Below are 115,343 nucleotides of genomic sequence, written 5' to 3'. Positions count from 1 at the left end.
GCGCGGCAGGACGACGTCCGCGAGCCAGCGCGCGTAGCCGTCGAGCGCCGCGGAGGGGTTCGGCGCTTTGTGGACGTTGGGCGTGAAGGGGCACGCGACCGCGAGGCCGCGGAACGGCTGCGCCGCGAGCGCGGCGTTCGCCTCGGCGAGCCGCGCGTCGGTCCAGTCCTGCCGGCGCGCGGTGCGGGCGAGCGGCGGGCGGCGGAGCCGCTCGTAGGCCGACCCGAGGCCGTAGCGCTCGAGCCACGCGAAGGCGCCGAGGCGCTCGTCGCCCGTCTCGCCGAGGCCGTGGAGGAGCACGAGCAGCGGCACGCGCTCGCCGGGGGCGAGGTGCCTCGGGACGAGCAGCGTGAACCGCCGGCCGAGGGCGCGGTCGCCGGGGACCTGGAGGTCGCGCACCTCGAAGGACGGCGGGGCAGGGGCGGGCGGCGGCGGCGCGGCGCCGGCGGGGTCGGCGAGGGCGGCGCGCGGGGCGAGGGCGGCGGCGCAGAGGGCCAGGAAGGGGCGCCGGGGGAGGAGCATGCGCGGAGTGTCGCAGCTCCGCGGCGGCCGACCAGCCGCGCCGGCGGGCTCGGCGGTCCTGACCAGCCGCCGCGCTTGAACTACCCTGGTGGCCATGCCGCCCACCGCCTTCGCCGTCTGCCACGACGACGCGCCGGACGCGCGCGTGCGCGTTTGCCCGCACCTCGACGTCGAGCACCGGCCGGGCGTGAGCCTCGTGTGGGCCGGCGTGAGCGCGATCGCGTGGCAGCGGCTCGTCCAGCTGGCAGGGGCTCCCCTCGAGATCGCGCCCGCAGGGGCCGGCGAGGCGGCGGGGACCGGCGAGGCGGCGGCGCCCCTCGCGCAAGCGCTCGGCGCGAGCCCCATCGACGAGACCACCCTGGACCCGGCGTACTGGGCCGCCTGGGCCGGGCCGCTCGCCGCGAGCTCGGCCGGGGAGCTCCAGCAGGAGAGCCGCCGTCTCTTCGGCGTGGACTGGCCCCTCGGCGCGCCGGCAGGCGCGGGCCCGGACCGGATCGCTCTGCGGAGCGGCTTCGCGATGCACCCGCGCTTCGATCCGCCGCTGGCCCGCGCTCCATTCCCTCGCTCTCACCACGGCACCCAGGTCCCCTGCTTCGGCGTGTGGTGCAGCCCCGGCGAGCCGGAGCCCGTCTGGCACACGCGAGCCACGCAGGCGCTCATCCATTTTCCGCGCTACACCGACGATGAGCTCGACGAGCTGTCGGACGAGGGGATCGACGCCGCGTACAACCAGTTCGTCATCGAGCTCCGCGCGGCCGATCCCGGAGTCAGGGTCATCGTGGCCACGTTGCCCGCCGGATCGACGCTCGGGCGCACGATCGACCGCGCGCTCTCCCTTCTTCGAGAAGACGACGCGCACCCGCGCGCGCGCTTCTCCGCCGACGAGGGCCTGTTCATGCCGGTGATCGACATCGCGTGCGCCGCGCGCTCGAGCGAGCTCGCCGACCGCCTGATCGAGAGCCCGTCCCTCGGGCGCGCTCGCCTCGGCCCTCTCGAGCAGGTCATTCGCTTTCGCCTCGACGACGGGGGCGCACTCGCCCCCTCGCCGTCCCGTTCCTTCGGCCTGATGTCGCCCCCGCGGCGCTTCAGCTGCGCCCTCCCGTTCCTGGTCCTCGTCCTCGCCCGGCGCAGCAAGCTGCCTGTCTTCGCGGCATGGGTCGAGAACGTCGATGTCCTCGCGAAGGCGCCGGAAGCCCGTTGAATCAGTCCTGGTGCGGCACGCCCGGGAAGCCGCCGTGCGACCCGCGCCCGGTCGGCGCCGTGGGATCGTGCCACGAATCGGCGTGCTGCGTGCTGGGCGTGCTGACCTGGCTCACCGTGGGCGTGCCGCCGCGCGGACCCGTCGCGCGATCCCATTGCCCGTCCGTGAGGTCCACCGACCCCCCCGCGCCCGGTGTCGGCGGACAAACACCGCAGTATTGCTGGCCGTAGGGGCGGACATACGCGATCCCCGAGGGCCCCGAGGTCGGGCAGCCCGTGGCCTGGTTCACGCCCGCAATGACGCTCTGTCTCGGCCGCTCCGTGGGGGTCGTGGACGCATTGCAGGCCACGACGACGACCTCCGAGCCTGGCTGTAGCCCCGCCTGGTTCAGCGCCTCGCCCAGCTGGCGGCCGCTCGACCAGTTGCGCTGCCCGTTCTGGAACGTGACCTGGCCGCCGCGGGTCGAGCCATGCGTGACGACCTCCACGTGCGTCTCGCCTTCGAGGGAGAGGCCGCCCGGGTTGTGTGGACCGCGGAGCTGGTCGGCGCGCACCACCTGCTGTCCGGTGGCCGCCGCGCGCTCCATGGCGGCGCGGCGCGTCTCGCCTCGCCCGTGCTCGTCCGGGTGGTCGTCATTGGCCGTGTAGCCGATGATGATGATGAGCCCCAGCGGATCGATGTATTCGGTCGCGTTGGGGACGAAGCCGATGTCGTGCACCGAGCCGGCCTGTCCGAGCGGGTCCGGCGTAAGGAAGGTCCCGAGCTCCGGCGAGTAATACCGGTGCCGGTTGTACCGGAGGCCGGTCTCCACGTCGGCGCGCTGGCCCGCGAACCGGAGCAGGCCCACGCGACCCTCGACCCTCACCTCGTTGCCCAGGGGGTCGAGATCGAGCGACGCGACGGCGCCGTCCGCGCTCAGGTAGAGCCAGGGCGTCGAGGCCGCGTCGGTGGCCACGAGCCGCCAGCCAGCCTCGCCCTCGTGCTCGGCGATCGGCGTGTAGCCGTCCTCCCGGAAGACCCGGCGCACGGCATGTCCCGCGCCGGGCCGCTCCTCGACCACCGAGTCGCCGTCCCATCCGAACCAGGTGCTCGTCCCGTCGCTGCGCAGGAGGGCGAGGCGCCGCCCGAACGCGTCATAGACGAAGCGGATCATGAACCCGTCGTGCCGCCGCGCCTCGCTCAGCCGGCTCTCGCCGTCATAAACGTACGTCCACGAGCTCGCCGGCGAGCCGCTCAGGCGCTGCGCGAGCCGCCCGCTCGCGTCCCACACGAAGCGCGCCGAGCCGGTCGTGCGCTTGCGGCCGCCGCGGCCGACGGACGCCGCGCCCTCGCTGCCCGCGATCGGCGTCCCCTGGGCTGCATGGTCGTACTTCTCCTCCACCCCGAGGCCGCTCGCGCGCCGGACGCGGCCGCTCGCGTCGAGATGGTAGCTGCGGCGCCCGTGGGCGCTGTCCACGACGGTCGCGACGCCCGGCTGGGGTGCCCACTCGAACGCGCGCTCGCGGATCGACGCGCCGCCCTCGCCGATCGCGCGCACGCGCACCGGCCTCCCGAGGCGATCGCGGGTGATCGCGACGCCGGTGCGGCGGTCGAGGCGCCGCACGACCTCCTCGGGCCCGTGCTCGAAGGCGAGCGCCTGCTCGATGACGCCGCCCTCGCCGTGCACGGTGAGCTGCTCGATGACGCCGCCCTTGCCCCGGCGCAGCGCGCGCCCGTCTGCCCCCGTCCTCGCGACGCACCGCCCGAGGAGGTCGTACTCGTAACGATGCTCGTGCCCGGCAAAGGTCTGCTCGCGCACGAGCTGGCCTGCCGCGTCGTAGTCGAACAGGTGGCGCTCTCCCGCGGCGTTCTCGATCCAGACCGGGCGCAGCATCGCGTCGTATCCCCACCTGAGCCGCGAGCCGTCGGCGAACGAGCGCTCCACGAGCGCCTCTCCAACGAAGCGCGATGTGGTGACCCCGCCGCCGGGGTGCCGCTCGGCGACGACCCGCCGGCGCGCGTCGAACTGGCGCTCGGTGCGGCGCCCGTGCGGCCCCACGACCTCCACGATCTCGCCCCTGGAGTCGTACGACAGCGCGTAGGCCGCGCCGGTGGGCGTCTCGAGGCGCACCGGGAGGCCGAGCAGATCCCACGTGTAGCGCCATGTCTCGCCGCGCACGCCGATCCGCTCGATCAGGTTCGCGTGGGCGTCGTAGCGTGTCTCCTCCGTTCCTCCCGGCCCGGAGGTCCGCACGGCGCGCCCGCGGGCGTTGTATTCGCACCGCGTCACGGCGCCCGACGGATCGGTGCGCTGCACCAGCCGGCCAGCCGCGTCGTGCTCCATCTTCCAGACCGCGCCGGCCGGGTCGACGAGCTCGATCGCGTTGCCCTGCGGGTCCCGGCGAAAGCGCAGCTGGCGACCGAGGACATCGGTCGACGTGAGCGGCCTGCCCATGGCGTCGTGACGGGTGTGGTCGACGTAGCCCATGGCGTCCTGCACGCTGACGAGATGGCCGCCCGCGTCGTACGCCAGGCGGGTCGCGCGGCCGAGCGGATCGACGTACCGCTCGACCAGCCCGAGCGCGTTGCCGTGATAGCGGTGGACGCCGCCCGTGGCGTCGGTGACCGTCGACGCGAAAGGGCCCGGGCCATAGGCGATCTTCACGTGGAAGAGGCCCTTTGCCGCGGAGGCGCCGCGGCCGCCGATCTGATGCCTTCCGCGACCGTGCCCATGGTCGGATAGGGGATGGGCAGGGGGCTCGGCGCCGCGGGGGTCAGGCACACGCTCACCGCCATGCCGGTCATCTGGTGACCGGACTTCTCTGTGATGGTGTCCATTCCGAGAGCGGTGACCTTGGCCATTGCGGGTTCAGGGTCGCATGCCGATCTTCATGCTCGCAATGGGAACCGCCCCCGCGGTTTTCTTGCGAATCGCCAGCGCGACGCCATGCTCGCACCGCGGTGATAATATGTTCTTGACGGAATGAAATCGATTGGTGGGAGCGTCCCCGGGAGTTCTGTGGTGCAGCGCGAGCCTGCCGGAGTCCCGGCGGGCTCCGAGCCTGCGGCGCTGCTGGAGCGCCGGCGCGGGCGGCGCCCTGTCGCGATCTCCGGCTCATCGACGAGGACCGAGATCCTGAGAAGCCGCCCGCGCAGCGCACGTCCAAAACATCGGAGCTCCGGAGTCGCGGCTTGCGCTGGCCGCGCGCTTGACTCGGCTTTGTGTCGTCGTACGCTCCCTGTGTAGGTGTCGCGCCGGCCGCGCGGCATTCCGGGGGACACCGCGGCGGCGCGCGGATGAGGCCTGTCGTGCTCGATGCAGCCGATCGGGCGATGCGCGCTCGCCGCACATCGACGTGCGGCGCTGGCGACCGGCGCGCGAAGACGGCGGAGCTCGTCGCCGGTCGGGTGAATCTGGCAATTCAAGGGGGGCAGTCATGTGGGGAATCCAGCTCGGCGCGCTCGCGCTCGCGCTGCTCGCGGCGTCGGGCTGCGCGCACGCGATTGACGGCCCGCACGGCCCGCACGGCCCGCGCGGTCCGCGCGCGGGTGATGTCGTGTACCTCGACCAGGGGTGGGGTGACGAGGAGCGCCGGATCTTTTACCGTGCCTCCCAGGGGACCAGGCTCTTGCCGCTCTCGTGGTTCCTCGCGCTCGAGCGCGAGGACAGCGCGGCGCGGTTCGTCGAGAGCGATTATGTGACGCGCTATGGCTTCATCGAGGATCCGGGCTCGAAGAGCAACCAGGAGCGCCTCCCCGTGGGGTTCGCCAGGGACGTCGACGCCGCGACGGGCGAGGTGTACGTCGGGTTCACGTGCGGGACATGCCATACCCGCCAGATCTCCTACCGCGGGGCGAAGATCCGGATCGACGGCGGCCCGGCGAACATCGATGTCGTCGCCTTCACCGATGCTGTCTTCGGCGCGCTCGACCGCACCCTGAAGACGCCGGAGAAGCTGGATCGCTTCGCCAGGGCGGTGCTGAAGGACGATCGCGGCGAGGCCTCGGTGCGCGCCCTGCGCGCGCACATGGAGAAGATGCTGGAGGGGGCGCGGCTGCAAGCGTTCGCCGGGGGCGGGGGGGCTCACGCGACGGTCGCGGGCTTCGGCAGGCTGGACGCGCTCGGGCGCGCCGGCAACCTGCTGCTCGGGCAGCTCGACCCGAAGAGCCTCCGCGCGACCAACGCGCCGGTCGATTACCCTCATCTCTGGGACGCGCCGACGTACGACTGGGTGCAATGGAACGGGTCCATCATGCAGCCGATGACGCGCAATATCGCGGAGGCGCTCGGGGTGGGCACGCACACGCAGCTCGTCCCGGAGTCGCAGGGGACGAGGGTGCATGTCCAGTCGAGCATCCGTGTGGACGACCTGCACCTCCTCGAGCAGCAGGTCGAGAAGCTCCGCGCCCCGCGCTGGCCGGAGCACCTGTTCGACCGCATCGACCAGGAGCGGGCGGCCCGCGGCAGGCTGCTCTACAGCGCGCACTGCGCGAAGTGCCACGAGCCCGGGCTGACCCCGCCGAACGAGCACGGCAAGCGGCTCCGGACGGCGATGATGTCGCCGCTCGACGAGATCGGCACCGACCCCACCGATGCCGTCAATTTCAACGAGCGCACGGCGGATCTGGGGGCGCTCGGGCTCGGGAGGATGGGAATGGCGCGGGCGCTCGCGCTCGGCACGCAGGCGATCCGCGAGACGAAGTACGAGGCGTACGGCCTGTCCCCGGAGCAGCGGCTCGCGTGGGACGGGTATCGCTCGAACGTGTGGCGCGCGCCGCTCGCGTACAAGGCGCGCGATCTGCGCGGGATCTGGGCGACGGCGCCGTACCTCCACAACGGCTCTGTCCCGAGCCTGTACGAGCTCCTGCTGCCGGCCGACCGGCGCTCGAAGCGGTTCTACCTCGGGAGCACGGAGCTCGACCCGAGGCGCGTCGGCGTGCGCGTGGAGCCCTTCCAGGGCGGGTTCGAGCTCGTGACGGACCTGATCGGCAACTCCAACGCTGGGCACGAGTACCGCGACGGGCCGCGCGAGAAGGGCGTCATCGGGCCCGCGCTGACCGAGGAGGAGCGCTGGGATCTGGTCGAGTACCTGAAGACGCTGTGACGAGCGGCGGGGGCGCTCGGCGGCCGAGCGCGAAGGGGGCGAGCGTTCCACGCGGCGACTCCAGCTGAATCGATGCCGAACCCCGTGCAGCCCGCGCTCGCGCAGGAGCTCCGGACGCGCGGGTCAGTCGTCGGACCGGGCAGGGAACGCCCGCGCCACCTCGACGAGTTCGGCTCCTGCCGCGCCGAGCGCCGCGTCGCCCCCCGCGACACGGATGAGCGGCGCGAGCGCGCGCAGGTCTCCCTCGGTCGAGCACAGAAAGCGCGCGCGGTGGAATGGCAGCCGGCCGTGCATGAGGTGGTCGAGCAACCTCGATAGGATCTGCCGGGCCACCGCGGGTGGGAGCCCGCTAGGCCGCCGGGCCAGCTCGAAGCCGAGCTCGGCGTGCGATGCCGGGAGCGCGAGATAGCGGCGCCCGAGCTCGGTGACGGCCTGCTCGCGCGTCGCCGTCGAGGCGTGCTCGGCGACCTGCAAGGCCTCGGCGAGCGCCAGGTTCTCCGGCAGGTCGAGCGCCGCGCGCAGCGCCGCGTCTGCGCGCTGCTCGCGCTCGCTCCGTGGCAGCGCCGCGAGCAGCGCGACGCGCGCGCGGCCCCGGTAGGGCTCGGCCAGCGCCGCAGCCCAGCCCTCGGCCTCGGCCGCGCGCCCTGCTGCGGCGAGCCGGCCCGAGAGCGCTGGTCCCAGCGTCGAGCGCGCCTCGCCCGGGCTGCCGTGCAGCGCCAGCACCACCCGGTCGAGGAGCTCCTCGGGCCAGCACGGCAAGAGAGCGAGACCAGCGCGCGCGGTGGTCTCGTCGTAGCCCTGTGCCAGCGTCGAGAGCCATTCCTCGCTCAAGGGCCGAAGGGCCCGGCGCCGCTCCCCGGAGGGAAGCGCCCGCGCCAGCCACGCGCGCACGTCGAGCGGCGCCGGCTCAGCCCGCTGCGCCTCGACTGCCCAGAGCAGCAGCGCGATCTCCTCGGACAGGTTCGCGCGCGGCAGTGACGCCCCGCGCTCGCCCGGATCGAGGGATGCCCACACCGCGCGTGCGGCGGGGGCGCCCTCGGCGCCGGCGAGGCTCGCCATCTCCAGGGAAAGCTCCGAACGCTCCAGCGGGCTCGCCGCATCGTCGTGCGCCACCGCTGCGATCGCCCGAAGGGCCCACCGCTCTCGGCGCTCTCCAGCCGCCGCCCGGGCCAGCTCTGCGAACGCCTCGACGTCTTCCGCAGCTCCCAGCTCGGCCTCCGCCAAGCGTAGCAGAGCCTCCCGCACGTCCGTGGTCGCCTCGATACCGAGCGCGGCGAGCGCGCGCGCTCTTTCCTCCCTGTCTCCGCCCTTCCGCCTTGCCGCCTCGAGCGCGCTCGTCGTCGCGTCGAGCACGCTTGCCTCCACGAGCGCGCAGCGCAGCTCTTCTGCGATAGCGCGCGAGGCGGCGACGTCGCGCCGGATCGCCGCCACATCGGACAGGAAGCCGGCGGTCCCTTCTGGCTCGAGCGACCAGCACCGGAGCCACGCCGGGCTCACGAGCGACATGACGTCCGAAGGCTCCGCCTCGCCCGCGCGAAAACCCGAGACGAGGTGAGAGCGGAGGTAGCGCACGGTATAGGCGGACGGCCTCACATCATCGGCGGCTCTCCGCTCGTCGAGGCATCGCGCCACGAGCGCGCGCCGCGCGTCATCGAGCGGCTGCGCGGCCATCGCGAGATCCTCCGCGAGCGACGTCGCGCCTGCCGGAAGCGGCGCATCCATGCACGGCGCCATCGCAAGCGCATCGGCCGGGCCATGCAGCGCCGCGAGCAGCGCTGGCGTGCCGCCGTCGAGCCGCATCGTGGGGACGCCCGCTGACACGAGCCCCGCCAGGGACGGCTGGTCCCGCGCGGTCACGAGCGCCCTCAGCGGCGGCCCCTCGTCGCCGGCCGCGCATGCCCCTTCGGCGAGCGCCTCGATCAAGAGGCGCGGGGCGCCGTCGAGCGCCTCGTCGAGCCCGTCGAGGACCAGCAACGTCTGCCCCGGCCTCATGACTTCGGGGAAAGCGAGCAGCTCGGTCACGCGGTCCCGCAGCGCTGTCGGGTGTAACAGCGGTTGCGGCGACTCCCCGGCCTGCTCGGCCAGGGAGTCGTGAAGGCCGGCCAAGTGCTCGCGCTCGAGGGCCGTACCGAAGGCGCGCCCGATGGGCACGAACAGCACGCTCCAGCCGTCGAGCGCCTCGAGCCAGCGCAGCAGGCGCTCGGTGCGCAAGGCGCGAGGCGCTCCGACGGCGGCCGCGAGCGGGGCCGTGCCGGCTAGCCAGGCAGCGAGCTCCGGCCAGTCCGGCGGAGGTGCCGGAGGCAGCGCGGCGCGCCATCGCGCGAAGCGACCGAACCGAGCGGATGTGGCGATGGTCGCCATCAGGTACCCCGAAAGGGCGGTGTGTTCGAGCGATTCGTGTTGGCTCCCCGTCTCGAGGGCCCGCCCTTCACATGCACATGGGCCCCATCCCAGCCGCCCGGGAATGGGGGCGCCAGATCGCCGCGGCGCGGGTGAGGGTTGGGCGGCCCGACGACGCCTCCACGCGTGGGCGACTCGCCGGGCAGGTTGATGTTCTGCGGATGGAGCCCGAGCTCGCGGAAGATCTGCGCGCAGCGTGGGCACGGGTTGACGAGGTTGCCATTCTCGTCCGTCGTCGTGATCGTCGCCCCGTTCCGGAACGCCTCCCGCAGCCGCGTGCGTACGTCCTCGTTGCTCAGCTCGCCTTCTCTGCGCTCGCGCGCTTGATCCCGAATCCGCTGCGCCATCTCGTGCAGCGCGTTCACCTCCGCGCACCCTCGGTTCGCCGCCAGATCGCTCCGCCCGGCGACGGCGTTGTTGACGGCCTCATTGATGGCCGGGTCCTCGCGGCGGGGCGCTTGCCCGCTCTGCGTCCTGATGGGCCCGCCGCCGAAGCCGGCGACGTTCGAGGTCATCCGCGACCCCGAGAGCCCCTCGGGATCGCTGCCATTGAACGGATCGTTCCCGGCATAGCGATAGGTGTTCAGATCAGGGTAGATGCCGAGCGGATCCGGGCTGATGTACCGCCCCACAGCTGGGTCGTAGTAACGGTGCCGGTTGTACGTGAGGCCCGTCTCCGGGTCGTGCACCTGTCCGGGGAAGCCGAACGAGGTGGCGTTCGAGGCCGCCCCCCAGGGGCTCTGGGGTACTTCCCGGGCCACGCTGCCGTCGCCGGCGAGGATCCGCTCCGGTGTGCCGACGTCATCGGTGAGGACGAACTGCCAGCCCTCACCGACCATCACGTCGTCGTGCGCCTGCTCGATCTTCTGCGCCCAGGGCGCACCCCGGAGCTCGTCGAACGCGTGGGTTCGGCGCTCAAGGACCCTGCCGTCTCGCTCGATGAGGGAGTGAAGCAGCGTTCCACCTGCCCAGACGTAGCGGTGCGTTGTCCGCTCCGCGCGGCCGCCGTCGCCAGCGCGGGTCACGACCTTCCTCGTCCGCCGCGAGAATGCGTCGTACGCGAAGTCCACGCGCGTCCCGTCGTCCATATCGATGGCGCTGAGCTGCCCGCCTGTCGTCCACGTGAGCCGCGTGAACCTGTCGCCCTGCTCCGAGCGGGTACGCCGTTCGGCCAGGCGGCCGCACCCATCGTAGGCGTAGATCGTGTCGCCCTTTTGAAGGAGGCGGTTGCCCGGACCGTACCGGCAGGCGGCGCGCTCGCCGCCTTCGAACACGTTGCCCGCAGCGTCATAGCCGAAGAGCGCTCTGCGCCCTCGGTCGGGGATGCACGCGACCATTTGACCGCGGGTATCGTACTCCACCTGTGTCTCTCCGCGCAGGCTGTCCATCCACGAGACGAGCTCACCCGCGGGCGCATACTGGTATTGCTGAGAGAGCACCACGCCCGGTCGCTTGGGGCCCACCCAGTCCGGCTCTCCCGGGCCGACGATCGGCACCGAGGTGGGCCTCTGTACCGCGCGCCATGTCATCCGGTCGTTGGCGTCGTAGCCCGTCTCGACGACGCCGCCGGCTGGCAGGACGCAGCGCACGGGGCGGCCAACGACGTCGTAGGCAAAGGCCACGGCGGCGCCGTCGAGGTGCACGCGCTCGGCCCAGCCGCGGAGATTGCGCAGAAAGCGCGCCTCATGGCCGAGCGAGCTCCTCTGCACGACGGCGTTGCCCATCGTGTCGTACGCGGTGATCACCTCGGAGGTGAAATCGCCGCTCTGCACGCGCTCCTTCGTCACCCAGCCCACCGCGTTGCGCTCCAGGTCCACGCGCGCCCCGGCCGAATCGCAGCCAATCAGGCGGCCGGAAAGGTCGTACTCGAACCTGTCCGCCGCGCCGTCGGCGTACTGCCGTGCCACGAGGTGTCCTGCGGCATCGTAGACGAACTCAGTCAGATCGCCGCTCGCATCCTTCATGGTCGTGAGCCGGCCACACAGGTCATGACCGTAGGAGACGACGCGGCCATCGAAGAACGTCTCGCTCGTCACCAAGCCCTGGCTGTTCAGCGCGAAGCGGTGGACCTCGCCGAGCTCGTTCTCCACGTGGACCAGGCGTCCCTCGCGATCATAACGGAGGCTGATCGCGCTGCCGTCGGGGTAGATGACTCCGCATAGCTTGCCGAGTCCGCGTCGAACAAAACGCGTCGTGCGGCCAGCCTCGTCCGTGACGGCGACCAGCGCGCCCATGGCATCGTAATCAAAGCGGTGATAGCCTACAGTCCTTCGAATCGCGAGGCACCGGCCGCGCAGATCGACGTCGTAGCGGAATGGCGCGCCGGTGGGGCTCGTCGCCGCGACGCAGCGGCCGAGGTAGTCGTACTCCATCGTCCAGGTCGCGCCGAGCGGATCGGTGCGACGCACGAGGTTCCCTAGCTCGTCATGGACGAACCGCATCGTGGCCCCGTTCGGCGCGGTCGTCTCGGTGACGAGCCCGCGCGCATCGAGCCGCACATCGAAGGTGGCGCCGACGGGGTCTGTCCAGGAGAGCCCATCAGGCCGCGGCGTCACCGCGGTGATCTCGCCCACCGGCCCAGTGATCCGGCGGATATCACCGCTCGGATCCCGCTCGATCAACGTCGTCGCGCCGAGCGGGTCGGTGACAGCGAGCTCGTTCCCGCGGCCGTCGCGCTGGAAGCGCCAGGTCGCGCCGTTCGGGTCGGTGAACGACGTGAGCATGCCGATGTCGTCGTAGGTTCGCGAGTAGACGGCCGGACCATCCACGATCTTCTCGAGCCGGCCATTCGGGTCGACAAAGGCCCGCTGGAGCTTCACGGAGTCGACGATCTCCACGTAGCCGTCGGGGCCATAGGTGAACTGACAATGATGGATCCCTCGGGCGGCTGTCGTGCCGTCTGCCAGCGTGCCAGGGATGCCCGGTGCGAGGTAGCCTTCGTCGCCCTCCGGCAGGCGGCCCCATGTCTCGACGCAGCGCCCTTGCGCGTCGTACACATAGTAGAATGTGACGCCGTTCGGGTGCGCGGTGGAGACGAGACGGTGCTCGTCATAGGTATACCGGGTCTGGCAGCCCTCGGCATCCGCGACGACGGTGAGGTCGCCCCGCTCGTCATAGAGGTAGGTCGCGAGCGTGATCCAGCGCCCCTGGCTGGCGGCGTTCTTCACCAGGACGCCGCGTATCCGGCCCGACGCGTCGATGTTCAGCCGTATGCGCCGCCCGACCGCGTCGGTCATCTCGGAGAGCCGACCGGCGGCATCGTAGGTGAGTCGGAGGGTGTTGCCGTGACGGTCACGGATCGAGACAAGGCGAAAAACGCCGGCTGTATCGGTTGCGATGAACTCTCGAATGAGCCCGTCGTTCGTGTCCAGCACCCAGGCGGACGCGGTGTGTGCGAGTACCCAGCCCGCAGAGCCGATGACCCCCTTGCCCTCGACGGGTCGCTCGAACGTCACCTGCGTCGCAGCCGCCGTGCTGACGACCACGGTGCGGCGCCTCTCGCGAATGCGCCAGGCGAAGGAGTGCGACCATCCCCACCCCAGGCCAACATCGTGATCGCGGAAGGCGCTGCGGTACTGTCGGACGAGCGCGAAGGGCAGGGGGCCAGCGAGGCGCGCGTCGGTCACGGGCTCGGTGATGACGTGCCCGGTAGCCACATCGACAGGGTCGCCGCGGGACACGCCCGGGCTTGTGCGCGAGCCATGGTGATTCGGGCATCCGCCCTGGTTGCCAAGCCCGCTGCCGCAGGCGCTGCGGCCGTCGTTGCCTGCGCCGTTGCCGCCGTTGCCGCCGTTGCCGCCCTGACCATCTCCCTGGGCGCCATCGGCGCCGGCTTTACCGCCTCCCCCGGCTCCTCCGCCTCCCATGACGAAGACGCCAGGATTCATGCCGGGAATCGCTGGGATGTTCGGGACTGGTGCTGTTCGGGCCATCACTCCCCCCGTATGCTGACGTACCCGCGCGTACCACGACGTCACCGAGGGGTCCAGCGGCGGGGCCGCGCTCATTGCGTGCGCGGATGAGCTGCCGGCGACGTGTGGTAGAGTATCTGAACGCCCTGTGACGAGCGCCCGTCATCCGCGGTGCGAGGCGGCGCCGCCGCTGGAGAGGAGAGCGGGGAGCGCCGGCCGGTGCGCGGCCATCCGCGCCGTCAGCCCGGCAGGCGGGGTCGAGCCGCTAGCCTGCCAGGGGATTGACGCTCACCGCGGCGGCCGATCGGGAGGCGCCGCGGGCTGACAGGAAATGACCGGGAGGCGCTGGACGGGGTGGACGCGCCGCGCGCACAGCGGGTACACCGGGGCGCCCATGGACACGACGCACGACGACACGGACGAGACGCACGACGAGGCGGGGCAGGAGCGCCGGCTCCGCCCGGAAGACCAGGACCCGAAGCTGTGGAAGGGCAGCGGGTGGACGGCGCGGGTCATCAAGAACGAGGACGACGACGGGTGGGCCGTCGAGATGACGTGCGACGGCCAGAGCGAGCCCTCGCTGGTCGGGCCGTGGACGATGGGGCGCGACAAGAAGAACCCGAAGCCCCTCGACGCGAGCGCGTTCGCCACCCTGGTGAAGACCGCGAACGAGGTGATGGCGCGCCACGCCCAGCAGCGCCGGGCGCAGCTGCACCGGAGCGTGACGACGGTGGTCGAGGGCGGCGCGCGGATGCGCGTGGACCTCGACGTGGTGCCCGACGAGGACGACCCCCACGCCATCCTCACGGTGTACGACGCGGCGGGAGAGACCGTGACGCAGGCCAGGGTGCCCCCGGACTTCAAGCTCACCGCCGAGAGCGCGCGCCGGTGGATCGAGGGGAACGTCTCCGAGCCGTGATCGGCGCTCAGCCGGAGTGGCCCGGCGTCCACGCCGGAGGGTCGCTCGCCGGGAACGACTCGTCCGACGCCTCGTCCACCGGCTCTGCAGGTGCGTCCGTCGCCTCGCGCGGCGAGAGCGCGCCCCCGCGGTCGAGCGGCGTCTCCGGGGTGCGCTCCTCGGCCTCCTCGGGCCCGGCGGCCGCGCCGCCGGGCGCTTCCGGCCGTCGCTCCTCCGCCGCCTTGTCGTTCGTTTCCATGGGTCCTCCTCCGGCGTCCTCGCGCGTCCTCGTGCCCTCCACGGCAACTGGCGCCGTCGAGGCGCGCCGCAAGGGGGCTCCCGCGCTGGATCGCGCCGGACCTCCGTCTTCTCCTGGTCCCTCGCTCAGGGCGCCGGCTGCGCCCCCACGAACCGCTCGAGCACCGCCTTGCGCAGCAGCTTCGGCGGCAGGATCCCCTGGGCGAGCACGAAGTCGTGGAACCGCTGCGCGTCGAAGCGAGCGCCCATCCTTGACTCGACCTCTGCCCGGAGCTCCATCAGCCGGGTGAAGCCGTAGAAATAGGACGTCGCCTGTCCTGGCGCGCGGAACGTGTAGCGCTCCACCTCGGACTGCGCGAACGGCGCCGAGACCACCACCTCGCTCTCCAGGAAGGCGCGCGCGGCCGCCGGCGTGATCTTGCCGGCCTGGAGCTCCGGGTCCAGGAAGGCGCGCGCGGCCCGCAGCAGGCGGCATTGCAGGGAGACGAGCTGGCCCTCGGGCGGCATGAACGGGAGCACGATGGCCTCGGAGTACAGGCCCCACCCCTCGGCGTTGGCGCTGTTCATCGCGAAGACGGCCCGGGCGATCGAGACGCCGCGCTCGACGAGCGACGCGAACTGGAGCTCGTGTCCGGGGCGCGCCTCGTGGGCGGTGAGCGTCCACGACGCCGCTGCGTGGGTGAAGTCGTCGATCTTCCGCAGCTCGTCCCTGGTGCCGGGGGGGCCCGGGAGGCTGAGCGGCAGCACGAACTCCCCCTCTTCCCCCTGGTTGCCGAGCAGCCGCGGCGGCCGCATGTGCGGCGCCGGCGACTCGGCGCTCTCGGCGGCCGTGCCGAGCCGGATGCGCGCCGGCCTCTCGGGCAAGGAGACGAGGCGCTCCTTCTTGATGATCTGCTCGATCTGGGCGAGCCGCTCCTTGTAATGCGGCAAGATCGCCTCGCCCACGAGCTGCTCCTTCTTCAGGGCGCGGATGACGTCGCGGTGGTCCGCGCTCGGCAGCTTGCGCGCCCTGGCGACCGAGACCGAGAGCTTCTGCATCTGCGCCTTCAGATCGTCGAAGGCGGCGTGGGCCAGGGGCACGAGCTCGGCGGGCGGGAGCTCGACGCCGTGCGACTCGAGCGCGAACGCGTAGAGCGGCGGCGGCAGCGCGAAGTCGGTCCGCGCCCGCGGGAGCACCTCCTTGCGCAGCGCCGCGTCGTACGCCTCGAGCTGGCGGTTCAGCGTCGCGAGCGGCTCTTCATGGCCGCTGATACCGTATTTGCGGAAGAGCTCGCCGATGCCCTCCCGCACGCTGGCGTTCGTGGCGAGGTGCCGCTCGATCTCCATCCTGGAGGGGGCGAGCAATCCGGGCTTCCCGAGCTCCTGAGCGAGCCTCGCCCTGGCCTGCTCGGCGATGGGCGCGTGGCCCGGCTCCATGCCGGCGTAGCGCCGGAGCCGCGTGAGGGCCGCGGCCCGCCGCGACGGGGCCACCCGGTCGTCGAGCAGGCTCAGTATGCCCTCGAAGACGAGCCCCGTGGCGTGCACGTACCCGACCCTGTGCTTCTCGTCGAGCTCGGAGCCGCGCACGGCCCGGTCCGCGGCGTCCAGCAGGATCTGCAGATCCTCGGCGACGGCCGGGTCCTTCTCTGACTCTCGCCGCTTCTGGAGCTCCACGATCGCCGCGCGGTAGGCCGCGCGCTCCCGCGCCTCGACCCCCGGCGAGAGATCGGTGACCTCCGTGTCCGCGCGCTCGACACCCAGAGAGCCGGCGTGCTCCGGCGAGAACCTGGCGAGCACGTCGAGGAGCACCTGCGCGTGCTCGTTGCTGCGCACCACCCACGCCGGAAGCCGCTGGGCCGCCGCGCGCGCGGCAGGCGCGGCGCGCGCGGCAGGCGCGGCGCTCGCGGCAGGCGCGGGCGCGGGCAGGGGAGCCGGCGCGGCGGCGGGGGGCGCCGCGTCGCGGGCGCACGCGGCCAGGAGCAGCGGAAGGAGGGCGAAGCGGTGGAGGGCGCGCATGGCCATCGCGTACCTCTTGCACAGGCTCCGCCGCGCGCCAGCTCGCGACGGAGGCACATCGAGACCCCGCGAGCCCACCGCGCATGCCCTGAGGCGCCTTGGCCGCCTCCGGCGGCCTTCTTCAGGAAGCCCGCGCGTGGAGACCGCATCCGGGCTGTCCCGAGCGCGAGGGGGCACTCGACGTGCCCTGCGCACCCGATCGCGAGGACGACCGCGAGACCGTGACGTCACTCCCCCAGAGCCGCATCACCCAGCGTATTCACGTATCCCGACTCGATGACCCTCTTGCAAAGCATGAGGAACACGCCTGCATGCTGCCAGCACTCCGCCGGCAGCTGTGCCACGCCGCCGCGCACGACATCGACGAATAGCTCGACGATCCGCTCATCTCCGGCGCGATCGTCGAGATCGAAGTCACGCTGCGCCCGGGCTATCACGCCCTCGTCTTCCATGCCCACGAAACGCATGTAGGACGCGACGAGCCTTCGATCCGGGTGATTGAAGATGTTCAGATCGAACCACCCTCTGGAGCCTGAGCTCCGATCGACGTCCTGATCTCCGACGTCATCGAAGATCCGCGCCGCGGCGTCGACGAGCCGATCGCACAGGTGCGCGACGGCAGGGTTGGCGAGCACCTGCTCGATCATGGGGAGCTCAGGTCTCTCGCCACGATACAGGCTGTACACGACGGCGACCGTCCCGGCTGTCTGAATACTCCCGATCGAATGCGCGACGAGATCGTCGGCGTGCGCGTCCCAGAAGGCATCCTTCTCGCTCTCGAGGTAGCGCTGGCTGAGCTGCCTCATCGCGGATCCATGACTCAGAAACCCAGCGACAGGAGAGCCGAGGAGCACACGAGCGTCCTCTGGATAGCTCAGGCGAGGCAGCAAGCCTACCGTCGCCGTCAATGCTCGGAAGCGCGCGTCGACGATGGCCGGATCGGGGCTCCGCGCCTTCGCTGCATCCAGCTCGCCCCGTAGCACAAAAGACGCCAGTCGCTTCGCGTTGTTTGCCGCTGGTATAGTTAGATCTGGAGCATGCGCTTCGAGGAGCCGGTGCACTGCCGCCACCGTCGCCAGGTCCCCGCCATCCATCAGGCTGTCGCAAAGGAACAGAAGACCGAATATCACAGAGACCGTGGCGAGGCGCTCGACGTCCTCGATCTCGACCGCGACGGACGAGCAAAACGCGGTCGTCTTGGGGCCGAGCTGCCGGAGGAGACGCTCGATCTGGGCGGGCTCGAGCTCAGGCAACCCATCCCGGACGATGGGGCGAAATCTATCGATGAAGCACGAGTGCACGTCGTGCATCTTCTCGGCGAACGCGCGATAGCTCGCGGTCGACGGGTAAGAGTCACCAAAGACAGGGCTCTGCCACACCCCTTCGATCAGGCGACCTAGGTTTGTCATGAGGGTGGCGAGACGAGGAGTGAGCCGAGGATCCACGCGCGGTCCACGCGCACCGGGCAGTAGAGATCCTTGCCGATCCAGCGAAGATTTTCCTGGTTGCCGTCGATGTGGTCGTTCGCCATCAGCCAGCTGTACCCCCTTCGCCAGGCAGCTCGCGTCATGGATTCTTGCTCTCGGTTCCTTTGAACGGCGCAGATCGCGAGCACGGCGTACGCCGTCTCTGCGGCGGTGGACACACGGCCAGCGCCCCAGCCTCCATCCTCACGCTGGGCGCGCAGCAAGGCTTCCGTGCCGGCCTTCACCGCGGACATCTGCCCCTCGTGCAAGAGGGCCAGCATGACCTGCGTGGTCGCATAGATCCAGGAGCTGTGCCATTTATCGCCCACCCACCGCCCGTCGGGCTGCTGACGTTCCAGGAGGTACCGGGCCGGCTTTGATGCGTCCTCCCCGTGACATGCGAGAGCGTGGATCGCATGCGCGTTGGTCGTGAGCGAGGGCTGCAGCTCGTTCGCGTAGGTGATGAACATTCCTTCTCTCTCGAACCGACGCAACGTGCCAATGGCGCGAGGCGCCCCGAGCTTTCCCAGTGTGGCGATGGCCGTCGACGTGATATCCCCATCGTGAGCGAAAGCGTCGCTCATTCCCATGCCTTCGGGCCGGAGCGCGGCGTCCAGGTCGAGCAGCTGCGGTCGTACCACGTCGCGTAGCCCGGGATGGTCGAGGAGGGCGAGGACCCGCAGCGAATACAACACCCAGGCCTGTTCGAATCGATTGATGGGCCACACCGTGGGGACGACGCCAGGAATGCCGAGCTGGGTAGACTTGCTCGCCTGGAGCAAATAGGCGTGGGCCGCCGCTCGCGCGTCCGCGAGGCCCGCCTGATGGCGGGATGCGTGAAGCCAGGCCGCCGTGGCGGCAGGGCTATGCCCGACGCCACCGCTCGCGTCGATGACGTCACGCGAGCAGCCGCTCCCCCAGCCCTCCCACGAGTGCGCAGCAGCGCTCCCGGCTGCTGGACGAGCCTTGCCGATCAGAGCCCGGCGCCTCTCGCCGAGCGCAAAGAGCGCCCTGTACGGGCTCGGATCGATGTGGAGCCCCATGGAGGAGGCCTCATCGAGCAGCCTGGGCATGAGCAGCTCCAGACCGACGGGGATGTCGTCTGGCAACGATGTCCCCCAGTGCTCTCCCTGGTTGCGCAGGAACTCCAGGGCCCCTTCGCAGGCCCGGCGCACCCGCGGCACGGCGTCCCGATACGGATGCAGGGCCACGATCGCCGCCACCGTCGGAAGGTCGCGCGCGCGTGGTACCGACGAGAGCCCCCAGCCGCCATCCGACCGCTGCTGCTCCAGAAGCCACGCGATGATGCCCTCTTTTGCGTAGGGGAAGCTATCGAACATGAGCGCGACGGCGGTGTCGTAAACCGACGGGCTGACAAGACCTCCTCCTCGACCGATGTGCGCGACGAGCCTGCGGAGTCCGTCCAGAGCGCGTTCGGAACGCGGCTGCGGGTAGATGTTCATGTGCTGAGCCCCCCCAACGACATTCAGTTGCTGTCATCGAGCCTATCGATAGTGGAAACTGACGACCGGTAAGCTGGTGGTGAAATCATCGGTGGTCGAGCGTCGCGCCTCACCGGGGGTGAAAGGCGACGCGTGTCGATGGCGTTGGATGCCCGAGCGGGAAGTACACCTGCTTCGGCGAAGGCCCCTGGAGGCGCGGAACAAGCCCGGTGCGTCGCAATGCCCGGACGAAGGCGGACTGGAGCTGGAGCGCCTCGATGTGGGCCATGTTGTAACCTACACAGAAGTGCGGTCCTGCTCCGAACGGGGCCAGATCGAGCGGCCCCGGTGAGCCCGAGCGATCTTTCCAGCGGCTCGGATCGAAGCGATCAGGATCCGGGAAGAGCGAAGGCTCATAGCCGAGACAGGTGGGGCTGATGGCCAGCGGGGTGCCTCGAGGTATGCGCCGACCGTGCAGCATGATCGCGTCGGTGACCGTCCGGAAGATGAACCAGCCCGGAGCGTACAGACGTAAAACCTCCCGGAAGACGGCGCTGGTGACGGGAAAGCGTTGCGCATCTCTGAAAGACGTGGGGAAAGGGCCGTCCGGTGCGGCGGTGTGCTCCTCGCAGATGGCGTTCCGCAGCTCGTCGCGACCTGATAGAAATATGACGATCCACGCCAGGATCGAGGCCGTGGTTTCATGGCCAGCGAGCAAGATCGCACGAGTGTTGTCGACTATCTCCTGGTCCGACAGCGGCTTGCCTTCCGCGTCACGAGCCTCCGAGAGCGCGTCGACGAGCGAGCCTCCCGCCCCGGCGCCTTCGCGAGCAAGGGCGAGGAGCCTTCGCAAGCGGTCGTCTATCCATGCTCGCGCACGACGCGAGCGGTAGGCAGGCAGGCCTGGTAGACGACCCGGGATCGGGTACACACCCAGCATCAACTCTCGATAGGCGCGGCTCCACGCAGGCAGATCTTCTGTCGGGACGCCGCAGACACGCAATATGATCTCGAGGCTCAGCTCCCGCATGGCGGGATGGACGGCGATGCTCCCTCGCTGGAGCCAGGCGTCGATCCTCGCGGAGATCACGGAGGCGATGGTGGCCGAGGCGCCCTTCACGAAGCTCTGCGGGGAGAACGAAGGGTTGATGGCAGAGCGCATGTGTCGATGCAATGCCCCGTCATGCGCGGCCGCCGAGCGTCCCACGATCGCCTTGAGGTTCGCCGTGTAGTCCATGACGACCTCAGGTGCACGGAGCACATCGAGAGCGTCGGCTCCAACATAGAAGAGCCGGCGGTGCGCAAACCCGAAGTTGACCCAGAAGAGCGGGCCCAGCGCTCGGCTGCTGCGGCGCAGCAGCCCGATCGCGTCTCGATAGAGGATGGGCAGGTGACCGATCACCGGCAGCTCACCGGCAGCCGTGGGGAACCCGTCTCGCTCGGTCCGATCCAGGAAGAGCATGACAAACCTCGCTCTCGTCTCGGCCGCAGCTGCGGCACATCTCGTCGTCGTCCTCACGACGTCGGTCCCTGGCCCGCCGGGTGAGCTGCAGGCCCGCTGCCGGCTCCCGGCGCGGGACGCCGGCGTGGACCCGCGCGAGCGTTGAGGGAGCGGCAGCGCGTCAGCGGCTCAAGGGCCTGCCTGCGCCGCTGTCCTCGCGCGCTGACTCATCTGGTTGATGCAGAACATGATCCCCGCTTTCAGGTTCGCCCGGGTCACCATGCTGTCCAGATCGAGTCCCAGCTCGACGATGGTCTGAGCGACCGGCGGTCGAATGCCGCAGATGATCCCCCCGGCCCCGAGGAGCCGGATGGCTCTCACGAGCCTGATCAGATGATTCGCGACCTGCGTGTCCACCATGTCGACGCCCGTGAGATCCAGGATGGCATAGCGGGCGCCGGTGCGGACGACCTCGTCGAGCAGGTTCTGCATGACGTCGGCGGTCCTCGCGCTGTCGACGACGCCGATCATGGGCAGCGCGAGCACCCCGTCCCAGACCTGGATGATCGGGGTCGACAGCTTGCCGATGACCTCCTGCTGCTTCTGGATCTGCAGCAGCCTCACGCGGAGCTCTTCCTCCGCCCTCCTCGCCTCCGAGACGTCGAGCGACAGCCCGATCACCGACTCTACATTCCCGTGAGAGTCCTGGATCGGCACCATCCAGTTCTCCCAGAACGAGTTGTCGGCCTTGGTGTGGCTCAGCGAGTGCATGGGCGAGCCGCGGAGCGCCCGCTTCACCGTTTCGGTGCCGTCGGGGACATTGGAGTAGATGTCGAAGAGGTTCGTCCCGACCAGCTGCCCTCGCTTGAGCCCCAGCGTCGCCAGTCCCTTCCCGTCGTGATGCGTGATCGTACCATCTCCATCGATCGCCCACACGATGACCGGGAGGTTGTCCGAGAGGGCACGAAGCATGTCCGCGGACTCGCCTTTCCTGGATTCACCCGCAACGCGATGGATGGCGCCAGGCGTCGGGTGCAGCGAGCCGTAGATGGCCTCACCGTGGGGAGCTCTGCGCAGCACGCATGAAAAGTTCGCGTGGACGTCCCCGGCCGTCAGCACCCGGCCGCGCAGCTCGACGGGACCGATCGTCTCGTGGAGCCGGGACCATGTCACCGCGACCGCTTCACGATCGTCCTCGTGAAAGAGCTCATGGAGCGCCGTTCCCCGGGCGGCCCCGCGCCCGACCGTGCTGGCGAAGGACTCGCTCCAGTGGGACAGTCGGCCGTCGGCATCCGCGACGAACAGTGCCTCCGTGGAGTAGAGATAGGCTGACTCCCACAATTCGCGTTGCGTCGTACAAGGCTGTGTTACCATCAGTGTCCCCCTCACCCGAGCCCGGTCCAGGGCTCCTGCACCTGCCCACATGGCGCGCAGGCGCCCTGGAACGAGCATGTCGTTGACCACGAGTCGGCATCCGCAGACTCACCCCTCTCAGGACTTGCGCGAGCGATGGCGAGCGATCGGAGAGGCGTCAGCGCCCAAGTCCAGCAAGGGGTCCAGCTTGCATTGTGAGATTACGAATGATGCATCTCTGGATGGAAACGGGGAGATCCGGAACCGATACTAAGGCCGTTCCCGAACTGGCCACGTGATTGGGGGGCGGGCGCTGTCCGCTCCGTTCTGTCTGGAAATGCCCTGCGGTATGGACGTTTGAATCTGTCCCCGCTCGGTCAACCCGTTCTTCTCTCCCACGGGTGTCCAGCGGTCCGACCTCTGCCCTGCGGTCGCCTTGCCGGCGCGTGACCCTTCATGCTCACACCTCTCCCGGCTCGGGCCCGCGCGCCCACCTCGGGCGCGAGTCACGGTGCAGGCGGCGCTCTGGTCCCCGCCGTGGGGGTCTGCGACCTCGAGGAGCGCGACGGGTCCGTCAGCCAGCGGTGATCGTGAGGGATCGAGGGGAACGGCGCGCGACGTGGCGCGAGGGGTTGCTCACGTGGCGAGAGCTCGCTCCAGGACGGGCTCAGCGGCGGCGGCGCCAGCGCAGGAGCCCGAGCGCGAGCAGGCCCGCGATGGTTGGGATGGAGGGGGTCTCGGTGGTGCCGACACGGCATCCGCAGCCGGACGAAGAGGAGGAGTCGGACGCGTCTTCCCCGGCGCTTCCGCCGTCGCCGGTGGACGCGGCGCCGCCCTCGCCACCGCTGCCACCGCTCGACGCGGCGCCGCCGTCGCCAGCGCCGCTGCTGCTGTTGCTGCTGCTGGGTGCAGCGCCGCCGACGCCAGCTCCGCCGCCCGCGCCGCCCGCGCCGGTCGCGCCAGCCGCGCCGCCCGACCCCGTGGCTCCTCCCTCACGAGGGACGATCGTGACGATCGCGCAGTGATGATAGAAGCAGCCGCCAGGGTTGTTGATCCCGTGGTTCGACATGAACTCGCTGACCTGCAGCGTGCAGTTGGTGCAGGTCAGATCGTCAGGGAGCTTGATCTCGACAGATTGCTGTCCCGAGAACGCCGCCGTGTGGGCGAGCAGGCCGTCCGCCAGGAGGGGGAGCTGCGGGTCGGCCTCGATCTCCGTGGAGCCGCACGGCGTGGAGCCAGGGGTCACCTCCGGATCCGGGGGGAGGGACTCCTGATCGGGCGCGATCGACACGCGGTAATGGCCCGGGTGAAATATTCCCTCCTCGATGGTCAGCGTGATCGTCTGACCCTGGACATAGGTGGTCACCTCGCCGGTCGGCTGGACGGGCGACCCGGGATCCGCCTGGCCGCAGGGCGCGCTCTTCTGCGGGTTGCCGAGGTTGTCCTGCTCCGAATAGCAAGCCGGCTCGAGCAGGGCGAAGTGGGCACGCGCCACGGCCGGATAGAGCGCGGAGATGGTGGCCGCGGCCAGGGCCGCCGCGGGCGCGTGCCACGGCGCGTTACGTCTCGTTCGTGATGTTTGCATCGCTTTTCTCTGGGTCAGGAGGTGGTCTCGGGCCCGCAGCCATGGGGTCTTCGTGGTTCTTCTCCCAGGCTGGCGCGGGCGCGCTACTCTCCACCACCGCTCGGCCGCAGCCAAGCCCGAACCGGCGCGCGGCGACGACACTGGAGGTTGAATTCCTCGCTGTCGGCGGCCGCCAGCCGGCAGGAGCGCAGCGGACTCGGCCGCGTCGCGCCTCGCGCCGGGCCACGGTTGGCCTCCCGGACGGCGATGCCGGGACAGCACGACCGACGCCCCTGCACGGCAATCTCAGATGTTGATGCTCTGCGGGATCTGGGACGGCAGGAGGACGACGTACGGGATGCGCTGGAGGTTGCGCTTGCCGATGGTCGTCTCGACGTCGAGCAGCGCGCGCTGGAACGCCTCGAGGGGCTCACGGACCCGCGCGTCGGCGAAATACACGCCCGGGATGTTCCGGTCGTAGTCGCCGAGCCGCGAATAGTACACCCCGCCGAGGAGCGTCATCACGCCGAGCTGGAGCAGCGCCTGCTGCAAGGGCGGCAGGTGCTGGAAGATCTCCGAAGGCGGGAGGCCTTCGGTGATGCTCGGCGCCGGAGCGTAGGCGGCGAGCGGGAGCGCCGGGGTGAAGCTCATGATGAAGTTCTGCGGAAAGTTCACCGCCGCGTGCTGGGCGCTGGCGGTGAAGATCACATGTGTCAGCAGGTCTGCCAGGTAAGCCACGGTGCTGATCGCCCCGTCCTCGCCGATGCCGCTCAGGCCGCCGCCAGAAGGGGAGGACAGCTCGGCGAACCAGCTCTGCAGCTCGTAGTCGCCCTGCACGTCCGCGTCGCTTGTGTAGTAGATGGCGAGATACCGCGACACCCACTGATGGATCGCTCCCCACACGAGGACCGCGTCGTCGCGGTAGGGATAGCTCGGCAGGGTGCCCGGGTCCTCGACGCCCCGGCTCGCGAGCGCCGCCGGGAGGAACTGCTGATTGACGCTGTAGTTCAGCACGGAGTCGATCGCGAGCTGGGTTGACGATGCGATCGTCCCGGCGAGCAGGTTGTCCACGGGGCCCCCCGGGGCGATCAGGTCGGCCTCCGCGGCGTTGTTGATCGCCAGGGTGCCCTGGAAGTGCGGCGTGAGCAGCACGTTCACCGGGTGTTCGGGGGCGAGCTGCCGCGGCGTGGCCATCGCGAACGCCTCGATGACGAGGTGAGTCTGTCCGAGGTGCGAGACCATCTCGTGGTAGTTCCCGTCGGCGACCTGCACGTGGAGCTTGGCGATCTCCCACGCCACGCCGTCCGAAGGGGTGAATATCGGGCTCGCCGCGCCGGGCGCCTGCGTGCACTGGATGGCCACCGGACGGAGCAGGCGGCTCGGCGAGCCCGCGGCGGGCACCGCGAACAGCGCGAGCGGCGCCTCGACGTACTTCTGCTGATCCGGCGCGGTCCCGGGCACGAGCTGCGAGAGCGCCTCGTAGTCGGCCAGGTAGAGGCGCCCCTCCTCGCCTGCGCTCGCCAGGGTATCCCCCTTGCCCATCACCGATTGATACTGCGCGTCGGTCACGGGGAAGTTCGCGCCGGGAGACGCGACGCGCTTGATCACGAGCGGATTGGGCCCCGCCACCCGCATCCAGGCGAAGGATGTGTCGTCCTGGTAGACGCTCGCGATCTCCGGCAGGCGAAGCGTCTGGAACTCCGAGGCATAGTCGTACACGCCGGTCGCCGGCCCGTACATCCCGACCAGATCGAGCAAGAGCTTCCCCAGGGCGCTCAGCAGCATCTCCAGCAGCGACTTGATCGTATCGCCCGCCTTCTTGATGTGGAGATCCTTCGTGTCGAGGGCGTGGCTCAGCACGCGGCTCTCCACCGCCGTGGCGACGCTCTGCGCGACCCCTTCGAACAGCGCCACAGGCACCTGGCGCGGGGGCGGCGCGGGGGCGCGCTCGGGCTCCGCGTGGAGCGGCGTCAGCAAGAGGGCGAGCTCCCGATGCCATCGCTTCAGATCGACGAGGGCGCCGTGCATCCTGGCGCTCGTCGCCTTGTCCATCGGGGCGCCTCCGGCGGTTTGAAGCGCGCCATCAGGGCCCACGAGCTTGGACGCCTTGGCCACCACGTTGCCGACGAGATCGAGAATGACGAGCACCGCCGATCCCGCCCAGATCGGGGCAAAACCCTGCCCGTTCGGGACGCTCTTGGCCACCCCGAGGGGCTTCAGACGGGTCTCGTGGTCGTAGACGTAGGCGGTCTGGGCCTGAGCGAGCTCGCTCTTGCGCTGCTGCTGCTCCTCGGGAGAGTCGTTCTGCGGCAGAGACGGGTTACTCATGACGCCTCGATGTTGAAGGAACTGCGATGAGCACCACGCTACGCCCGCTGTACGCTGAGGGCAATCCGGTACGTGCCACCCGCTCGCTGGACCTGTGCGCAACGAGCGGGCGCGATCTGGCTTCACGCGCGCGAGGGCTTCACGCGTCCGGGAGGAACGTCACCTTGCCGGTCTCCAGGGCGTACTCGGCGCCCACGATCCGCATGCCGTCCTCGGCGCAGAGCCGCTCGAGCAGGCGGCTGCCGTGCCGGAGGTGATCGCACGAGTTGCGCACATTGGCGCGCACCGCCTCGCGCATCAGGAGGTCTCTCGGGGCATGGCGGCCAGCGACGCTCACGACCGTCTCCACCGAGGAGCGGCACCGCTCGACGATATCGCGAATGTTGTCGGTCAGGGGACTGCCGTGCTCCTCCTGGAGCAGCTCGCTCAGCGTGGCCTTGATGGCGCCGCAGCGCGAGTGGCCCATCACCACGGCAAGGCGAGTCCCGAAGGCGGCGGCGGCGAACTCCACGCTCCCGACCAGCGAGGGGGCCACCACGTTGCCCGCCACCCGGATGACGAACAGGTCGCCTAGCCCCTGGTCGAAGATGAGCTCAGACGGCACCCGCGAGTCCGAGCAGGAGAGGATGATGGCGAAGGGCTGCTGCCCTTCCGCGAGCGCGGCGCGCTCCCGCTGCCCCAGCACGACATGCTCGCTGCGGTTGTTGTCCACGAAGCGTACGTTGCCCTCGACCAGGCGCTGGAGCGCCTGATCGGCGGACATGACGGGGAGGGCGGGTGCGCGGGTGCTGATGCTCATGGCTCTCGGCCACCGTGGTGGACGACGCCGCGGGCGTCAATGGGCGGTCAGCCGCCACGCCGCGCAGATGAGCCGCGAATCTCGCGAGGACCGGGGCGATCATCGCCTGCGCAGGTGCGCTGGGCGGGCTGCCCCGCCCTGGCGCTGCGCTGGGCGGGCTGCCCCGCCCCTGGGCGCTTACCCGCGATTCAGCCCCCGCGCCGCCGCCGCACCGCGAGCGCCGCGACAGCCGCCATCGCCCCGAGCGCCCCCAGCGGCGCGCGCGGCGCGCTCCCCGGGATCGCGCAGCCGCACCCTTCCGCCGGCAGCTCCTTCATCGCCGGATCGACCACCACGTTCACCTGGTCGGCCGCCGTCAGCACCCCGTCGCTGACCTTCACCTCGAACGCGAAGGTCGTCGCCTCCGCCACCTGCGGCGCCACGAACGTCGCCCGCGCGCCCTCGCTCACCAGCTCGACCGCCGGCCCCGCCGTCTGCGTCCAGGAGAACGTCAGCTCGTCCTCCTCGGGATCCGAGCTCCCGGAGGCGTCGAGCGTCACCAGCTCTCCGAGCGGGACCTCCTGGTCCGCCCCGGCGTCCGCCACCGGCCCTCCCTGGCAGGAGGCGGTGTCCTCGGCGACCGTCGCGAAAGGCTTGTTCTTCAGGCCCTCGAACCCGATGTCGTCCAGCTCCCAGCCTGTGTCGCCCGCGGCCTCGTCGGTGCCCACCCGGAACCGCACCCGCACCGTCTTCCCGGCGAACCGGGTCCCCAGGTCGACCGACACCCGGTCGAGCTCGGGCCACGAGGGGCTCTCGCCGACATAGGCCCTCCGCCTGGCCAGCGGATTGCCGGACTCGCCGGTGATCCTCCCGCTGTAGCCCGGGTTCACGTATCTCCCGATGTCCTCCCACGTCTCGCCGCCGTCCGCGCTGACCTCGATGACCGCGCCGTCCCACGACGTGCCGTCGCTCTCCTCGAACTTGTGCCGGTGCGCGAACGTCAGCACGAAGCGCTCGGTCGCGCTCACCTCCAGGGCCGGCGACACGAGCGCCGCGTCGGAGAGGCTCCCCAGGTCGACGCCGCGCCACACGCGGTTCGGCGGCGCTTCTGCGGCGCGCGACCAGACGAGCTCGCTCGAGAGCCCCTCGACGGTCCACGTCGTGCTCTGCGTCTCCACGCCATCTACCGTCGAGGAAGCCGGCACCTCGTCGTAGTTCACGCGCCGCACCAGCGCCTCGACCCGCGTGGGCGTGCACGCCTCCGCGCTCTTCAGCGTCACGCTGAGCTTCAGGTCCTCGGACGGCTTGACGGTCCGGTCGAGCTTCACCGCGACCTTGGCGGTCCCGGTCGCGAAGGGCGCTATATCGCCGAACGACACGCGCGCCCCGTCCGGGAACGTCACCCCGCTGCCCGGCCCCTCGATGGAGGCCACCGCCCCGGTCAGCGGCGCCGTGCCGCGGTTGACGATCTCGATCGACACCGTGCCGGACTCCTCCGCGTCGAGCAGCCCGTCGCGGTCGCACGAGCCGGCGCTGTCGTCGAGCTCGGCGCGGACCAGCGAGATCTCCGGCTGGACCTTGAAGCTCTCGACCACGCCGGAGAGGTCGTACGAGTCGGCGCGGGGCGACTCGGCGCACGTGCCGGCGCCCCGCCGCGCGAACGCCTCCGCCAGGGCGAGGAAATCGCCCTGATCGCTGGCGAGCGCCGCGGCGAGGATGGCGTCGCGCTGCTCGGTGAACGTCGGGTTGGCGGGGGCGAGCTTCATGCCCGCCACGACGTAGTCGCTCATCCGCCGCCGGGTCTGCTCGAACGGGCGCGGCGGGGTCAGGCCGTCGCCGCGCCGGATCAGCGCGGCGTAGGCCTCGAACAGCATGCTCGCCCAGACCTCGCCGGCGTTGTGCACCTCGGCGTTCTCGGGCGCCGAGACGTTGAGCGGGTGGTCGGGGAGGCGCGCGTCGTTGGAGATGTGCTTGAACGTCAGCCCGTTCTTCGTGAAGTCGGCGGAGTAGGGCGCGCGGCGGATGCCGAAGTAGCTATCGCCGAGCGCCGCGCTCCCGTAGCCGGAGATCGGGTAAGCGCCGTCGAGGTCGTCGCCGTCGCGCAGCACCATGTGCAGCGCGATGAAGTCCCCCCATCCCTCGCTCTGCGCGCCGCACATCTGCGTGCCGCACGCGACCTGGCGGAGGTGGATGTAGTGGCCCCACTCGTGCGCCACGATGGTGTTGTCGATCGTGCCGTCGCGCTCCACGCTGGGCTCGCGGGTCATGGTGATCGAGAGCGGCGCGCCCCCGCCGGCGAGCGCCGCCCTGAGCGCGCGGCCGTCCTCCAGCGAGATGCTCTGGGCCGGCGTCGTCACGTCGGGCGCGTCGCCGGCCAGCCGCGGGGCGCCGTCGCTCTCGCGGTTGTTGGCGATGAGCACGCCGACGGCGCCCGCCTCCTGCGCGTTCTGCGTCTTCAGCGCGAAGGTGCACCCGCCCCTGTCGACGAGGGCGATCTTGCCGGCGACGTCGCTCGTGAGCGGCTCGCACCCGTTGCCCCGGGGCTCGGTGTCGTCCTCGCCGAGGGCGAGCTCGCCGGTCACCTCGTAGCGCTGGGGCCCGAACAGGGCGGTGTTCGACGCGTAGCTGGCGTTCTGCGGCGTGACGCTCAGCGACCTCTGGTCCAGCCCCGACCACAGGAACATCTGCATCCGCGGCGGCGCGCCGTCGTACGTCGCATCCATGTTCGCGTTGTCGCGGCTGCCGCCGGGCGCGTCGTCCTGCGCCTCCGCGAGGAGCGCGTCGCCGTCGAGGCCGCCCCGGCCGAGGTTGTCGCGCTGGGCGTTGCCGGCCGCCTCGGTGAAGCCCGAGTCGTAATACCAGTCATGGAGCCAGTTCGTGACGTAGAAGACCTGGGTGACGGCCGCCATGACCTGCTCGGGATCGGCGAGCGGATCGGCGGACAGGTCATAGACGTGATCGAACGAGCGCGGCCCCGTGAGCGTCGCGCGCGTGTCGCCGCTGGAGAAGCCGTCGGGCGCGTGGTGGTCCGCGTAGGCGTCGACGTTGTTGCCGCTGGTCGAGGTCGCGTCGTCCGGGAGCCACGGGTCGACGCCGCCGTCCGGGCGCGTGTTGAGGCCCTCGATCGAGATGAGGCTCGGCGCGATGAACCGCGGCATGGTGCCGTCCGGCTGCCCGGTCGGGTGCGGCGAGAAATCCGCGAGGGGCCCGTCGAGGGGGATGTGCTTGTCCCCCTCCTCGGCCCAGACCCGGTAATCGAACGCGGCGGCGTGGGAGAGGTTCTCCCGGTAGAGATACCGCCCGTCGCTGGCCCCGAATACCCAGGCATACGCGTCGGAGCTCGTGCCGCTCGCGTCGCCCGAGACGAGCTCGACGAAGTAGGCGGCCACGAGCCGGTCGGGCAGCGGGAAGAGCACCTTCTTCACCCGCGCCGGCTGCGTGAAGCGCAGGCTCCCGAGGCGCGCGCGCGCGTGCCCGGTGTCCGCGAGATCGAAAATGCGATACCCGCCCTTCGCCTCGGCCCGCTCGCGCAGGTCGACCGTCTTGATGTCGACGCGGTGCGCGTCGCGCACGGCGCGGACGACCGCCTGGGCGGGCGCGCCGGAGAACGCGCGGCTGCGCTTCGAGCCGGGCTGCAGCGAGCCGGCGCCGGGCGGCAGCGAGACGGCCGACGCGTGCAGGTTGCCCGCGAGGGCGACGAGCGCGAGGTCGCGCTTCATGAGCACCTTGAGCTCGCTGCGGAAGACCGGGACCCCGTCGACGTCCTGGCCGAGCGTCACGACGATGCCGCCGCGCCCGGTGTCGTGGACGTGCCGCACGACGGCTGTGTCGAGCGCGGCCTGCGGCAGGTTGTAGAGGCGCGCGTACCGCTGCACGTACCAGCGAGCGGCGGACTCGGCCGTGCTGTGGGTCGCGGCCGGCGGGCGGTGGTCCGGCGAGGTCGCCCACACGAAGGTGGGCACGCCGCGCTGCGGATCGGTCGACGCGACGACGGCGCCCGGGACGTCCTCCGCGATGACGCGCGCCATGCCGGCGGGCAACGCCGGCGGCTCCTTGAAATACGCGTCGTGGTTCGGGCGCTCCCGCGCGTGGGCGAGGGGGCCGGCGAGCAGCGCGAACGAAAGCGCGGTGTACCGAACTGAAACCTTCATGTTCCTCGATTCTCCGACTCCGAGGGAACGACGCCTGATGGGACGCGCGCGCGACAGCCGCAGGCTGCGTCCCGGGGCGCCTCGCGCCCACCCGTCGAATCCGCGACGCCGGGCACCCTAGCTGCAGCGTGCGTGTAGGGGAAGCGCGGCGTCTCGCGCTCTGTCATGCGTCGTAAGGCGCCTCTCATGCGGTCTCGTCGGGTGCTCGCCAGGATGCAAGTGGGGCGTGGCCGAGGCCGGAATGGAAATAACCATGAGGGGTCCTGATGCACTCATGAATCCATGAATGCCATGATGAGCTTGTCGCCTTCACCGGATCGCACACGCGGTCGAGGTCTGGCGCGGGCGGACGGACGCCGGCGGTCGCGGCAGTGGCGGCGGTCGCGGCGGTCGCGGCGGTCGCGGCGGTCGCGGCGCGTGCTGTGGTCGCGGCACCCCGGCGCGTGCGGCAGTCGCGGCGACCTCGGCGCGTGCTGCGGCCGCGGCACCCCGGCGCGCGGGGCGATCGCCGCGGCATGGCGGCAGGGGCGGCTGTCGCGCCCGCGGCGTCATCCAGGGGGCCGATGGCGCTGCGCGTCGCGGGCTCATACATTGTCGGCCCGCGAGCCAGCTCACCTGCCGGGCTGCGGGTATGACGAACGGCTGACACGCGGAGCGACTTCCGGGAACTATCCTTACAAAAGCGAACGTGATCTCCACCTTGCACGTCGAGACCAAGCTCATCTCCGAAGAGCTCTGCGCTCTTCTGCGTCAGGTTGACCCCGCGGTCTTCGTCTTCCGGGACGAGCCCGAGGTCCGCGCCCGGGTCGAGCGGGTGGCGTCGCGGCTCCGGGAGCTCGTCGTGGCCGCCGAGCGCGATGAAGCGGGGGGCAGGGTCGAGCGGCTCCGCGAGCGCCTCCGCGCGCTGCTCGCGGCGGTCGAGCGGGCGACCCCGACCCGGACGCCCTCGCCCAAGGCGGCGTGGATCGCGTTTCAGCGGGAGGTGCAGCCCGCCTACGAGTCGCTGCTGCTGACGCTGCGCGGCGTCGTGGCCGCGCCGCCGAGCGTCAGGCCGACGAACCATGCGCGCAGCTTGTGGCATGTGGGGTCGGGGCTCGCGGTGCTCGGGCTCGTCCAGCTCCTGCCCGAGCGCGGCTGGCTCGTGGCCGTGAGCGGCGCGTTCGCGGTGTCGGCGTGGTCGATGGAGATCGCCCGCCGGCTGAGCGATCGGGTGAACGAGCGGCTGATGCGGGTCTTCAAGCATGTGGCGCACCCGCACGAGCGTTACCGGGTGAACTCGTCGACCTGGTACGTGACGGCGCTCCTGCTGCTGGCGCTGTTCGGGACGCGGCTGAGCCAGTCGCTCGCGGTGGTGGTGCTCGCCGTGGCCGACCCGGCGGCGGCCCTCATCGGCCGCCGCTTCGGCCGCACGCGGCTGCTCGACAACCGCTCGCTGGAGGGGACGCTCGCGTTCTTCGTGGCGGGCGCGCTGAGCTCTCTCGTGGTGATGTGGGCGCTCGGCCCGCCGGCGTCGCTCTCCGCGCGGCTCTTCTTCGCCGCCGTCGCCGGCCTCGCCGGTGCGGTCACCGAGCTGTTCTCGTCGCGGCTGGACGACAACTTCACGATCCCGGTCGCCGTGGCGGCCGCGGTGACCATCGCCGGCGCGGGCTGATTTCAGGTCGCCAGATCCGGGCAATCCCTACCCAGCTCGATGGCCCGCCGGAGCACGCTGTGTCGTGGCGTCCTGTGCGCTGGGGTGGCTCTCGCGGCGCCCTGTTAGCCAGCCGGCACGGAGATGAGCCCGGCGGTGACCAGGTGCGCACGCTCGGCGAGCCGGTTCGGATGATTCAGCTGCAAGAGACGCACTGTCGCCCGGGCGACCGGCGTCAGACCAGCGATCGAGCTCCCGACGATCTGGAAGTGATCGCGCCAGCGCTGGCGGCGCGGATGGAAGATGGCCGCGAGCTCTCCCGAGTCCGGAACGATCGAGGCGAGATCGCTCCCCTTGTGCTTGTTGCAGAGCGCGCACGACAGCGCCAGGTTGTCTTCCGCCGTCTCGCCGCCGTGCTTCTGCGCCACGATGTGATCGATCTCGTGCGCCGTGAAGGCCAGCGACCCGGGGTAGAGGCAGTACTCGCATGCACCTCCAGCGCGCTCGTGAACGAGCCGTCGCAGCGCCGCTGGAATGTGCGTCATCGCTGCTGCAGCTTCAGCGCCGCTCTGGCCTTCGCGAGCCGCACCAGGTGCTCGACGGCCTGATAGCGCTGCCACTCCTCCTCTTCCGCGGACGAGAGTCCCAGGGCCCGGTTCCTCTCGAGCAGCTCGCTCGTCCGCGCCTGGAATTGCGGCGAGGGTCGGAGCGCCAGGACCTCCTCCGGGGTGGGCAGGCTGGCGAGGAACTCCAGGATATCCGAAGCGCCCGAGAATGACGTCACGGACGAGGCGTCGAGCTCGCGGAGGCCCAGCTCCAGGATGTTCGGCAGACGATCGGACAGCGAGCGCAGCCGGTCGGCGAGTTCGTCTGGAAGATCGAGGATGATGGCGGCCATGGGTCCGTGCTCTACGGGACCAGGCGAACGTAGCACGGCACGCGGGCGCCGGCATGACGCGGCGTGAGGACCGCACGCGGCGTGGAACACCGGCCTGCCGGTGCGGTCACCGAGCTGTCCTCGTCGCGGCTGGACGACAACTTCACGATCCCGGTCGCCGTGGCGGCCGCGGTGACCATCGCCGGCGCGGGCTGATCAGGGCATCTCGCCGCCGATCTCCTCGGCCAGGCGCGCGAGGTACTGTCTCATGAACTCCGCCCGTCGCGCGCCCTCGCGACGCCCCGCTGCCGTCGTGAGGCTCTCGGCGGTCTTGAACAGCTTCACGTGGAAATGGTCGATCGCGTTCTCTCGGTCGTTCCACGGCCTCCGCGCGGCGAACGGGTCTTGCGGATCGTAGAACCGCACGCCGAGCAGCCCGCCCACGGCGAAGCAGCGGGCGATGCCGATCGCCCCCAGTCCATCGAGGCGGTCGGCGTCCTGGACGACCCTGGCCTCGAGGGTCCTCGGCGCGATCCCCGCGCTGTAGCTGTGGGCCTCGATGGCGTGAGCGATGTCCGCGAGGAAGCCCTCGGGGTAGTCGACGCTCCGGAGGAAGCGAAGCGCCTCCTCCGCGGAGAGCCGCGACGCCTGGGAGCGCCTGGGATCGTTCTTGGGGACGTTCACGAGGTCGTGCAGCCAGGCCGCGGGGACGACGACCTCGAGCCTGGCCCCCTCGTCCGCCGCGAGGGCCTTGGCCGTGGCGACCACCCTCGTGAAGTGCGCCAGATCATGGGCCGGATCGTTGCCGAGGTCGGTCTCCTCGAGCTTCTTGACGAACAGCGTCTCCCAGTCTCTCATGCCCGCCTCTTATCCGCGGACGCGGATACGTGCAATAAGGACAGGAGCTGCCAATGCCTTCGAGCGTGGCGAGCGACCCTCACGGCCGCGTGGGCAACATGGACTGTCAGGACGGCATCTTGCTTCGCTGATGGAGGATGAGCTGCGTCCGGTTCATCAGCTTGACACCCGCCGCGTCGAGCTCCTCCAGGACCGCGACGCGGAGGTTGTGCATGGTCCCGTCCTCTTCCACCGCGCTGTACCAGGCCGTCAGCGTGAGGTCGAGCGAGCCGTCCTCCATGTCGGTCAAGAACACCGTGGGCGTCGGCTCCTGCGCCACGCCGCCGGCCCGCTTGCCCGCGCGCACCAGGGCCTCCATCGCCGGCCCGAGATCGCGCAGCCGGCCCTCCACGGTGACCGTCACGGCGCCGCGCAACAGCCCTCGATCCGAGTAGTTCACGATCGGGCCGTTGGTCACCGAGGCGTTCGGGATCACGATCTTCTCGTTGTCCGTCGACACCAGCGTGGTGTTGAACAGCCCGATGTCCTCGACGATGCCCGTGTGGTCCCCGATGGCGACCTTGTCCCCGAGCTGGAAGTGCTTGAAGAACAGGATGAGCACGCCGCTCGCGAAGTTGCTCAAGCTCCCTTGCAGCGCCAGCCCCACCGCCAGCCCGGCCGAGGCCACCACGGCCACGAGGCTCGTCGTGTGGATGCCCACCGTCTCCATCGACGCGATGAACGTCGCCGCGAGCACGAGGTAGCGGAGCATCGACGCCAGGAATCGCACCAGCGCCTGATCCAGGTGGGTCCTGGCGAGCGTCTTGACGGCGATACGGTACGCCCACTTGCTCGCGAGCCATCCCACGATGAGGATGACGATCGCGGTGGCGATCGCCCTGAGCGTGGCGAGCGAAGGTACCAGTTCCTGGAGGTTCATGAAGGTGGCGGCCGCGCGGGCGCCGCCCGGGGCTCCCCGGGCGTAGAGGATCTGGTCGCCGGCCTCAAGGCCCGTCGAGCGGCCCAGCCCGCGCGCGGCGGCGCAGGAGCGCGGTGATGCCTGGTCGGGCTTCTGGCCGGCGGGCTCAGGCCGCGGGGTGCGCCTCGGCGCTCCCGCTGCGCAGGGGAGGCGTCACCGCGAGCTGCTGGATGTGCACGTGCTGGCTCGGGACCGGCAACCCCATCTTGCCGAGCTCCTCGCGGATGATCTTCGTGGTGGCGAAGTACACATCCCAGTAGTGATCGGTGTGGCAGAAGGGCCGGACGGCCAGCACGGGCCCGGCGAGGTTGAAGTCCAGGATCTCGACGCTCGGCGCGGGCTCCTTCACCACGTTGGGGATGAGCGCGAGGTGCGCCCTGAGCCGCGCGATCGCCGCGTCGTGATCCGCGCCGTGCGCGAGCTGCGCGGTGCAGTCGACGCGGCGGAACGGGTTCGTGCTGAAGTTCTGGATGGTCTCGCTGAAGATCTTGCTGTTGCCCACGATGGTGCGGACGTTGTCCGGCGTGTCGAGGGTTGACGCGAAGAGGCCGATGGAGTGGACCGTGCCCGTCACGCCCCCTGCCGTCACGTAGTCGCCCACCTTGAAGGGGCGCAGGAGGATCATGAAGATACCCGCCGCGAGGTTCGACAGCAGGCCCGACCACGCCATGCCGATGGCGATGCCGACCGCGGCGAGCAGGCTGGCGAACGTGGTCGTCTCGACGCCGAAGACGCTGAGCACCGCGATGACGAGCAGGACGTTCAGGAGCACGGACGTCGCCGACTCCAGGTAGTGAGCCAGCGTCACGTCGAGCTTCTTCAGCGCGGCGCTCCGCTGCATCAGCGACAGCACCCCCCGGATGAACATGCGGCCAATGACCCAGACCAGGATCGCGCCCACGATCTTCCCGCCGACGTTGACCCCGAGCGCTATCCCCATGTCGACGTACCGCTGCACCCTCTCGTCCATCTCAAGCCTCCCTGGCGACGTGCGCGTCGCTCGCGGGGGCCCGGTGCAAGGCGCGTGCGCGCCTCGCATCGCGAGATTCCCCCCTGGCGGGTAGCTCTATCACACCGCAGGGGCGCTCCGCGATGGGGCGATAGAGGTTTCCAGGCATCAGCCTTGCGGCCTGCACACATCAGGTGACCTCGAGGCCGCGACCTCGTTGTCGCCCGATATCATTTCTGTTTCGCGAAGCCGGGCAGCCCGGCGAGACCTCCGCCGCGCGCGCGGACCTAGGTCGTGAGCGACAGCCCGCGCACGTAGTCCGAGAGCGCCCGCTCCGCGCTGGCCACCGCCTCCCGCGCGCCAGGCAGCTTCGCCGACGCCGCCGCGATCCGGTCTTCCTGCTCGCTCAGCGCCTTGAGGTAGCGCTCCTGGAGCGCGCTCCCCGCGGGCACGGCCTTGAGGTTCTGGCGCACGCGCTCCTGCTCGTCGCGCAGCGCCGCGATCTCCGACGCCAGCGCCGAGAGCGCGCGCTGCCGGTCGGCGATCGCGGCCCGCAGCTCCGCGAGCCGCGCGAACACCGCGCGCAGCGCCTCGGGGATCTCGCGCGAGGACAGGTACACCTCGATCTGCTCGCCGGAGAGCTCCGTGAGCGCGACCGTGTGCGAGATGGGCTGCTCCAGCGCGACCGTGACGCGCGCGGTCTCGCCCGCCGCCACCTCGCGCCGGATGCGGTAGCGGTCGCGGGTCGCCTCGACGCCTTCCCTCGGCGCGGCGAGCTCCCAGCCGGCGGCGCGCGGGTGCTCGATGAGCACGACGCGCGGCTCGCGCGCGGCGCCCACGATCGTGTAATCGGTCACCCTGCGGGCGGTCCTCACCATCTCCAGCACGCCGCCCTGGATCCGCGCGCGCGAGAGCGCCTCCTCGCCCCGCTCCTCGCGGTCGATACGCACCTTCCGATCCACGGCGAAGCTCACGAGCCGCGATTCCCCCGGCGGCAGCGGCGCGAGGCGGGCGTCGCCGACGTAGGTGACGACCCCCCGGTCGGAGCGCTCGTAGACCGTCACCGCGCCGGGCGGCAGGCTCGTGTCGCCGTCGTTCCGCAGCTGCACCGAGGCGAGCGGGCTCCGCGCGCTCGCCTCGGGCTGATAGAGCCAGAGCCGCTCCGCCGGGAACTCGCGCTCGACGATCGGCAGGAGCGCCGTCTGCCCGCTCGCGAGCGTGAGGGGCGCCGGGAAGTGGAACACGACCTGCGTCGCCGCCTCCTCGGGCTCCGGCTCGCCCTTGTCGGCCGGCGCAGCGGGCGCGGCGACCGCCTCGGCGGCCGCGCCACCGCGGTGGCGCGCGAACCGCGCGGCCCTGGCCACGAGCGCCGCGGCGCCCTCGTCGAGCCGCGGCAGCACCCGCTCCGCGACGTCGACGGGCACCTCCGGCCGCGACACGTAGTAGATCTCGTAAAGCGCCTGGCGGAACGTCACCGGGTTGCCCGACACGAGGGTGAAATCGACGTTGTCCCAGTCGCCGCCGCTCTGGTTCTCGACGACGGCCCACCCGGAGAGCGCGCCGGTCGTCTTGCGCGGATCCTCCGGGATGGTGAGCCGATACGAGGTCTTCCAGAGCGGCACCTCGACGACGTAGGCCACCCGGACGATCCGCTCGCCCTCGCCGGCCGCGCGCACGACGAGCTCGCGGCGGTTCCGCTCGCGCCGGCTCGCGAGGCCGAGGAGCGCCGCGCCGACCTGCTGCCTGAGCCGCTCCTCGACGAGCTCCACGCCCTCGAGCTCCTCCAGGACGACCTGCTTCAGCGCGCCGTCCGACATCAGCGCGAGCCGGTGCCGCGTCTCCGTGCCGCCGCCCGGCACGCCTACCTGCGCCGCCGTGACCGCGACGATCCGCCCGACGAGCGCGCCTTGCGGCCCGCGGGTCCGCACCTCGGCGCCCCGCAGCGCGTTCAGCAGGGCGGCCTCGGACTCGAGCGCGCCCTCGTCGAACGGGAGCTCGCGAAAGAGGTCGCGCAGCGGCTCCCTCCCGGGAAGCGTGATCTTCCCGGCGGCGCCGCGATCGTCATAGACGACGAGGCTCTTCAGCACGTCGTCGACCTGATCGAGCCGCACCTCGAGCGCGAGCTCGGCGTCGCCGCGCACGCGCGCCTCGTGCTCGAAGTACCCGACCCCGCCCGTGGAGAGCACGACCCGGCGGAGCGGGAGCGCGTCCCCGGCGGCCCCTGGCCGGGCAATATCCATCGTCGCGGCCGCCAGCGTCGCTGTCGTCCAGACCCTGTGATCCATCGTTGCCTCCCCCAGGCGGAGGCGTGCGATGGCCTCGCCTCGTCGGTCCATAACGCCCCTCCGGAGGGCGTCAACGACGCGGGGCCGGCCAGGAGCTCGCGCGCCGTTATTCGCGGCCGGAGGCCTCGATCCGCCTCACCACGGCGAGCGCCTCCTCGACGTGCCTGGACGCGCGGAGCTGGGAAGAGAAGGCATGTCGAACAACACCGTCCCGATCGATGACGAACGTCACGCGCCCCGGCAGCAGCCCGAGGAACGGCTTGACGCCGTAGCTCGCCGCGGTCCGCCGGCCGGGATCGCTGAGCAGCGTCATGGGCAGGCGGTGCTTCTGGGCGAACTGCTCGTGAGACCCCTCCGAGTCGGCGCTCACGCCGATCACCTCGGCGCCGGCCTCCGCGAACGCGTCGTACTGATCGCGGAAAGCGCACGACTCCGCGGTGCAGATCAGGGTGTCGTCCTTGGGATAGAAAAAGAGGACGACGGTCTTCTTGCCGCGAAAGTCGGAGAGCTTCACGGACTCCCCCTTCTGCGATTGAAGGTCGAAGTCAGGGGCGGTCTCGCCGACGGACAGGATGGATTGGCCGAACATGATGTCGTCGTCTTACCTGATGCGTCGCGGCGCGTCCAAGGCGCGTCAGGGTGACGCGCTCGCCGCGCGGCGGCTCGACCGCCGCCGGGCCCCGGACCCGGGAGAACTTGAGTAAGCGGTTATCAAGGCGCGGCGCGCGGCGCGGCAAACGCGCGCCGCGGACCGCGATCGGGCTAACCTGAGCGCCCCATGGCCACCACCTTCGCTGCGCTGATCTTCCGACCGGCCGAGATCCCGGACCGCGCGCTGTCGCAGGGCTTCGCCGTCGCGCTCGGCGGCTGGGCCGTCGCCTCGCCGCGGCTGTTCGTCGCGCCGCTCCCGGGCGTGCCCGGCTTCTGCGCCGCGTACTACGCGAGCGGCGAGCCCGCCGCCGGCGGGGGGGACGAGCTCGATCACCTCGCCGAGCTCTTCGACGACGAGCTCTCGCCGCCGGTCGCCGTGCTCGACGCGGCGGCCGAGCTGGGCCACCCGGGCGCCACGATCTACGCGCTCGTGTTCTCGGAGGAGGTCGTCCACGACGACGGCTGGCGCTTCGAGGCGAGCGGGTTCGTGCGGTACTTCGTGAGGGAAGGGGAGGAGGGCGTCGAGGCCGGCGTGGAGACGCCCGACCGCAGCGATGTCGTCGCGGTCGACATCGACCTCCCGGAAGGCGCGACCGAGCAGCAGGAGCGCGAGGCGTTGGATCGGGCGATCCGGCCGCACCGCGGCTCGACGTTCCTCGCGGCCGAGCTGGGCGCCCCGGTGCTGGGCGCGCTCATGGGCGGCCTCTTCGCGCCGGAGCGCCGCGTCGACGTGCGCCTCGTCGAGCCCGGGCCGGCGTCGATCGCCGCCGAGGTGGCCCGGCTCAACCGGGTGCTCCGGCGCGAGGGCGGCCGCGGCGCCCCCGCGTCCCCGCCGCCGGTCCGCGGCGTCGCCGCGCCGGCGACGTACGAGGCGTTCGCGCGCGCGTACGACTGGGCCGATCCCGCGGATCCGGAGGATCTCTACCGGGAGCTGGCGATCGGCGCCATCGAGGGCACGCTGCGCTTCCTCCGCGAGGACGAGCTCCGCAGCCACGAGCGCGAGCCCGGCTGGGAGGCCGCGGCGTCGCGGCGGCTCTACCCGCTCGCCCGGCTGTCGAGCTCGGCGCTCGGCGGCGGCGGCGGCGCGGCGCAGCGGGCCGTCGTCGCGCTCGGGGCCGACGGCGAGCAGCTCTGGCTCGTTCGCGGCGGCACGAGCGCGGCGCCGGCCGGGCCGACGTTCGGCGAGCTCCTGCGTTACCTGTCGCTCGGCTGGTCGCGCCGCAGCGACGCCGAGGAGGACCTCATCGGGGCGCTGATGCTGCGCGCGCGGCTCAGGTCCCTCGGTGGCTGATCCAGGACACAGCAGCGCTCGTGTTCAGAATTGAACGGCCGCACAGGGCTGTCCCAGGCTCGATGTTCGATTGAATGGTTCGTCGTGGATCCACGCCCGGCACCTCGAGCGTGGGGCGCTTTGCGACGCTTCGATCGAAACCACGCAGCGCGCGCCCCGGGCATGGGAGTTGGGGCGCTTTGCTACGCAGGATTCGATCGGATCTACGCAGCGAGCGCCCCGGGCCCTGCCACTGGGGCGCTCTGCCAGGCGCGATTCGATTGAATATACGCATCGGCGCCCATGAGACGGGGCGCTCTGCTGCGCGCTGTCGATCACAGGAATGTGTCGTACGCCTGGGGCCCGATGGTCGCCGGACGGACCGCGTACCTGCCGGGATCGTCGAGGATCAGGTGGAGCAGGCCGACGTCGCGTTCGCTGTGGGCGAACACACTCACCAGGATTCCGCCCTGTCTGACGCCTGCGTCGTAGCGCTCCGCCCAGTGCTTCGGGACGGCGGCGGTGATGAGGAGCTCGCGCAGTCCGCCTGTGATCCCGGCGCCGACCGCGCTGGCCACCATGGCCGCCAGCGGGCCTGCCACGACGAACCCGAGGTCGGGGACCACTGCGCTCATCGCGATGGCGGCGCCGAACGTGTGCGCCGGCGGCGTTCCGTCCGGGATCCGGAAGCACCGGTGGCGCGTCGCGTCGGTCATCAGCAGGCTGATGTCCTGTCGCGCGTAGCCGCAGTCGATGATGCGTTCCGCCGCAGCTACTGCGTCATCGCGCGTCTGAACCAGGCCAATTACGAGCTTCGCCATGTGAAGAGACCTCCTTCGCGTTGAGCGCGCCCTCGCTCCGGGCCCCCGCGGCGGATACCGCATGACCTGTGCCAGTTCAGAATTCTCTCGCGCTGACGCGATCTCACCGATTTCATCAGCTCGACGCTCGGGGACGGGCGAGGCGGGATGTCGCAGTGAGCCCGATGCGCCTCGCTTTCTGATGCTGACTTGCGCCAACGGATCGCGGTTTGTTCCAGGATTTGCACGCGTGCGTCGCCTGCGCGCGGTTTCCAGGGGCATGCCTTGGCCACGCGATTCGACGCCAGCCGCGGTGCTCGCGCTCACGGGTGCCCGGGGCGGCCGGATTCCCGGGGGCGCGGCGCGCGCCTCAGAAGCCGATCGTGTCCTCGGGCGGCTGCGGCTGCGGCTTCGTGGCCGTTCCGCGGCCCGGCGCCGCTTCTTTCGGTGCGGCGCGCGTGACGCCGCCGCGGCCGTCCGTCGCGCCGCGCGGCGCAGCGGAAGCGACCGGCCTGGGCGCAAACACCCCCGGCTTCGCCCCTTGCGCGCCCGTCTGGGTCGCCTGCGAGCTCGCCTGGACCGCTGGCGCCGTCGCCTTTGCGGGCTCTGCCGTCGCTGCGCTCGCGGGTGCTGCTGCCGCGTCCGTCTGCGCCGGCTCCACCGGCACGGGCGCCGGCGCGGCGGCGCTGGCCGGCGCCGCCGCGGCGCCCTGAGCGGCGGCCACCGTGGGCTGCGCCGCCCCGGACGCGGAGGTCCGGGCCGCCTGGTCGTCGGATGAAGGTGTCACGTCCACGCTCGGCGAGGTCCTCGTCGCGAGGAACACAACCACCGACGCGAGCGCACCGAGGGCGAGCGCCGCCGCCAGGAGCGCCGGCGCCCAGCGGCGCGACCTGTCCGACCCCGACGTCGCCATGCCCGCGAGCGTCCGTCCCGGCGTGCCGGTGGTGGAGAGCCGCGCGCCCGGCGCCGACGACGGCGTGCCGGTGGTCGAGAGCGGAGCGCCCGGCGGCGACGAGGGCGCGCCCTGCGCGAGCAGCGCGCCCGGCGCCGCCGGCACCGGCGTCGGCGCCCCGAACAGCACCGGCTGCGACGCGCTCCAGGCCGCGCCCGCGTGGCTGGCTCGATCGCCCCCGGACGCGGGGTCGGTCGTGAACGCCGTGCGCGAGATCCCGAGGACCGCGCGCTCCAGCGCCTCCGCCATCTGCCGCGCCGACGCGAAGCGCGCCGCGGGATCGAGCGCCAGCGCCCGCTTCATCCAGGCGTCGATCGCCGGGGAGAGCTCCGGCCGCAGCGCGCTCGGCGGCGTGAAGATCCCGGTGTGGAGCACCACCGACAGCGCGCCGAGCGTCTCGCCCCTGAACGGGACCTGCCCCGTGAGCGCGTGGTACGCGACGACCGCGAGCCCCCAGAGATCGGCGCGGAGGTCGACGTGCTTCGCGCTGAGCAGCTGCTCCGGGCTCATGTAGAGCGGCGTGCCCAGCACGCTCCCGGTCGACGTCATGCCGAGATCGCCCTGGGGCGCGCCCTGCACGCGCTTGGCCACCCCGAAGTCGACCACCTTCACGAACAGCTCCCCCTCCACGTCGAGCAGGAAGATGTTGTCCGGCTTGATGTCGCGGTGGACGATCCCGAGCTGGTGGGCCCGCCCGAGCGCCTTCGCCGTCTGCGACACGATCCCCGTGACCTCGATCGGCGGGAGCGCGCCGAGCCGCTGCATGCGGCGCTTCAGGTCCTCGCCCTCGAGCAGCTCCATCACGATGTACGGCACGCCGTCGGCCGTGACGCCGTGATCGAAGACCTGCGCGACGTGCGGGCTCTTGATCTGCGCGGCCGCCATCGCCTCGCGCCGGAAGCGCTCCACGAAGCCGCTCTGCTCCGCGTAGGCCGGCGACATGAATTTCACCGCGACCTGCGTCCCGAGCGTGAGGTGATCGGCCACCCACACGCTCCCCATCGCCCCCTTCCCGAGCTCGCGCGCTAGCCTGAGCGTGCTCGTCACCTGCTGTCCGGCGTTCATCGGGGGTGCCTCTCCATCAGCCGAGCCGCCGACCCGAGAAGGCGTCCTGTGCGCGCAACGCGGTTCTCCGGGCGTCTGCGCGCACAGCGTACAACAATCACCCCGAACCGTCACCACCGAGCGCGCCGACCGCGGACGTCGCAGGAGCTCTCGGATAAGCTTGCGCCATGCGCGAGGGCACGCTGGTCGCAGGCCGGTTCGAGGTGCACCGCCTTGCCGCCTCCGGCGGGATGGGCATGGTCTACCGGGCGACCGACCAGCTGACGGGCCGCCCCGCGGCGCTCAAGGTCGCACCCCCGGAGCTCGCGGCCCGCTTCCGGCGCGAGGCGCGCCTGCTCGAGGCCGTGCAGCACCCGCTCATCGTCCAGCACATCGCGCACGGCACGAGCGACGACGGCGCCCTGTGGCTCGCGATGGAGTGGCTCGACGGGGTGACGCTCGGCGAGCGCCTCGAAGCGGGCGCGCTCCCCGTGGCCGACGCGCTGCTCGTCGCGCACCAGATCGCGGAGGCGCTCGCCGCCGTGCACGCGCTCGGGATCACGCACCGCGACCTGAAGCCGAGCAACGTGCTCCTCCGCGACGGCAGGGTCGACGGCGTCGTGCTGCTCGACTTCGGCGTCGCGCGCGCGGCCGCGTCGACCACGCTCGTGACCGAGGCCAGCTCGCTCGTCGGGTCGCTCGGCTACGTCGCGCCCGAGCAGGCGCGCGGCGACGCCGAGGTCGACGCGCGCGCGGACGTCTTCGCGCTCGGCGTGCTGCTCTTCGAGTGCGTCGCGGGGCAGCGCCCGTTCGCGGCCGACGACCCGCTCGCCGAGATGTGCCGCATCCTCCTCGAGGAGGCGCCGCGCCTCGCCGACCGGCGCCCGGACGTGCCGCCCCCGATCGACGAGCTCGTCGCGCGCCTGCTCGCGAAGGACCCGGCGGCGCGCCCCGCCGACGGGCGCGCGGCGTCGGCCGCGCTGGCCGAGACGCGCGCCCTGCTCGCGCGCGCTCCCGGCGACGGCGGGGACGGCGCGCCGGCCTCGGTGACGGGCGACGAGCGGCGGCTCATCAGCGTCGTCCTCGTCGACGTGGGGGTCGCGGACCCCGAGCCGGCGAGCGATCGCGGGGTGGAGCGGGTCGTCGCCGAGATCGCGGAGGCGTTCGGCGGCGATCGCGTGCGGCTCCCGGGCGGCACGCGCATGGTGATCCTCTCCTCGCAGACCGACGAGGTGTTCTCCGGCCGCGGCGGCTCCGGCACGATGGTCGCCTTCGACCTCGCCGCGCGCGCCGCGCAGTGCGCGCTCGCGATGAAGGCGCGCCTGCCCGGCCGCCCCGTCGCGCTCGCCACCGGCCGGGCGCAGGTGGGCGAGCGCCTGCCCGCGGGCGACGTGATCGACCGCGCCGTCGCCGCGCTGCGCGAGGCCGAGGGCGACGTGCGCATCGACGAGGTGACGGCGGGGCTCGCGGCCCCGCGCTTCGAGGTGAGCGGCGACGGCCCGTCGTTCCTGCTGAAGGGCGAGCGCGAGGGCTCGGAGCCGGAGGGCACGCTGCTCGGGCGCGTCACCGCGTTCGTCGGGCGCGATCGCGAGATCGCGATGCTGCGCGGCCTCTTCGAGCAGAGCGCGGACGAGCCCGTGGCGCGCGCCGCGCTGGTGCTCGGCGAGGCGGGCATCGGCAAGACCCGCCTGCGCAACGAGGTCGTGCGCGCGGTGCGCGAGGGCGACGCGCGCGCGTCGGTCTACGTGGCGCGCGGCGATCCGCTCGGCGCGGGGGCGCCGTTCGGCATGCTGGGCGAGATCGTCCTCGCGGCCGCCGGGTGCCTGCCCGGCGAGGCGATCGAGGCGCGGCGCGGCAAGATCCGCGAGCTCGTGGCGCGCGCCGCGCCGGCGCCGCTCGCCGACGCGCGGCGCGTCGCGTGGTCGCTCGGCGAGATCGCGGGCACGCCGTTCGACGATCCGGATCCGGAGCTCCACGCCGCGCGGGGGGACGCCGTCGCGATGGGCGATCAGGCCCGCCGCGCCGTGCTCGACTGGCTCACCGCGCGGTGCGACGCGGGGCCGGTCGTGGTGGTGCTCGACGACATGCACTGGAGCGACCACGCCTCGGTCGCGGTGCTGGACGAGGCGCTCCAGGCGCTCTCGGATCGCCCGCTGCTCGTGCTCGGCTTCGCGCGCCACAGCGTGATGGAGACGTTCCCCGGGCTGTGGGTGCAGCGCGGGGTGCAGCACATCAAGCTCGGGCCGCTCAGCCCGCGCGCGGCGGAGCGGCTCGTCCGCAGCGTGTTCGGCGAGGAGCTCGCGCCGGTCGAGGTGGCGCGGCTGGTCGAGCACGCGGACGGCCACCCGTTCTTCCTGGAGGAGCTCATGCGCGCGCGCGCCGAGGGCCGCAGCGACCTGCCGCCCACGGTCGTGGCCCTGATGCACGCGCGCATCGAGGCGCTGCCGGCGGAGGCCCGGCGCACGTTGCGGGCGGCGAGCCTGTTCGGCGGCAGCTTCTGGACCGAGGGGGTGCGGCAGCTGCTCGGCGCCGGCACCTCGGTCGAGTCGCTCGATCGCTGGCTGAAGAGCCTGCTCTCGGAGGAGCTCGTCGCCCGGCGCGGCGCGTCGCGCTACCCGGGCCACGAGGAGCTCACGTTCCGCCACGCGCTGGTGCGCGACGCCGCCTACGGGATGCTCACGGACGGCGATCGCGCCGCCGGCCACCGGGCGGCGGCGCGCTGGCTGCGCTCGGTGGGCGAGACCGACGAGCGGGTGCTGGGCGAGCACGCCGAGCGCAGCGTCGAGGCCGAGCGCGCTGGCGGCGCGGGCGCGCGCGCCGCGCGCCGCCCGGCGTAGGCGGCGCAATCGCGAAAGGGCACGAGTGGGCGCGAGCGCGAGAAGGCGCGGAAAGCGCGGAAGGCGCGACAAGGCGTAAAATGGGCGAGGTTGATGAATTTACATTGACGTGATAACTGGCCGCCCAGAGTATCGAGCATGGATTCGTCTGGGCAGGGCGCTGTCGGTCCATACGAGCTGCTGTTGCAGCTGGCCACGGGGGGCATGGCCGAGGTCTTCATCGCCCGGCGCGCCCGCGCGGCAGGCGCCGGGGCCGCCGGCGGTCCGGCCGAGGCGGGCTGTTCGACGGAAGCGGTCGAGGCGGGCGGCTCGTCGGCTGCGGTCGAGGTGGGCGGCGCGGCTCCATGCAGCGAGCCGCTCGTCGCGGTGAAGCGGATCCGCGCCGATCTGCGGTACGAGTCGGGCTATGCGGCCATGCTCTTCGACGAGGCGGGCATCGCGTCGCGCGTCGTGAGCCCGAACTTCGTGCCGGTCCTCGATTACGGCCTCGACGAGGGGGGCGCGCCCTACATCGTGATGGAGCTCGTCGTCGGGGTGACGCTCAAGCACCTCACCCGCCCTCCGGAGATGCTCGAGATCGGCGACGCGCTCGATCTCATCGCGCAGTCGGCCGAGGGGCTGCACGCGGCGCACGAGGCGCGCGACAGCTCGGGGGAGCTGCTCCAGGTCATCCACCGGGACATGTCGCCGTCGAACGTCCTCGTCGGCGTCGACGGGCGGGCGAGCATCTGCGACCTCGGGCTCGCGTACGCCCTGCGCCGCACGACGCGGACGAAGACCGGGACGGTGAAGGGGAAGCTGAGCTACCTCTCGCCGGAGCAGGCGCACGCGCGGGCGCTGGACCGGCGCTCGGACGTGTTCTCCCTCGGCGTGGTGGCGTGGGAGGTGCTGGCGGGCAGGCGCCTGTTCATGGGCAGCAGCATGCTCTCGATCCTGCACGCCGTGCTCGAGCGGGAGATCCCGCCGCTCTCGAGCGAGCGCGAGGGCGTGGGCCAGGCGGTCACGGCCGCCGTCGCGCGGGCGCTCGAGCGTGACCGCGACGCGCGCTGGCCGACGGCGGCCGATTTCGCGCGGGCGCTCCGGGAGGCGGCCGAGCGCGAGGGGCATACGGCGTCGCGCGAGCGCGTCGGCGCGCTGGTCGCCGAGATCCTCCCGGAGCCGCTGAAGCCGCTGGCGCCTTCGTACGGCCCCGGCGGTCCGCTCGTCACGCCGGAGAGCGTCGCCGCTCTGCGTGCGATGCACGCGGCCGGGGTGGTGGGCGAGGCGGACTCCAGCGGGCTCCTGGCGCCGCGGCGGCCCTCGCGGGGCTGAGCGCCAGCGGCGCGGGCGGGCCGCCTGACCGTCGCGCGCCGCCGTCCGCGTCGCCGACCCCTCGCTCGATCGAGCCGACGAACGGATCGGAGCCGCGCAGTTGCGCCGCTGCTGCCTGAGCTGTCCCGACGGCTGCGGCGGCTGGACTGGCCACCGGCTGTGATCGCTGCCCCCGGCGCCTCCCGCGCTGCCTGACTCTCCTCCTCCTCTCCTCCTCCGCCCAGCGTCGTCTCATTCGAGGGAGCCGTCGCCCGAGCAGCGAATTGTGAACGCTCACATAACCAGGGTCAAACCAGATGGACCGCTTGCGGCTGTCCTCGATCCCAGTCCTGCTCTGTCCGCGCGTCGCCGGAGCTGCGCTCGCAGGCGCCGCGCACAAGAAGCGCCATCCGTCGACACGCTGATCGCCCCTCCTGACGCGGCGCTTCCAGAAGAGCCCGAGAAGCCCGGCCGGGCCAGTCCTCCCCCGGACTCGAGGATACGCCTGGGTGACCGGCCGATTTGGAGTTGACACCCAAAATGTGATCGTTCACATTGCGACGAGGGGTATCCTTTCGCTTCGCTCTGGACGGGTCGTCATGCGCACCGCGACCTTCGTCATTGGGTCGATCTTGGCACCGGTTCCGTTCGTTCGGTCCTGGCGGAAGCGATGCCGATCGATGGTATTCGGCTCCCGGTCGAAGAGTTCATTAGAGCCAGAATCGGTGCGCCGGGTGAGCAGTGCAGGGTGGAGGCGGAGCGACACACCGCGTCGCCGGCGCGAAGAACGTCGAACCTTGCGAGCCTTCTGGAGCATCGGGTCGCTGAAGATGGTCATTTTCTCGCCATTCCGACAGGAGGCCACATGGCTTTATTGAACCCGCGAGGCGTCTCGCTCACGATCGGATTGGCTGCATTTTTCGCCTCTGCGTTCATCGGTGTCACGGCAGGCTGCGGCGGCGACCCGAGCCTCTCCGGCGACACCACGGAAGGGAGCGCCTCCGGCACGGCAGGCTCCGGCGCGACGGGCTCGGCCTCGGCTTCTTCCGGCTCGGGCGGCGGGAGCTCGTCGTCGAGCAGCGCCAGCAGCGCCAGCAGCGCCAGCTCGAGCAGCGGCGGTGATCCGGAGCCGCTCAGGTTCGTGGGTAACATCACGACATCAGGCCAGATCGAGGCAAACTTCCTCCAGTACTGGAATCAGATCACGCCCGAGAACGAGAGCAAATGGGACGCGATCGAGCCCCAGCGCGACAGGATGAACTGGTCGAAGACGGACGCCATCTACAAGTTCGCCAAGGACAACAAGATCCCGTTCAAGTGGCACACCTTCGTCTGGGGCAGTCAGCAGCCGGCCTGGATCGAGGGTTTGCCGCAGAACGAGCAGGCGGAAGAGGTCGAAGAGCTGATCAGGGAGGTCTGCACCCGCTACCCCGACATGGACATGATCGATGTCGTGAACGAGCCTCCGCCCCACACGAGGCCTGCGACGATGGCCGCGCTCGGCGGCGAGGGTGCGAGCGGGTACGACTGGATCGTCAAGGCGTTCGAGCTCTCGCGCCAGCACTGCCCGAAGGCCATCCTCATCCTGAACGACTACAACACCATCGAATACGGCAACGACAACAACAACATCATCAACATCGCGAAGAAGGTCAAGGCGGCGGGCGCCCCCATCGACGCCATCGGATGCCAGGCCCACGCCACGGCCGACGTGCCGACCGCCACCGTCAAGGGATTCATCGACAAGATCACCTCCGAGACAGGGCTCCCCGTCTACATCACCGAATACGATCTCAACATCGCGGACGACGAGAGACAGAAGCAGGTGATGCAGGAACAGTTCACGATGTTCTGGGACCACGAGAACATCAAAGGCATCACGCTCTGGGGCTACATCCATGGCACGACGTGGGTGAGAGAATCGGGCCTCATCAGGGATGGCCAGCCGCGCCCCGCCATGCAGTGGTTGATGGAGTTCCTCGGCAAGTAGCCGGGGGAGTTTCAGGCCGAAGTGCCCATGATCTGCCGCTACGCGGGCGAGGGTAAACAACAGGTCCCGCCTACACTCCACTTTGTGTGCCCACAGCGGGCGAAGAGAGAGAACCATGTCTAGGCCCTCAGATCATGCGCGGGCGCGTCCTCTCACAGGCTCTCGGTCAGCTGTCTCTATAGCGTTGATCCTGGCCAGTGGCTGCACGGGAAACCTGGGCGACACCCGCACCAACGATCCCCCCACGGACGATCCCACCACGGGGAACCCCCCCACGTCGCAGCCGCTCGCTTGCGAGGACGGCCTGGTGCACGCCGGGCGAGCGCCGCTGCGGCGGCTGACGCGCTTCGAGTACAACAACACTGTTCGCGACATCTTCGGCGACACGACCCAGCCGGCCTTTTCGCTGCCGAGCGAGGATGTCGGAAACGGCTTTGGCAACGACGCGGACGCGCTGTCGGTCTCGAGCCTGCTGGCCGAGCAGCTGAGCACCGTCGCGGAGGGCGTCGCTCGGCGCGCGACCGCCTCCCCGGAGGTGCTCGCGAAGCTCGCCCCTTGCGCGAGCAACGTGAGACCGGAGGGCGAGGAAGCGTGCGCGCGCACCATCGTCGAGCGGATCGCGCCGCTCGCTTACCGAAGGCCGCTCGCCGCCGGCGAGGCGGACGAGCTCCTCGCGCTGTACAGCGTCGGGCGGACGGATGCGACGTTCGACGTCGGCATCGCGACCGTGATCGAGGCGCTGCTCCAGTCGCCAGATTTTCTCTACCGCATCGAGTGGGGCACATCCGACCCGGAGCACCCCGAGCTCCGCCGGCCCACGGGCGACGAGATGGCGACGCGGCTCTCGTACCTGTTCTGGGGCACGGCGCCGGACGAGGAGCTGCGCATGGCCGCGCAGGCAGGCGAGCTCTCGACGAAGGAAGGCGTGCGCGCGCAAGCCGAGCGCATGCTCGAACACCCTCGGGCTCGGACCACCATCCGGTTCTTCTTCGACAACCTGCTCCCCATCAGCAACCTCGCGGATCTCGAGCGGAACGCGGAGGCGTTCCCGACCTTCTCCAAGACGATCGGCGCGCTCATGCGCGAGGAGACGCAGCGGTTCCTCGAGCACGAGATCTTCGAGGGGACCGGCACCTGGGCGTCCGTCTTGACGGCCCCGTACACATTCATGAACGGGCCTCTCGCGGCGTTCTACGGCGTCTCCGGCGTGACAGGCGACGAGTTCCAGCAGGTGCAGCTCGACACGACCCAGCGCCTCGGGCTCCTCACCCAGGCGGGCATGATGGCCGGGACCACGCACTCGAACACGACGAACCCCGTGGTCCGCGGCTCGTTCGTGCTCCAGAAGCTGATGTGCCTGAAGATCCCGCTCCCCACCGGAGACATCCTGGAGCGGGTGAAGCCGCCGGATCCGTACACCGGCGCGACGGCGCGCGAGCGCTTCAGCCAGCACAGCCAGGATGAGGTCTGCCGGGGGTGCCACCATCTCATGGATCCGGTCGGCTTCACGTTCGAGAACTACGACGCGGTCGGGCTGTTCCGCACGACAGAGAACGACGTCACCATCGACGCGAGCGGCTCGCTCCCGGGCTCGACGGAGACGGTGAGCGGTCCGACGGAGCTGGTGAAGGAGCTCGCCGAGGCCGAAGAGGTGCATGGCTGCTTCGCGACGCGCTGGACCGAGTACGCCTATGGTCTCACCCTGCGCGCCGAGGACGCTTGCACCAAGCACGAGATAACGACCGCCTTCAAGGCGTCCGGGTACAACGTGAAGCAGCTCCTGATCGATCTCACGCAGACGGATGCTTTCCACTACATCTCGGTTGCTCACCAGGAGTGATGGTCATGTCTAACTTTCGTTTGAGCCGACGTGCCGTGCTGCGGGGCGCTGGCGCCATCGCCATCGCGCTCCCCTGGCTGGAGATCATGGGCCCCGAGCGCACGGCGCGCGCGGCCCCCGCCCCCGCCAAGCGTTTCCTCGCCGTCTACACGCCGGGCGGGACGGTGATCGATCGCTGGCGGCCGACCGGGAGCGAGACGAGCTTCACCCTGGGCCCCATCCTGTCGCCGCTCGCGCCGGTGCAGGACCGGCTGCTCGTCGTCGACGGCCTCGACATGAAGAGCGCGCGCGGTGAGCAGCACCAGGCCGGGATCATCGCCTGGCTCACGGGCAGCGCTCAGGAGGGCTCCACGAACGGCGGTTACGGGAACGGGCCGTCCATCGATCAGGTGATCGCCTCCCAGATCTCCGCCGGTATCAAGGCGAAGGCGAGCATCCAGATCGCGGTGCGCTGGGCGACGGGCAAGTCCCACGGCCTGCTGTCGCCGATGAACGCCGCGAATTTCGAGAACGCCGCGCCGTTCAAGCCGATCCCGCCGCGCCTCGATCCGATGGAGATCTTCACCGAGCTCTTCGGCTCGCTGGACCCCACCGCCGGCAACGAAGCCGCCCGCCGCCTCGCGCGCAAGAAGTCGATCCTCGACTTCCTCGACGGGCGCTACTCCGCCCTCTCCGCGCGGCTCGGCGCCGCCGACAGGCAGAAGATCGACCAGCACCTGACGAAGATCCGCGAGATCGAGATGAGCATCAACAACGTGCCGGTCGAGACGAGCGCGTGCAAGGCGCCGGAGAAGGTCGACACCTCCGACTACAACCCGCGCACGGGGCTCAACTCCTCCGATACCGGTTCGATCAAGGACACCTCGACCGACGCGGCGATCCCCAAGGTCGGCAAGCTGATGATGGACATGCTGGTGATGTCGCTCGCCTGCGACATCACCGCGGTCGGCACGCTGCAGTGGAGCGACACCGAGGCGAAGCACACCTTCCCCTGGCTCAACCTGACCGAGCACCACCACTTCTACCAGCACGACGGCGGCTTCAGGCCGGACGAGTGCGAGCGCATCTGCAACTGGTATTCGAAGCAGCACCTCTACCTCCTCGAGGAGATGGAGAAGATCGACATGGGCGGGCACTCGCTGCTCGACGAGAGCGTCGTCTTCTTCGGGTCCGAGCTCTCGGATCCGCCGAGTCACAAGAAGGAGAACATGCCGTTCCTGCTGGCCGGCGGCGGCGGCGGCCTGCGCGCCGGGCGCTGGCTCCGTTACCCGAACCGCCCGCACAACGATCTGCTCGTCTCGATCTTGAATCTGTTCGGCGACACCCGGGCGACGTTCGGCGACCCGCGGTACTGCACCGGGCCGCTCACGAACCTGACGTAGCCATCCTGAGGGCGGAACGCCGGCCGGCGCGATATCGACGACGGCGGCCGGCGTTCGTCAGGTACCCTCCCGAGATGTCCATCGCGCGCCTACCTGCGGCGGCGCCGTCGCCTCAGGGCAGCAAGTCCTCGATCGCCGCGTACCAGGTGTTCGCCATGCGCGCGTAGCCGGCCTCGTTCGGGTGGATCCTGTCCGGGAGCTCCGCTGCCGGGAAGCCGGTGTGCATGTCCACCAGCACCACGTGCTTCCCGGCGGCTGCCCGGGTTTCCACGATGTCCGCGAGCGCGTTGTTGTATGTCACCACGGTGGGATCGGCGAAGGTGATCGGGATGATCTGCGCCACGACCACGAGCGTATCCGGAGACGAGTCGAAGATCTTGTCCAGGAGCGCGCCCACGCGCTGCGGCGCCATGGGGAGGTTATCGTTCTGGGTCAGATCGTTGGTCCCCGCGTGGAGCAGCACGATGTGCGGGTGATCCGCGAGCGCTGGTGTCGGCACCAGCCCGGCGATCTGATTGATCTTCCAGCCGCTGTGCCCTTCATGAGCCCGCGGAAACGCAACGCCGTCGACCATCGCCGGCCCGTTCAACAGAGACCCGACGAACGTGATGTTCTGGCCTGCGGCCCGCGCCTTCTTGAACAGCTCGATCCGATAACCGCCACCGCCCTGCACGCCGACCCCGTCCGTGATGGAGTCGCCGAGCGGCAGGATCTTGCAAGGGTCCCCGTTGGTCGGGCAAGGCCTGAACCCGTCCGCGCCACCCGCGCCACCCGTGCCACCCGCGTCGCCGCCGCCCTCGCCACCCGCGCCACCCGCGCCGCCGCCGCCCTCGCCACCGGTGCTGGTGGCGCCGCCGCCGTCGCCGCCCGAGCCCGTCGTGCTGCCCGTGGTGACCCCGCCTCCGCTGCTCGCGCTGGTCACGCCGCCGCTCGTCGCTCCGCCGCTGCTCACGCTCGACGCAGCGCCCCCGCCGGACCCGGAGCTGGTCGACGTCGCTCCTCCCGGCTCATCGGAGCACCCGCTGAGCATCGCCACCAGCGCGGCAGCCCCCGCCAGCGCGACCCACCTGGAGCGGCGCGGCGTCCGGAGCTCCGCATCGCTCCGCTCGCCCGACCCACACAGCGAAAAATTCGTTCGAACCAGACTCATCGCATTCCTCCGTATCACGTACTCCGAAGCGGAGATCCGCGGAGCTCGGCATGCGCGCTCCGCCACGCTATCGGGCGGAGCGCCTCTCCAGGCGCCGCGACGCCGCGCTCACACCTGGATGCCCGCGAGCGGTGACGTGACCCGCCCCGCGTCGAGGCCGATCTCCGTCGCCTTCGAGCCCATGATCTGGGCGACCGTCAGGAGCGCTTTGCTCAGGTTTTCGTTGGGGTAGTTGTTGTGCTGGTCGCCGCGCAGCCGTCCTCCGGCTTTCCCCGCGAGGAGCACCGGCCACTCCGCCTTCGTGTGCACCTTGCCCCAGGCGGTGTCGGACGTGACGTACACGAGCGTGTTGTCGAGCAGGTTCGAGCTGCCGTGTGGCGTGCTCTTGAGCTTCGTCAAGAACTCGCTCAGGCAGCGCATCGTGTAGATCACGCCCTTGTCGACGCGAGGCTGACTCGATTGATCTCCGGCATCCCCGTGGCAGATCGTGTCGTGAAAATCGTCGTTCATGTCCTGCGCCAGGTGCCGGTAGTAGACGTGCGCGGCGGGCAGCGAGAACATGAACGAGAGCACGCGGGTCCTCTCGCAGGCGAGCGCGAGCGCCGAGAGCTCGACCATGGCGGTGTTCACCGACGGGGGGGCTTCGCTCTGCGAGTCCTTGCCGACGGTGGGGGCGGCCGGGCTGCTGCACGCGGACGGCGTGCCGCCGCCGGGGGTCGTCGTCGCGAGGCGCAGCTCGATGGCGCGGATCGACTCGAGGTGCTGCTCCACGCGCTGCTTGTCGGCCGCCCCGAGCCGCTGCTGCAGGCTCGCGCCGTCTTGCAGGATCGAGTCGAGCACGCTCTTCCGGACGTTCGCGAGCTTCGCCGCCTGGTCCGCTCCGTCGTCGTTGGGCGCGGGCGTGCCGCCCATGAACAGCCGATTGAACACGGCCCTCGGATCGAACTCCGGGTTGTTGCTAGAGTTCGGCCCCTTGTGCGAGACCGTATGCAGCGAGTCCGGAGGGCCGTTCGGTGTCGCCGGCGTCACCCCCACCTCGAGAGAGCGGTACGGCGCCCCCGCCGAGATGGCGTCCGCGACGACCTGGTCGATGGATGCGGCGCGCACGGCGTTCCCATTCATCGGCGCGCCGGTCGTGGCCCCGGCCGACCCCGTGGGGTGCTCGGAGCCGGATACCACGAGCTTGTTCTCGAGGCCGCTGATCACCGTGAGATGAGACTTGTGCTCCGCGAGCGGCTGGAGCTGGGGACTGAGCTCCCAGGCCGAGCCGGAGCCCGTGCGCGCCGGCTTCCAGCGACCCGGCAGCGTGCCGTTCCCGAAGAACCACGTGACGTAGAGCGGCGAGACCGGGGTGTTCGGCTGAGCGAGCGCCGTGCCGCTCTGGTTCAGCATGATCTCCAGCAGCGGGAGCGGGATGGTGACGGCGGCACCCGTCGCCAGCATGCCCCGGAGAACAGTTCGTCGGTTCAAGGCTTTGTTCGTCATTGGGGGTACCGTGCGTTCAGGGTTGGGGGGCGACGGCCGAGAAGGCTTCGTTCGTCACGACGTCGAGGACCAGCTCGCGCAGATCGAACCCCGACGCCTCGAACGAAGCGGCCAGCGTGTTCAGCACGCTGCCGTCCACGGGTCGCTCCTCGTGGCCTGCTGCATACGAGTAGTACTTGCGCACGAGGCATCGAGCGACAGCGTCGCTCGCGCCGACGGTCATGCCGAGCGAGCGCGCGTCGGCGACCGGCTCCCCGTTGAAGTCGCCGCTCGGGTCGATCGGCAGGCCGTGGTCGGTCGTGCGGTAGCGGCCGATCGCGTCGAACGTCTCGAGCGGCAGGCCGAGCGGGTCCATGGCCCCGTGGCAGCCGGCGCAGGCAGGAGCGACCCGGTGATTCTCGAGCCGCTGACGCTTCGTGAGGGGCTTGTCCGCAGGCGGCTCCGGGAGCTCGAGAGCGATGTTACCGGGGGGCGGCAGGACGGGCGTGCACAGGAGGGCCTCACGCATGAACTTGCCGCGCAACGTGGGCGAACCCTCTTTCTGGTTGGCGAACTGCGAGAGGAAGCCCGCTTTGCCGAGGAGCCCGACGCGCGGGCCGTCCGCCGGCAACGAGCGAACCTCGAAGGTGCTCGAGCTCAGGCCGGTCGTGTCGATGCCGTAGACCTCGGCGAGCTCCTTGTTGACGACGACCTTCGTGGTCGAGAACAGGTCGAGCGCGCTCGTTCGTTCGTCGAACGCGAGGACCTCCCAGGTGCCCCGCATGTCGCGAACCATCGCCGCTTGCAGCGCGGGGCCGTATTCGGGGAACAGCCCCGAGTCTTTCGCCTGCGTGCCGACCCGATCGAGCCGCATGTACTCTTCGGCGAAGGCGCCGATGGCCTCGCGTCCAGCCGGCGCGTCGAGCAGCCGCGTCGCCGCGGCACGAACGCCCTCCACCGTCGCGAGCCCCCCGCCCGCGGCCTGGTCGAGCAGCTCTTGATCCGGCAGGCTGTTCCACACCAGGAACGCGAGCCGGGATGCCATCTCGTAGCCCGTCAGGCGAAGCGACCCACCGGCGCTCGGGGCTCCGAGCTCCGGGCGGTACAGGAAGTTCGGCGACGTGAAGAGCGCCACCGTCGCCCAGCGGGCCCCCTCGACGGCGCTTTCGAGCTCGGTCGCGGCCTTGGTGGCGACGGCCGCGAGCCGGTCGACCTCCGCTGTCTCGAGCGGGCGGCGCCACGCTCGAAGCCCCAGCGCCTCGAGGAAGCCGCGCACGCAAGCGTCGTCCTGCGCGCCGCTGGGCGTGCAGCCGATGAACTGGTCCCGCTTCGCGGAATCCGCGAACACCGCGTCCACGGCGTCCTCGATGGCCGTGTGGTACTGCTCCACGCCTCGCTCCGACGTCACGACGGTCGCGGCGCCGATGACCGCAAAGTTTCCATTCCAGCTGTCGTCGTCGAGCTCGTTGACATTGACTTCCACGCCGAACACGTCGCGCACGGCATTGCGAAATTGCGTTCTCGTCAAACGGCGCAGCATCCCGGACGCGGGTTGGAACGCCGGAGGGTCCGAGCCCGTCGACGGTCCATCGTCTCCGGCGGAGGATCCTCCATCGTCATCCACCGAATCACCCAGCGCGCCCGTGCACGCGGTCACGAAAGCGAGCGCACAGACGGCGGCGACTTTTCTTGAGGAACGGAGCTCGTGCCAGGACGGCTTCTTCATCTTGCTCTCCGATGATGCACGGGGTTGACGACGCACGGGTTCCCACAGCTGGCGACCATGCCTCAGAGCAACTGCTCGCATTACGAAGCCCATCGCGTCCGGCGTGACCCTGGCAAACGCCAATCGCCATCCATCAGCGATCGCCTCCGCGCCGACCGAGCGAACCGAATGGGTGCAAAAATCGACCAGAGTCGATCAGATGACGAAGGTGTCGGTGCGCCTCACGACCCACCCAGAGCGAAGCAAAAGGGTACGGTACATGGACGTTGTGAACGATCACATCGTCGAGATCAATCCCGATCGACCGGCTGACGAGGATTCTCTGGCCCGAGGCGGACGAGCGGTGTCAGCGGAGATCGCTCCCGGTCCCCGGGGACGACCGGCCCGGGTAAGCGCGACGGCCTCCTCCAGCGCAAAGCGAAAGGATACCCCCGAAAGGCCATTGTGAGCGTTCACAATGACCGGTGTCAACGAAAATGGACGGGCGCGCGGCTGACCTCGGTCCCGACGGATGACCAGGCTGGCGGGGCCACGCCGGAGGCGCTCACGAGCTCATCGGCTCCCGGAGGCCGCGGTGGTGCTCTTGCGCAGGACCAGCTCGGCCTCGACCACGATGCGTGAGCAGGAGCGGCGGCCGGTCTCGATCTGCCCGAGCAGCAGGTGGAGGCACCTGCGCCCCAGCTCCGAGAAGTCCTGGCGGACGGTGGTGAGCGGAGGCGTGAAATAGGCCGCCTCCGGGATGTCATCGAAGCCGACGATGCTGATGTCCCGCGGCACCGCGCGCCCGATCTCGTGGAGGTAGCGGAGCAGGCCGAGCGCCATCTGGTCGTTGGCCACGAACACGGCGGTGGCGCCTGGCGTGCGCGCCAGCTGCGGGGCGAGCTCGTAGCCCGAGCGTGCGCTCCAGTCGCCGCGCAGGAGAGGCGGCGGCTCGGCGCCCGCGGCCTCCAGCGTCGAGCGCCAGCCGTCGACGCGCTGGTCGGCCTCGAGCGAGTCGATCGAACCGGCGATGTGCCACACCGTCCGGTGACCCAGGTCGAGGAGATGGCGGGTCGCGGCCGCCGCGCCGCCGTGCTGGTCGACGGCGACCACCGGGACCGAATCGTCCGGCCCCCCCTCGACGGCGACCACCGGCACGTCGGAGGTGACGTGGCGGAGCGCGTCCACCGCCGACCGCAGCGGGGCGATGACCACGATGCCGTCGGCGCCCTGATCGCAAAGCCCCTTCACCGCGTCCACCACCGGCGCGCGGCTGAGCGAATTCAGGCTGGCGACGCTGACGCCGTACCCGGCGTCGTGCGCCGCCACCTCGACCCCGTGGAGCGTCGACGCCGGGCCGTAGTGCGTCGTGTTGAAGCTGACCACGCCCAGCGTCCGCGAGCGCCCGGTGACGAGCGCCTGCGCCACGGAGCTCGGGCGGTAGTCGAGCTGGCGGATCGCGTCGAGCACGCGCTCCCGCGTGTCGCGATGCACGTGCGGGCTGTCGTGCAGGACGCGCGAGACCGTCTGGTACGAGACGCCGGCGAGCTTGGCCACGTCGGCCATGACCGCGGCCCGGCGCCCGCCTCGCTTGACGCGCCGCTCCGGAAGAGGCTTGTCTATCATCGGAGCCGGAGCTTAGTCGCGGGCGGGCGGGATTGTAATCCAGATTGACCACGACCGCGGCCCGACGTCCGCCCCGCGCGGCGCGCCGCTCTGGAAAGAGCCGTCACCCGCCGGCGCCGGCGCCTGGCCGCGGCCGGGCCGATCGGAGTTGACGTCGAACCTGTGAGCGTTCACATTCATGCTTCTGCTTTGCCGGGAGTGGGCTGTCATGCGCAGCGGGACCTTCCTTCGCGAGACGAGGAGCTGACGTGATGAGCAGGGTCGCCATGCAGGATCTTCGAGAGACCGCGGCGGCTCGAGAACGCCCGCTTCGGCGGCGCGACCACGAGAGATGTGGCCGCCGGCGGGGACCGCGTCGGGGCGCAGGTCGAGCTGGGATGGTCGGTGAACGGCTCCCGCGCCTGCCGGCTGGTGCGCTGAGGGCCGGGGCGTGAGCGCGACCTACCGAGAGCTGCGAGAGCGCACCTTTGTGGCGAACCTGGAGATCCCGCGCCGGGGGCTCGCCATCTACACGTTCGGCAACGCCTCGGCGTTCGATCGCGACCGAGGCGTGCTCGCCATCAAGCCGAGCGGCGTCCCGTACGACCGCCTGTCGGTCGACGACATGGTGGTCGTCGACCTGGAGGGGAGGGTCGTCGAGGGCGACCTCCGCCCCTCCTCGGATACGCGGACGCACATCGTCCTGTACGCGAAGCTCCGCGGGATCGGCGGCGTCGTCCACACGCGCTCGACGTACGCGACGAGCTGGGCGCAGGCATGCACGCCGATCCCGATCTACGGGACGACCCACGCGGATCACCTGGCCGAGGACGTCCCGTGCACCGAGCTGATGAGCGCGTGCGCCGTGAAGGGCGACTACGAGACGGAGACCGGGAAGCAGATCGTCGAGTGCTTCAGGGGCCGGAGCCCGCTGCGCACGCCGATGGTGCTGGTGGCGGGCCGCGGCCCCTTCGCGTGGGGAGAGGACGCCGAGAAGGCGGTGTACAATGCGGCGGTGCTCGAGGAGATCGCGCGGACGGCGTTCATCACCCGCACGATCGACCCGGGAGCACCGCGCCTGCCTGACGCGCTCGTGCGCAAGCACTTCGACCGGAAGCACGGCAAGGGCGCGTACTATGGCCAGAAGTGAGGCTGGCAGTCGGGGAGCGAGGACGAGGCAGCCAGGGCGCGCTTCACCGGGCGACGCGCGAGCGCTCCGCGGGCCGGAGCGCGTGGGCGATGCCGCTCTGCAAGGTGCCCAGCGTGGTGATGCCGGTGAGGTCCGCGCCGAGCTCGAGCAGGGCCCTCGCCACCTCGGGGCGGATGCCCGTGAGCACCACGCGCGCGCCGAGCATCTGGGCGGCGCGCGCGGTCCGCGTCAGCGCGTCGGCGACGATCGCGTCGACAGCGCGCACGCCGGTGATGTCCAGGATCGCGGTGTGGGCGCGCTGGCTGCTGATCCCGACGAGCAGCGTCTCCATGATCTGCGCCGCGCGCGCGCCGTCCATCGTCCCGACGACCGGCATGGCCAGGACGCCGTCGGCGAGCGGGATGAGCGGCGTCGACAGCTCCCGGAGCGTCTCCTGCTGCGCGGCGATGATCTGCTCCTGCAGCGCGGCCCGCTCCGCCTCCGCGCGCCTCAGGTCGGTGTCCTCTCTCACGACGCCGCCGACGCCGACCAGCTCGCCGCGCTCGTTGCGAACCGGGTATTTGACCGTGTAAAAATAATAGTTCTGGCTGCCGTAGTCCAGCACCTCCTGGTACCGCAGGGGCCGGCCGCTCGCGAGGACCTCCCGTTCCTTCGCCACGATCATGTCGGCGACGCCGGGCGGCGTGGCGCCGAACTCATGCTCGTCCTTGCCGAGGAACTCGATGATGTGCCGCCCGAGCGCCCGCGCATAATGGCGGTTGAGGAACAGGTAGCGCCCCTCCGCGTCCTTGACGAACATGACGTTCGGCGAGTTGTCCACGAGCTGCAGGAGCATCTGATAGCGTTCGTGCAGCAGGCGCTCTCTCCGCCGCGGATCGTCGCCTTCATCCACGATGGCCGCGATCTCTCGGACGTCGCCTCGCTCATCGCGCAGCACGGCGTAGGTCCACCGGCAGGTGATCGCGTTTCCCTCTCTCGTCCTGCCCGCGCTCGTGGTCGTCGCGAAGAGGCTCTCGCCAGGGTCGTGGTTGAACGCCTGCACCTCCTCTGGCGACACCGGATCCGCGGCCACGAGCTCGGAGAGCCGGCGGCCCATGGCCTCGCCCTGGCTCCAGCCGAAGAGGCACGCGGCGGCGTCGTTCCAGCGCGTCACGGTGCCATCCATGCGCCAGTGAATCAGCGCTGGCGCTTGCGTGGCGCCCTGCGCGAACGGAGGGTCGAGGTACGCCGCTGCCGCGCTGACCAGCCCTCTCTCGCGCCCGAGCTCGCCGCGCCAACTGGCCAGCTCATTCTCCAGCTCCGCGACGCGCGCGCGCAGCGCCCCGCACTCCGCCTTGTAGTCAATGTCGTTTTCGATGTCCACGGACACCCCGCCTGGCTCGGCGGTCCCGTCAAGCTGGCGATGCCCGGCCGCCGTGCTCCCTGCTCCCGAGTCGTGGTCCCCTCCGGACGCCGCGTCCGCGCGTCCGCGCGGTCCGGATGTCCGCTCGCCCCTGTCGCGACTCATGCTCGTTCCTCCGCGCGCTGTTCCGCAAGCGCGTCGCCCGTAGTGTAACGGTTCTGCAAGTCGAGGTCTCGCCAGAACGTCGACCAGGCCCACCGCGAGGCGCGCCTGCCGTCGCCCGCGGTGACGATGGCCCAGTGACGAGCGCCTGCGCCACCGCGCTGGGCCTTTCGTCCAGCCGCTGGAGCACGTCAAGAAGCGTGCAGCCGAGCGGACTCGATGGTCGATGTGGGAGCGCTCACGTTTTCACGGGCCGCTGCTTCGGCGTCACAGGGGCGCTCGCCTGCGGTGGATCCGATGTCCCGGGTGGATCGCCCGGAGCGTGAGTACCGGCGGGGACGACTCGGCGGATAGCGGAGCCGTCGGTGGTGGCGAGGCGCCGATCGCGCGCCGCACCCTCACTCCATGTTCTTCGACTCGATGGTGGGGCTTCTTCCGGAGCCGACGTGAGCGTTCACAGCTCTGGTGTCGACTCCAGCGAGGCTCGCCGCCCGGCGATGCCGCTCAGGCGAGCATGTCGTCGATGGGCCCGGAGCCCTCTCCCTCACCGAAGTTCTCCGTCCACTCGGTCTTGTCCCGAACGGCGGCGGCGATGAGGCCGTTGAAGAGGCGGTTGTTGGTGACGTCTCCGGCGTCGATGTACTCCCCCTGCTTCAGGTAGCCGCCGCCGCTTCCGGCGATGATCGTCGGCACGTTGCGGAAGCTGTGCGACGGGCCGTCCGACACGTGGTTCGTCCACATGACGATGGACTTGTCGAAGAGGTCGCGCGCCTTGAACTGGTCGAGCCCGTGGAGCAGCGTCTGCATGCGGATCACGTCGATCTCGGCGTGCGCTTGCTCGGCCGTCGGGTTGCTGCCCGATTGCGCGTCCGATTGCACGCGGTGGCTGATGTGGTGGAAGGGCCAGTTGAGCTGCGCGTTCGACGGCACCGCATACTTCGTCTGATCCGTGCCGTCGCCGTGCTGCAGCGTCGCCACGCGGTTGAAGTTGCAGGCGAATGCCAGCGCCACGAGCTCGAGGTGGAGCTTCGCGACGTCCTCGATCATGCCGTTCGTCTTGAACGCGAGGCCGCCCTCGAGCGCCTCGAGCTCCGACGTCGCGAGGCCCGCCTGGCTGCAGGCCCCGCCCATCTCGCCCATCGTGACCTCGGTGTCGCGGATGGCGTCGAAATGCTGTTGGAGGCGGTGCTTGTCGGCGGAGCTCAGCGCCGACATGCGCATCAGGCTGTTCAGCTCCTCGCCCACGAAGTCGTTCACGCTCTTGCGGCTGCGGAGGAGCTCCTCTGCGAGCTGCCCGCCGCTACCCCCACCGCTGCTCGTGAGGCCGACGAGCTTGGAATAGAGCGTGTAGGGGTTGTCGTCCGCCGAGCGCACCTGCCCGGAACCACTGCCCTTGAAGGAGATGCGCTCGGCGATGTACCCGTTCTTGCGGTTGCCGGCGTAGAGCGTGAGCGGCTCGGCGCCGCCCTCGTTCACCAGCTCGGCGATCACCACGTCCGCGGAGACGCCGGTCGAGGATGCGGTCTTGCCGCCGCCCTGGGCCGGGCGCGCGGTGAGCGACTGACACAGGCCCTGCGCGTGGCCGCAGTTGGTGGGGCCCCCCATCGGGAAGTTGATCCCGCGGATGAACAGCAGGTCCTTGGCGTGAGGCGCGAGCACGTGCGTCGCCTTGTCCGTCATGGCGGCGAGCCCGTCGGTCGTGAGCGGGCCAGTCTCGTCCGGGAAGAACTTCTTCCCCACGACGCCGCACGCCGCCACGATGTAGAGGCTGAACACCGGCGGGTTGTCCGCGGCCCAGGCGGAGCGCGACGGCAGACCCTCGAGGAACGGAAGGGCGATGGCGACGCCGCCGGCGCGCAGGAACGCGCGCCGATTGATACCGCGCCGGGGCGCCACGTGCGGATGAGCGAGGTTCGTCACGATCTTTGTGTTCACAGCGGGCCTCCCACGCGAGTCCGGAATGCTTCGTTCTTCACGAGCTCGAGCATCATCTCTTTGACCGAGCCGCTGGCGCCACGGCTCACCTTGGCGAGCGTCTCGACGAGCGGCAAGTCCGACGGGATGACGTCGCGCTGGAGCGCGAAGCTCGCGAGCTTCTTGGCGTAGCAGAGGTGAGCCTGCTCGCCCTCCGCCATGTGGTGCATCAGCTCGCCGGCGTCCGCGAACGACTTGGGCCCTTCGGAGAAGGAGTAGACGCCGCTGCTGTCGATCGGCAAGCCACCGTTCTCCTCGTCCCGATATTGCCCCATGCCGTCGAAGTGCTCGAAGGCGAAGCCGACGGGGTTGATGAGCTGGTTGTGGCACGTGGCGCCGCAGGCGGCGGTGAGCCGCGTGATGCGCTCACGGTTCGTCTGCCCGGGCTCGAGCGGCGGGACCGGCGGGATGTCGGGGGCCGGCGCGCCGAGCGGCGTGCACAGCACGTCGAGGTTGATGCTGACGCCGCGGTGGATCGAGTCCGACTCCTCGTTCAGGGCGTTCAGCGTCAGGTAAGGGAGCTGCGAGAAGAAGCCGACGCGATCGGGACCGAGGTCGCGCTCCTCGAAGCCGCGGCCGCCCGGCGTCAGGCCGTAGAGGCTCGCCATCCCGGGCCCCACGAAGCCCCTGGTGGACGTGAGGATGTCCTTGACGCCGAGACCTTCGTTGAAGATCTTTTCGAAGAACAGGTACGCGCTCTCCTCGTACTCCGCGTTCAACGACTCGTCGTAGTTCGGCACGCCGAGCTTGCTGATCGTGGCGTAGCGATCGAAGCTGAGCAGCTCGCCATGGAAGTACCGCATGCGCTTCACCGCAGCGGGCTCCTCCAGCATGGGCTCGGCGGCCGCGGCGATCGCCTCCGGCGTCGTGAGCGTGGACGCCTTGTCGAGCAGCTCGTCGTCCGGCGCGGAGTCGCGCAGCCAGAGCGAGAGCTTCGCCGCGATCTCGTACCCATCGAGCGGCTTGCGAGGCTCGCCGAGCTCCGTGCGGTAGAGGAAGTGCGGCGACTGGAGCATCGTCCGGATCACGAGCTGCGCGCCCTTGGCGAAGGTGCTCTTCGTGCCGGACATCGCCGCGCCGGTCTCGAAGAGCGTCGTGTACTTGGCGACCTCGGCGTCCGTCAGCGGACGGCGGTACGCGCGGCGCCCCACGGTCTCGATGAAGCCGGTCGCGTCCGTGCCCGGGTACACATCGGCGAGCGCCTCATCCGAGGCCGTCACCTCCTCGGCGAGCGCCTCCGCCGCCGACTGGTAGTCGCTCCACGAGCGCTGGTTCACGCTCAGCAGGTGCTCGTTGTTCGTGAAGTCCGTCGTGCCAGCGACGGGCTTCTCGAACCCGTCGGACAGCGACGAGGGAGCGGCGAGGTTCAGGACCACCTGCACGCTGCTCGCCCACTGCGAGTTCGTGAGGCGCACGAACCGGTGGTACTGCGGCGCACCCGGCATATCGATGCCGCGCGCCACGCCGCCGGCGGCTGGGCCGCTGCCGCCCGGGACAGGGCCGCCGCTCTCCTCCGGATCGCCCAAGGAGCCCGTGCATCCCGCGAGCAGGAGCGCCGTGACGCAGAGCCCTGCGCCGAGCGCCCGCCTGTAGCGCGGCAAGCCGGTCATCGAAAAAGACGGTATGGTCATCATTGTCTCCTGACCAAGCTCGAGTGACAGAACAGCTATTTCAGCGTAACTACAATGCAACCATCATTCAGAAACTGTCATGCTCATCTCAAGATCGAGCGTGGCAGTGGTTTGACCTACAACGTATGGCTCGCGGCCGCTCGAAGCCGGACAGTTCGAGCACCACCGGAACTCGTGAGCTCGCGCCGGAGCAAAATCACGAGAGCCCGTGCGCTCTCAGGGGTTCGGCGCGACAGCGGGTGACCTGCGGCGCGCTCATCCGCCGTTCGCGGCGCGCACCGCCGAGCGAACGGCATCGGTGCCGAGTTCGAGCGTTGACGAAGATTCGGTGGGCGCGACGACCCACCCAGGGCCAAGACAAAAGGAAACGGGCCGGTCTAATGTGAGCGCTCACATTGGCGATGTCAATTCGAATCGACCAGCCCGCAGGCATCCGCTCAGCCCGGGGGAGGGGACCCGCGGGCTGGCACGGCTCCTCCGGCGCGCGGCGTCAGGAGGAGCGGGGGCGAGGCGCCGGGCCTGGGGGGCTCACTCGAGCGATTGGAAGAAGCGCCAGGCTCGCCCGCCCGCGCCGGACGGTACGGAGTGACCGCCGGGGTGCGTGCAGTACACGAGCGGCAGGCCCTCGTTGCAGCCTTGGTACTCGACACACGCGTTGCCGAAGCTCGTCGACGGCACCGTGGTCGCCTCGCAGCCGTTCCGGGCGCGCCAGAAGTCGCGGGTGGCTTGTCCCAGCGCGGGGGTCACGGTCGTGTCGGTGTCGCCCTGCGTTTGAATCAGCGCGTGCGCGGCGCTGGCGTCGCTGCACGTGGGCGCGGAGCCCTGGGGGCCCCATCCGGCGACCGGAGCGAGACCGCGGAACACGGAAGAGCGCTCACAGCCGAGCGTGTTCGTCATGAAGCCGCCCTGGCTGAACCCGACCGCGAAGACGCGCTTCGTATCCACGCAGTAGTTCGCCTTGGCATGCTCGAGCATGGCATCGAAGAACGCCAGGTCGGCCGCCAGGCGCTCCCGGTTGGCGTTGGGCGGCGGACCACCCCAGTTCGAGTCCGCAGTACCCCACTGCGATTCGGTGCTCGGAGGCCTGGAGCGCCCATCCGCCGGCAAGCCCTGCGGGTAGATGAGCAGCGCCTGGTCGTCGGTCTCCTGGATGAGCTGGAATCCGCTGTTGTCGTGCGCAGCCCACACGTTGTTCATGTTCAGGCCGTGGATACCGAAGACCAGCGGCAGCGGCTTGCTCGGGTCGTAGCTCTCCGGCACGTACATCAGGTAGTAGCGCGTCACCCCACCGACCATCAGCGTCTGCTGCGCGCGAGGGTCGGGGCGGGTAGCGGCTGCGCCGCAGCCCATCGAGCCGCTGTCGCCAGCGCCCGTCGAGCCGCCGGCGCCGGCCGGGGCGCCGCCCGTGCCGTCCGTGCCGCCCGCGCCGCCGGAGCTGCTCGCGCTCGCGCTCGCGCTTGTGCTCGCGCTCGTGCTCGCGGACGTGCTCGTGGCCCCGCTCCCACCGGCTCCTCCGCCCGACGTCGCTCCCGAGGTGGAACCGCCGCTCGTGGTTGCGCCAGAAGATCCGCCCGCGCCGGGGTCGACGGGATCCGGGTCCGATGAGCAACCGGCCAGCCCCGCCGCCACGCCCACAGTGAAAAGAACGCTCAGTCCAGCTACAGATCTACGCATAGAGACACCACCTCGCTAACTGCTGCTCGCCGGTGGCTCGGGCGATCGCAGGTCGTCCGCCACGCTCCCCCGGCTGGTCGATGCAGGCATCATGAGCCGGGCGCCGCCAGGCCAGTCATGATTCTCAATAGGTCGAGAACAGGCTCCAGAGGAGCTTGGGCGCGAACGCCGGCCAGCCGTGATTGGTGTTGCTGTAGTTCGGGTCTCCGTGCTGGCACCAGTAGACCGGATAGCCCTCGTCACAGCCCTGGTACATGACGCAGTTCGAGAGGTCGTCCGTGTACCCTTCGACCGGCGTCGTGCTCGCCTCGCAGTGGTTCAGCGCGGTATAGAAGTCGCGCGTCTTCGGGCCGTTCTCCGTCCCGACCACCGAGTCGCGCTCTCCGTGGATGACGACCGACGTGACCTGCCCGGTGCACTCTCGGGTGCCGGCGTTGAGCGGATACTGGGGGACGTTCTTGGTGGCGCAAGGGCCCACCGCGCGCAGCTTGTCCGCGTGCTCGCAGCCAAGGATGCTCGAGAAGTCGCCGCCCGAGCTCTCGCCCGCCGCGAACACGCGAGCCTTGTCGATGCAGAAGCTGTCCGTGATCTGGTCGTAGAACGGCTCAAAGAAAGCGACGTCGTTCGCCCCCCAGCCCGAGTTGGAGTTGGCCGGGTGAGGGTAGACGCGGATCCAGGCCTCCTTGGGGCCGGTCGCCTCGAAGCCCGCGTTCTGCTCTGCCCAGTTGATCGGGTTGTTCGTCGGGTTGAACATGATCATCACCGGGTACGGCTTGCTGGCGTCGTAGCCGGTCGGCAGCTTCACGTAGTACTGGTGACCCGATGCGGTGAGCGGGCTCTGCGCGCTGCCCGTCTGCGGGTTGGCCTTGTTGCAACCCGTGCTCGGCTGCGGGGGGACCTTGCCTCCCGTCGATCCGCCCGAGCCACCGGCTCCTGGCGAACCACCGCTGCCGCTCGTTCCTCCCTCACCGCCCGCTCCACCCGCGGACGCGCCGACGTCGCCGGTCGTCGTGCTGGCGGCGGTCGTGGTGCTACTGCCGCTGCCCGAGACGGCGGCCCCGCCCGTCCCGGGTTGAGGGTCGCTGCCCGACGAGGTCGCGCCGTCGCCACCGTCACCACTGCATGCCGAGAGAGCGCAAGAGCCGGCCAGCGCCGCGAACAATGCGGCTCGAGCGAGTGTAGGTTTGTTGGTCATTTGTATACCCAGGCGAGGTTTCGCCCTCACCAGCAGCGTTCCACGAGGCGCGCCCACAGCGTGAGGTCGTTTCCAGTTGATTGTATGACGACGCGCACCCGCGCACGCTCCGCCGCTGGGCGCGGGCGCGCGATGCTGAGCAGACTGCTTGATGGCCGGAAGATCCGGCTCCGAGATGGCCATCGCCCCCCTGGATCTCCGGTCGCCGCTATCGCGGCGAGGGGCACACAGTGTGACCGTTCACATTTGTGATGTCAACTCTTGTCGGCGTGGTCGACATCGACGAGCACGGCGGTTCGGCGGCCGCGAGCCGCCATCTCCTCGATCCAGGCCTCGAATGGTTCGGCACATCACCAGGCCGCCGACTGGCTCGAAGCTGACCAGCGTTATCGGGATCGAGGATAAGTGCGGGCTGGTCAAATTTGTTTGACGACTGGAATGTGAGCGTTCACGGTGCGCCCTCGGGGTGTCCTGTTGCTTTGGCCTGGATGGGCCGTACTCTTGGCCAGTGTCAGTGCATCTTTCTGCATGCCGCACATTGACCCTCGAGCTGCGCGCCAGGATGCCTCGGAGAACCGTGATCTCTCAGCGCCGCGCTCAGGACGGGCTGATCACGTCCCCGGGGTGAGCATGAAGAAACATCGACTCCTTTCGTCACTGGCCTGCATCGGCTGCGCGTTGTCGCTCGCCGCTTGCGGAAGCGATGACGCCGACAGCGGCGCCACCTCCACCAGTCAAGGTGGCGGCGGAGCCGCCAGCACGGCGAGCGCCTCCTCTGGCGGCTCCGGCGGCGGGGCTCCTGGAGACGCCTCGGCCAGCGCGGGAGGTCAAGCGGGCGGCGGCGTGGGCGGCGGAGCGCCCACCGGCGGAACGACGGCCGCCGGCGGCGAAGCCGGCGCCGGGGGCTCGGCGGGGGCGGGCGGCACCGGCGAGTTCGAGCCGGTGACCATCTCGTTCGGGACCAGCCTCGATCCGCGCGCCCAGGTGCTCGAGGCGCGAGCGCTCGCCGAGTCCGTCGCCGATCCGAGCTCCCCGCAGTGGCGCGCCAAGGGCGACCAGCGCCGGACCTATCACTTTCCAGCCGCTGGCGCCGACGTTCCTTACCGCGTCTGCGTCCCGGAGCGCTGGGACGGCACGTCGGAGTTGCGGCTCGTGATGTTCTTGCACGGCGCCGGGAACGACGAGAGCTCGTACCTGGATCAGAACGACAAGCAGATGGTGAAGCTGGCCGACCAGCATGGCGTGCTGCTGGTCTCGCCGCTCGGCTACCAGGGCGCGTACGGTACCTTCCTGCGGCTGCCGGCCGTGTTCGGGCAACCCGAGGAGGCGGAGAAGCTCCTGGCCATGCGTACGCCCGAGCGCGAACGCGATCAGGAGCTCAGCGAGAAGGACGTCATCAACGTCCTGGAGCTGGTGTTGAACGAGTACCCGATCGATCGCGGCGCGATGTTCCTCACCGGACACTCGATGGGGAGCGGCGGCACCTGGTACATCGGCGCCAAATACGCTGACTACTGGAAGGCCCTCGCGCCCATGTCCGGGCCCTTCGTCCAGGAGTCAGGCTATCCGTGGGACCGGCTGCGCGACGTGCCCGTCTTCGTGACGGAAGGGACCGGCGCCACGCCGTCGCTGGCCGGCAGCCGGGAGCTGCGCGACTGGATGACGGCCGGCGGCTACATGATCACGTACAAGGAAGTCGACGCGGACCATCCAGGAATGGTGCCGCTCGTGCTGCCCGACGTCTTCGACTTCTTCGACCGCTGGTAGCCTCCGCGCTCGTCGCGCGCCTCCACGTCGCTCCGAGCCGCGGCAACGCTCGAGCTCCAGCGCCACCGGTGCTCGGCGTATGCGGCGGTGCCCGCAGCATGCGTGTCGCTGTTGGAAAGTTCCAGTCTTCACGGCCTCGGGCTGGAGCATGCCCGCGGGCTGGCCGATTGGATTTGACATGGAACATGTGATCGTTCACATTGTCCCAGAGCAGCATCCTTTTTACTTCATCTTGGGTGGGCGTCATGCGCACCGAGGCCATCGTCTTCCGATGGATCTCGGCACCGGTACCGTTCGCTCGGCGGTGCGCGTCGCTGGCAGCGGATCGGCACATTGCAGGTCGCCGGCTGTCGGGGCGCCCCCTCCAGACCGCGTGAACTCTCGCGATCGCGTTCGTGCGCGAGCTCACGAGTTCCGATCGTGTTTGAATCGTCCAGCGTTGAACGGTTTCGGGCCACATGCAGCAGGCCAGATTGACGCCGCGCTCGATGACGGAGTGAACGCCACGGTTTCTGTTCGATGGTAATCGCGCTGATAACCACGCTGAACTGGCCGCTCGGCCGCCAGCGCTCAACCAGGAGAGAGCGATGACCCCACCGCCTTTTTCGAGGACCGGCTCGCCGTGCTGGAGGCGGGCGCTCGGCGCGGGGCTCTGCGCCGCGACGCTCCTGCTCGCGGGGTGCACGGGATCCCTGGGCGCCCCGGATGAGGGCGGTGGCCCCTTGCCGGGCGGCGCGGCGGCGTCGCAGGTCGCCGAGCGCAGCATGTTCCCGCGGCTGAGCCACGCGCAGTGGGAGAACACGGTGCGCGATCTCCTGCGCCTCGACGACAGGCCCGGTCTCTCGGCGTCGTTCACCACCGATCCGCTCGGCGGTGTGTTCGACAACAACGAAGCGGCGCTCCTGGTGACCCCGGGTCTCTGGGGCGATTACCAGCGCGCCGCCGAGGAGCTCGCGGCGATGGTCACCGACGACGAGGACAAGCTCGGTCGGCTCGTGCCCGCGGACCTGCCGGCGGAGCCGGAAGCGCGGGCCGAGGCGTTCGTCGAGCGGTTTGGTGAGCGGGCTTTCCGGCGCCCGCTCACGACCGAGGAGCGGGACACGTACCTCGCGCTGTTCCGCCGCGGCAAGGAGCTCTTCGACGGCGAGGACGCGTTCGTCGCGGGCGTGCGCGCGGCGCTCGAAGCGTTCCTGCAATCGCCCCACTTCGTCTACCGGGTCGAGCTCGGCGCCGGGCCGGCGAAGGGCGGGCTCATCCCGCTGAGCGGGTACGAGGTCGCGACCAAGCTCGCGTACCTCTTCTGGAACACGACGCCCTCCGACGAGCTCCTCGCGGCGGCGAAGGCGGGCGAGCTCTCCACGTCCGAGGCCGTCCGCGCCCATGCCGAGCGCATGCTCGAGGATCCGCGCGCCCGCGAGGTCGTGGGCGCCTTCCACCGGCAGCTCTACGACCATGAGCAGTACCACGACCTCAACAAGGACCAGGCGCTCTACCCCGAGTTCGTCCCCGAGATGGGCGACGACATGCAGCGCGAGGCGGAGCTGTTCGTGGAGCACATCGTCTTCGACAAGGAGGGAGGGCTCACTGACCTCCTCACCTCGCGCACCGCGTTCGTGAACGACCACCTCGCGGCGGTCTACGGCGTCGATGGCGAGTTCTCCGACGGCTGGAAGCAGGTGGAGCTCGACGAGGCCGAGCGCTCGGGGCTGCTCACGCGCCTCGGCTTCCTCGCGGCGAAGGCGACGGCGCGGCAGCCGGACTCGATCCACCGCGGCGTCTTCGTGAACCTCAGGATCCTCTGCGCCGCGCTGCCGTCGCCGCCGGACAACGCGACAGGGTTGCCGCCCGGCGAGAAGGCGACCAACCGCGAGCGCGTCGAGGCGCACACGGGGAAGGGGACGTGCGGTGAGGCGTGCCACGGGACGATGATCAACCCTGCCGGGTTCGCCTTCGAGCATTACGACGCGATCGGCAAGTACCGCACGACCGACAACGGCGTGCCCGTCAACGCCGCGGATACCTACTATCTCGGCGGCGAGCCGCGGAGCTACGCGGACGCGATCGAGTTCAGCCGGATCCTCGCCGAGAGCAACGAGGCGCACGCGTGCTACGCGAGGCGCTGGGTCGAGTTCGCCCAGGGCCGCGAGGTGGGCGCGAAGGACCGGGAGCTCATCGACGAGCTCGGCGAGGCGTCGTACGGCGGCGCCTCGACCGAGGAGCTCATCCTCCAGATCGTCTCATCCGCTTCCTTCCTCGCTCGCGTTCCCGCGGAGGCACAATGATCACCCGACGGCGTGTGCTTCGAGGCCTGTTTGGCGTCACGGTCGCGCTCCCGTTCCTGGAGACCTTCGCGCCCCGGCGCGCGGCGGCCGGCACGGGCGACGTGCCGCCCTTCGCGATCTTCATGCGTCAGGCGAACGGCGTGGCCCAGGCGGCCGGCGACGAGCCCGAGATGTTCTGGCCCAGCGAGACGGGCCCGCTGTCCAGGGAGTCGCTCGAGCGGGACAGCGACAGGGCGGTGAGCGAGCTCAAGGACCATGCGAGCAAGCTCATCATGGTGCGCGGCATCAATTTCGCGTTCCCGGCCAACGGGTGCGGCCATTCCGGCGGCGGCAACCAGTGCCTCACGGCCGCGCGCGTGTCGGACGACCCGAGGGGTAACGAGTCGCTCGCGATGGGCGAGTCGATCGACAACCGTATCGCGACCGAGCTCAACGCGCCGGGCGTCGAGCCGCTGACGCTCTACGCGGGCAAGATGGCCGGCTACATCAACGAGGTGCTCTCGTACCGCGGGCCGAAGCAGATCCGCGCCGCCGAGCGCAACCCGTTCAACGCGTACCAGAAGCTCTTCGGCCTCGCCGACGTGGACACCGAGGTCCAGCAGTCGCTGACCGCGCGCCGCACCAGCGTCAACGACCTGGTGCGCCGGGAGATGCAGGCGCTCATGAGCCGGAGGGACCTCAGCAAGAGCGATCGCGAGCGGCTGAAGCTCCACTTCGACAGCATCCGCGACCTCGAGGTAGCGCTCGCGTGCGAGCTGCCGGCGGAGCGGGTCGCCGAGATGGAGGCGATCTCGCCGAAGGCCGGCAGCTCCGACAACATCGAGGCCGTCACCCGCATGCAGATGGACATCATCGCGCTCGCGATGGCGTGCGGCGTGACGCGCGCGGCGACGCTCCAGGTGGGCGACGGCAACGACGGGACCGAGTACACGATCAACGGCGTCCGGCAGAAGAGCTACCACAAGATCTCCCACCGCATCGACAGCGACGGCAACTCGGGCCCGCCCATCGAGGGCGCTCAGGAGCTGCATCACCAGATCGACCGGATTCACGCCAGGATGTTCAAGCACCTGCTCGACCGGCTCTCGTCCTACGAGCTCGGCTCCGGGACGCTCCTCGACCACGGCGTGGCGGTGTGGCTCAACGACAACGCCGACAAGTTCCACGGGTTCCGGAAGGTCCCGTACATCCTCGCCGGCGGCGCCTCGGGCTACCTCAAGACCGGCCAGTTCGTCGACGTCAAGGTCACCAACAACAAGCTGCTCAACACGATCGGCGCGGCGGTCGGCTGCACCAACGGCCAGGGCGGCCCGCTCGACAACTTCGGCGACGAGAGCCTCGAAGGCGGGCTCGTCGACCCGATCATCGCCTGACGACCAGTAATCCAATCGTTTCGGAGCTCGAGCCGACGCCTGTCGGCGCGCCGCTCCAGGAATCATCAACTTCAATCGCTCAACTTGTGAAAGTCCAACATGAGCATGAATCGTTCTTCTCGATGGCTGTGCGGCACGACCTGGATCGCGCTCGGGGTCGCGACTCTCTTTGGATGCGCCGATGGGGGCGACGGCGGTGACGGGGGCGCGGGCGGCTCAGGGGGAGCGGGCAGCACCACGACCGCCACCACGACCACGACCAGCGCTGGTCCGACGTCGACCAGCGTATCGACCACCACCGGCACCGGGGGCGCGGGGACGACCAGCTCCTCGACGACCGGCGGATCGAGCGAAGGCGGCGGCGGATCGGGTAGCGCGACCACCGGAGCCGGCGGAAGCGGCGGTTCCCCCAGCTCCGAGAAGTTCGTCGGCAACATCACGACGAACGGCGCCGTGCGCAACGGCTTCGCGAACTACTGGAACCAGATCACGCCCGAGAACGAGGGCAAGTGGGGCTCCGTCGAGCGGACCCGCGGCAATCGAAACTGGGGCTCCCTCGACGCGATCTACAAGTACGCGAAGGACAACAACATCATCTTCAAGCACCACGTCTTCGTGTGGGGTGCCCAGCAACCCGACTGGATCGGGCGTCTCTCCGGGGCGGAACAACAGGCGTCCGTGAGGGACTGGATGAAGTCGTTCTGCGAGCGCTACCCCGACACGAAGTACATCGACGTCGTCAACGAGCCGCCGCCCCACACCACGCCGTCCTACAAGAACGGCATCGGCGGCGACGGCGCGAGCGGCTGGGACTGGATCGTCAACTCCTTCAAGTGGGCTCGCGAGTTCTGCCCGCGCGCGGTCTTGATCCTCAACGACTACAACAACATCGAGTACCCGAACGACCACAACAACTTCATGAGGATCGCGAAGGCGGTGATCGACGCGGGCGCCCCGGTCGACGCCCTCGGCGCGCAGGCCCACGACGCGTACAAGATCAACACCAACACGGTGAAGGATTACATCGACAAGATGGCCGCTCTGGGCAAGCCCGTGTACATCACCGAGTACGACATCGGCATCGCCGACGACAACCAGCAGAAGCGGGTGATGGAGGAGCAGTTCACGATGTTCTGGAATCACCCCGCGGTCCCGGGCATCACGCTCTGGGGTTACGTCGTCGGCGCCACCTGGAGGGACAACACCGGCCTCCAGCGGCAGGACGGCAGTCTGCGGCCGGCCATGCAGTGGCTGATGGACTTCCTGGAGCGTGGTTGATGTCACGCTGAGGCGGTGATCCCGTGCGAGCTGCCTCCGCGGAGGGAGCTCGCTCGTTCGCACAGCTGGCCGAGCCGGACTCCCCGAAAACCAGGAGCGCGCGAGCCCGCGGTGACCGCGAGCCGCGGTGACCGCGAGCCCGCCTTGATCTTGAGTCGCCACGGGCCCGCTGCGCAAGCGCGGCACCGCCGACCGCCGTTGACTCCCGCAATGTGAAGGCTCACAGTTCCTCTGGCGGCATCTTTTTGCCTCCCTCGAGGGGGGCGCCATGCGCGCCGAGGCCTTCGTCACCCCGATCGATCTCATTTCAGCACGTTTCAGCGGGAGAATTGAACAGGGAGGCGGGGAGACGGGGAGTAGTTGAAGACTCTCCTCCCCGTCTCCCCGCCCCCCCGTGAATCTTCCGAAAAAATTGCGGGGATGCCTCGGGTCGAGCTCACGGCAGTGAGCCGCGCGAAGCGGGATGGTTGAGCGACCGACGGGGCGGAGGCCGGCACCGAGCCAACAGGCCTTCGCCCCGTCGCGGGTCACGGCTGCGCCTTGTCGACGGACTGGACGTCGAGCTGGATGAACTGACCGTTGAAAGGCTCGGGCGCCGGGGGGACGCCTTCCACGACCAGATGCTTGAAGTTGGTGATCGAGATATGGTTCGGATCTTCGCCCAGGAAGGACACGGTGGCTCCGCCCCGGATTGGAATGGTCTTCGTGTGGTCGATGATGAACGAGTTGTGACCCACGTTGGGGCTGTCGTTGAGGTAGTAGACCTCGGCCGGATCGGAGACAGTGATGCTGTAGACGTTGTACTCCGGGTGGTCGGGTGTGCCGCCCACACGAAAGTGCATGCCATCGGGCGTGCCGCCCCGGTACGTCTCGTTCTCGACGACGCCGCGGAGGCGGACGGTTACCTGGTAGACCGTGTCGGGCGAGCCGCCGAACGTCTTCTTCTCGTCGACCCGCTTCGACGTCGTGCACTCGTCGCTGTTGCCGGGGTCCTGGTCGCACGGGATCTCCCAGCGGAAGCCGTCGATGCTTTCGGCCGCCGCGAGCAGGTCCTCGCCGCCGCTGCCGCCGGCTCCATCGCTGCCGCCGGCTCCGCCGGCTCCGCCGGTGCCGCCGACCCCGCCGGAGCTCGCGCTGCTGGAGCCGGAGCTCGCGCTGCTGGAGGCGCTCGTGCTGGCGCCCGTCGCGGCTCCTCCGCCCGAAGCTCCAGCGCCGGTCGAGCTGGAGGTAGCCTGGTCCTGAGGCGGGTCGGCGTCGGAGCCGCAGGCAAGGAGGACCGTGATTGCAGGAACCATGAGCAGAGAGATTCTCATTTTACACCCGTACGGCGAGACGCCGGCGTGAAAGCTGGGACACCGAAGTTCGCATCGTGAACATCGGGTCTGCCTCCATGTGAACGATCACAATTTCGGTGTCAACACCGATCGACCGGCCCGCTATCTCCTCGCGCCCGAGAGAGGACGAAATTGGCGGGGCTCCTCCGGAGCGCGGCGGAGCGCGGCGCGGAGAGGAAGGGAGGGGAGGCACCGGGCTCCCCAGGTCGGTCGATCGGGGTTGACACCGATAATGTGAGCGTTCACAATACTCCCCAGCGGCATCCTTCTTTTGCTTCGAACCGGGTGGGGCGTCATGCGCACCGAGACCATCGTCATCCGATCGGCCTCGGCGACGGTCTCACTCGCTCGCTTGGTCGTCTCGGAACAGCGCGACGACCATGGTCGTGAGGGCGGGCACACACGCGCAGTCGAGCACCACGGCGCCCGGCGCGCTTCGTGGGAGAGTATCCGAGCGTGAGGGCCCGGACATCATCTGCCGCCGATCTTTTCACCCCTCGCGAAAGACAATCGCTGCCAGATCGCCCAGCGGGCTGCCTCGGCGGCGGATCACCCCGACGAGCAGCGCCGGAGAGTCATGAACCGAGCGATCTGCGCTACATCGACAACACCTGAGAAGTTTCAGGAGAGCAGCAAGGATTCAGGAATGGGAACGATCACCACATCCCTCGAGCGTAAGCTTCTCACGGCGGCATTGTTGCTCTGTGGCGTGACCGCGCTTCCGGCCGGCGCCCTGGCAGACAATCCCATCGTACAGACCCTTTACACCCCTGATCCTGCTCCCATGGTCTACAACGATACGGTATATCTCTATACCGGACACGACGAAGACAGCGCGACGGACTGGTTCGGGATGAACGAATGGAGAGTGTATTCCTCCAAGGATATGGTGAACTGGACGGACCACGGTTCACCGCTGAAATATAGCGATTTCAGCTGGGCAAAGGGGGACGCGTGGGCCGGCCAGGCCATCCACAGGAACGGAAAGTTCTACTACTACGTTCCTGTGACGAGCCGCTCGCTCAACAGGATGACCATCGGCGTGGCCGTGTCGGACAGCCCCACCGGTCCCTTCAAGGACGCCCTGGGAAAGCCGTTGATCACCGAGAACTGCGGCGACATCGACCCGACGGTGATGATCGACGACGACGGCCAGGCCTACCTGTACTGGGGAAACCCCAGCGTGTGCTACGTGAAGCTGAACGAAGACATGACCTCCTACCAGGGAGCCGTCGTACACGTGCCCATGACGGCGGCGAGCTTCGGGCAGCGCACCGGGAATGATGACATGCGCCATACGACCAAGTACGAAGAAGGGCCGTGGCTCTACAAGCGCGATGGCCTGTACTACCTGGTGTATGCGGCTGGCCCTATCTCGGAGTACATCGCCTACTCCACGAGCAGCAGCCCCACCGGCCCGTGGACTTACCGGGGGGTCATCATGCCCACAGAGGGCACCAGCTTCACCAACCACGCGGGCGTCATCGACTTCAAGGGGAACTCCTACTTCTTCTATCACAACGGCGCCTTGCCGGGCGGTGGAGGCTTTCACCGGTCCACGTCCGTCGAGCAGTTCACGTTCAACGCCGATGGTACAATCCCGACGATCAGGATGACTCAGGCGGGAGCGCCCGGCGTCGGCAACCTGAATCCGTATCTCATGACGGAGGCTGAGACCATCGCCTGGGAGTCCGGCGTCGAGACCGAGGCATGCAGCGAAGGCGGGATGGACGTCGGGTCGATCGAGAACGGGGACTACATCAAGGTGAAGGGCGTCGATTTCGGCACCGGCGCGGTGTCCTTCGACGCAAGGGTGGCCTCGGCGACCAGCGGCGGTAACATCGAGCTGCGCCTCGACAGCGCGACCGGCACGCTGGTGGGAACCTGCATGGTCCAGGGGACCGGCGGATTCCAGACGTGGGTCACCACGTCCTGCGCGGTCGACGGTGCGACAGGGATACACGATCTCTACCTCAAGTTCACCGGTGGAAACGGGTTCCTGTTCAACGTCAACTGGTGGAAATTCACGCCGCTCGACGCCCCGGACCCGGATCCGACGGGCACCGGGGGTGCTCCTGGCACAGGTGAAGGGGGAGCCACGGGCAGCGGCGGCTCGGGCGGGGGTGGGATCAGCAGCAGCAGCAGCGCGGTGACGACCGGCAGCGGAGCAACGGTGGGCAGCGGCACGGGCGGCGCTGGCGGGACCCCTGCCGACGGCGCCAGCGAGGACGAGGGCGGGTGCGCGTTCCGGGTACCAGGGCCCAGCTCGCCCGCGGGCATGCTCGCCGCCTTGCTCGCGCTGGGCGCGGCCGTCGCGCGGCGGCGGCGTGCGCGAGACGCCGGGCGGAGCGGGGCCGACGCGAACTGACGGCCTGGTGCATGACCGCGGCGCCCTCGGGCATCTGCCCCCGAGGCGCTGCGGAAAGCTGACCCGGCGTCGCCGGGGCAGGCGCCTCCTCGCTGCCGCCGGCGCAGGCGCCTCTGCCGCCGGCGCAGGCGCCTCTGCCGCCGGCGCAGGCGCCTCGGCGGCCTCCGCCCTTGGCCTCAAGCGCGCCTCGCTCATGGCCAGCAACGCCTTCTGCCACCGAGAGTCAGCATCGATGTCGGCGATGCCGAGCGCCTACCAGCAGGCCAGGCCCCGACCCGAGGAGCCGACGATGAACTATCGCACGGCGGTTGTCCGTGTTAACGTTCACATCGGAGGTTCTATCATGCTTAGAAAATTCCGCGCAGGTCTGATGCTCGCCGCTGCCTCGCTCGCGTTCGCGGTCAGCTCGACCGCGGTCGCGAAGCCTTACAAGGGAGCAGAGGTTTACACGCCCCAGGGCTATCTCCATGGTCGCATCGAGGTGCGCATGCGCATGGCGCGCGGGAGCGGCATCCTGTCGACCTTCTTCACCTACAAGGACGGCTCCGAGCTGTCCGGTGCGTTCTGGGAGGAGATCGATATCGAGATCTTCGGGAAGGACAACGCCCGGAGCTGGCAGTCCAACATCATCACGGGGATGGGCACGAGGGTGACGTCGGAGCAGGTGCACACGGCGGACGCCTCGCTCGCGGACGGCTATCACACCTACGGGCTTGAGTGGACGCCGGACTACGTCGCCTGGACCTTCGACGGGAGAGAGGTCAGGCGGACGACGGGTGCGCAGGTGGCCACGCTGAGGAGTCCCCAGGGCCTGCGCATGAACACGTGGTCCTCCGAGGCAGTCGAGTGGGTCGGAGCGTTCGACGATTCCGTCCTCCCGCAGCACCAGTTCGTCAACTGGATCAAGTACTATCGCTACAACAACGGCGGCTTCGAGCTCGCGTGGCAGGACGAGTTCGACTCCCTGGACGGCGCGCGATGGAGCAAGGCGGACTGGACGTTCGATGGGAACCGCGTGGACTTCGACCCGCAGAACGTGACGGTGAAAGATGGCACGCTGGTGCTGTCGCTGACGCGGGAGGGGCAGACCGGGTTTACCGGAGCTGTGCCCCGCGATGAGGACACCGGGCCAGGCACCGGCGCGGGTACGGGCGCGGGTGGGGCGGAGGCGGCGGCCACCTCCTCCGGGGCCGGCACGGGCGGGGAGGGGCCGGCGACCTCCTCCTCCGGGAGCGGCACGGGCGGGGAGGGGCCGGCGACCTCCTCCTCCGGGAGCGGCACGGGCGGGGCGGGGACGGTGACCTCCTCCTCCGGGGGCGGCGACGCACCGGGCGAGGGAGGTGGGGGCGGCGGAACAACGCCGGACGAGGTGGTCTCCAACGGAGGTTGCGGGTTCGTCGTCGCCGGCGGCGGCGCCACGGCGAGCTCGTGGGCCGCAGCGCTCGCCGTGGGGCTCTCCGCCCTGGCGATGCGACGTCGCCGGACCCGCGGCTGACCTTGCAGGATGCCCGGAGGCGCCGCGGGGCGTTCTCGCCGCGGGCGCCGCGGGCGCTGCTAGATCTTCTCCCAGCGCCCGCTCTCGGCGGATCGGAAGAGCGCGTCGATGACCCGCATGTTGCCGACCGCGACCTCTATCGGGTTCTCGACGGGGCCTCCCGTGCGGATGGCGCGCGAGAACGCCTCGCTCTGGAGGTGGTACTGGTCGACGAGAGCAAATGAGGTGTCCTTGGCCGAGCTGCAGTCCAGCGTCGAGCCGTCATCGAGGAAGACCTTGCACGGCTGGTAGGCGGGGGCGTTGAACGGGATCTCGATCTCGAGGCGGCCCTTTGTACCGAGGGCGTTCACGCGCTGGTAGGCCACGGCCTGCGTGCTGCACGTGAACGTCAGGTGCGCGCCGCCGAAGTCGAGCAGGCCCGAGGTCAAGCGATCGGTGTCGAACTCGGGGTCGCGCTCGACGAGCGCCATCGCCCGCACGGGCTCGCGTCCGAACAGGAAGCGCGACGTGTTCACCGCGTAGCACCCGATGTCGTAGAGCGCGCCGCCCCCGACTTCCTTCCTGTTGCGGATGTTGTCGGCGTCGCGGTTGAAATACGAGAACGCCGTCTGGACGCTGACCAGGTGCCCGATCCGGCCGCTTTGCACCCAGGCCCTGGCCTGCTGCCACTGCGGGTGGTAGCGGACCATGAACGCTTCGGCGATCCGCTTGCCCGTCTCGTGCTGGACGTCGACCAGCGCCGCGGCGTCCTTGGCGCTGAGCGCGATCGGCTTCTCGCACAGGACGTGCTTGCCGGCGCGGGCCGCGCGCGCCGTCCACTTCACGTGCAGGTGGTTGGGCAGCGGGTTGTAGATGGCGTCGATCTCCGGATCGTCGAGCAGCTCATCGTAGCTGCCGTACGCCTTCGGGATCCCGAGCGACTGCGCGGCGGCGCGCGCCTTGACGATGTCGCGCGACGCCAGCGCGGCGAGCTGGGTCAGGGGCCCCCGCCTCATCCCGGGCAGGCTGACCTTCAAGGCGAAGTTGCTCGCCCCGAGGACGCCCCAGCGCACGGGGGGGAGGTGTTCGCTCGACTTAGGACCTTGGGCAGATGTGGACATGGGCACCTCGCAGCGCGCGGCGCTGGTGGCCGACGGCGCGTCTGTGAACGCTCGACGTGAATCGACCCGACGGGTCGGCCAGGGCCTGGAAGGAGAGCGCGCGCCCTGCGCTCGGAGCGGAGAGGGCGAGCGCAGGGCGCGGCGCCTCAGAATTTGGCGTCACGGTGCTTCGCTTTGTACTCCGCCTTGTACAGATCGTGGCAGGCCTTGCAGCTCGCCTTGGCGCCGTCGATGTCGCCCTTCTTGGCCTTCTCCGCGCCTTTCGTCGAGATCGCGACCCACTCCGGCATCCCGGGCGGCGGCTTCGACGCCACGTAGTCCAGCGCCGAGGCGATCTTCGCGCCGTCGCCGCTCGTGGTCGCCGACTGCATCACCGTCTTCATCCAGCCCTGCATCGGACAGGCTTTCTGTCCTTTTGCGCCGCAGCCGAAATCCTTCCCCTCGGCGACCGATGCGGGGACGTCCGCCGTCCCGTCCGCCGCCCATGCTGCGCCCGTAAAGCCGCCGGCAAAGCCGCCTGCAAAGCCAATGCCGACGCTCATCACCACGGCACCCAAAAGCTTCATGCTCATCGACATCTGACGTCTCCTGATCAGGTAAAGGAAAAGCTCAGCCACCCCATCGCAGCTCTGCAAATGTGAGCGTTCACAATACGCTCGTCAATCCAAATCGGCCGATGCGGGGGCGCTCTCCTGGCTGGAGCACGCGCCCGGGTCGCAGCGCACAAGAGGCGATACCCAGGGCGCCGGCCGCCTGCGGCATCGAGCGCCGGCCGTCGGTACACTGGTGGGTATCGAGCGCCTCGGGCTGGCAAACGCCCGCGATCCGGAGTCCGCCCCCCCGTGACGCGGCGCTCCGGAGGCGCCCGCCAGCTCTGTACTTTTATCGGGCTCAAGGATCCCCGTCGGGCCTATCGATTAGGTTTGACGTAAGAAATGTGATCGTTCACATTCCGCGAGGGGTATCATGGGCATCGCGGCGCGAGCCGTTGATCCGAGGCATGGTCGCCAGGTGCGGGGCCGTGTGTCGCTCCCGCCCTTTGTCTCATCGGAGAGCAAGATGAAGAAGCCGTCCTGGCACGAGCTCCGTTCCTCAAGAGAAGTCGCCGCCGTTTGTGCGCTCGCTTTCGCGGCCGCGTGCACGGGCACGCTGGGTGATTCGGTGGATGACGATGGAGGATCCTCCGCCGGAGACGATGGACCGTCGACGGGCTCGGACCCTCCGGCGTTCCAACCCGCGTCCGGGATGCTGCGCCGTTTGACGAGAACGCAATTTCGCAATGCCGTGCGCGACGTGTTCGGCGTGGAAGTCAATGTCAACAAGCTCGACGACGACAGCTGGAATGGAAATTTTGCGGTCATCGGCGCCGCGACCGTCGTGACGTCGGAGCGAGGCGTGGAGCAGTACCACACGGCCATCGAGGACGCCGTGGACGCGGTGTTCGCGGATTCCGCGAAGCGGGACCAGTTCATCGGCTGCACGCCCAGCGGCGCGCAGGACGACGCTTGCGTGCGCGGCTTCCTCGAGGCGCTGGGGCTTCGAGCGTGGCGCCGCCCGCTCGAGACAGCGGAGGTCGACCGGCTCGCGGCCGTCGCCACCAAGGCCGCGACCGAGCTCGAAAGCGCCGTCGAGGGGGCCCGCTGGGCGACGGTGGCGCTCTTCACGTCGCCGAACTTCCTGTACCGCCCGGAGCTCGGAGCCCCGAGCGCCGGTGGGTCGCTTCGCCTGACGGGCTACGAGATGGCATCCCGGCTCGCGTTCCTGGTGTGGAACAGCCTGCCGGATCAAGAGCTGCTCGACCAGGCCGCGGGCGGGGGGCTCGCGACGGTGGAGGGCGTTCGTGCCGCGGCGACGCGGCTGCTCGACGCGCCGGCTGGACGCGAGGCCATCGGCGCCTTCGCCGAAGAGTACATGCGGCTCGATCGGGTCGGCACGCAGGCAAAGGACTCGGAGCTGTTCCCCGAATACGGCCCCGCGCTGCAAGCGGCGATGGTCCGCGACATGCGGGGCACCTGGGAGGTCCTCGCGTTCGACGAACGAACGAGCGCGCTCGACCTGTTCTCGACCACGAAGGTCGTCGTCAACAAGGAGCTCGCCGAGGTCTACGGCATCGACACGACCGGCCTGAGCTCGAGCACCTTCGAGGTTCGCTCGTTGCCGGCGGACGGCCCGCGCGTCGGGCTCCTCGGCAAAGCGGGCTTCCTCTCGCAGTTCGCCAACCAGAAAGAGGGTTCGCCCACGTTGCGCGGCAAGTTCATGCGTGAGGCCCTCCTGTGCACGCCCGTCCTGCCGCCCCCCGGTAACATCGCTCTCGAGCTCCCGGAGCCGCCTGCGGACAAGCCCCTCACGAAGCGTCAGCGGCTCGAGAACCACCGGGTCGCTCCTGCATGCGCCGGCTGCCACGGGGCCATGGACCCGCTCGGCCTGCCGCTCGAGACGTTCGACGCGATCGGCCGCTACCGCACGACCGACCACGGCCTGCCGATCGACCCGAGCGGCGACTTCAACGGAGAGCCGGTCGCCGACGCGCGCTCGCTCGGCATGACCGTCAGCGCGAGCGACGCTGTCGCTCGATGCCTCGTGCGCAAGTACTACTCGTATGCAGCAGGCCACGAGGAGCGACCCGTGGACGGCAGTGTGCTGAACACGCTGGCCGCTTCGTTCGAGGCATCGGGGTTCGATCTGCGCAAGCTGGTCCTCGACGTCGTGACGAACGAAGCCTTCTCGGCCGTCGCCCCCCAACCCTGAACGCACGGTACCCCCAATGACGAACAAAGCCTTGAACCGACGAACTGTTCTCCGGGGCATGCTGGCGACGGGTGCCGCCGTCACCATCCCGCTCCCGCTGCTGGAGATCATGCTGAACCAGAGCGGCACGGCGCTCGCTCAGCCGAACACCCCGGTTTCGCCGCTCTACGTCACGTGGTTCTTCGGGAACGGCACGCTGCCGGGTCGCTGGAAGCCGGCGCGCACGGGCTCCGGCTCGGCCTGGGAGCTCAGTCCCCAGCTCCAGCCGCTCGCGGAGCACAAGTCTCATCTCACGGTGATCAGCGGCCTCGAGAACAAGGTCGTGGTATCCGGCTCCGAGCACCCCACGGGGTCGGCCGGGGCCACGACCGGCGCGGCGAACAATGGGAACGCCGTGCGCGCCGCATCCATCGACCAGGTCGTCGCGGACGTCATCTCGGCGGGGGCGCCGTACCGCTCTCTCGAGGTGGGGGTGACGCCGGCGACGCCGGGCGGCCCTCCGGACTCGTTGCATACGGTCTCACACAAGGGGCCGAACTCGCGCAACAACCCGGAGTTCGATCCGAGGGCCGTGTTCAATCGGCTGTTCATGGGCGGCACGCCCGCGCCCAACGACGACGGAGCGGACCAGGCCGCGAAGCTCGCGAACGTCCGGAAGAGCGTGCTCGACTCGGTCCTGCAGGACGGCGCGAGCCTGCAGCAGCGGCTCGGGGCGGCCGACAGGCAACGCGTGGAGCAGCACCTCGAGTCGATCCGCGCCATCGAGCGGCGCCTCGAGACGACGGCCCCCGGCGGCGGTACGCCGCCCGCGTGCAGCAGCCCGACGGCCCCCACCGCCGGCAAGGACTCGCAGAGCGAAGCCCCCCCGTCGGTGAACACCGCGATGGTCGAGCTCTCGGCGCTCGCGCTCGCCTGCGAGAGGACCCGCGTGCTCTCGTTCATGTTCTCGCTGCCCGCCGCGCACGTCTACTACCGGCACCTCGCGCAGGACATGAACGACGACTTTCACGACACCATCTGCCACGGGGATGCCGGAGACCAATCGAGTCAGCCTCGCGTCGACAAGGGCGTGATCTACACGATGCGCTGCCTGAACGAGTTCTTGACGAAGCTCAAGAGCACGCCACACGGCAGCTCGAACCTGCTCGACAACACGCTCGTGTACGTCACGTCCGACACCGCCTGGGGCAAGGTGCACACGAAGGCGGAGTGGCCGGTGCTCCTCGCGGGGAAGGCCGGAGGACGGCTGCGCGGCGACCAGCACAACAACTACCCCGGCGAAAACCTGAGCAAGGCGCTCCTGACGGTCGCCCAGATCATGGGCTCGAAGGCGACGGAGATCGGCCTCGACGCGGGGCGGGTCACGTCACCGCTCGCCGGCATCCAGGTCTGAGCGCGGCGTCGCGGCGCCTGGAAGGGGCGCTCGGTAGGCGCTCGTCGACCTGCCGGCGCCGCCCCATCGTCCCCGGATCGAGGACAACCCACCTCGCGATCGAGCGGCCCGCTGCCGCGACACACGCCGACTGCGCCGCGATCCGGCGGCGGCGACCGTCCACCTGCGCTCGAAGACATGCATCGTCGTCAAGATTAAGGTGCTGGAGTAGACGGCCCAACCAGCGGCTGCGCTCGACGCTGCGCCCAGGCGCGTAGATGACGCCGGTGCACTATTGTCCTACCCTCTCTTGCAGGCGCTCCGCAAACATAGGATACTGGTTCTATGAAATCGATTCTTTATTTCGCTACACCGCGGCTCGTCTGCGCGAACCGCACCGCCATCGATGGCCCCGGTCCGAGTCCCGATACCGCAGGGATGCGGAGCAGCTGCGCAACGCCGGCGATGGCTCTGCTTGCGCTGCTGCTCACGGTCGCCGGATGCAGCGGCACCGAGACGGGCGGCACGGGGGAGACCGGTGGAACCGGGGGAACCGGGGGAACCGGGGGAGCAGCGCCGGGCGATGCCAGTACGCATGACGCCGCGTCGGGCTCGGGTGGCAGCGGTGGCTCGGGTGGCGGTGGTGGCTCGGGTGGCGGCGGTGGCTCGGGTGGCGGCGGTGGTGCCGTCGATGCAGGCAGCGGCGGCGCCGCTCCAGATCTGGCGAGCTATGCGAGCGGGTTGGACAAGCTGTTTGTCGATGCCCCGTGCGACCCGTCGACGCCCTTGCCGCTGGCCGCCATGGCGACGTGCACTCATCCGGCCAACACCCAGCGCATCGAGAAGCAGGTGAGCTTCGGCGGCGATCCGAGCACGACGTACTCGGTCAAGCTGCGGGTGCGCGGGATCTGGGAGCCGACGGACATCGTGGGGGGGGAGATGCCCATGAAGCCGTTCATGATCGGCGGCACCATTGGCCCCAATGACGCCATCAATTACCAGCAATATTCGATCGAGGTGAGCGAGCCGCACCAGACGTACTGGCTGAACAATTACCAGTACCGCGCTCACGACATTCACAAGGCGGACTACGAGGCGACGATCCAGGTCAACGGCGGCGCCACGGTCAAGGTGGTGATGAACGACGGCAACGAACGCCAGATCGCCAACTGGACCAAGGACTATTTCGAGGGGCTGCCACCGTACGACACGGCGCCGACCACCGGCCAGATGCTGCGCCTGGACGTGGTGTCGGTGAGCGAGTAGGGCGTCGGCAGACCTGCTGCCCGACGGCCTCGCTGGGCCCATGATCTCGTCCGCGTCCGGAGGTGCAGCGCGGCCTGGGACGCGCCGTGCTCCGGCAGCGGACAGCTGTTGAGCGCGCGCTCGCCCACACCGCGGCGCGGAGAGGACTCCGCGCGCACCATGGGCGCCAGGAGAGGCCTGTTCGACCTCCGGCGCGCGGCAGCGAGCCAGAACGTCGATGCGGGTGAGCAAGTTGATAGGGGAGGAGGCGGGGCGACCTGCTGGAATTCGATGAATCCCAGCAGGTCCGGCCCTCTAGCGAACCGCCTGCAACAAGCCGAGGCGATACGGGAGCTGCGAGTATTCGCCGCCCGAGCTCGGATTGCGTCCTTGATACAGGAACTTCAGATTGCAGGTGTCGATCGTCGCCGTTTCGTCGTTGCCATCGCGCACCAGCTCGCCATGGCTGACGTCGTCGGTCCAGTCAGCCACGCCGGACGCGTAGGTGACGTTGTTTTGACCTGCGAACGGCGCGTTCCAGGTATGCGCGAGCGGGGTCCACGTGCCATCGAGGCGATCCGCGGTGAATGAGCGATAGAACCTGGCGCCCGTCGGGCCAATGGCCTCGACCAGGGTCAAGTACTTGTTCATGCCCTTGATCTTGTACGTGGAGCTCCCCTCGAACAGGTTGTTACGATTCGAGTCCTGCATGGCGATCGAGATCGAGCCAAAGCCGTTCGGGAAATTCTGCACGGTGGTCTGGCTGCGGTAAATTTTGCCGTCGTCACCGGAGAAGAAGAGATAGCAGTTGGCGCTGTCGCAGATCACCCAGTAATCGATGGGCAGGCTGGGCATGCCGGCGGGCGTGGACGCGAAGAAGTTCTGGGGTCTGGTCCAGGTCTCCGGGCGGCTCGGGTCGGTGGTCGTGGAGAACTGCGGCGGCTGCGCTTGATAGATGAGGTACCACTTGTTGTGAGGCCTGAAGAAGAACATCTGCGGCGCGCACCGATAGCCGCTGAAGCCAGACGTGCGATCCATGGGGTATTGCGAGGCGGCCGCGGCCTGGGACCAATCGGTGAAGTTCAGGTAGGTCATCTGCCAGTTCCCGGCGGTGTTCGCCGTGGTGGCGTAGATGTGCCATTTGTCGTTGAAGAAGGAGACCGTCGGATCCTTGATGGACACGATGTTGTGAGTCGAGTCGGACTTCGGGCTCACCAGCATGCCGCTCGACTGCCAGCGGAAGCTGGTGGGCAAGCCGCAACTCTCGCCGCCCCCGCCGCTGCCGCCGGACCCGCCGCTGCCGCCGGCCCCGCCGGCCCCGCCGCTGCCGCCGCTGCCGCCGGCGCCGGTCCCGCTCGAGCCCACGGGCGTGAGTCGGAACTGCTGATTGGTACCGCCGTTCGACGCCCATTGAATCACGGCGGTGCCGTCGGCGGTGCCGCGGCTGTAGACGTCCAGGGACTTGCCGCTGTGGCGTGCGGTGAGGCGCACGACGCCGGTGGCGACGTCCGCGAACGACCACTGCTGGTTTTCCCCGGTCCAGCAGGAGTACTGCTGGATGGCGGCGCCGTCGGTGGTGGAGGCGCCCGCGACGTCGAGGCAACGGTTGCTGTTGACGTTGCGGATGCGATAGTAGCCGCCGCCCGCCGATTCCATGCGGAACTGTTGCCGCGTCGAGCCGTTGCAGCTGGCGATCTGCACGGCCGCTGCGTCAGCGGTGCTGCCGCCAGCCACCTCGACGCACTTTCCACTCTGGACGCCGACGATCGTGTAGGCCGCCGCTGTGTCGATGGTGACACTTTCAGCCAGCTCGTCGAACTCGTAGCCGTCTTCATCCAGCTGCTCGGCGGAGCCGCACGCAGCCGTGGCGGCGAGCGTCGTGACCAGCCACCATCGTCTAGATCGGATTCTCATCATTAACCCCTCTGTTCAAAGGCATATGAGGCGGAACCAGGACACATTTGAAGGCGCCCGGGATCGGCTGCGCGAGCTCTGGCCCGGCGGGTAGACTCCGTCGACCTGCGACCGAGCGGAAGAGCCTGCGCAGCGATCTCCGGGCGCGCGGATCTCAGTGATACGCGCGTCAGCGCCCCAGGTAGTTCATCAGCCAGGACATGGCGGGCCGCATCTGGCCGCTGCTGCTCATGAGTCCTGTGTTGGCCACCCACGTCTGGCCGGTGATGTACCCCCACAGCGTGACGCCTTTCACGCTCGGATGCTCGTAGAACATGGGGAACTGGCTCTGCATCACGTTGAGCTGCTGCGTGTCGTTCGCCAGGGCGATATCGTACTCGGTGATATAGACGGGCAGGCCGGTGGCGGCGAGCCGGTCGAGGAAGCCCTTCACCGTGCTGGTCGACATCGAGAACGCGGCGTGGGCCTGAGCCCCGATGCCATCGATGGGAGCCCCTGCCGCCCGGATCCGATTGACGATGTTGATCGTGTTCTGGTTGTCACCGCTGTACTCGATGTTGTTGTAGTCGTTGAGCAGCAGCTTGGCGTTCGGGCAGTACTGCCGCGCCCACTTGAACGCTTGCACGATCCAGTCGTGGCCGCTCGAGCCCGCGCCGCCGAGGGCGTTCATGTACACCGGGGTGGTGTGCGGGGGCGGCTCGTTCACGACGTCGATGATGGCGACGTCGGGGTAGCGCTGGCAGAACGCCTGGATCCACTCCTCTACCTCTGCGCGCTGCTCGCTCTGCGACAGACCGCCAATCCAGCCCGGCTGCTGGGCACCCCAGACCAGCGTGTGGCCCTTGTAGGGGATGCCGTGCTCGCGAGCGTAGTTCCGGACCCGGTCCATGCCGGCCCAGTTCATGACGTCCCGCGTCGGTTCGACGGAGCCCCACTTGCCCTCGTTCTCCGGGCTGATCTGGTTCCAGTACTGGGCCAGATCCGCTCGCACCGTCCCGCCGGTGGTGATGTTGCCTACGAACTTGCCGGTCCCGCCGCCGCTGCCGCCGCTGCCGCCGCTGCCGCCGCTGCCGCCGCTGCCGCCGGCGCCGGTCCCGCTCGAGCTCGCGGGCGTGAGTCGGAACTGCTGATTGGTCCCGCCGTTCGACGCCCATTGAATCACGGCGGTGCCGTCGGCGGTGCCGCGGCTGTAGACGTCCAGGGACTTGCCGCTGTGGCGCGCGGTGAGGCGCACGACGCCGGTGGCGACGTCCGCGAACGACCACTGCTGGTTTTCCCCGGTCCAGCAGGAGTACTGCTGGATGGCGGCGCCGTCGGTGGTGGAGGCGCCCGCGACGTCGAGGCAACGGTTGCTGTTGACGTTGCGGATGCGATAGTAGTTGCCGCCCGCCGACTCCATGCGGAACTGTTGCCGCGTCGAGCCGTTGCAGCTGGCGATCTGCACGGCCGCTGCGTCAGCGGTGCTGCCGCCAGCCACCTCGACGCACTTTCCACTCTGGACGCCGACGATCGTGTAGGTCGCCGCTGTATCGATGGTGACGCTCTCGGCTGACTCGTCGAGGTCGTAGCCGTCTTCATCGAGCGGCTCGGCGGAGATGCACGCGCCGAGCGCGAGCAGGGTCAGCAGGGGCCATCGTTCAAATCGCATTCTCATGAGGTTCTCCTGTACCCAAGCGGGCATGTCGTAGGCTGTGGTGTGAAGGCGGCCCCTTCGACGCATGGACGAGTTGTCGAGATAGCGTCGCTTTTCCATGGGGCCGGATCACATGGCAAGATGTTCTGTCAACCCAGGGCAGCTCCCGCAGTTGGGGCTTGACGTCTCCGAAGCGTTTGGACCTCCTTCTCCCCCACCACGTCGATCGAGGTGTCCCTGGCCGAGCCGCTTTCGGCCGAGCTGTGCCGCGTGCGCGGGTCGTGGTCGGACATGCCGACCCACCCTCGAGGCGGCATCGTCGCCGGCGCCGGGGCTCAGCGTGCCGAAGAGCTCGATGGAGATCTGAATCTCATCGATCAGCCCACTTGGCCCGCGGGGCGCGTTCTCCCAGCGCTCTCGAGATCGGCATCGGAGCCGCAGGCAAGAAGGACCATGATCGCAGGGAACACGAACAAAGAAGTTCTCATTTTTACACCAGTCCGGCGAGAGCGCCGGCATGGAAGCTGGGAATGCCGAACCTCGTCTCGTTGACATCGCGTCTCGTTCGAATGGCCCGGTCAGGCTCGCGAGCGACCCGGTGCAGTACCGCGGGCGCGCGGGTCGCCGTGAAGACGAGGCCTCGCGCCCAGCGCTGCCGAGGCGCGACCGCAACGTGCGCGGGCTCACCGTTGCTCGCGTCCGTGACGAGCGAGCGAACGGAACCGATGCCGAGATCGATCGGCTGACGAAGGTCTCGGTGCATGACCGGCCTTCCGATGAGAAGCAAAAGAATACTTACAAGGCCTAATGTGAACGCTCACATCACGGATGTCAACTCCTAAAGGCTGTTGAGTGGAGGCGGCCCCTTCGATGAAGAGATAAGTTGCTGATACGGTGTTGCTTTTCCAGGGAGGCCGGATCGCATAGAGACCTTTCTGTCGATCCAGAGCAGATCCCGCAGTTGAGACTTGACGTCTCCGCAGCGCTTGAGCTGCCGTCTCCGTCTCCACATCAGACTTCCTTCTCCCACATCAGGCTTCCCTGTCTCCCCTACAGTGGATTTCCTTCTTCCCCTACAGGCGCGAGCTGCGCCGCGCGCTCTGGCTGGGGACGGCCGCGCCGTCGACGGCTGTGCTCGCCACCGGGCTCCACGCCGAGGCCGGGGGGGTGACCGGGACCCCGGGCCTCCCCGCCGACGCGCTCGCCCGCCTCACGGCGCTGCTCGGCGCGCCGGCCTCGGTCGGGCCCGGGCCGGCCACGCGCGCCCACCCCGTCGCTCCGGTCGATCTCGGCGTGGGCCGCGGCGTTCCGCGTCCGCAGCGCCGCTGCTCAGCAGTCGGCTTCGCCGCCCCGTCGCCGGCGCCTTTGCCGACAGGCTCTCTCGCGATCGCGCGCCCGCGGCAGGCACGGCGGCGAGGTGTCACCCGTCGCCACACCTGACACCTGCCACACCCGGTCGGTGTGGCAGGGAGCCGGGCGTCGCAGGACAGGCGCGCGCGCTCCGGGGAAAGCGCCATCCGGAGCGCGGGCCGGGAGAAAGAGCGCCCTTCGTGAATCCCGGGTGAAGCCGGCGCCCCGCTCGCGGACCGACATCGGCTCTGGCCCCAGCCTTGCTCATACGCTCAAGCGAAGGCGAACGCCTCGCACGACGCGCTGACGAGCCCACGGTCTCGCGGACAGGCCCGCGGACGTGCCGTGAGCGTCGTACAGCGGCTTCGTGCCGCGCGCTGGCCAGACACGCGGGCAGAAGTCCGCACATGACCCATGAATGACCGAGGAGAATGACAATGACCATCCTTTCGATGCTTCGTGATCTCTCGATGGCTCGCCCCGCCTGCCGCGCCGCGGCCCTCGCCTTCGGGCTCTGTATCGTGGGCGGCTGCGCCGTCGAGCAGGATCCCGGAGCGGAGGCGGTCGAGGAAGGACTCGCCCCGATCACGACCCTGCGCCTCGCGAACGACGCCGAGGTCCGCTTCTACGAGCCGGAGGAGGGGCTCGTCCTGACGTTCACCACCGGCGAGGTGCCCGGGGCCGCGGAGGAGCTGCCCCCTGTCGCGCTCTACGAGGCGCTCTCGGGGCACGCCGCGCCACAGGCGCTGATCGACGCGCAGGCGCGCATGGATCAGGCCCGGCTCGCCCGCGGCCCGCGCCGCACCTCGACGGAGGCCGACCTTGTCGAGGAGACACCGCCGTCGCCGCAGGTGGGGCCCGCGGAAGGGCTCGGGGTCGCCGCGCAGGCCCTGACCGCGACGAGCTTCCAATCGTCCTTCTGCAACAATGCCGGCGTCGATTTCGACTATTGCTGGACCGACAGCTCCGTCGGCCGCACCACGGAGATCTCGAGCGTCAACTGGCTCCACGCACACGCTGACGCCATCGCGGGCGCTATCCAGATGACGGTGTCTTACAAGAACACCTGGGGCAACTGGATCGTGGTGTTCGACCAGACCGTCTCCGCGGCCGGGGGCGTGACCCTGTACGATACCGTGAACAACGACAGATACCGGGTCACCATCTCCAGCGTGTCCGCCGGCGACGTCTACCACCTCGCGGTCCACGGTGAGCGGTAGACCGTAGCCGGTCGATCGGTGCACGCCTCGCGCGTGTCGCCCGCGCGCTCGATGCGGCGCGAGCGACACGCAGGCGGTCACGGCCGGGACGCCGGGCGCTGGAGGGTGACCGCGAAGCGCGCCGGCCGGCGGCCGTGGGGGCGGCGAGGTCCGGCGGGAGAGGGGGCCGCGGGCGGCTCTGAAGGGGGCCGCGGGCGGCCTGAAGGGGGGCCGAGACGCTCGCCGGACAGAGCCGGCTGCCGGAGCTCCCGGACCGCGCGCTCGGCCGCCGGGCGATCCTGAGCCCCCTCCAGGGCCCCGCCGGACCCCAGATCGCGAAAGCCGCGCTGGCAATCCAGCCCCTCTCGCCTGGGCGCGCCGCCCGCAAGGAGGATAAGCTGGACCCGTAGATGGAGCCTCTTTTCGTCCTGATGATCATCTCGGGAATCGCGGGGCTCGCGAGGTGCATCGCGCAGGCGAGCCAGGAGGCGAGGCGGGCGGCGGAGGCGCGCTGGCGGATGGCCAGGCCCGTCTGGCAGCGCGCGGCGGCCCTCGTCGGCGGGCAGTTCAAGTCGGGGCCGGGCCAGTGGGGAGACCCGCGGATGCAGATCTCCGTCGTCTTCGACAACGTCGCGCTGCTCGTCGACCACGACATCGCTCAGGGCGACGCGGCCGTCGTTCGCTATCACACCCGGATCACCGGCACCGCGAGGAACCCGGCGGGCCTCAGGCTCCGGGTCAACGAGCAGCGGCTCCGCCCGTCGAGGAGCGACGGGAGCTTCCGCGCGAGGCAGGTGGACGTCGGCGACCCGGCACAGGACGGCGCCTTCGTCGTGAAGGCGAGCAACCCGACGCTCGCGCGCTGGTGGCTCACGCCGCCGCTGCGCGAGGCGCTCCGCGCGGCCGCCGGCTACCAGCTCACGCTCGAGTCGCACCGGCTCACCGCCCTCCGCGCCGGGCTGGAGGACGACGCCGAGAAGCTCGCGAGCGCCATCCGCGCCGCCGCCCTCGTCGCCGGCCGCGGCCGGGCGCTCACGAGGGAGCTGCGGGCGCTCGCGCAGGAGCTCGGCGGGCGCCTCCTGTCCGCGGGCGCGGCCTCATCCGAAGGCGAGATGACCATCGAGCTCGAGCACCGCGGCCGGCTCCTCACCGTGGAGCTCGGCCGCAAGGGGAAGAAGGGCCCGTTCTGCACCCGGGTACGCGTGCCCCGCGCCGCATCTCCTTCGGAGCGGTTCGCCCTGAGGTGCCGACCCAGGCGCGGCCCGGCCAGGAAGGCGCCAGGTCCGTCCGGCGACGACGCCCTGGCCCGGGCCTACGCCATCCAGGCGGACGCGCCGGACAGGGTGGCGCAGCGCCTCGGCGACGAGCTGAGGCGCGAGATCGCGGCGCTCCGCCCGGCGGCGATCCTGGGCGACGAGGCCGCGGTCACGCTGGTGTTCGGCCAGCTCGAGACGGGGCGCGACCGGATCGAGCGCGCGATCGCGATCGCGTCCGCGCTCGCGGCGCCCGCCCCGCACGGGCCCTATCGCTGATCGGGCGCCGGACGGCCACGACGGCCGAGGCCATCCACCGGGGACCTCAGCATGACGTTCGCGACCCTGAGCTTCCTCCAGTGGCTGGCGCTCTCGGGCGGGATCCTCCTCGTCATGGCGCTCGCTTCCGCGCACGTGAAGCGGCTGCCGGTCTCGTCGTCGCTCATCTACGTCGGCCTCGGCTGGCTGATGGGCCCGCAGGCGCTCGGCTGGATCCGCATCGAGCTCGAGGAAGGCAGCGCCTGGTTCGAGCGGCTGACGGAGATCGCCGTCATCATCTCGCTGTTCATCGGCGGGCTGAAGCTGCGGCTGTCCCCGCGCGACCCCGCGTGGTCGGCGGCCTACCGCCTCGCCGGCCCCGTCATGCTGGTGTGCATCGCCGGCGTCGCCGCCGTCGCGCACCTGCTCCTCGGGCTCGACCCGCCGCACGCGCTGCTCCTCGCCGCGATCGTCGCGCCCACGGATCCGGTCCTGGCCAGCGCTGTCTCGGTCGGCCACGCCGCGGACAGGGACCGCATGCGGTACGGTCTGTCCGGGGAGGCGGGCCTGAACGACGGCATGGCCTTCCCGTTCGTGGTGCTCGCGCTCAGCTGGATGGACCAGGGCGGCGCCGGCGCGTGGGTCCTGCGCTGGGCGCTCGTGAAGCTCGCCTGGGCGGTCCCGGCGGCGCTCGTGCTCGGGTATCTCCTCGGGGTCGGCGTCGGGCGCTGGGCGATCCAACTCCGGAGCCGCCAGCGCGACACGGAGGCGCCGAGCGACTTCCTCGCGCTGGCGCTCATCGCGCTCTCCTACGTCGCAGCCGAGCTCCTCGGCGCCTGGGGGTTCCTCGCGGTGTTCGCCGCGGGCGTGGGGCTGCGGCGGGCGGAGCTCAAGGTCGTCGCCGAGACGCCTCACCCACAGGCCGCGCCCCGCGCGTCGCGTCCGGACGCCCCGCACCCGCCGGCGGAGCACCTGGTCGGCGCGCGGGTGGAGCCCGAAGCGATGGCCGAGCCGGCCGTCGCCGCCGGCGTGCTCGTCGCGGAGACGATCTCGTTCGGCGCGACCGCCGAGCGGCTGCTCGAGGTCGCCCTCGTCACGCTCGTCGGCGTCCTCGTGGGCCCTTCCTGGAGCGCGCGCTCGCTCCTCGTCGCTGCCGTCCTGCTCGTCCTGCTGCGCCCCTTGGCCACGCGACTGCTCCTCTCCGGGACGGCCACGTCCCCTCATCAACGCTGGCTGATGGGATGGTTCGGCATCCGCGGGATCGGGAGCCTCTACTACCTCGCCTACGCGCTGAACCATGGCCTTTCCGGCGGCGCCGCTCGCGACGTCATCTCGCTCACGCTCTCGATCGTCACGGTGAGCATCGTGCTGCACGGCATCACCGCGACCCCGCTGCTCAACCGCTATCAGGCGACGCTGAGGTCCCGGGGGCACGCGGCGCCCGGTGATCGTCGGACAGGCGCGCCGGTGTCGCCGGGCTCCGAGCGCTGAGGTGCTCGGCGCCCGGCGACACGGGCGCGAGCCTCCATGGAGCGCTGCAGGCCGGCGGGGCATGGTAGATCCTCGACCCGAGGTATGCAGGCACAGGTCGACTTCCCGGCGCCTCCGCTGCGTGCGTCCTCTCGCGGGAGGAGCGGGGCAGCATGAGCGCGGCGCGCGACGAGCCGACGACGCTGGTCCGTACCCAGCGGCGCGCCGGCTCTCGCGCGGAGCCGCGTCCGTTCCTGTTCCTCGTCTTGCAGTGCCAGCGGCCGCTGGATCCGCCCGCGCGGTTGTCGCTCGACGGGATCGACGAGGTGCGGTTCGGGCGAGGCCCGGTGCGCTCGATCCACCAGCGGGCCGAGGGCGAGCGGGCGCTCCTCGACGTGCGCCTCGAGGACGGGTGGGTGTCGTCCCGGCACGCGCGGATCACGCGCGACGGCGGCCGGCTCCTCCTGGAGGACCTCGGCTCGACCAACGGCACCTTCGTGAACGGCGTGGCCCGGCAGAGCGCGCCGCTCGCCGAGGGGGACCTGATCGAGCTCGGGCACACGTTCTTCCTGTTCCGCGAGGTCGCCGCGCCGGACGAGGACCCGGGCGACGCGGTGCCGGGGCCGGGGCAGCCGCTCGGCCTCGCCACGTTCTCGCCCGCGCTGGCCGAGCGGTTCGCGGCGCTCCGGGCGGTCGCGCCGGCGAACATCCCCGTCGTCCTCCAGGGCGAGAGCGGCACCGGCAAGGAGGTCATCGCGCGCGCCCTCCACGCGCTCTCGGGCCGCCCGGGCCCGTTCGTCGCCATCAACTGCGGCGCCCTGCCCGACAGCCTCATCGAGTCCGAGCTGTTCGGCCACAGGAAGGGCGCCTTCTCCGGCGCGGCCGAGGACCGGCCCGGCCTCGTCCGCTCCGCGGACAAGGGCACGCTCTTCCTCGACGAGATCGGCGACCTGCCCGCGATGTCGCAGACCGCGTTCCTGCGCGTGCTGCAGGAGTCGGAGGTCGTCGCGGTGGGCGCGACGCGGCCGGTGAAGGTCGACCTCCGCGTCGTGGTGGCGACGCACCGCGATCTGCCGGCGATGGTGGAGAGCGGCGATTTCCGGGGCGATCTCTTCGCGCGCCTGTCGGGCTTCGTGCTCGATCTGCCGCCCCTGCGCAAGCGCCGGGAGGACCTCGGCCTGCTCATCGCGGCGCTGCTCCGCCGCGCCGCCCCGGACCGCGCCGCGGACATCGCGATGAGCTGCGAGGCGGCGCGCGCGCTCCTGCTGCGCGAGTGGCGGCTCAACGTCCGCGAGCTGGAGAAGTGCCTGGCGACAGCGATCGTGCTGGCGGGGAGCGGCAGGGTGGAGCTCGATCACCTGCCGCCGCCCGCCGGGCTGACGCGCACCCCGATCGAGCTCCCGAGGCTCGACGCCCAGCCCGGCGAGGCGCAGCGGCCCGCGGCCGAGGAGCGGCGCGAGGAGGAGCGGCGCGAGGCGCTGATCCGCCTCTTCCGTGAGCACCGGGGGAACATCAGCGCCGTGGCGCGGGCGATGGGCAAGGGGCGGACGCAGATCCACCGCTGGATCGCGCGCTACGGCATCGAGCCCGCCGACTACCGGGAACGCGAAGAAGGCTGAGCGCCCCCGCGGCGAGCGCTCAGAAGCAGAGCGGCGCCAGGGGCGCCCACGGGGCTCCCGTGGTCTCCGCGCTCGCGGGATCATCGACGATGTCCAGCGGGTTGTTGAGGTAGACCGAGATCGGGTATTGCCACTTTCGCGCGTTGCCATCGCAGTTGCCGAAATCGCCGTCGCCGCTCACGACAGGCCCGTCGGTGACCGTGCACCTGTGGACCGGCGGGCAGCTCGGTGTATTGCTGTTCGACACGTCGCAGGCGCCGACCCAGGTCGCGGCGCAGTCAGCTCCTCCACCGGCGCAGATGCGGTCGGTCATGTAGGCTTCCTGTCGGGTCCAGAACCGGCCTGTGCAAGCGAAGGCGCGCAGGAACACCGACCCGGCGACGGGCGGCGCCGCGATGAAGCTACCGTCCGCCTTCACGCGGTTGGCGCTCGCCGGGATCGCCGGGTTGAGCGCCCCGGGGCCCCACAGATTCCCGTAAAAAGCGCCCTCGGGCCACAGGAACACGGCGAGCTCCGGCGCTGGGTAGACCGCCGTCGCCTGGTCCCGGATCGCCGGGCTGGCGACGCCGGCGCCGCCGCTCGATTGCGGGCCGCTCATCACGCTGAAATAACCGCCCTCGGGGCACGTGAACTCGAGCGCAGGGCGGTTGCTGCCGCAGCTCGCGCCGCTCTGGGCGATGAAGGTGGACGTCGTCGCGTTGCAGCCGTGGATGCCCTCGCAGACGCGCAGGACCGTGTTGCCGGTGGAGCTGCCGAGCACCGGGAAGAGGAGGTTCCCGCACTTGCTCGGGGGCCTCGCGCCGGCGCCGATGTACACGCGCTCCCCCGGGAGGCACCTCCCGACGTGGTCGGCCTTCCAGCCGCAGTTGCGCGCGGCGCCCGAGGTCGCTGTGGCGCACGGCGCGAAGCTCGCGATCTGTTCGATGTCCTCTTCGTAATCCACCGTGCTCACGGCCGGCTCGGGATAGAGGAGCGCCGTCGGCCCCATGCCAGGCGGCGCGCCCGGCACCTCGCCCCGCATCGAGATGGCGACCTTCTTCTTGAGGGCGTTGACCCGCAACAACAGACACGCGGAGACTTGCTCCTGGCACTCCACGCTCGCCGGGCCGCTCGCCCAGCCGGGGCAGAGCCCGAGCTCGCCGGTGAAGGTGTAGCTCTCGCCTGTCAGCGTGTCGTCGTACGAGACAGTCTGCGTCGGATCGAGGGCGCAGGAGACGAGGTATTCCATCACCTCGCGCGTGGGCCCGTGGTGGAGCTGGTGGTGGAGCGCCTCGATACTGCTCGTGTCGGAGTAGGTCTCGGTCGCGAGCGGCTCGTTCACCATGATGCTGTTGGCCGCCCGGTTCGTGATCAGCGCGTTGCGGGTGAGCGCCTGCGGCGAGAGGCTGTTGCCATAGACGGCCTGCGGCTCGACGGCGGCCGGCGGATCGAGCGGCGAGGCGCCCTCTCCGCCGTCGACGCAGCCCGAGGCGAGGGGCGCGAGCCCGAGACAGAGCACGACAGACCCGGAGATTCGAGAGGTCATCACGACAGTCATGTTCCTTTCCGCCCGGGCGATGAGCCCGGCCATTTCACGCCGCGCGGGTGGATCCCGGCGCGGCGGCCGCTCACGGCGCGAGGAGCGCGCGCGCGAGCTCGTCGAACCGCTGCCTCCAGGAGCCGGCGGAGACCGACGCGGCCTCCGCCAGGAGCTCGCGCGCTTCCCCGCCGGCGCCCGCGCGGAGCGCCGAGAGGACCGCGCTGTGCAGCGCCTCGGCGTGCTCGTGAACCACCGCGGTGCGCCGCGCCTCCTCCAGGAGCGCGCGCCACGCCACGGCATCGAACCGACCGGCTGCCCGGTCGTCCGGGGTTTCCAGCGTCAGTTGCACCAGGCGTGCCAGCATCCGGGCGCAGGGGGTGAGATCGGCTTCGGGGAGGCTCGCGCGGGCCTCGGCCAGGTGGCGGGCCGCCTCGTCGTGCTCGCCGCGGGCGAGGTGGATGCGGGCGAGGAGCAGGACGTCGTCCGGCGAGGGGCGCTGGTTGAAGAAGCGGCGCTGGAGGTCGAGGCTGCGGCGCGCGAGGGGGAGGGCCTCGTCCAGCGCGCCCATCCAGTAGCGCATCTCGGCCAGGTTCAGGGTGGCCCAGCGCTCGAGTTGCGCGTGCCCGAGCTCGCGGGCGAGGCGCACGGCCTCGCGCTGGTCGGCGAGCGCCCGGCCCTCTTCGTGGCGCTTCATCCACATGAACACCCGGTTGATGTAGGCGGTGCAGAGGTGGACGACGTCGCCGGCGCGCAGGCACGCCTCGACGACGGCCTCGGCGTGGCGCTCGGCCTCGTCGAGGCGGCCGGCCACCGAGAGCGAGCCGACGAGCAAGAGCCGCGCGATGACGTGCGCCTCGTGGTCGCCGAGGGCGAGCGCGCCGCGGGCGGCCTGCTCCAGCTTGGGGATGCCTTCGTCGACGCGCTGGCCCCGGCAGTCCGAGCGGCCGCTCGCGAGCAGGCAGCGCGCGTCGAGGCGGGCGTCGCCGAGGCCCGCGCAGAGCTCCGCCCCGCGCGCGGCGGCCGTCGCGGAGGCGGTGAAGTCCTCGAGCCAGTCGAGCGCGGTCGCCTCCTCGAGCAGCAGCTCGGCGGCGTGGCCCCGGTCGCCGGCGGCCTCGGCGAGCGCCCGGGCGGCGCGCAGGTCGGCGAGCGACTCGTCGAGGCGCTGCAGGCGGCAGCGCGCCCGGCCGCGGCCCGCGAGCGCGCGGCAGCGGGCCGCGGCGTCGCCGCCGTCGAGGAGGCGCAGGGCCGCGGTGAAGCGCTGCTCGGCCTCGACGACGTCGTGGCGGGCGAGCGCCTCCTCGGCGAGCTCGGCGTGCGCCGCCGCGGCGGCGGGCGCGTCGCCCGCGGCGGCGGCGTGGCGGGCGATCCGGGCGCGCGCCCCCGCGGCGGGCGGCGCGGCGAGGAGGCGCCGGAGGACGGCGGCGTGCAGCGCGCGTCGGCGGGCGGGCGGGATGCGCGCCTCGACGGCCTCGCGCAGGAGCGGGTGCCGGAAGGCGTAGCGCGGCGGCGGCGCCGGGAGCGCCACGAGCACGCCGGCGCGGGCGAGGCGCGCGAGGCCGACGCCGGGGTCCAGCGCGCCGGCCGGGAGCGGCGCGCCCGGGGCGTCGAGGGTGGCTTCGAGCTCGGCCGGGGAGAGGTCGTCGCCGAGGATCACCGCGCGCTCGAGCAGGTCCACGAGCGGCGGCGGCAGGGCCGCGAGCGCGCGCGCGGCGAGGCGCTCGCCGAGCGGCGCCGCGGACAGGGAGAGCAGCTCGTCCGGCGCGAGGGCCCAGCCGTCGCCGCCCCGGGCGCGCCGGATCGCGCCGCCGGCGCGCAGGGCGCAGGCGACCTCCACGAGATCGCGCGGGACGCCGCGCGCCAGCGCGTGCAGGTGATCGAGCACGGCGCGGGGGATGAACTCCACCGGCCGCAGCCGGTCGTGGAGCAGCGCGCCCGCGGCCTCGGCGTCGAGCGGGCCGAGGTCGAGCGCGAGGCGGCGGGCGGCGCGCTCGCCCAGGCCCGGGCGGAGCGACGCGATCGACGGCCGGGCCGCGAGCACGATCGCGAGGCGCGCCGGGCTGCCCTCCGCGGTGGCCAGCTCGATCGCGTCGAGCGCGGCCGCGTCCGCGAGGTCGGCGTCGTCGAGCAGCAGCGCCAGCGGCGCGGCGGCCGTGAGGGCGGCGGCGAGCGCCCGGGCCTCGGCGTGGCGGCGCGCGCCCGCCGCCTCCAGCAGGGGCGCGGCCGCGGGATCGCGGCCGGCCATCCGGCCGAAGGCCAGCCCCACGGCCGGCCACGCGCGGGCGGCCTCCGGCGCGCCCAGGCGGCGCGCGAGCGCCGCGTCGACGGTGGCGTCGAGCGCGCCGCTGGCCGGGAGATCCAGGGCGACCCGCAGGAGCGCGACGAGGGTCGCGCCGCGCTCGGCGGCCTCCGGCCGGAGCGCGGCCGCGGCGTGCACGGTCGCGCCGCCGGCGCGGAGCGCCGCCGCGAGGGCGTCGAGGAAGCGGGTCTTGCCGTGCCCCTCGGCGCCGAGCGCGACCACGAGCGCCGCCCCGCCGCCGTCGAGCGCCTCCGTCGCGGCCGAGAGGGCCGCGGCGAGCGCGGCGTCGCGGCCGCGCAGGGAGGTCTCGCCGGGCTCGTCCGGGGGCGCGCCGCGCGGGTCGGGGGATGCGCCGTCAGGATCGGGCGGCGCGTCGTGAGGATCGGGCGGCGCGTCGTCCGGGCCCTCCGCGAGCGCGCGCTGCGCCTCGGCCGTGAGGACCGCCGGCGGCGCGGCGCCGGCGGTCCTCACGGCCGCCGCGCCGGCCCCCCAGGTCTCGGCGGTCTCCAGCGCGGTGCCCGCGAGGGTCACGCCGTGCGCGCCCTCGCGCACCCGGAGCGGCGCCACGTGGACCACGAGGGGCGGCTCCGCCAGGCCTGCGGCGACGAGGCGCCGGGCCGACCGCACCGCCGCGCGCACCCCGTCGGCCGGCGCCTCGGCGGCGGGGAAGGCGAGCACGGTGTTTTCCCCGCGAAAGCGCGCCAGGATGCCGCCCTCCGCGCGGGCGACGTCGACGAGCGCACCGGTGCGCTCGCGCGCGCGCAGGGCGAGCAGCGCCACGGGCCGGCGCTGGCCGGGGGTAGGGGAGCGCGCGTCGGCGGCGGCAGCGCGCGCGTCGGCGGCGGCAGCGCGCGCGTCGGCGCTGGCAGCGCGCGCGTCGGCGCTGGCGGCGCGCCCGCCGGCCGAGGCGACGCGCGCCTCGAGCGCCGCCGCGAGCGCGCGCGCCACGTCGCCCGCGCGGGCCGGGCGGGCCTCCGGATCCTTCGCCAGGCAGCGCAGGACGGCGTCATCGGCGGCCGGCGGGAGCGGCGCGAACGACGAGGGCGGGTCGGGCCGGCGCGCCACGTGGGCCTGCCGCACCTCGGCCGCCTCACCCACGAACGGCGGCCGGCCGGTGAGCAGCTCGAAGATCATCGCGCCGAGCGCGTAGATGTCCGCCCGCGGGTCCACGCCGCCCGCCCCGAGGCACTGCTCGGGCGCCATGTACGTCGCCGTCCCGAGGATCGCGCCGGTGCTCGTCAGATCGGGCCCGAGCGCGCCCTGCGCGCCGTCCGCTTCGCGCGAGAGCGCCGCGAGGCCGAAGTCGATCAGCGCGACCTCTCCCCCGGGCCGCAGCCACACGTTCTCGGGCTTGAGGTCGCGGTGGACGAGGCCGGCGTCGTGCACCGCGTCGAGCGCCGCCGCGATCGCGCGCGCGAGCGCGGCGGCCTCATCGAGCGGCATCGCGCCCGCGCCCGGCAGATCCGCGAGGCGCGACGCGAGCGAGCTGCCCGGGAGCCGCTCCAGCGCGAGGAACGGCCGCAGGTCAGCGGCGCGACCGCAGCCGAGGAGCGCGGGCGCCCGTGGGGGCGCGAGGCGCCCGAGCGCCGCCGCCTCGCGCGCGATCCGGCCGTCGTCCTGCCGCCGCGCCACCTTGAGCGCCACGGCGCGGCCGTCGCCCTCGCGCGTGGCCGCGTAGACGCGCGCGAACCCGCCCTGCCCGAGCATCTGTTCGACGCGGAATCCCGGGACCTGCGGGGGCGGATCCGGATCGCTCGTCTCGGTGGCGATGCTCACCGACGGCGCCGGCGGTCCCGTCAGGGCGTGCTCCGGGCACGCGGCGCCGGCCTGCGCGGGGAGGCGGCGATGGCACTCGGAGCAGCGCATGGGGCGCGAGTATACTGGGGTGGGTTGCGATGCTGCCGACTGCCGAGCTCACCCCTGAAGAGACCGCCGTCATCTCGGGTCGCCCGCAGGAGCTGGAGACGAGCGCCGCCGGCGACGCGCTCCCCGCCGGCGCGGTGGTCGGGGGGTACCTGCTCGACGAGGTGCGCCTCGCGGGCGGCTTCGGCGTCGTGCACCGCGCCTGGCCGCTCGAGGGCGGCGCCGCGGTCGCGCTGAAGGTGCTCCGCCGCGAGCTGTCGCTCCTGCCGGCGATGCTCCGGCGCTTCCAGCAGGAGGCAGAGGTGCTCGCGCGGCTCCGGCACCCGGCGATCGTCGAGATCCGCGGCGTCGGCGCCGTCGACGACGGCCGGCCGTACATCGCGATGGAGTGGCTCGAGGGCCGGAGCCTCGCGGCCGAGCTGCGCGCGCGGGGCGCCTTCTCGCCGGGCGAGGCGGTCGCGCTGATCGAGGAGATCGGCGGCGCGCTCGCGGCCGCGCACGCTATCGGCGTCGTGCACCGGGACGTGAAGGCCCAGAACGTCATGGTCCGCGGCGGGCTGTTCGACAGCGCCCCCGGCGGGGGCGGCGCGGGGGGCGTGAAGCTCGTCGATTTCGGCATCGCCAAGCTGCTCCAGCCCCCGGACGGCGCGCGCGGCGGCAAGAGCAGCAGCCTGATCCTCGGCACGCCGCTCACGATGGCGCCGGAGCAGATCCTGGGCAGCGCGGTGGACGCGCGCACGGACATCTACGCGGTGGGCCTGCTCGCCTACCAGCTCGTGACGGCCGAGCTGCCGTTCCAGGGCGCCAATGCGGTCGAGACCGAGGAGATGCACCTGCGCGCGCCGCCGCCCCTCCCGAGCGAGCGCGCGCCCGTGTCGGCCGCGTTCGACGCCGTGGTGCGCCGCTGCCTCGCGAAGGAGCCGGCGGGGCGGTACGCGAGCGTACCCGAGCTGCTCGCGGCGCTGCGCGAGGCGGTCTCCGCGCCGGGGGTCGGCGCGCCGCGCGTCGTGGCGCCGTGCGTCGGCGCGCCGGCGCGCGCGGGCGTGGACGAGCGCGCGCGACGCGGGCCGAGCACCGCGCTGCTCGTCGAGGCCGGGCTGGCCGCGCAGGACGACGCCGGCGACGAGGAGCTCGCCGACGTCGAGCGCCTGCTGCAGGCCGCGCGGGCGGCGCTCTCCCGGATCGGGGCGACGCTCGTGGTCGAGAGCGCCGACGCGCTGCTCGCGACGCTGCCCGCGCCCTACGAGGGCGCGCCGGAGCGGGCGCTCGGCTGGGTCCTCGGGCTCTGGGCGGAGCTCGGCGCGCGGGCCGGCGCGAGCCCCGGGGTCCACCCGCGCCTGGCGCTGCACGCGGCCACGCCCGAGGCGCTGCGCCGCTGGGCGCCCGGCCCGACCGGGGCGGGCGTGTTCGTCACCGACGCGTTCGCCGAGGGGCTCGCCGGGAAGGCCGCGGCCGCGACGCGCCCGGCCGCGGGCGGTGCGCTGCGCCGGGTGTCGCCCTGAGCGGTGTCGGCCTTGCGAGCTGTGTCGCCCTTGTATGGCGGCGCGCTGCCACTGCCCCTGCCACAGGGGGTGTGACAGGGGACGGTGTGACAGCGGCGGTGTGACAGGGGACGGCCAGCGTGTGGCAGGCGGAGCGCCCGTCGGGTGCTGCTGTGCCGAGAGCGCGGCGAGGGCCGCCGGGGGACCGCGCTTCATCTCGCACATCTTCGCCGCCGAGGGCCGCGTCCGCGCAGCTCGATGCTGCCGGGTGGCTGTCGCGGATGTCGCGAGGTCGCCTCCGTCCGGGCGCTGGCAAGGCGCTTGCGGTGGCGCCCCGTCGCGAGGCGCCGCCGCGACCGGGCCAGTCCTGGCCCGCCGGGCGGCCGGTGCCTCTGCCCCGACAACAAGACAGCTGAGGAGACATCGCCATGCGCATCGTTCGCCTTGCATTCGCCCTCTTCGCCGTGTCCGCGGCCGGCTGCGCCGTCGACGCGGCCGACCCTGATCTCGCGGCGGACGCCCCGAATCTCTCGGAGAGCTGGACCGTCAGCAGCTCCGCGACGAACACGGCATGGAACTCGGGTCTGGTCGCCAACCTTGCCTCGGGGGCAATTCACTGCAACCTCGACTACGGTGGAGGATACATGCTGACTGACTTCAGCGTGAACGAGGAGCCCATCGCCGACCCCGCCGAGTTCATCGCCAGCATGAACGGCATATGCCGGGAGTTCGACCTCCCGGCTCTCGCCCTCCCGCGGACCGGCAATTTCGCATACGCGAACATCTTCTCCGCGGCGAGCTACAGCCCCGGTCTGCACTGGACTCATGTCCCCGCGATCGACTCCTATCCCATCGGCATCCAGCTCCGGGTGAACGGCGCCAGTACCCACGTGAAGGACGTGCGCGTCGTGTACGCTCACAAGGACGCGACCGGGCTGGCCCTCGACGTCGCCGCGCCTCTCTACACGCCCTGGGCGATCGGGTACGCCGGGACCATCCAGAGCCTGAGCTGCCCGGCGCAGCATGTGCTGACGGGGCTGGATCTCGACTACGTCACGGCCGCGGGGCAGATCCGGTTCCTGGAGATCCACTGCAGAGAGATGGTCTGGCCCTGAGAGGGCCGGCGGCCGCCGCGTCCGCCGGAGCCTCGGCCTCCGGCGGCGCCGGGCCGGAGCGGGGGCCGCTATCTTTTCGCGGCGCGATCGTGCACCATGCCGCGAGGGTGCATGAAGGGCGAGCCGAGATCCCGCGGTGACATCGGACGGACGACAGGGCCGGACGACATGAGGACATGACGACCCCCCTGCGCCCCGAGGAAGCGCTCGCGAGCCTGCGTCGCGCCGGGCTCGCGACGCAGGTCGACGCCGCGGCGTTCGCGGCCGCGTGCGATGAGGAGCGCGCCGGCGTGCCGCTCGACGCCGAGGTCGCGCTCTCGGCGCTGGCGTCGCTCTACGGCGTGCGCGGCCCCTCGGAGGCGGGCGCCCTAGACGGCGCGTTCGCGGTGGACGAGGACGCCGCGGCCGATCCGGCGGTCCTCGCGGCCGTGTGGCTCGTCTTCGAGCGCTGGCTCGGTCGCCCGATCCCTGTCGCGGTGGCGACCGACCTCGACGAGCTCGTCTCGTACGCGGGCGACATGCTCTTTCTCGGCCGGCACGCTGGCGCCGAGGGAGAGGCGCCCTGTCTCTACTCGATCGACGGCTGGCGGACGCGCGACGACGCGTCGTTCTCGCTCTTCGCGCTGCGGCGCGACGGCGAGCCTCTCCATGCGCTCGGCGTCCCGGTCCAGTTCCACGTGCACCCGGACACGGAGGCCGCGGCCGCGGGCATCTTCCGCCTGGACGGGCTCACGGAGAGCTACCGCGAGCACGCCCCGGCGTGCGATGTTTGCCGCGACAACCTCCGGCGATCCGCCGACAGGGGCGCCCTTCCCGACGAGTTCCTGCCGCTCCTCGGCTGATCAGGGGCACCGCCGGGGAGGGAAACCATCGGCCGGGCAAACGCGAATGCGCGCGGCTGATCCTGAAGAGGGGCGGTCATACGCTCGATCACCGCGTGCCACAGACAGGCGAGCTCTCTCCGACATGCGGGCAGTGTAACTCACGATTTCCCGCGGCCTCCGTGAGGTGGTACAGACGGCAGGCGACCGTGTCGCCGGTGCTGTCCGGCCCCATGTAATCCCCTGCTTCAACCTGCGGGACAATTTCCTCGCAGGTGAGCCCATCCACGTGGTCGGGGCACACCAGCGGCGCGACGTAGCAGAACGCCCCTGTGGTCGTGCCGCACACGTCGCCGCCGCTGGGGCCCGCGTGCTTACAGTGCAGATCCGGATCCGCCGCGGCCGCATTGGCGTGGTAGGCGCGGCAGGAGAGCGTGTCGCCATCGGTGTCGCCCGCTGATCCTGGGGCGAGGTAAATACAGAAGGCTTCACATGACTCCTGCGAACCGTACTGCGTATTCCCTTCGGTGCAGCTCGCCATGATTGCCGCGCAGTAGCTGCTGCAGCTCACATCACCGGTTCCGCCGCTCGTGCCTGAGCTGACCGGCTCCTCGCCGGGAGCATAGCTGGACCAATCTGCCCCGATCAGCTGCCCACAGCCGCCGGCTGCTGAAGCCGCAAGGGGGACTGCAAGTGCCGCCGTTCGCGTCCGGCGGAGGAGACGTCGGGACGTGGAGACCTCCATGGCAAGGAACTTCTTCCGGGAGTCGCTTACGGATGCCATCTGATGATATAATTCATGACCAGATATGCCCCGGAGCTGTTGTTCGTCCCCGGACTGCTCGCGGATGACTCTACTTTCCAGATCTCGTACGGCAAATCAGTCCGTCCCGTGGCTTCGAACATCGGTCTCTCGCCTACGGCGGGGGCTCCTCCGTTGGTTTGCCACAAATATGTATATTGTCCATGGGATGAAGCGCCGAATACGGGGCCCAGATTGGGATCGTCCGGGCGGAGAGTTACGATGTTGCCGGCACGGGCTCCCACTGGAGAGATATGTGTGTGTGTGTGTGGATCGACAGTGTGAGAGTGTAGCGGCGTTCTCGAGGCGGCCTCCGCACCGTCCGAGTCGCCGAGATCTTTGACGCTCGGCTCGGTCCCCTGTCCGACTGCAACCCGGCCGCGAAGGTCGGGCAGACCGAAGGTCGACACACCGTCACCGGCGCCATAACTGATGCCGATGACGTTGAAGAGGTCTGCATATGTGGAACGGTTTACTGACGACCCATTGCACATCACCCAACCGTGTGGAGGGGTGGCACCCGCGAACGCCATCACTGCACCGACTGGAGCCGCTGAGTCCTTGCCTGGCGTCCCCATCGGCCCGGGCGGGCCCATCGGCCCGGGAGGGCCCATCGGCCCGGGGGCTCCCATCGTCCCAGGGGGGCCCATCGGTCCGGGGGCTCCCATCGGCCCGGGCGGGCCGGGATCGCCCTTGGGCCCTTGCGGCGAGTCCGTGCACGCCGCGATCAGAGTGAGACTCATCAGCATACCCATTGAGAGTTTCACGAAGTTCTCCTTCGAAGATGCGACGCCGCCTACATTTGCTGAGCTCGCTGGCTTCTATTGGCTTTCGGATGAAGGTCCCGCGGCGCGCCGTGATGCTTGGGCCAAGTAATCAGGGACGCAGAGGTCTGTCAAAAATTCCACTGACGACCTGAGGACGACGCGGAGTTCACGCCATCGTGATCACCGAGCTCAGCGCATCGTGCTCGCCCGGAACAGCGCATCGTGATGATGGGGATCACCATCGTGATCACGCGGATCGCCGCTCGTGATCCCACGCGGCTGCGGCGTGGCGGCGCTGGACGTCGGGTCCACCCTCCCGGGCCTCGGAGCGCGCCAGGTGCATGTAGCGGGCGAGGAGATGTTCGTGGATTGGAGGAAGATCGCTGGACCGAAAGCAAGCAGGGCTCCCCCAGGCGGCGACGGTGTCGCCGATCCTGGTTCATGCCTACTTGCACTGCGTCTTCGGAGCTCAGTACGGTAGTTTTGCTCGCCGGGATCCGCGCGCGGGCCGGTCGAGCTCGACGAGGCGAACGGCCGTCCCTGCCGCGGCCCCGTCAGGGCTCAGCGCCCCGCCATTCCCGCAGGCGCGCTGTCACGGCATGTGCCGCCTGGACGGCGCGCCCGGCGGCGGCCGCTGCGCCGCGGATCGCGTCCTCCACCCCGCTGCGCGTGCCGGTGGCCTCGGTCCGTTCCCACAGCAGGCCCGCGGCGAGCACCACGGCGACGCTGGCCACCGCGAGGCGCCCGCGCCACGCGCGCGCCGCGGCAGGCCCCTTGATCGGCGCCCCGGCCGCGGCCGCGAACGCCGCCACCATCGCCTCGACGCCGGGGAACCGCTCTGAAGGGCTGATGGCGAACGCGCGCGCGAACCACGCCTCCAGCGCGGGCGGCGCCCCCGGGCACACCGTTGTCAGCGGCGGTCGCGCGCCGACGAGGATGGACGCGAGCACGGCGGCCAGGTTGCGGCCCGGGAACGGCTGCTGCCCGGTGAGCGCCTCGTGCGCGACGACAGCGAGCGACCACATGTCGAGGTGCGGGCCGGCCTGCCCGTCGCACGTGTGCTCCGGACTCAGGTAGGCCGGCGTGCCCAGCACCACGCCGTCCGCCGTCCGCCGGCGGAAGTCGGCCGGCCGACCCTGACCGACCCACTTGGCGATCCCGAAGTCGGCGATCTTGGCGCGCGCGTGGCCGTCGCTCCCCTCGACGAGCAGGATGTTCGACGGCTTGATGTCGCGGTGCACGATGCCGAGGCCGTGCGCCACCGAAAGCGCCTCGCCGAGCTCTCGGACGAGCGACGCGAGCTCGGGCAGCGGCATCGTCCCTCGCTCCTGGAGCACCTGCCGCAGCGACCGGCCGCGCACGTACTCCATGACCAGGTACGCGCCCGCCGCCGGGTCCTCGCCGGCGTCGTACACGGCGACGACGCCGCCTGTCCTCTGCCCGAGCTGCGCCGCGACCTGGGCCTCGAGCCGGAACCGATCGAGCGCCTCGTGGTGCCGCCCGTTGCGCGGCAGCACGAGGAACTTCAGCGCGACATCGACGCGCCGGACTGTATCGCGCGCGCGCCAGACCTCGCCCATGGCGCCGCGCCCGATCGGGTGCTCGAGCTGGTAGCGCCCGCCGACGACGCGGCCTCGCATGCGGCCGGCGCGGCGCGAGGAAGCAGGGCGGGAGTCGGGCGGTCTACGCGAGGAAGCAGGGCGGGAGTCCGCCGGTCTATCCGCGAGCGCGGCCGCGGCGCGCGCGCCGTCTCTTCTCTGGGAATCGGGTTGTGGATCGAACGAAAATGGCTGGAACACGATGGAACACCTCCGTGCCGCCTCTGTGTTCCAGACACGGCGACGCGCCTCTCGGGCGACGCGCCTGGACCAGGGACCGGGGCATGCCCAGAGCGTATCGCGAACCTGGGATCCTGGGAATGCCGGACAGCGCGACCTTCGCGGTGACCCTGTCGCGAACCTGCGCTCACAAGGTCGCACAGCGGCGCCGAACATCGGTTTCTGCGCCACCCGTGCGACGGAGCCGCAGCCGGAACATCGACGCGGCCGACGCGCCGCGCGAGGTCTCCCCGAGTCACGGCACCGCTGCTGCTCCGAGCCGATCGAGTCGAGAAAGTCGTTGTAAGCATCGACCTTGTCCGCCGGGACCACGTCGACGCCGATGTCGACCTGGCCGTCGCCGGCCAGCCGCGGAGCGAGGATCGCTTCGGTCGCGTCGAGCCCGATGCTGTCGATGCCGTAGAGGATGTACCGCACGAGGTAACCCTCGTAGTACTGCCATCTATTGATTCTGGATCTCGTGTGGTGGATTGACGGCGTCGTTGTTTGGCACGCGCCCGATCACGTCTCCACAGTGGCCCCGAGCTCACCCATGGCGCGGCTCGCGCCCCTGGCGCTGTCCTCCACCGTCGCTGCTATCGCTCGAACCGCACGCCGCCGTCATCAGCGCGAGGCGGGCGGCCGTCCCCCGACGCGCCGGACGCGCCGGCTCGTCCGCAGGTCCTCGTGCATCGCGAGCCACACCTCGGCGGAGGCGCCTGGCTCCTTCGGCAACACCCTGGTGAGGCCGTCGCGGCGCCCGATGACGATCGGGCCAGACACCCACGCCCTCGGCGGCTGCGGGCCATATCGGGCTTGACCAGGCCCGCTCACCCAGGTCCTCGGCGGCCGCCGGTCACATCGGGCTTGAACCAGGCCCGGACACCCACGACGTTACACGGCCGGACATGGCAGACGACACCCAGGCCGCCACCCCCGCAGCGCCGGCGGCGCCCTTCGAGACCCGGGAGGCCCTCCTCGCCTGGCTCGCGCGCCACGGCGTCGCGCACCTCGGCCGGCTGAACCTCGAGGCGGTCGCGCCGCGCGTCGACCCCGCCCTCTGGCCCGAGCTGCGGGTCCTCGGCGCGCGCCGGCGCCTCATCGACCTCGCGAGCGCCGACGCCCTCTCCCGCGCCGCCGAGTGGCTGCCGTCCCCGCGCCTCCGCGCCGCGCTGCCGCCCCTCGTCCTTCGCCTCCTCGAGGACGAGCGCGCCGACGCGGCCCTGGCGCGCGCCGCGGTCCCGTCGCTGCTGCGGCCGCCCGAGGAGCCGCGGGCCCTGCCGGCGCACGAGCGGCTCTGCGCCCTCCGCGCGCGCGTGCCGGACGCCGTGGCCCCGCGCCTCGAGCGCGCGCTCCGGGCCGCCGCCCTGCGCTTCGACGCGGCGCTCCCCGGCTTTCGCTTCGAGGACCCGCTGCCCTTCGAGTCGCACCGCGCGGGCGCCGGCTTCGTCCGGCCGGAGGCGCGGCTCTCCATCGCGCCCGGGGCGCTCCGCGCCGAGTGCAGCTGCGGCGGCGGCGACTGCGTCCACGTGCTCGCGGCCATCGACGCGGCGCTGCTCTGGCTCCGCCAGCCCCCGAGCGAGGCCTTCTTCCAGGCGCTCGACGAGCTCGGCCGCCCCACCTGGGAGCGCACCTTGCTGGCGCTCGACCGCGCCCTCGACGAGGGCCCCGGCGGGCGCGCCGGCGTCGAGATCACCTGGCGGCTCCAGGTCGTCGAGGACGTCGGCGTCGCTGTCGCGCCCTGCGTCCACCGGCTGGGCAAGAAGGGCCAGCGCGGCGCCGGCGCGAAGGTCGGCAAGAAGCGCCTCCTCCAGGAGCACGGCGCCCGGCTCTCCCCGGAGGACGCCCGCGTCGCGGCGCTCCTGCCCGAGGGCAACGGCTTCGCCGCGCGCGCGTTGATCGAGGCGCTCATCGGCCATCCGCGCCTCTTCCTCGACGACGCCCCCGACATCGCCGTGCGCGTCGAGCGCACGCCGGTGGGCCTCGTCGCCGAGGAGCGCCACGGCGTCGTGCGGGTGAGCGCCGGCGTCGAGGGCACGGCGCTGCCCCCGGCGGTGCTCGAGCGCGTGCGCCGGGCCCGGCCCGAGGACGCGCTGTTCCTCTGGGACTGGGACAAGGGCGCGCGGCGGCTCACGCTGCTCGACGTCAAGGCCGAGGTCCGGACGCTGCTCGACGTGCTCCTGCGCGAGGGCAACCTCTTCCCGCCCGAGAGCCACGCCGCCCTGCTCGCCGCGCTCTCGCGGTGGGCGCTGCGCGTGCCCGTCGCCATGCCGCGCAGCGTGATGGGCGAGTCGATCCCCGCGCTGCTGCTCCCGGTGCTGCGGGTCTCGCCCCAGCCGAACGGCGCGGTCGAGGTCGAGCTGCGCGTTCGGCCGCTCGTCGACAGCCCCGCGCTCGCGCCGGGCGCGGGCGCGCGCGACGTGCTCGTCCGGCGCGGGGACAAGGCGCTGCACGCGGTGCGCGACCTGCGCCAGGAAGAGGACTTCGCCCGCGCCCTCTGCGCCGAGCTCCCGCTCTCCGGGGCCGAGCTGCTGGAGGAAGGGCGCCCCTTCCACTACCGGTTCGACAGCGCGCACGGGGCGCTCGACCTGCTCGCCGCGTGCGCGCGGCGCGACCCGCCCCCGGAGCTCGAGTGGGTGGGCGCGCCCCTGCGCGCGCTGCCCAGCGGCGGTCCCCAGGCGCTCAAGGTCGTCCTCGAGCGGCGGCGCGCCTGGTTCGGCGTCCTCGGCGGCCTGAGCGTCGAGGGCGAGCGGGTGGAGATGGCGCGGCTGCTCGAGGCCGTGCGCCGCAAGGACCGCTACGTGGAGGTCGAGGCCCGCACGTACGTGGAGCTGGGCGAGGCGCTCCGCGAGCACCTCGAGCGCCTCTCCGATCACGTGCATGCGTCCCGCGTCGGCCTCACACTGGGCCCCTCGGCCGCCTGGGTGCTGCGCGAGATCGAGGCGGCCGGCGCCGCGCTCGACGCGGACGGCCCGCTCCGGCAGCTCCTCGACCGCGTCGCGGCGGCCGGCGAGCTCTGCCCTGCGGTGCCGGCGGCGCTCCGGGCCGAGCTGCGCCCGTACCAGGTCGACGGCTTCCGCTGGCTCGCGCGGCTCGCGTCGTTCGGCGCGGGCGGCGTCCTCGCCGACGACATGGGCCTCGGCAAGACCGTGCAGGCGCTGGCGCTGCTGCTCGAGCGGCGCGAGCTCGGGCCGGCGCTCGTCGTCGCCCCCACTTCGGTCGCCTTCAACTGGAAGGACGAGGCGCAGCGCTTCGCGCCCTCCCTGCGCCTCACGCACTACGCGGACGCCGTCGATCGCGCCGACGCGCTCGCGCGGCTCGCCCCGGGCGACGTGCTCGTGGTGAGCTACGGCCTGCTCGCGCGCGACGCCGAGCGCCTCGCCTCCCGGCGCTTCGCCACGGTCGTCTTCGACGAGGCCCAGAGCCTGAAGAACGCGACGACGCAGCGCGCCCGCGCCGCCAGGGCGCTCCAGGCGGACTTCAGGTTCGCGCTCTCGGGCACGCCGCTGGAGAACCACCTCGGCGAGCTCTGGAGCCTCTTCACCATCGTCTTCCCTGGCCTTCTGGGCGGCTGGGACTCGTTCCGCGACCGCTACGCCACGCCGATCGAGCGGCAGAGCGACCCGGCCGCGGCGCCCGCGCTCGCGCGCGTGCTCGCCCCCTTCCTCCTCCGGCGGACCAAGGCGCAGGTGGAGGCCGAGCTGCCGGCGCGCACCGAGGTGCGCGTGCCGGTCGTCCTCTCGAGCGCCGAGTGGCAGCTCTACGAGGACGCGCGCCTCGCGGCGCTGTCCGACCTCGAGTCGCGCCGGGCGGCGCTGCGCGAGCAGGAGCGGCGCGTCGAGGTCCTCGCGGCGCTCACGCGCCTGCGGCTCCTCGCCTCGCACCCGCGCCTGTACGACGCGGGCTCGGAGCTCGTCTCGTCCAAGCTCGTGCGCTTCATCGAGCTCGTCGAGGAGCTGCGCGCCGAGGGCCAGCGCGCGCTTGTCTTCAGCCAGTTCACGTCGCACCTCGCGCTGGTGCGCGAGGCGCTCGACGCGCGGGGCGTCGCTTACGTGTACCTCGACGGCGAGACGCCCCGGAAGGCGCGGGGCGAGCGGGTGCGCGAGTTCCAGGAGGGGACGGCGCCGCTCTTTCTCATCTCGCTCAAGGCGGGCGGCTTCGGCCTCAACCTCACCGCGGCCACCAACGTGATCCACCTCGACCCCTGGTGGAACCCTGCGGTCGAGGACCAGGCCTCGGACCGCGCGCACCGCCTGGGCCAGCGGCGGCCGGTCACCATTTACCGCCTGCTCGCGCTGGGGACGATCGAGGAGCAGATGCTGTCGTTGCAGGAGGAGAAGCGCTCGCTCGTGGCCCAGGTCCTCGGCGGCAAGGACGAGGCGGGCAGGCTCTCGACGCACGATCTCCTGTCGCTGCTGTCGGAGCGGCTCCGGCGGCCGGACGGCGGGGAGGGGGAGCTGGCGCTCGACGGCGGCCGCGGCGTCGAGGTGCAGGAGCCTGCCTGAGGGGGCGCCACGTCCGGGTGGCGGCTAGCTTCGCGCGTCAGGAATCCCGCCAGGAAGACCGGTCGCTGACGAGCGGCCGCCGGAAACACCGGTAAATTCCATAGTTTTCGCCTGTTTCGCCGCCGAGGGTGGCTCCGGTGTGGCCCAACGGGGCGCCCTCCGCCGCCGCTTAGCACGGAACCGGAACCCCACGGGCCTGATGCGGCGAAAGCGGGCTCGAAACGCCTAGCGGGCGAGAGAGCTGAACCGCACGAAGGGCGAGTGATCAAACTGTAGCGGGGAATGCCGCGCAGGGAAGGCGACCGTTACAGCGAGTATGCTATTCAAGAGGGGCGATGGCGGATCCTGTTCTGAGTGGGCATCTCGACGAGTTCGACGGCCTGAACGCAACCCGCGCGTTGATCCTGCAAGCTTATTACGTGTTGCGGCGTACGCATCCTCCGAGACACATCGGCCCCCGTCAGATCGGGGTGTGGATCAAACAGCACGAGCCCGAAGAGTCGATGCCCAGCGACGCACTGATCCAGTTGACCCTGATGCAAGCCAAGGTGCCGCATCGGCTCCCGGGGCCTCCTCGAAAAGGCAGCGCCGTGGTACCGCTGGCTTTCCCCTTGTTGCCCCCGCACCGGTCACGACCGCACGGCCGGCCACCGCGGTAGGAACGCTGCTGTGGCCGGCGCTGCTGGCCGAGCCGCTCGCCCAGATCGCCACCCAGTTAGCCGCGCCGAGCGAGCCGTCGTCCGAGGCGACGTCGTCGCAGCCGAGCGCACCCCCCGCCGCTGCAGCCAAGGCGGAGCTGATCCAGACGCACCTTGGGTCGTTGGTGGGACGGTTGATGTCGCCTGGCGGATGGATCGCAGGCGAGCGGCATGCCGGTGCCGAGCCGATCTGGACGGGCCGAGCGCGGCCGTACGATGAAAGCACGTTGCGCAACCACGCTCGTCAGCTCGCTCGCGATGGCGGCACCGACAGCGTCGCCCGCACGGTCGAGGCGCAGGTGCACGAGGCCGTGGCCGCCTGCGGGACGAAGGCCATCGCCTACACCGACATGTTCGATCAGGTGTACTGGACGAAGAAGCCCGCGTACGCTGCGGCGATCGGAAACCTTGGCAATCGACTTCTGGCGGCGACGTACTTCGGCCTGACGTTCGTGCGACCAGACGGTGGTCCGACACTGGCCTATCATGTCTCCTGGCACAAACCCGCAAGCCCATTGCAGGATGCGCTGGAAGCGTTGCACGGCGAAACGCGTCGCGTGACGTGGATGGACGCAAACCTGCGGTATCATATCTGGGATCGCGGCGGCAGCGGGACGGCGACGTTATGCTGGGCGGCCGCCAGGGGCATCCCCTATGTGACCGTCAGTCGGGGCTCGACGCGCTTGACCCGCAACCGGCGTGTGCCAAGAGTCCGCACTCGATCGAATCTTCCCGTCTTCGTGCGACGAGATCGCAAGATAGCGCGAGGCAAGGCGACCCGAAGTACAGGGAGCCGAGGAAGGCCAAAGGACGCGACGCCGGAGGAGGTGATCTTCCCCGCCCATCCAAGCAAGGGGCGCACCTCGACCAAAGCGCTGCGCTACCGCACGGGCCGGCCGCTGACCAAGGCCGCTCTGCGAAACCTCGATCGCTTGTACAAGACGCGCTGGCCGTCGAACGAGAATGCCATCAAGGCACTGGTCGCGGTCGGATTCGACAAGAACCTCGACCGCGGACTGACCAAGACCGCCAGCCGCGGCGTCGATGGTGAACTTGCACGCCTCGCCGCGCGTGAGCAATCGCTCCTTGAGGAGGTCGGGTCCCTCACGCCGACTACTTTACCACAAGCGATGCAGGGGATCCG

At 70.7% G+C, this 115,343-nt stretch carries 73 protein-coding genes (2 of these 73 running past the window's edge); 30 read left to right on the top strand and 43 right to left on the bottom strand.

The genetic code is table 11. The features are described from left to right. Window positions 1-522 carry the 5' portion of an alpha/beta hydrolase gene (locus tag WME89_RS29345; protein ID WP_438002999.1) on the bottom strand. Its footprint begins 393 nt before the window's first position, so only the first 522 of its 915 coding nucleotides appear in the window; the start codon lies at window positions 520-522; its stop codon lies beyond the left edge, outside the window. A 94-nt stretch (window positions 523-616) separates the two neighbouring features. Between WME89_RS29345 and WME89_RS29340 the strand changes: the two genes are divergently transcribed. Beyond that, the gene (locus WME89_RS29340; RefSeq protein WP_438002998.1) at window positions 617-1,723 is read left to right on the top strand and encodes a hypothetical protein; all 1,107 of its coding nucleotides are present in this window, start codon (window positions 617-619) and stop codon (window positions 1,721-1,723) included. Between the two features lies 1 nt (window position 1,724). Here the strand turns inward: WME89_RS29340 and WME89_RS29335 are convergent, their stop codons facing one another. Further along, entirely contained in the window at window positions 1,725-4,367 is a 2,643-nt protein-coding gene (locus WME89_RS29335; protein WP_438002997.1) for an RHS repeat-associated core domain-containing protein, read from the bottom strand. Window positions 4,368-5,139: 772 nt separating this feature from the next. Here WME89_RS29335 and WME89_RS29330 point away from each other — a divergent pair. Next, window positions 5,140-6,807: a di-heme-cytochrome C peroxidase gene (locus WME89_RS29330; RefSeq protein WP_438002996.1), complete on the top strand. Its 1,668-nt coding sequence runs from the start codon at window positions 5,140-5,142 to the stop codon at window positions 6,805-6,807. A gap of 123 nt (window positions 6,808-6,930) precedes the next feature. Here the strand turns inward: WME89_RS29330 and WME89_RS29325 are convergent, their stop codons facing one another. Both WME89_RS29325 and WME89_RS29320 read right to left on the bottom strand, forming a co-directional pair. Continuing rightward, a complete protein-coding gene (locus WME89_RS29325) occupies window positions 6,931-9,018 on the bottom strand; it encodes a hypothetical protein (protein ID WP_438002995.1) in 2,088 nt (695 codons plus the stop codon). A 149-nt stretch (window positions 9,019-9,167) separates the two neighbouring features. Further along, complete coding sequence (locus WME89_RS29320) at window positions 9,168-13,094, bottom strand: RHS repeat-associated core domain-containing protein (protein ID WP_438002994.1); 3,927 nt, start codon at window positions 13,092-13,094, stop codon at window positions 9,168-9,170. A 418-nt stretch (window positions 13,095-13,512) separates the two neighbouring features. Here WME89_RS29320 and WME89_RS29315 point away from each other — a divergent pair, with 418 nt between their 5' ends. After that, the gene (locus tag WME89_RS29315; protein ID WP_438002993.1) at window positions 13,513-14,037 is read left to right on the top strand and encodes a hypothetical protein; all 525 of its coding nucleotides are present in this window, start codon (window positions 13,513-13,515) and stop codon (window positions 14,035-14,037) included. A 7-nt stretch (window positions 14,038-14,044) separates the two neighbouring features. Here the strand turns inward: WME89_RS29315 and WME89_RS29310 are convergent, their stop codons facing one another. From WME89_RS29310 to WME89_RS29290, 5 genes are all read right to left on the bottom strand, one after another. Further along, on the bottom strand, window positions 14,045-14,275 hold the full coding sequence (locus WME89_RS29310; RefSeq protein ID WP_438002992.1) for a hypothetical protein: 231 nt from the start codon (window positions 14,273-14,275) through the stop codon (window positions 14,045-14,047). A 125-nt stretch (window positions 14,276-14,400) separates the two neighbouring features. Continuing rightward, a complete protein-coding gene (locus tag WME89_RS29305) occupies window positions 14,401-16,275 on the bottom strand; it encodes a DUF885 domain-containing protein (RefSeq protein ID WP_438002991.1) in 1,875 nt (624 codons plus the stop codon). Window positions 16,276-16,496: 221 nt separating this feature from the next. Further along, the gene (locus WME89_RS29300; protein WP_438002990.1) at window positions 16,497-17,678 is read right to left on the bottom strand and encodes a hypothetical protein; all 1,182 of its coding nucleotides are present in this window, start codon (window positions 17,676-17,678) and stop codon (window positions 16,497-16,499) included. Beyond that, window positions 17,675-19,198, bottom strand: coding sequence for a prenyltransferase/squalene oxidase repeat-containing protein (locus tag WME89_RS29295; protein ID WP_438002989.1), 1,524 nt, complete (start codon window positions 19,196-19,198; stop codon window positions 17,675-17,677). Before WME89_RS29295 ends, WME89_RS29300 begins: the two co-directional genes overlap by 4 nt. A gap of 109 nt (window positions 19,199-19,307) precedes the next feature. Next, a complete protein-coding gene (locus WME89_RS29290; protein WP_438002988.1) occupies window positions 19,308-20,639 on the bottom strand; it encodes a cytochrome P450 in 1,332 nt (443 codons plus the stop codon). Here WME89_RS29290 and WME89_RS29285 point away from each other — a divergent pair. Next, window positions 20,638-20,784: a hypothetical protein gene (locus WME89_RS29285; RefSeq protein ID WP_438002987.1), complete on the top strand. Its 147-nt coding sequence runs from the start codon at window positions 20,638-20,640 to the stop codon at window positions 20,782-20,784. The two genes, WME89_RS29290 and WME89_RS29285, sit on opposite strands and share 2 nt — an antisense overlap. Before the next feature lie 23 nt (window positions 20,785-20,807). Here WME89_RS29285 and WME89_RS29280 read toward each other — a convergent pair whose 3' ends face one another. The 5 genes from WME89_RS29280 to WME89_RS29260 form a co-directional block, all read right to left on the bottom strand. Next, a complete protein-coding gene (locus WME89_RS29280; protein ID WP_438002986.1) occupies window positions 20,808-21,959 on the bottom strand; it encodes a PAS domain-containing protein in 1,152 nt (383 codons plus the stop codon). Between the two features lie 679 nt (window positions 21,960-22,638). Next, window positions 22,639-23,556, bottom strand: a complete 918-nt coding sequence (locus WME89_RS29275; protein WP_438002985.1) for an SCE4755 family polysaccharide monooxygenase-like protein — start codon at window positions 23,554-23,556, stop codon at window positions 22,639-22,641. 285 nt (window positions 23,557-23,841) lie between these two features. After that, window positions 23,842-25,863, bottom strand: coding sequence for a lipoxygenase family protein (locus WME89_RS29270; RefSeq protein ID WP_438002984.1), 2,022 nt, complete (start codon window positions 25,861-25,863; stop codon window positions 23,842-23,844). Between the two features lie 139 nt (window positions 25,864-26,002). Beyond that, window positions 26,003-26,662, bottom strand: a complete 660-nt coding sequence (locus WME89_RS29265) for a carbonic anhydrase (protein WP_438002983.1) — start codon at window positions 26,660-26,662, stop codon at window positions 26,003-26,005. Between the two features lie 188 nt (window positions 26,663-26,850). Further along, complete coding sequence (locus WME89_RS29260) at window positions 26,851-30,792, bottom strand: M36 family metallopeptidase (RefSeq protein WP_438002982.1); 3,942 nt, start codon at window positions 30,790-30,792, stop codon at window positions 26,851-26,853. 688 nt (window positions 30,793-31,480) lie between these two features. Between WME89_RS29260 and WME89_RS29255 the strand changes: the two genes are divergently transcribed. Continuing rightward, the gene (locus tag WME89_RS29255) at window positions 31,481-32,443 is read left to right on the top strand and encodes a diacylglycerol/polyprenol kinase family protein (protein WP_438002981.1); all 963 of its coding nucleotides are present in this window, start codon (window positions 31,481-31,483) and stop codon (window positions 32,441-32,443) included. A gap of 104 nt (window positions 32,444-32,547) precedes the next feature. On the opposite strand, the gene WME89_RS29250 is transcribed toward WME89_RS29255, so the two are convergent. From WME89_RS29250 to WME89_RS29220, 7 genes are all read right to left on the bottom strand, one after another. After that, window positions 32,548-32,967, bottom strand: a complete 420-nt coding sequence (locus WME89_RS29250) for an HNH endonuclease (protein ID WP_438002980.1) — start codon at window positions 32,965-32,967, stop codon at window positions 32,548-32,550. Continuing rightward, a complete protein-coding gene (locus WME89_RS29245; RefSeq protein ID WP_438002979.1) occupies window positions 32,964-33,320 on the bottom strand; it encodes a hypothetical protein in 357 nt (118 codons plus the stop codon). The genes WME89_RS29250 and WME89_RS29245 overlap by 4 nt, the downstream gene beginning before the upstream one ends. A gap of 195 nt (window positions 33,321-33,515) precedes the next feature. Then, on the bottom strand, window positions 33,516-34,157 hold the full coding sequence (locus tag WME89_RS29240; protein ID WP_438002978.1) for an HD domain-containing protein: 642 nt from the start codon (window positions 34,155-34,157) through the stop codon (window positions 33,516-33,518). A 106-nt stretch (window positions 34,158-34,263) separates the two neighbouring features. Continuing rightward, a complete protein-coding gene (locus WME89_RS29235; protein WP_438002977.1) occupies window positions 34,264-35,076 on the bottom strand; it encodes a mechanosensitive ion channel family protein in 813 nt (270 codons plus the stop codon). Window positions 35,077-35,221: 145 nt separating this feature from the next. Beyond that, entirely contained in the window at window positions 35,222-36,085 is an 864-nt protein-coding gene (locus tag WME89_RS29230) for a mechanosensitive ion channel family protein (protein ID WP_438002976.1), read from the bottom strand. A 266-nt stretch (window positions 36,086-36,351) separates the two neighbouring features. Further along, window positions 36,352-38,349 carry a DUF4139 domain-containing protein gene (locus tag WME89_RS29225; protein WP_438002975.1) on the bottom strand — a complete coding sequence of 666 codons (1,998 nt, stop codon included), beginning with the start codon at window positions 38,347-38,349 and terminating at the stop codon, window positions 36,352-36,354. 106 nt (window positions 38,350-38,455) lie between these two features. Next, window positions 38,456-38,938 (bottom strand): peroxiredoxin, encoded by a 483-nt coding sequence (locus tag WME89_RS29220; protein WP_438002974.1) that lies wholly within the window; start codon window positions 38,936-38,938, stop codon window positions 38,456-38,458. A 189-nt stretch (window positions 38,939-39,127) separates the two neighbouring features. Here WME89_RS29220 and WME89_RS29215 point away from each other — a divergent pair, with 189 nt between their 5' ends. Then, window positions 39,128-40,291 carry a hypothetical protein gene (locus WME89_RS29215; RefSeq protein ID WP_438002973.1) on the top strand — a complete coding sequence of 388 codons (1,164 nt, stop codon included), beginning with the start codon at window positions 39,128-39,130 and terminating at the stop codon, window positions 40,289-40,291. Between the two features lie 314 nt (window positions 40,292-40,605). Here WME89_RS29215 and WME89_RS29210 read toward each other — a convergent pair whose 3' ends face one another. Both WME89_RS29210 and WME89_RS29205 read right to left on the bottom strand, forming a co-directional pair. Beyond that, the gene (locus WME89_RS29210; protein ID WP_438002972.1) at window positions 40,606-41,091 is read right to left on the bottom strand and encodes a hypothetical protein; all 486 of its coding nucleotides are present in this window, start codon (window positions 41,089-41,091) and stop codon (window positions 40,606-40,608) included. 349 nt (window positions 41,092-41,440) lie between these two features. Continuing rightward, the gene (locus WME89_RS29205) at window positions 41,441-43,087 is read right to left on the bottom strand and encodes a protein kinase domain-containing protein (protein ID WP_438002971.1); all 1,647 of its coding nucleotides are present in this window, start codon (window positions 43,085-43,087) and stop codon (window positions 41,441-41,443) included. Window positions 43,088-43,254: 167 nt separating this feature from the next. Between WME89_RS29205 and WME89_RS29200 the strand changes: the two genes are divergently transcribed. From WME89_RS29200 to WME89_RS29180, 5 genes are all read left to right on the top strand, one after another. Continuing rightward, window positions 43,255-45,903 (top strand): protein kinase domain-containing protein, encoded by a 2,649-nt coding sequence (locus WME89_RS29200; RefSeq protein ID WP_438002970.1) that lies wholly within the window; start codon window positions 43,255-43,257, stop codon window positions 45,901-45,903. A gap of 138 nt (window positions 45,904-46,041) precedes the next feature. Next, window positions 46,042-47,214, top strand: a complete 1,173-nt coding sequence (locus tag WME89_RS29195; RefSeq protein WP_438002969.1) for a serine/threonine-protein kinase — start codon at window positions 46,042-46,044, stop codon at window positions 47,212-47,214. Between the two features lie 649 nt (window positions 47,215-47,863). Then, entirely contained in the window at window positions 47,864-49,183 is a 1,320-nt protein-coding gene (locus WME89_RS29190) for an endo-1,4-beta-xylanase (protein ID WP_438002968.1), read from the top strand. A 184-nt stretch (window positions 49,184-49,367) separates the two neighbouring features. Beyond that, window positions 49,368-51,023: a DUF1592 domain-containing protein gene (locus WME89_RS29185; protein WP_438002967.1), complete on the top strand. Its 1,656-nt coding sequence runs from the start codon at window positions 49,368-49,370 to the stop codon at window positions 51,021-51,023. Beyond that, the gene (locus WME89_RS29180; protein ID WP_438002966.1) at window positions 51,023-52,405 is read left to right on the top strand and encodes a DUF1552 domain-containing protein; all 1,383 of its coding nucleotides are present in this window, start codon (window positions 51,023-51,025) and stop codon (window positions 52,403-52,405) included. The genes WME89_RS29185 and WME89_RS29180 overlap by 1 nt, the downstream gene beginning before the upstream one ends. A 112-nt stretch (window positions 52,406-52,517) precedes the next feature. On the opposite strand, the gene WME89_RS29175 is transcribed toward WME89_RS29180, so the two are convergent. From WME89_RS29175 to WME89_RS29160, 4 genes are all read right to left on the bottom strand, one after another. Further along, entirely contained in the window at window positions 52,518-53,555 is a 1,038-nt protein-coding gene (locus tag WME89_RS29175) for an SGNH/GDSL hydrolase family protein (protein ID WP_438002965.1), read from the bottom strand. 108 nt (window positions 53,556-53,663) lie between these two features. Further along, complete coding sequence (locus WME89_RS29170; protein ID WP_438002964.1) at window positions 53,664-55,025, bottom strand: DUF1552 domain-containing protein; 1,362 nt, start codon at window positions 55,023-55,025, stop codon at window positions 53,664-53,666. A gap of 31 nt (window positions 55,026-55,056) precedes the next feature. Beyond that, window positions 55,057-56,745 (bottom strand): DUF1592 domain-containing protein, encoded by a 1,689-nt coding sequence (locus WME89_RS29165; RefSeq protein WP_438002963.1) that lies wholly within the window; start codon window positions 56,743-56,745, stop codon window positions 55,057-55,059. Window positions 56,746-57,297: 552 nt separating this feature from the next. Beyond that, entirely contained in the window at window positions 57,298-58,350 is a 1,053-nt protein-coding gene (locus WME89_RS29160) for a LacI family DNA-binding transcriptional regulator (protein WP_438002962.1), read from the bottom strand. Window positions 58,351-58,780: 430 nt separating this feature from the next. Between WME89_RS29160 and araD the strand changes: the two genes are divergently transcribed. Further along, window positions 58,781-59,479, top strand: coding sequence for an L-ribulose-5-phosphate 4-epimerase AraD (araD, locus tag WME89_RS29155; RefSeq protein WP_438002961.1), 699 nt, complete (start codon window positions 58,781-58,783; stop codon window positions 59,477-59,479). A 43-nt stretch (window positions 59,480-59,522) separates the two neighbouring features. Here the strand turns inward: araD and WME89_RS29150 are convergent, their stop codons facing one another. From WME89_RS29150 to WME89_RS29130, 5 genes are all read right to left on the bottom strand, one after another. Beyond that, a complete protein-coding gene (locus WME89_RS29150; RefSeq protein ID WP_438002960.1) occupies window positions 59,523-60,842 on the bottom strand; it encodes a PAS domain-containing protein in 1,320 nt (439 codons plus the stop codon). A 645-nt stretch (window positions 60,843-61,487) separates the two neighbouring features. After that, window positions 61,488-62,918: a DUF1552 domain-containing protein gene (locus tag WME89_RS29145; RefSeq protein ID WP_438002959.1), complete on the bottom strand. Its 1,431-nt coding sequence runs from the start codon at window positions 62,916-62,918 to the stop codon at window positions 61,488-61,490. Then, window positions 62,915-64,567: a DUF1592 domain-containing protein gene (locus WME89_RS29140; protein ID WP_438002958.1), complete on the bottom strand. Its 1,653-nt coding sequence runs from the start codon at window positions 64,565-64,567 to the stop codon at window positions 62,915-62,917. Before WME89_RS29140 ends, WME89_RS29145 begins: the two co-directional genes overlap by 4 nt. A gap of 549 nt (window positions 64,568-65,116) precedes the next feature. Beyond that, window positions 65,117-66,262, bottom strand: coding sequence for an alpha/beta hydrolase family esterase (locus tag WME89_RS29135; RefSeq protein WP_438002957.1), 1,146 nt, complete (start codon window positions 66,260-66,262; stop codon window positions 65,117-65,119). 124 nt (window positions 66,263-66,386) lie between these two features. Further along, window positions 66,387-67,424 carry an alpha/beta hydrolase family esterase gene (locus WME89_RS29130; protein WP_438002956.1) on the bottom strand — a complete coding sequence of 346 codons (1,038 nt, stop codon included), beginning with the start codon at window positions 67,422-67,424 and terminating at the stop codon, window positions 66,387-66,389. 663 nt (window positions 67,425-68,087) lie between these two features. On the opposite strand from WME89_RS29130, the gene WME89_RS29125 reads away from it, so the two are divergent. The 4 genes from WME89_RS29125 to WME89_RS29110 all read left to right on the top strand — a co-directional run bounded on the left by WME89_RS29125 (window position 68,088) and on the right by WME89_RS29110 (window position 74,157). Then, a complete protein-coding gene (locus WME89_RS29125; RefSeq protein ID WP_438002955.1) occupies window positions 68,088-69,224 on the top strand; it encodes a hypothetical protein in 1,137 nt (378 codons plus the stop codon). A gap of 587 nt (window positions 69,225-69,811) precedes the next feature. After that, window positions 69,812-71,506 carry a DUF1592 domain-containing protein gene (locus WME89_RS29120; RefSeq protein ID WP_438002954.1) on the top strand — a complete coding sequence of 565 codons (1,695 nt, stop codon included), beginning with the start codon at window positions 69,812-69,814 and terminating at the stop codon, window positions 71,504-71,506. A 14-nt stretch (window positions 71,507-71,520) separates the two neighbouring features. Next, window positions 71,521-72,879 carry a DUF1552 domain-containing protein gene (locus WME89_RS29115; RefSeq protein WP_438002953.1) on the top strand — a complete coding sequence of 453 codons (1,359 nt, stop codon included), beginning with the start codon at window positions 71,521-71,523 and terminating at the stop codon, window positions 72,877-72,879. A 99-nt stretch (window positions 72,880-72,978) separates the two neighbouring features. Continuing rightward, window positions 72,979-74,157: an endo-1,4-beta-xylanase gene (locus WME89_RS29110; RefSeq protein ID WP_438002952.1), complete on the top strand. Its 1,179-nt coding sequence runs from the start codon at window positions 72,979-72,981 to the stop codon at window positions 74,155-74,157. A gap of 527 nt (window positions 74,158-74,684) precedes the next feature. Here the strand turns inward: WME89_RS29110 and WME89_RS29105 are convergent. Further along, window positions 74,685-75,452 carry a hypothetical protein gene (locus tag WME89_RS29105; protein WP_438002951.1) on the bottom strand — a complete coding sequence of 256 codons (768 nt, stop codon included), beginning with the start codon at window positions 75,450-75,452 and terminating at the stop codon, window positions 74,685-74,687. A gap of 685 nt (window positions 75,453-76,137) precedes the next feature. Here WME89_RS29105 and WME89_RS29100 point away from each other — a divergent pair. After that, window positions 76,138-77,859, top strand: a complete 1,722-nt coding sequence (locus WME89_RS29100) for a glycoside hydrolase family 43 protein (RefSeq protein WP_438002950.1) — start codon at window positions 76,138-76,140, stop codon at window positions 77,857-77,859. A 343-nt stretch (window positions 77,860-78,202) separates the two neighbouring features. Next, on the top strand, window positions 78,203-79,354 hold the full coding sequence (locus WME89_RS29095; protein WP_438002949.1) for a family 16 glycosylhydrolase: 1,152 nt from the start codon (window positions 78,203-78,205) through the stop codon (window positions 79,352-79,354). A 59-nt stretch (window positions 79,355-79,413) separates the two neighbouring features. On the opposite strand, the gene WME89_RS29090 is transcribed toward WME89_RS29095, so the two are convergent. Beyond that, window positions 79,414-80,454: a Gfo/Idh/MocA family protein gene (locus WME89_RS29090; RefSeq protein ID WP_438002948.1), complete on the bottom strand. Its 1,041-nt coding sequence runs from the start codon at window positions 80,452-80,454 to the stop codon at window positions 79,414-79,416. Between the two features lie 146 nt (window positions 80,455-80,600). Further along, window positions 80,601-81,026 carry a hypothetical protein gene (locus WME89_RS29085; RefSeq protein ID WP_438002947.1) on the bottom strand — a complete coding sequence of 142 codons (426 nt, stop codon included), beginning with the start codon at window positions 81,024-81,026 and terminating at the stop codon, window positions 80,601-80,603. Window positions 81,027-81,513: 487 nt separating this feature from the next. Between WME89_RS29085 and WME89_RS29080 the strand changes: the two genes are divergently transcribed. The 3 genes from WME89_RS29080 to WME89_RS29070 all read left to right on the top strand — a co-directional run bounded on the left by WME89_RS29080 (window position 81,514) and on the right by WME89_RS29070 (window position 85,840). Further along, on the top strand, window positions 81,514-83,202 hold the full coding sequence (locus WME89_RS29080) for a DUF1592 domain-containing protein (RefSeq protein WP_438002946.1): 1,689 nt from the start codon (window positions 81,514-81,516) through the stop codon (window positions 83,200-83,202). Window positions 83,203-83,233: 31 nt separating this feature from the next. Continuing rightward, the gene (locus WME89_RS29075; protein ID WP_438002945.1) at window positions 83,234-84,595 is read left to right on the top strand and encodes a DUF1552 domain-containing protein; all 1,362 of its coding nucleotides are present in this window, start codon (window positions 83,234-83,236) and stop codon (window positions 84,593-84,595) included. Window positions 84,596-84,919: 324 nt separating this feature from the next. Beyond that, on the top strand, window positions 84,920-85,840 hold the full coding sequence (locus WME89_RS29070) for a hypothetical protein (protein WP_438002944.1): 921 nt from the start codon (window positions 84,920-84,922) through the stop codon (window positions 85,838-85,840). Window positions 85,841-86,134: 294 nt separating this feature from the next. On the opposite strand, the gene WME89_RS29065 is transcribed toward WME89_RS29070, so the two are convergent. Both WME89_RS29065 and WME89_RS29060 read right to left on the bottom strand, forming a co-directional pair. Further along, complete coding sequence (locus tag WME89_RS29065) at window positions 86,135-87,733, bottom strand: non-reducing end alpha-L-arabinofuranosidase family hydrolase (RefSeq protein ID WP_438002943.1); 1,599 nt, start codon at window positions 87,731-87,733, stop codon at window positions 86,135-86,137. A 169-nt stretch (window positions 87,734-87,902) separates the two neighbouring features. Further along, window positions 87,903-89,387, bottom strand: a complete 1,485-nt coding sequence (locus WME89_RS29060; protein ID WP_438002942.1) for an endo-1,4-beta-xylanase — start codon at window positions 89,385-89,387, stop codon at window positions 87,903-87,905. Between the two features lie 1,766 nt (window positions 89,388-91,153). Here WME89_RS29060 and WME89_RS29055 point away from each other — a divergent pair. The 4 genes from WME89_RS29055 (at window position 91,154) to WME89_RS29040 (ending at window position 96,515) form a co-directional block, all read left to right on the top strand. After that, window positions 91,154-91,936, top strand: coding sequence for a hypothetical protein (locus WME89_RS29055; RefSeq protein WP_438002941.1), 783 nt, complete (start codon window positions 91,154-91,156; stop codon window positions 91,934-91,936). Window positions 91,937-92,325: 389 nt separating this feature from the next. Next, window positions 92,326-93,447 carry a hypothetical protein gene (locus WME89_RS29050; RefSeq protein ID WP_438002940.1) on the top strand — a complete coding sequence of 374 codons (1,122 nt, stop codon included), beginning with the start codon at window positions 92,326-92,328 and terminating at the stop codon, window positions 93,445-93,447. A gap of 66 nt (window positions 93,448-93,513) precedes the next feature. Then, the gene (locus tag WME89_RS29045; protein WP_438011986.1) at window positions 93,514-94,917 is read left to right on the top strand and encodes a cation:proton antiporter; all 1,404 of its coding nucleotides are present in this window, start codon (window positions 93,514-93,516) and stop codon (window positions 94,915-94,917) included. Window positions 94,918-95,069: 152 nt separating this feature from the next. Beyond that, complete coding sequence (locus WME89_RS29040) at window positions 95,070-96,515, top strand: sigma 54-interacting transcriptional regulator (protein WP_438002939.1); 1,446 nt, start codon at window positions 95,070-95,072, stop codon at window positions 96,513-96,515. 19 nt (window positions 96,516-96,534) lie between these two features. Here the strand turns inward: WME89_RS29040 and WME89_RS29035 are convergent, their stop codons facing one another. Both WME89_RS29035 and WME89_RS29030 read right to left on the bottom strand, forming a co-directional pair. After that, window positions 96,535-98,043 (bottom strand): hypothetical protein, encoded by a 1,509-nt coding sequence (locus tag WME89_RS29035; RefSeq protein WP_438002938.1) that lies wholly within the window; start codon window positions 98,041-98,043, stop codon window positions 96,535-96,537. Window positions 98,044-98,122: 79 nt separating this feature from the next. Next, the gene (locus WME89_RS29030) at window positions 98,123-102,196 is read right to left on the bottom strand and encodes a protein kinase domain-containing protein (RefSeq protein ID WP_438002937.1); all 4,074 of its coding nucleotides are present in this window, start codon (window positions 102,194-102,196) and stop codon (window positions 98,123-98,125) included. A gap of 29 nt (window positions 102,197-102,225) precedes the next feature. Here WME89_RS29030 and WME89_RS29025 point away from each other — a divergent pair, with 29 nt between their 5' ends. From WME89_RS29025 to WME89_RS29015, 3 genes are all read left to right on the top strand, one after another. After that, on the top strand, window positions 102,226-103,695 hold the full coding sequence (locus tag WME89_RS29025; protein ID WP_438002936.1) for a serine/threonine-protein kinase: 1,470 nt from the start codon (window positions 102,226-102,228) through the stop codon (window positions 103,693-103,695). A 407-nt stretch (window positions 103,696-104,102) separates the two neighbouring features. Further along, window positions 104,103-104,789 carry a hypothetical protein gene (locus WME89_RS29020; RefSeq protein ID WP_438002935.1) on the top strand — a complete coding sequence of 229 codons (687 nt, stop codon included), beginning with the start codon at window positions 104,103-104,105 and terminating at the stop codon, window positions 104,787-104,789. A 176-nt stretch (window positions 104,790-104,965) separates the two neighbouring features. Beyond that, window positions 104,966-105,631, top strand: a complete 666-nt coding sequence (locus tag WME89_RS29015; RefSeq protein WP_438002934.1) for a hypothetical protein — start codon at window positions 104,966-104,968, stop codon at window positions 105,629-105,631. A gap of 88 nt (window positions 105,632-105,719) precedes the next feature. Here WME89_RS29015 and WME89_RS29010 read toward each other — a convergent pair whose 3' ends face one another. The 4 genes from WME89_RS29010 to WME89_RS28995 all read right to left on the bottom strand — a co-directional run bounded on the left by WME89_RS29010 (window position 105,720) and on the right by WME89_RS28995 (window position 109,779). Then, the gene (locus WME89_RS29010; protein ID WP_438002933.1) at window positions 105,720-106,181 is read right to left on the bottom strand and encodes a hypothetical protein; all 462 of its coding nucleotides are present in this window, start codon (window positions 106,179-106,181) and stop codon (window positions 105,720-105,722) included. Between the two features lie 200 nt (window positions 106,182-106,381). Continuing rightward, window positions 106,382-106,945, bottom strand: a complete 564-nt coding sequence (locus WME89_RS29005) for a phage tail protein (RefSeq protein ID WP_438002932.1) — start codon at window positions 106,943-106,945, stop codon at window positions 106,382-106,384. Between the two features lie 788 nt (window positions 106,946-107,733). After that, window positions 107,734-108,819 carry a serine/threonine-protein kinase gene (locus WME89_RS29000; protein WP_438002931.1) on the bottom strand — a complete coding sequence of 362 codons (1,086 nt, stop codon included), beginning with the start codon at window positions 108,817-108,819 and terminating at the stop codon, window positions 107,734-107,736. 801 nt (window positions 108,820-109,620) lie between these two features. Further along, window positions 109,621-109,779, bottom strand: a complete 159-nt coding sequence (locus WME89_RS28995) for a hypothetical protein (protein WP_438002930.1) — start codon at window positions 109,777-109,779, stop codon at window positions 109,621-109,623. Between the two features lie 125 nt (window positions 109,780-109,904). Here WME89_RS28995 and WME89_RS28990 point away from each other — a divergent pair, with 125 nt between their 5' ends. Together WME89_RS28990 and WME89_RS28985 are read left to right on the top strand one after the other, a co-directional pair. Continuing rightward, window positions 109,905-113,501, top strand: coding sequence for an SNF2-related protein (locus tag WME89_RS28990; protein WP_438002929.1), 3,597 nt, complete (start codon window positions 109,905-109,907; stop codon window positions 113,499-113,501). A gap of 472 nt (window positions 113,502-113,973) precedes the next feature. Beyond that, window positions 113,974-115,343, top strand: partial view of a hypothetical protein gene (locus WME89_RS28985; RefSeq protein WP_438002928.1) — the 5' portion only. Its footprint extends 115 nt past the window's final position; 1,370 of the gene's 1,485 nt are visible here — the first part of the coding sequence; it begins with the start codon at window positions 113,974-113,976; its stop codon lies beyond the right edge, outside the window.

The organism is Sorangium sp. So ce321 (assembly GCF_051530195.1).
Lineage (GTDB): Bacteria > Myxococcota_A > Polyangia > Polyangiales > Polyangiaceae > Sorangium.
The sequence above is the reverse complement of the archived record's forward strand: the minus strand, read 5'-3'. Positions and strand labels throughout refer to the sequence as shown.

Coding starts and splice junctions, on each gene's coding strand:
- WME89_RS29215 (WP_438002973.1), top strand. CDS start 39,128: ATGGCCACCACCTTCGCTGCGCTGATCTTCCGACCGGCCGAGATCCCG.
- WME89_RS29205 (WP_438002971.1), bottom strand. CDS start 43,087: ATGAACGCCGGACAGCAGGTGACGAGCACGCTCAGGCTAGCGCGCGAG.
- WME89_RS29025 (WP_438002936.1), top strand. CDS start 102,226: ATGCTGCCGACTGCCGAGCTCACCCCTGAAGAGACCGCCGTCATCTCG.
- WME89_RS29135 (WP_438002957.1), bottom strand. CDS start 66,262: ATGCGTAGATCTGTAGCTGGACTGAGCGTTCTTTTCACTGTGGGCGTG.
- WME89_RS29290 (WP_438002988.1), bottom strand. CDS start 20,639: ATGCTCTTCCTGGATCGGACCGAGCGAGACGGGTTCCCCACGGCTGCC.
- WME89_RS29050 (WP_438002940.1), top strand. CDS start 92,326: ATGGAGCCTCTTTTCGTCCTGATGATCATCTCGGGAATCGCGGGGCTC.
- WME89_RS29195 (WP_438002969.1), top strand. CDS start 46,042: ATGGATTCGTCTGGGCAGGGCGCTGTCGGTCCATACGAGCTGCTGTTG.
- WME89_RS29190 (WP_438002968.1), top strand. CDS start 47,864: ATGCCGATCGATGGTATTCGGCTCCCGGTCGAAGAGTTCATTAGAGCC.
- WME89_RS29295 (WP_438002989.1), bottom strand. CDS start 19,198: ATGAACATCTACCCGCAGCCGCGTTCCGAACGCGCTCTGGACGGACTC.
- WME89_RS29005 (WP_438002932.1), bottom strand. CDS start 106,945: ATGGCGTTCGCGGGTGCCACCCCTCCACACGGTTGGGTGATGTGCAAT.
- WME89_RS29180 (WP_438002966.1), top strand. CDS start 51,023: ATGGTCATGTCTAACTTTCGTTTGAGCCGACGTGCCGTGCTGCGGGGC.
- WME89_RS29275 (WP_438002985.1), bottom strand. CDS start 23,556: ATGCAAACATCACGAACGAGACGTAACGCGCCGTGGCACGCGCCCGCG.
- WME89_RS29285 (WP_438002987.1), top strand. CDS start 20,638: ATGACAAACCTCGCTCTCGTCTCGGCCGCAGCTGCGGCACATCTCGTC.
- WME89_RS29175 (WP_438002965.1), bottom strand. CDS start 53,555: ATGAGTCTGGTTCGAACGAATTTTTCGCTGTGTGGGTCGGGCGAGCGG.
- WME89_RS29230 (WP_438002976.1), bottom strand. CDS start 36,085: ATGGACGAGAGGGTGCAGCGGTACGTCGACATGGGGATAGCGCTCGGG.
- WME89_RS29015 (WP_438002934.1), top strand. CDS start 104,966: ATGACGACCCCCCTGCGCCCCGAGGAAGCGCTCGCGAGCCTGCGTCGC.
- WME89_RS29160 (WP_438002962.1), bottom strand. CDS start 58,350: ATGATAGACAAGCCTCTTCCGGAGCGGCGCGTCAAGCGAGGCGGGCGC.
- WME89_RS29030 (WP_438002937.1), bottom strand. CDS start 102,196: ATGCGCTGCTCCGAGTGCCATCGCCGCCTCCCCGCGCAGGCCGGCGCC.
- WME89_RS29070 (WP_438002944.1), top strand. CDS start 84,920: ATGAAATCGATTCTTTATTTCGCTACACCGCGGCTCGTCTGCGCGAAC.
- WME89_RS29330 (WP_438002996.1), top strand. CDS start 5,140: ATGTGGGGAATCCAGCTCGGCGCGCTCGCGCTCGCGCTGCTCGCGGCG.
- WME89_RS29320 (WP_438002994.1), bottom strand. CDS start 13,094: ATGAATCCTGGCGTCTTCGTCATGGGAGGCGGAGGAGCCGGGGGAGGC.
- WME89_RS29310 (WP_438002992.1), bottom strand. CDS start 14,275: ATGGAAACGAACGACAAGGCGGCGGAGGAGCGACGGCCGGAAGCGCCC.
- WME89_RS29240 (WP_438002978.1), bottom strand. CDS start 34,157: ATGAGAGACTGGGAGACGCTGTTCGTCAAGAAGCTCGAGGAGACCGAC.
- WME89_RS29340 (WP_438002998.1), top strand. CDS start 617: ATGCCGCCCACCGCCTTCGCCGTCTGCCACGACGACGCGCCGGACGCG.
- WME89_RS29000 (WP_438002931.1), bottom strand. CDS start 108,819: ATGCGAGGCCGCGTCGTCGGCGGGCGCTACCAGCTCGAGCACCCGATC.
- WME89_RS29250 (WP_438002980.1), bottom strand. CDS start 32,967: ATGACGCACATTCCAGCGGCGCTGCGACGGCTCGTTCACGAGCGCGCT.
- WME89_RS29055 (WP_438002941.1), top strand. CDS start 91,154: ATGACCATCCTTTCGATGCTTCGTGATCTCTCGATGGCTCGCCCCGCC.
- WME89_RS29120 (WP_438002954.1), top strand. CDS start 69,812: ATGACCCCACCGCCTTTTTCGAGGACCGGCTCGCCGTGCTGGAGGCGG.
- WME89_RS29260 (WP_438002982.1), bottom strand. CDS start 30,792: ATGAAGGTTTCAGTTCGGTACACCGCGCTTTCGTTCGCGCTGCTCGCC.
- WME89_RS29200 (WP_438002970.1), top strand. CDS start 43,255: ATGCGCGAGGGCACGCTGGTCGCAGGCCGGTTCGAGGTGCACCGCCTT.
- WME89_RS29225 (WP_438002975.1), bottom strand. CDS start 38,349: ATGGATCACAGGGTCTGGACGACAGCGACGCTGGCGGCCGCGACGATG.
- WME89_RS29085 (WP_438002947.1), bottom strand. CDS start 81,026: ATGAGCATGAAGCTTTTGGGTGCCGTGGTGATGAGCGTCGGCATTGGC.
- WME89_RS29125 (WP_438002955.1), top strand. CDS start 68,088: ATGAAGAAACATCGACTCCTTTCGTCACTGGCCTGCATCGGCTGCGCG.
- WME89_RS29300 (WP_438002990.1), bottom strand. CDS start 17,678: ATGACAAACCTAGGTCGCCTGATCGAAGGGGTGTGGCAGAGCCCTGTC.
- WME89_RS29020 (WP_438002935.1), top strand. CDS start 104,103: ATGCGCATCGTTCGCCTTGCATTCGCCCTCTTCGCCGTGTCCGCGGCC.
- WME89_RS29315 (WP_438002993.1), top strand. CDS start 13,513: ATGGACACGACGCACGACGACACGGACGAGACGCACGACGAGGCGGGG.
- WME89_RS29105 (WP_438002951.1), bottom strand. CDS start 75,452: ATGGTTCCTGCAATCACGGTCCTCCTTGCCTGCGGCTCCGACGCCGAC.
- WME89_RS29090 (WP_438002948.1), bottom strand. CDS start 80,454: ATGTCCACATCTGCCCAAGGTCCTAAGTCGAGCGAACACCTCCCCCCC.
- WME89_RS28990 (WP_438002929.1), top strand. CDS start 109,905: ATGGCAGACGACACCCAGGCCGCCACCCCCGCAGCGCCGGCGGCGCCC.
- WME89_RS29100 (WP_438002950.1), top strand. CDS start 76,138: ATGGGAACGATCACCACATCCCTCGAGCGTAAGCTTCTCACGGCGGCA.
- WME89_RS29060 (WP_438002942.1), bottom strand. CDS start 89,387: ATGAGAATGCGATTTGAACGATGGCCCCTGCTGACCCTGCTCGCGCTC.
- WME89_RS29140 (WP_438002958.1), bottom strand. CDS start 64,567: ATGACCGGCTTGCCGCGCTACAGGCGGGCGCTCGGCGCAGGGCTCTGC.
- WME89_RS29270 (WP_438002984.1), bottom strand. CDS start 25,863: ATGAGTAACCCGTCTCTGCCGCAGAACGACTCTCCCGAGGAGCAGCAG.
- WME89_RS29245 (WP_438002979.1), bottom strand. CDS start 33,320: ATGGCCGCCATCATCCTCGATCTTCCAGACGAACTCGCCGACCGGCTG.
- WME89_RS29165 (WP_438002963.1), bottom strand. CDS start 56,745: ATGAAGAAGCCGTCCTGGCACGAGCTCCGTTCCTCAAGAAAAGTCGCC.
- WME89_RS29080 (WP_438002946.1), top strand. CDS start 81,514: ATGAAGAAGCCGTCCTGGCACGAGCTCCGTTCCTCAAGAGAAGTCGCC.
- WME89_RS29110 (WP_438002952.1), top strand. CDS start 72,979: ATGAGCATGAATCGTTCTTCTCGATGGCTGTGCGGCACGACCTGGATC.
- WME89_RS29220 (WP_438002974.1), bottom strand. CDS start 38,938: ATGTTCGGCCAATCCATCCTGTCCGTCGGCGAGACCGCCCCTGACTTC.
- WME89_RS29235 (WP_438002977.1), bottom strand. CDS start 35,076: ATGAACCTCCAGGAACTGGTACCTTCGCTCGCCACGCTCAGGGCGATC.
- WME89_RS29305 (WP_438002991.1), bottom strand. CDS start 16,275: ATGGCCATGCGCGCCCTCCACCGCTTCGCCCTCCTTCCGCTGCTCCTG.
- WME89_RS29065 (WP_438002943.1), bottom strand. CDS start 87,733: ATGAGAATCCGATCTAGACGATGGTGGCTGGTCACGACGCTCGCCGCC.
- WME89_RS29265 (WP_438002983.1), bottom strand. CDS start 26,662: ATGAGCATCAGCACCCGCGCACCCGCCCTCCCCGTCATGTCCGCCGAT.
- WME89_RS29040 (WP_438002939.1), top strand. CDS start 95,070: ATGAGCGCGGCGCGCGACGAGCCGACGACGCTGGTCCGTACCCAGCGG.
- WME89_RS29095 (WP_438002949.1), top strand. CDS start 78,203: ATGCTTAGAAAATTCCGCGCAGGTCTGATGCTCGCCGCTGCCTCGCTC.
- WME89_RS29210 (WP_438002972.1), bottom strand. CDS start 41,091: ATGGCGAAGCTCGTAATTGGCCTGGTTCAGACGCGCGATGACGCAGTA.